Below are 115,343 nucleotides of genomic sequence, written 5' to 3' on the forward strand. Positions count from 1 at the left end.
GGGCTACGCGCTGCATCCGGACCGCGTCGGCAATTTCGTCGCCAAGCCGATGTCGGATTGCGGCGGCGCCGAGATCCTGAGGGAACTCTGCGGCCATCTGAATTTCGATCGCGCCGTGTTCGAGGATGCGGTCTGCATTCCTTGCCGCATGCCCTACATCACCAGCATGTTCATGCCACGCAGCATCACGGACCGGCCGTTGCCGGTGCCGGCGAATTCGGTGAACCTCGCTTTCGTCAGCCAGTTCGTCGAGATTCCCGACGACGTCGTCTTCACCGTCGAATATTCGGTCCGCGCGGCGCAGACGGCGGTCTATCAACTGATGAAGATCGACCGCCCGATGCCGGCCGTGACCCGCCACGACAAGTCCCTTGCCGTGATCTTCGCGACGCTGGAGAAGGCGTTCGTGTGATTGCGCTTACTTGAACGGATCCTGGATCGAGGGCGACGATTGCCTGATGCGGCGCACGCTCACCGGCGTGCCGTCGGAGACGAACAGAAGTTCGTACGTCCGGCCCTCGTTGTCGGTCGCCAAGCAGGTGACGTCCTTCACCTTCTTGGCGGCGAAATTGCCGGTCTGGCGGCACACGCCTGTGGAGGTCTGCTCCGCCGGTACTGGAAGGCCGTCGACCTTGGGCCGGTCCTTGGAGTTGAGCAGCATGCGGTCGATCGGCAGCTCGTAGGAATTGTCGTCGGCCCGCTTGCCGTTCTCGCCGGAGAACGAGATGACGTGGTTCTCGTCGCTGGGGTCGTCGACGGCGACGGCGAAATTGACCCGGCCCTTGTCGCCATGGGCGTAAGCCACCGTCTTGCAGGCAAAGGTGCGTCCCGCGACCTTCAGCGTCTTGCAGTGGCCGGACATCAGCGACAGCAGGTCGATGAAGGAATGCTGCTGGGCCGGCGGATTGTTGACCGGGATCGTGGTGGAAGACTCGGCAAAACAAGGGCTTGCGAGAGAGACGAGGATCGCAGCCAGGACCGGTCGGCGAAGGCGCATCGTCAGGCTCATGTGCCAGGGGGCCACGAAAGGGCAGGAGCTCCGCCCACCAACTACCGAATCGCAAATTGGTTGCGATCCCGTTCGTCTGGCCACACCCGCCTGGAATACCACCGTGCCACACCCATCGGCGATTCGCCCCGATCCGTCCCGGCGGGCACTTGCCGTCAGGCGGATGTTTTTTTCGTGGCAGAGGCCTCACGCCGCCTGCTTCATGGTCCGCGCAAAGGCCGGATAAGTCTCTGCCAGTTCGTCGAAAACCCGGCCACGCAGCAGCGCCAGCGTCGCGGCATCGGGCCGCGGCGTCTCGCGGATAATTTCAGGCTCCTGATAGGTGAAGCCCGTGTTCTCCCTGATGTCGCCTGGCGTGAAGGGCGGGTGCACGGAGCGAAGTGAAAAGCCGCCGGCCTCGCGGTCGAAGTCGAACAGCGCCATGTTGGTCAGGAGCGCATAGGGGCCGCCACGGCGCGGCACCTCCGGCGTGATGGCGCGGGCGCTGACGAAATCGACCTTGGGCACGAATACGCGCGGCGAATGCTCTTCGCGAAACAGGATGACGCGCGGAATGAGATGATAAAGATAGGCCGAGCCGAACGAGCCGGGCCAGCGCACGTCGGTCTTTGGATAGTCGCCGGTACCGACCAGGTTGATGTTGCCCTGCCCGTCGATCTGGCCGCCGCCGAGGAAGAAGGCATCGACGCGGCCCTGCGCGGCGCAGTCGAACAGCTCGATTCCGCCATTGGTGAAGAAGTTGTGCGCCTGCGATCCCAGGATCGAGATGCGTACAGGCGGCTTGCCGTCGCGCTCGTTGCGGGCGCGCAGCAGCATGGCGCCGGCCGCTGGGATCGGTGACGAGGCGCCGACCGCGACGTGACGGATGCCCTCGAGCAGATCGGCGATGGTCGCGATGAGGATTTCGCGCCGCTCGTGATCGGACGACATCAGGCCACCTGCTTGCGATGCGTCAGGAAGGTGGAGAGATAGGCGCGAAAGCCATCCTCGCTGCGCGCCATCGCCGCATAACGCGCGATCTCGGCCTCGTCGGCCGGATATTCGTCCCACAGGGCCAGTGGCCAGGCCCCGCGCTCGGCGACCGCGATGGCGTCGACATAGAGCGAGGGCAGTACGCCGGCGGCGGAATCCTCCGTCTCCAGCAGATTACGGTCGACGATGCGTTCGACTGTGACCAACGTCTTCCTGGCCGCATAGGCCAGGGTGGCGAGCTCGCGGAAGCGGCCGATTCGCACGTTTCCGGCGCGATCGGCCTCCGGCGCGTGGAACAGCGCAATGTTGGGCGTGATGGCGGGCACCACGACGACCTTGCGCGCCTCGCCCACCGGACTGTCGATCACCTTCCAGTCGGGGCGCACATTGAGCAGGTCGCTGCCGATGATGCCGGCGATCGGCATGAAGGGCACGCCGTGCTGCGCTGCCATCAGGCCGGCGTGAATCGCGGGGCAGGTGGCATCGCGCAAGGTCACCGAGCCCGCCCGCACCGCAGCACCGAAACGCGGCGCGCCGCCGGCTTCGCCGAGCGAGATGGCGCTGGTCTCGAGTGTCTTGACCGCGCCGGCGCCGATCAGGAGATCGGCCTGCAAGCCGCTGATGGGGACGCAGATCAGGTGAAGATTGTCGATCCCGGCTTCGAGGATGGCAGCGGTCGCGGCCATCGCGACGCCGGAGCGATCGACCGGAACGGCCAGCGATTGGCCAGGGGCAACGCGCGCAGCCAGCGCCTCCAGCGCAACGATCTCGGTCATGGCGTCCTCCGGTATGTTTTCTCCATCCTGCCTCAAGCCATCGCCGCCTGCCAGCGCGTATCGCGCAGGGAGGGGCGGCGGTGGAGGCGGGCGTCGAGCAGTTTGCGGGCGCGCGGCAGCTCGCCGCTGCGGATCAGCGCGAGGAGGAACGTGTCCTCGATCAGCTCGCGCTGGGCGTGGCTGCCGCCGATGCGCACGACATCGGCAAGGACGGGCGCGAGCGTTCGCGCGCAAGCCGCGTAATCCTCATCCGCAAACGCCGCCAGCGCGCGGCAGATCGCCGGCACCACGGCACCGGCCGGCAGCTTGCCTTCGGCGAGGCGCTGCTCGATGGCCGCAAGCCGCGTGGCCAGCGCCTCGCGATTCTGCGTCGCGGCTGCGAACAGCGCCATGTGGACGTCGGCGAAGGGCAGGCTCGATTTCGGGAAGAGCTTTTGCGCGGTGGCGTCGGCCTCGACCCAGAGCGCCTTCGGCACCGCATGACCATAGGCCGACAGGCGCCAGAGCAGCGACGCGCTGTCAGTGATGACGTTGAGCGGCGGCGCCTGGGTCGCGGAGGGCTGCAGCACGTCGGCATAGATTGCGAGCGCCCGTGCAGCATCGCCGTGCTCGAGCGCGCCGAGTGCCTGGTGCCAGAGGATATGGCCGTGCAGGATGCCCGCGCGGTCATAGGTCGGAATCCATTCCTCGACGAGACGGTCGGCGTCCTCGATCGAGCCATCCTCGAACATCGCATGCAGCACGGCGTGCGCGGCATGGGCGTTGGCCCGGCGCAGATCGAAGCCGCGTTCGGTGACTTTCCGGCCGTGCGCAACGTCGCCATTCTCCGTCATTGCCCAGCCGGACATGGTGAGAAACCACCAGTCCTCGCCATAATGATGCCCAACGCGCTCGCAGAGCTCATGCCGGGCGCGGTCGTGATCGGCCATGCCGGAGAAGGCGAACAGGCCGAATGCGCCGAGCGGCAGTGACAGCACCACAGCGTCGCGCGGCCACGCGTCGATATGCCTGAGCATCGCAGCGACCGCCTCGGGCCCGCGGCCCTCGATCGCAAGCGCCAGCGTCTCGACATGCGAACGCTCGCGTTCGGTGCCGCGCCTTGCGACGAGCTCGCGCGCCAGGGCCGCCTTGCTCCGTGCAAGATCGCCCTGCTGGTAGAACGCATGCACGCGGGCGCGGGCGATGTGGGCTAGCGCGAAATCCGGATCGGCTGCGATCGCGCGTTCCAGCGTCTCTGCCGTGCCGGTCCACCCCGCGAGCATCAGGTCGATGCCTTCCCGATAGGCGGATGCCGCCTGATCGGAGGTGGTGGAGAGCGGCAGGCCGTAGCGGTCTTCAAGCGCCATCGTTTTCTCCCGCTCTCACGCTGTCCGCGCGCGACGTCCTTCGATCGGGTAAGCCGGGTCGTTGTAGCCAGGCGTCGAGGGATGACCCGGCACGACCAAGCGGTCGATCAGCGCCTCATCCTCCGCAGTGAAACGGTAGTTGAGCGCGCTGACATAGCCGTCCCATTGCTCTTCGGTGCGCGGGCCCGCGACGATCGAGGAGACGAAGGCTGAGTTGAGCACCCAGGCCACCGCGAACTGGCCGGCGGTGATGCCGTTCTTCTCGGCGTGAGCCTTGATCTCCTGCGCGAGCTGCAAGGACTCCGGCCGCCACTCGGTTTGCATCATCCTGACGTCGTTGCGGCCGGCGCGCGTCTCCTTGTCCGGGGCCGCATCGGGCTTGTACTTGCCGGTGAGCACGCCGCGCGCCAGCGGGCTGTAGGGCACGACGCCGAGGCCGTAATAGGAGCAGGCCGGAAAATGCTCGACCTCGGGCATGCGGTTCATCGCATTGTAATAGGGCTGGCTCGCCACGGGACGGTCGATGCCGAACCGGTCGCAGATGTTGCAGATCTCGGCGACGCGCCAGGCGCGGTAGTTGGAGACGCCGAAATAGCGGATCTTGCCGACGCGGATCAGATCACCCATCGCGCGCACCGTCTCCTCCAGCGGCGTCGCATGGTCTTCCTTGTGCAGATAATAGATGTCGATGTGATCGGTGCCGAGCCGCGTCAAGCTCTCGTCGGCCGCCTGCAGCACCCACCGACGCGACAGCCCGACGCGATTGGGGTCGTCGCCCATGGGGTTGGCGAGCTTTGTCGCAAGCACCCAGGCGTGACGATTGCTCGCGATCGCGCGTCCGACGACCTCTTCGGAGCCGCCTTTCGAATAGGCGTCAGCCGTGTCGATGAAGTTGATGCCGGCATCATGTGCCTTCGCGATGATCCGCCTTGATGCCGCCTCATCCGTCGGGCCGCCGAACATCATGGTGCCCAGACAAATCGGCGACACTTTTAGGCCGCTGCGGCCGAGTTGGCGGTATTGCATGGGCTGTTTCCTCGGAGCTTCGTTGTAGAGCACCATAACCGTCCGCCCCCGTCATTGCGAGCGCAGCGAAGCAATCCAGCAATGCTGCTTCCACTCGTCCTCCCGGACAAGCGAAGCGCAGATCCGGGACCCATACGCCGCAGCAATAGTTTTGCGAAGACTCGGAGTTACCAGCCCTGTGTCACAACTACTCCCTGTGGCTATGGGGCCGGCCTTCGCCGGGACGACGACTGAGTGTGTGGCGCGCGGCGGTCGCAGCCTGACAACCGACCTACCCCGGCCCCTTCAAGATCTTGAACACGCCATTGGCCATCACGATGCAGCGATCATCCACAGTCACTTCGGTGCTCATGAAGATCAGGCTGCGCGTCGAGCGCACCACGCGAGGGCGGGAGATCAGGATGTCGCCGATCTGGCCGGCCTCGACGAAATGGGTGTCGAGCTGGACCGTCGCCATATATTCCTTGCCCGAGACGTAGCGGGCGGTCATGCCGCAGGTGCGGTCGGCGAAGGTCATCATCACGCCGCCCTGGACCATGCCGCGGCGGTTGTGATGCTTGTCCTCGGTCGCGAGTGCGAATTCGTACTGGCCGCCGACCTTGCGCTCCCACAACGGGCCGACCAGGTGCATGAAACCTGTCGTCTCCAGGATGGTCCAGCCGTCCGATTTGAGCTTTGCGGCGGTCTTGCTGGTCATCGCTCGGTCCATCCTTGCAACGCGATCTCTCCTCGTTTCATCAGATGCGGTCATGGTGTAGTCAAGCATCATGAGACCTTTCGGCGATGCCACCAGACGGAATATCGCAGAGGCCTGCGCTTCATTCGCGCGGCTGCCTGATGCGGCCGAGCCGTCGGCGCTGAAGCGTGCCGCGGTGGTGCTGGCGCTGACCGCATCCCATGATCGCGACGACACGGCGTTTCTGCTGACGAGGCGCGCGGCGAGCTTGCGCTCGCATCGTGGTCAATGGGCATTGCCGGGTGGCCGCTGCGATACCGGCGAGACGCCGGTTGAGGCGGCGTTGCGCGAGCTCGACGAAGAGCTTGCGCTCAGGCTGCCGGCCGACTCCGTGCTCGGCCTGCTGGATGATTATCCGACGCGCTCCGGCTATCTGATCACGCCGGTCGTGGTCTGGGCCGCGAACGGTGCTGTGATCACGCCGAACCCGGATGAGGTCGCCTCCGTTCACCGCATCGCGCTCGACACGATCGAGCGTGACGACGCCTTCGACTTCACCGCGATCCCCGAAAGCAGCCGCCGCGTGATCCGCTTCCATCACCAGATGAGCCTGATCCACGCACCGACCGCGGCACTGATTTACCAGTTCCGCGAGGTCCTCGCGGGCCGGCAGACCCGCGTAACGGACCTGGAACAGCCGGTTTTTGCCTGGAAATGATGGTAAACGGCGCGTTAACGTGACGGTTACCGGATGCCTGCTAAGAGGGCGGCATGCATCACTCGATTCGAACACATCTGGCGCTGGTTCCACTCGCGCTCGCCCTGCTCGTCTCCGCTGCGCGTGGCGGCGAGTCCGATACGCTGCCGCCAGTCGTCAGCAATGCCAACGCCCAGTTCTTGTCGCAGTTCTTTGCGCAAGGCGGGGGCGCATCGCCGGCGGTGCTCGAATATCGGCGCAAGCTGAAAGAATATCTGGAAATCCGCGGCGCCTTCGACCAGGAGGCCGGCGCCTATTGGAGCCAGGTTACGGAGAAGCGGAAAGGCCGCAATGCCAAGCGGCGCAGCGGGCAGCAGATCACGCTCGACGATTACGTGCTGGAGCAGCCGCCGGTTTATACCGGGCCGAAGCGGCCGGTGAACCCGGAGCCGGAGGAAACACCGGAGCGTCCGCCCCGCAAGCCATTGCCGACGGCCTCCGATCTCCTGCGCGCCGCGCAGGATCTCTACCAATTCACGCCGCAGCGCCCGACGAGCGAGGTCGAATTCAAGCGCGCCTATGCGCGCTATGCGCTTGCCTCCGGACTCACACGCGAGCAGGCGGTGCGCGTCTATTCGTTCGAGACCGGCGGCACCGGCAATTACGACGTTCAGGCGGGCATCGAGCATGGCGGCAAGCGCGCGATCTCGACCGCGATGGGCTACAACCAGCTGCTCACCACCAACAGCGTCGAGCTGCTGGCCGAGCAGGGCCACGAGTTCATACGCTCGCTGTCCGACAAGGTGGCTCGCACCTCGGGGCCGGCGCGCCAGTCGCTCGAGCACAAGCTTGCCGTGCTGAAGAAAATGGTGGCCCATGCGAAGTCGGTGCCCGACACCTGGTCGGAGCACGAGAAGATCGGCGACAGTGCGCAGGGCTGGGCCATGCACGCGATGGTGCTCGATGTCGACATCGGGCCGATGCTGCAAACCCACAAGCTCTTGACCTCGGTGCTGTTCGCCCGCGCCAAGGGCTACACCCGCCCGCTCACCGCGGCCGAGCTCGAGATGATGAATCTCACCGGCGACGGCACCGGCCTCGACATGGTGACGATGCCGCAGGCGATGCGCGAGCAGGTGCCGACCTCGAACTTCTTCCAGCGCAGCGGCTACGAGCGCAACCCGGTCGCGATCCGTCACAACACGGTGGCGAAGCTGCTGGCGGTGACGGATGATCGGATGGACTCGAACAGCAGCAAGCCCGGCGCGAGGGAGTTGGCGGCGGCGTTCTGACGAGCTGCCGTAGGGTGGGCAAAGCGAAAGCGTGCCCACCATTTCTCGCTTACGATGCGACAGATCGTGGGCACGGCGCTTCGCGCCTTTGCCCACCCTACGGCACCTTCGTTTGCGGAGAAAGCCTGCCCTACTGATCCGGGCCAAACTTGAACCGGCCGTCGCCTTCGAGATATTGCCCACTGCGCATGTAGAGCTGGCCATTCTGGCCGATGAAGAACAGCGTGCCCTTGGGCACCTTCTTGGCGCCTTTCAGCAGTTCGCCGGCGTTGCTGGTGCCCATCTTGTAAGAGAAGGTCTTGCCTTCCTTGTCATAGGCATAGCCGGTGTCCGGCTTGAGCTCCCACGGCGTTGCCGCGGTTTGCGCGCATGCGGGCGCGGTGAGTGCGCCGAGCGCAGCCGCAATTGCAAATGTCTTGATTGAAAATGCCATTCATCCATCCTCCCCATTGTCGGGGTGCCCGTTTGAACAAATCACGAACGATGCGCCCGGGTCAATCTGCGATGACGCCGCAGCGCATCACGTCTTGCCCAGCAGTTTGTGATTTTCCCTTCGTCCCCTCGCGACTATGTTCCGCTTTCAGTCTAGAACGCAACACGACAAAGATATGGGTGGGGATGATTCGAATGCGCCTTGTCATTAAATTTTGCGGAATTGCTGCGGTGTCGCTGACAGCGCTGGCGCCGGCCGCCCGGGCCGATGACTTCCAGCTCAGCCACAACCAGCGGATTTCGTGCAGCCGCGGCCTTGCCCCGGGCAAGCTCAATACCGCGACCTGCAAGTCTTACACCTATCTCTTCAACACCAAGACCTCCGAGTATTTCCGCTGCCAGGTCTCGCTGGCGCTGACTCGCGACAACAAGGAAGTCATCAACGTCCAGACCGACGGCGGCTGCACCAAGAGGCCGCGCATCTTCGAGACCGACGGTCACTATGATTTCGACGCGACCGAGACCGAGCCGCCGAACACCAACTCGTTCTTCGGCCCGGGCGGTTACTCGATCTGGGCAGCTGACATGACAGCGCAGAAGATCCGCGGCTGCATCACCATCTCTTCCGGCCTCGGCTCCGACATCTCCAAGTGCCTGGACATGACTTTCCAGTAAGGGCGTGCCGCTGAAGGCCTTCTAGCGGGACGAGGCGCATGCCGGCGACGGCTGCGCCACGTCGTCGCACTCGGCGAGTTCCCTGAAAATGAAGGCAAAACGGCCGTTTACCGCAGCCCTGTTTTGTCTTTTGGATGGGTTGACCCGCCTCCCTCATCCGGCCAATTTCGCCGCCGGTTTGGGGAGAATAACAACCATGAAACGGACGATTTTCGGCGCGGCCGCGGCTCTTGCTCTGGCGGCCTCAGCGCCTTGCGCGCATGCGCAATCCTTCATCAACGTACTGACCGGCGGCACCTCCGGCGTCTATTATCCACTCGGGGTCGCGATCGGGAAGATTTACGGCGACAAGATTCCGAACGTGAAGACGCAGGTGCAGGCCACCAAGGCGTCGGTCGAAAATCTCATTCTGCTGCAGCAGGGCCGCGGCGAGCTGGCGTTTACGCTGGGCGACTCCCTGAAGGCCGCCTGGGATGGCGACGAGGAAGCCGGCTTCAAGACCAAGCTCGACAAGCTCAGGACCATCGGCGCGATCTATCCGAATTACATCCAGATCGTCGCGACCGCCGAGAGCGGAATCAAGACGCTGGCTGACCTCAAGGGCAAGAGCCTCTCGGTCGGCGCGCCGAAGTCGGGCACCGAGCTGAATTCGCGCGCGATCCTCACCGCAGCCGGCATGACCTACAAGGATCTCGGCAAGGTCGAATATCTGCCGTTCGCTGAATCCGTCGACCTCATGAAGAACCGCCAGTTGGGGGCGACGCTGCAATCGGCCGGCCTTGGCGTTGCCTCGCTCAAGGATCTCTCGACCTCGGCCCCGATCACAGTGGTGGCCGTGCCGAAGGAGACCGTCGACAAGATCGGCCCGCCCTTCATTTCGGCGATCATCCCGGCCAACACCTATACCGGCCAGGACAAGGACGTGCCGACTGCGGCCGTGGTCAACTACCTCGTTACTTCCTCGGCCGTGTCGGACGATCTTGCCTATCAAATGACAAAACTGGTCTACGAGTCGCTGCCCGAGCTCGCCAACGCGCACGCAGCCGGCAAGGAGATCAAGCTCGAGACGGCGGCCAATGGCAGCCCGGTTCCGCTGCACCCCGGCGCGATCCGCTATTACAAGGAAAAAGGGCTGATCAAGTAAAGGTCGGCTCACGCCGCTATGCGTCATGGCCGGGCTTGTCCCGGCCATCCACGTTCTAAGGTTCGGTGAGAAAGATCGTGGATGCCCGGGACAAGCCCGGGCATGACGGCGCGGTTGGACCGTGCCAATGCTACATGCGCTCGAACATTGGGGATGGGTTGGAATGCTGGAAAAGACAGAGGGCACCGACGCGGCGCCGATCAAGGTCGAGTTCGACAATTTCGAGCACGGTTTCCCGGAAGGCTTTGGTCCCGGCTGGTGGGGGCATCTCGCCTACTGGATCGGCATCGCCTTTGCGACCTTCCAGCTCTACGTCGCGGCCTTCAACTATCTGCCGAGCCAGGTGGTGCGCGGCGTTCATGTCGGCTTCCTGATCCTGCTCACTTTCGGCCTGATCGCCAATTTCACCGCCAGGAGCGCTGCCGGCCGCGCGCTCGGCTGGCTGATCGGCGGCGCCGGCTTCTTCTGCGGGCTCTATCAATGGATCTTCTATGCCGATCTGATCGCGCGCGATGGCGATCCCACCCGGCTCGATCTCGCGGTCGGCACGCTGCTCGCAGTGCTGATCTTCGAGGGCACACGGCGCCTGATGGGCGCAGCGCTGCCGCTGATGTGCGGCGCATGCTTGCTCTACTGGTTCTTCGGCCAGTACCTGCCGTCGCCGTTGAACCATCGTGGCTATGATTTCGACCAGATCGTCACGCATTTGTCCTACGGCACGGAAGGCTTCTACGGCGTGCCGATCTACGTCTCGGCGACCTACATCTTCCTGTTCATCCTGTTCGGCTCGTTCCTGGAGCGCGCCGGCATGATCCAGCTTTTCACCGATGTGTCGCTCGGTCTGTTCGGCCGCACCCGCGGCGGACCTGCCAAGGTTGCCGTGTTTGCCTCCGGCATGATGGGCACGATCTCCGGCTCGGGCGTCGCCAACGTCGTCACCGTCGGTCAGTTCACCATTCCGCTCATGATCAGGTTCGGCTACCGCCGCGCGTTTGCCGCGGGTGTCGAGGCAACGGCTTCGATGGGCGGGCAGATCATGCCGCCGGTGATGGGCGCGGTCGCCTTCATCATGGCCGAGACGCTCGGCGTCCAGTATTCGGAGATCGTCAAGGCGGCCGCGATTCCGGCGGTGCTCTATTTCGCCTCGGCGTTCTGGATGGTGCATCTGGAGGCCGGCAAGCACGGCCTGACCGGCATGAAGCGCTCGGAGACTCCCAGCGCCTGGAAGGCGCTGGTCAATGGCTGGTATCTCGTGCTGCCGCTCGCCGCGCTTGTCTACATGCTGTTCGAGGGTTTCACGCCGCTTTATGCCGGCAGCATGGGTCTCGCGCTGACGGTGGCGCTCATTCTTGGCGCCAGCATCACGGCCGGCGCGTCATCCATGGTGATCCGGACGATCTTCTGGGTCGGGCTTGCGCTGGTCGTGGCCGCGCTGTCGCGCGACGGTCTCCAGATCGTGCCGGTTGCGAGCGTCGTGGTTGGCCTGATCGTGATCACCGCCTTCGTTCGTGGCGGGACGGCGGCACTTCGCTCCTGCCGGGATTCGCTTGCGGAAAGCGCAAAGTCTGCGATCACCGTCGGCATGGCCTGCGCCATCGTCGGCGTCATCATCGGCATGATGTCGCAGACCGGCGTCGGCACCATCTTTGGCAGCTGGGTGATCGGGCTCGGCGAGAAAAGCCTGTTCCTGGCGCTGATCATGACCATGCTGCTGTCGATCCTACTCGGCACCGGTATCCCGACCATTCCGACCTACATCATCACGGCCGCGCTCGCTGCCCCTGCGCTGGCGAAGCTCGGTGTGCCCTTGATCGCGAGCCACATGTTCGCGTTCTACTACGGCATCATGGCCGACCTCTCGCCGCCGGTGGCGCTGGCCGCGCTGGCGGCCGCGCCGATCGCCAAGGAGAATCCGGACAAGATCGGCTGGGAGGCGATGCGCATCGCGCTTGCCGGCTACGTCATCCCGTTCATCTTCGTCTATTCGCCGGCGCTGATGTTGCAGGCCGGCGATCCCATGGCGGCTAAGCTCGGCTTCTACGGCGCGGTGGCGCTCGCGACCTTCAAGGCGCTGGTGGCGATCGCGCTGTTCGGTATGGTCGCGATCGGCTTCCTGTTCACGCGGCTGTCGCTGCTTGAACGCATCGTCGCGCTCGGCGCCGCGTTCTGCCTGCTCGGCGATTTCCCGTTCAGCGACACCGTAGGCTTCGTGCTCTCGGCTGCGCTGGTGATGTGGCAGTGGCGGCAGCGTCCGCCTGTAACGGTTGAGGCGGCGTGAGCCTCTGCTTCGCAACGGCCGGCGGCGTCAAGGCGCTGGCGCTTACCGCCTTCACGCTTGCATGGACGCATTCGATCGCGAAGGTCGAATGGCAGGAGGACTGGCGGGTCACGCCTGCGGGGCTTGAACTGGTGCAGGCCCGCGTCAAGGGCACCGGCCCCGGCATGGAGCCGCCACCCGAGGCGCGACTGATCGACGGCTGGTTTCAGTGGCAGCCGCAGCGTGCGCCGATGCCGGAGGTCGTGCTCGGCAATTCCGGCGCGGCGGGGGAATGGCGGCTATGCCATGACGGGACGTGCCGGACGCTTTCGGAGATTGTCGGCCATCCCATCGGTGCTAACGTGACCAAGATGAGCATCTGCGACGAACAGCAGAAATAAAGGAGACGTGCGATGGACCGGCTCAAGGGCAAGGTTGCGATGGTGGTGGGCGCCGGTTCGATCGGACCCGGCTGGGGTAACGGCAAGGCGACGGCGGTGACCTTCGCGCGCGAGGGCGCGCAAGTCTTCTGCGTCGATCGCAACGGCGCCGCGGCCGGAGAGACTGCGAAGATCATCACCGGCGAAGGCGGCGCCGCCACCGCGTTCACCGCCGATGTGTCGCGGCCTGCCGAGATCGAGGCGATGGTCGCGGCGTGCCTGAAGTCCTACGGCCGCATCGACGTGCTCGACAATAATGTCGGCATCGCCGAGATGGGCAGCGTCGTCGAGGTCACCGAGGAGAGCTGGGACCGCGTCTTCAGCGTCAATCTCAAGAGCGCCTATTTCGCCATGAAGCACGTCATTCCCGTCATGGTGAAGCAGGGCGGCGGCTCGATCATCAATATCTCCTCGATCGCGTCGATCCGCCACATGGGCATCTCCTACGTCACCTACGGCACCTCGAAGGCGGCGATGAACCAGATGACGCGGACCACGGCGATCGAGTTCGCGAAGCATCATGTGCGGGTGAACGCCATCCTGCCCGGCCTGATGAAGACGCCGATGGTCGAGCATTCCGCCGGCCTCGCCAACAGCTATGCCAAGGGCGATGTCGAGGCGATGTGGCGCGCCCGCGATGCGCAGGTGCCGATGGGCCACATGGGCGATGCCTTCGACGTCGCCAACGCCGCGCTGTTTCTGGCGTCGGACGAGTCGAAATATGTCACGGGGATCGAACTCGTGGTCGACGGCGGGATCACCTGCAAGGCGGGGGCTTAGGTGCCTCTCCGTATGCCGCTGTCGTCCCGGGGCGCGCAAAGCGCGAACCCGGGACCCATAACCACAGGGAGCGGTTGTCTTGCCAAGAGGTGACTCCGAGTCTTCGTAACCGCATCTTCCTGTGGTTATGGGTCCCGGATCTGCGCTGCGCTTGTCCGGGACGACGGCAGTGACTACTGCGCCAGCGCCAATATCCCACCGGCAAACGAATGCCACGCCGCCGTCTCGCTGATCGGCCAGTTCAGCACCTTCAACGTCACCAGCGCGAGCGTGCCGGTGATGTAGACCGGATGCACGCGGCCCTCGACGCGCCAGTCACGCACCATGGCGACGACGAGCAGGAGCGAGGCGACCACCGCCGGGGCGATCGTCACCGGTACCGGTGGCGGGCCGGGCGGCCCGGGAGGGGCAAGAAACGTCAGGAACCAGCGAGCGATCGCGGCATCGAGGATCGAAACTGCGGCGAGCAGTATCAGACGCTTGTGAATGTCGGGCCGACGCGTGTTTATGATGGCGAGCACAAATGTCACGGCGAAGAACGCGATGCCGCTCATCGGCACGATCGAGAAGGCTATGCCGGCGTCCTTCTGCCCAAGCGCGGCGGAATGCTGCATCACATGCACCGAGGCGAGGAAGCCGAAGATCGTCATTGCGGTCGCAAGCGAGACGCCGACGATGCCGAACGAGCGGTGGTTGACCACGCGGCCGGAGGCCGCGAGCCAGGTCTGGACCACGAAATACAGAGACCAGGTGAAGAACAACAATCCGTGAAAATGGATCACCGGGCTTGCAGAGAACGTCCGGTTGGCAAGCGGCACAAAGTAGGTCGGTGCAAAGCCGAGAAATGCGGTGGCCGTACAGGCCAGCGCCATATGGAAATAAAAATATCGTGCAGGCGACGCATCACGCGCGCGGACACGACGGTCGTCGATCAAGGTTGTCATCTGGAATGAGTCTGGGCTCGGCGCGTTTGGTTCAATGCGCCGCCTCCCGGCCTGGCGCGCAAAACAGCGCGGTGCGGGGACGACGTCAGCCCCCCGCGCTCAATTCCGCCCGATCCAGCTCCTCCTCCAGCCGGTGAAACGCGTCGTCGCCGATCACCTCGGTGGCGCGGAGACCGAAGATCGATCTGCGCGCGGCCGCGATGGCGCGGCGGCGCAGGGGATCGGCGGGCAGTTCGCCGTTGGCGATGCCGCCATGCGGGTCGTCGTCGGCCTGCATCAGGATCGCGCGATATTCGAGCCTGAGGATTTCGGCCTCCTCCGACGGATCGTCCTCGATCGCGTCGAGTGCGGCGCGATAGGCAATCGTGCGTGCGCGCGCGACCTCGATGCCGACAGGGTCGTCGTCCTTGAGGCCGAAGGCAAGGATCAGCGGCCGCAGCGTCAATCCCTGGATGACCAGCGAGCCCAGCACGACCGCAAAGGCGATGAAGACGATGAAGTCGCGATGGGGAAAGTTCTCCGGCAGTGCGAAGGCGGTCGCGAGCGTGACGAGGCCGCGCATGCCGCACCAGGAGATGATGAGGCCGCCCTTGGGGGAGGCGACGGTGTTAGGATCTTTCGGATGATAGATTCCCTGCGAAACCAGCACACGCAACGTCGTGCGGTAGAACGTCACCCAGAGCAGCCGTACAAGCACCACCGTGAGCAGGATCCAGGCCGCCGCGACGCAATATTCCCAGCGCACGTCGGCATCGAGCCGCGTCCAGATCGGCCGCATCTGCATGCCGATCAGCATGAAGGCGAGCACGTTGAGAACAAATACGGTGGTTTCCCACACCGCGTAGGACGGCACCCGCAGCCGCGCCGGCACGCGCTCGCTCGCGGTGCGGGCGATGGCGATGGCGTAGACGACGATGGTCAGGATGCCGGACAGGCCGAGATGCTCGGCGCCGATCCAGATCATGAAGGTGGTGGCGAACTGGACGATGATCGCGCTCGGCGCTTCCGTCACGCGCCCCATGATGGGCGGGATTAGGCGCGCCGCGGCAAGACCGGCGATGACGCTGCCGAACAGCGCCAGCGCCATGGTCGGCGCGACCTGGCTCCAGCTCAGATGCTCCGTAACGACGGCGCCGACGGCGATACGATAGATCAGCAGTGCGCTGGCATCGTTGAGCAGGCTCTCGCCCTCCAGCACCTTCACCATGCGATAGGGCAGCTTGACCTGACTCAGGATCGCAACGGCAGCTGCCGCATCCGGCGGCGCGACGATGGCGCCGAGCGCGACCGCCGCGGCCCAGGGCATGTCAGGCATCAGCCGATGCGCGACATAGGCGACGCCGGCCGTGGTCAGGCCGACCGCGGCCACGACCAGGGTCGAGACCGGAACCCAGTTGTCGCGGAGATCGCGCAGCGAGGTGTCGAAGGCGGCGTCCAGCAGGACTGGTGCGACAAACAGCGCCAACGCAAGGTCGGGCTCGAGCGTCCAGGACGGGCTGTTTGGCACGAAGGCGATCAACGCGCCGCCGATGGCAAGAAACGTCGGGTAGGGCACCTTGATCCGCCGCGCCAGCGCCGATAATGCAACGGCGCCCAGCAGAAGTACGATGGTCCATTCGAATGTCGACAAATTGGTCCCCGAAACCGAATTGAGCGGTGCCACAAGCTAGCACCAATCCGGCCGTATGATGGATAGTATGGCCTTTAGGCAAGGCTTTCCGACTGCAACGAGCATGCGTTCTGAAAAACTCATTCAATTGTCAGCCGCGCTGATGCTTGCGGCACTCTGGCCCGGCCCGGCCAAGGCTGCGACCGGTGGCGAGCCCGCCGCCGTCGTGCAGGTCGATATCGCGACATGCCTGGCCGCAGTCACGGCCGATGACATGGACAAAGCGGGTCCGGCCTGCGCGGCCGTCATCGACAACGAGAAGACCGCAAAGCCCGACCTGATCAAGGCGCTGGTCGCGCGCGGCGCGCTCTATGCGCGGCATGACCAGATCGACCGCGCCATCGCCGACGACAGCCGCGCCCTGCTGCTCGATCCGACGCTCGCCGACGTCTTCAATGCGCGCGGCGAGCTCTGGCTGAAGAAGGGCGACAGGCCGAAGGCAGTGCAGGATTTCGGCGCCGCCCTCCGGATCGATCCGAACCACGAGAAGGCGAAAGCCAATCACAGAGCGATGGCGCGCGAGCTCGAGCGGATCGGCGCGCAGATGGCGGTCGCCGGCAAGCCGAGCTTCAATTGTGCCAGCGCACGCCGCGTCGTCGAGAAGGCGATCTGCCGAAATCGCGAGCTCGCCGATCTCGACCGCGAAATCTATGCCGCCAATGCGCGCGTGATCCAGGAAGCGCGCAGTGCGGACGAAGCAAAGAAGCTCCAGCGCGAGCAGGACGATTTCATAGCGCGCCGCAATGCCGGGTTTGGCAAGCCGGGATATGATTTGAAGAAAGCGATGCAGGACCGGCTGCAAAAGTTGAACGGGGTGGATGGGTATTGAGGTTCTTCGCCGCCCCGAGCTGTCGTCATGGCGAGGACGAGCCGGGCCATCACGATGTGGACAGACCGATTTTGAACCCGTCCTTCGCCCGCCGCGACAATGGGAAAACCTGATGTCACGGAGGGCTTCGGCATGCGCACGTATTCTCCCGCGCCAATATCCAAGGTCTCGCTGCGTCTCTTCCTGCTAGGCGCAGCGATCAGCCTCGCTCTGGCGGCGCCTGCCTCTGCCGCCGTCGATTGCGCGACCGGCAGCAAAGCCGCCCCGGCGGAACTGATCTCCGCGTGCGGCACCATCATCGACCAGCCCTCGAATCCAACCGCCGACCGCGTCGCGGCGCTGCTGGTTCGGGCCGATGCCAATGCGCGCACCTCGGGCGGTCTCACGCAGGCGCTGCGGGATATCGACCGTGCCATTGCGCTCGATGGCAAGAATGCCCGCGCCTGGCGCCTGCGCGGCGACCTGCTGCGCGAGGCAGGCGGCGATCTCAACCGCGCCACCTCTGATCTCAGCAAGGCGATCGAGCTCGATCCGCAGGATGCGGAAGCTTATGAGCTGCGCGGCGTGGCCTATACCAATCAGCGCCGCCTCGATCGCGCGATTGCCGATTACGACCAGGCGATCAAGCTGAAGCCGGACTACGCCCAGGCCTGGTCCGATCGCGGCGCGACCTATTACCTGAACGGCGACAATGACAAGGCGGTCGCCGATCTCAGCCAGGCCTTGCTGCTCGATCCGAACCGGGCGCGCAGCTACACCAATCGTGGCGCCGCCTACAAGAAGCTCGGCCAGCTCGACAAGTCGGTCGCCGACGACAGCGAGGCGATCAGGCTCGATCCGAAGGTAGCGGAATATTACGACAATCGCGGGCTGTCTTATGCCGCGATGAAGGAGTACGACAAGGCGATCGCCGATTACGACCAGGCGCTGCGGCTGGCGCCGAAGCCGAACTTCTTCACCAACCGCGGCGATTCCTACCAGTTCAAGGGCGAGTTCGGCGCAGCGCTCAGCGATTATGAGGCTGCGCTAAAGCTCGATCCCGACTTCGCGAAGACCTACAACAACCGCGCCGTGCTCTACTCCAAGATGGGCGATCGCAAGAAGGCGCTGGCCGATTACGAGACAGCGCTGCGGCTCGATCCCGGCAACACCAACGCCGCGGACGGCCGCCGGACCATGCTGGCGGAGATCGCGAAATTCGGCGCCGCGGCGCCACAGCCGCTGGCTGCGAATTCCGGCAACGGCCCGTCATTCGATTGTGCCTACGCCAAGCGCGAGGTCGAGAAGGTGATCTGCGCCGATCCGCAATTGGGCGCGCTCGACCGCCAGCTCGCCGAAGCTTATGAGCGCGTGCTGAAATCGATGAACCGGCGCGCGGCCGCGGATCTGCGCAGATCCCAGCACGATTTCCTCGCGACCCGCGACGCCAGCTTCCGCCGCCCCGGCTACGACCTGAAAAAGGTCATGCAGGACCGGCTGCAGCGGTTGAATGCGATGGCGGGGTAGTTGCTCTTCGCCTCTCCCCGCATGCGGGAAGAGGGGGAGGACACCATCCTTTATCCTTTTCAGCTTGAACCGCGGCCCGTTCCCGGGAAAATACCCCTCAAACACGGCCGGCATTTGATCCCCGTCATGGCGGGACTGACGTCCTTCCGTCAGGTCAAGGCAAGGCCATCGAAGGGAATGGGAGCGCGGAAATGAACGTCCAGGAGAAGAGTCTCTACCACGAGGTCCATGCGCGCTCGCTGGCCGATCCGGAAGGGTTCTGGGCCGAGGCGGCCAAGGAGATCGACTGGATCGAGCCGCCCAAGAAGATCTTCGACCCCGCCCAGGGCGTCTACGGCCGCTGGTTCGCCGGCGGTGTCGTCAACACCTGCTACAACGCCCTCGACCGCCATGTCGAACGCGGCCGCGCCGACCAGGTCGCGCTGATCCACGATTCGCCGCTGACCAATTCGGTCACCAAATTCACCTATGCCGAGCTGCTGGCCGAGGTGCAGGCGCTCGGCGCCATCATGCAGGATTTCGGCGTCGCCAAGGGCGATCGCGTCATCCTCTATATGCCGATGGTGCTGGAGGCCGTAGTCGCCATGCTCGCCTGCGCGCGCATCGGCGCGGTGCATTCCGTGGTGTTCGGCGGCTTTGCTGCGAAGGAACTGGCCACCCGCATCGACGACGCGCAGCCGAAACTCGTTCTCTCCGCGAGCTGTGGCATCGAGCCGGGCCGCATCGTGCAGTACAAGCCGCTGCTCGATGAGGCGATCAAACTGGCCTCCGCGAAGCCGAAGGCCTGCATCGTGCTGCAACGTCCGCAGCTGACTTGCGACCTCACGCCGAAGCGCGACTATGATTGGGCAAGCCTGCGCCGCAAGGCGATGAACGAGGGCAAGAAGGCGGCTTGTGTGCCGGTCGCTGCGACCGATCCGCTCTACATCCTCTACACGTCGGGCACGACAGGCATTCCCAAGGGCGTCGTGCGCGACAATGGCGGGCACCTGGTTGCCGTGAAATGGTCGATGTTCAACCTCTATGGCATCAAGCCGGGCGAGGTCTGGTGGTGCGGCTCCGACATCGGCTGGGTGGTCGGTCACAGCTACATCGTCTACGGCCCGCTGCTGCACGGTGCGACCTCGATCATGTATGAGGGCAAGCCGGTCGGCACGCCCGATGCCGGCGCGTTCTGGCGTGTGATCTCGGAGCATAAGGCCGTGGCCTTGTTCACCGCCCCGACCGCGTTCCGCGCGATCCGCAAAGAGGATCCGGAAGGCAAGTTCATCCGGCAATATGACCTGTCGAAATTCCGCACGCTGTTCCTCGCCGGCGAGCGCGCCGATCCGCCGACGGTGGAATGGGCGGAGCAGCAGCTGAAGGTGCCGGTCATCGACCATTGGTGGCAGACCGAGACCGGCTGGTGCATTGCCGGCAATCCAGTGGGCTTGGGGTTGCTGCCGGTCAAGCACGGCTCTCCGACGGTGCCGATGCCGGGCTACCAGGTCGATGTCGTCGATGAGGCCGCCAAGCCGGTCGGTCCCAACACCATGGGCTCGATCGTCATCAAGCTGCCGATGCCGCCCGGATGCCTGCCGACGCTGTGGAATCAGGACGATCGCTTCAGCGAAGCGTATTTGAGCGAATTCCCCGGCTACTACAAAACATCGGACGCCGGCTACAAGGATGAGGACGGTTATGTCTTCGTCATGGGCCGCACCGATGACATCATCAACGTCGCCGGCCATCGCCTGTCCACCGGCGGCATGGAGGAGATCCTGGCCTCGCATCCCGATGTCGCCGAATGCGCCGTACTCGGTGTCAAGGATGCGATCAAGGGCGAGGTGCCCTGCGGCTTCCTGGTGCTGAAGGCCGGCGTGAAACGGCCACCCGCCGAGATCGAGAAGGAGATCATTGCGCTGGTGCGCGACAAGCTCGGCCCCGTCGCCGCCTTCAAGCTCGCCATCACCGTCGGCCGCCTGCCCAAGACCCGCTCCGGAAAGATCCTGCGTGGCACCATCAAGAAGATTGCAGACGGCGAGACCTGGTCCATGCCGGCCACGATCGAGGATCCCAAAGTGCTGGACGAGATCGGGGATGCGCTGAAGGGCAGAGTGTGACGGTCAGTTGGGGCTTGAATAGGCCGCATTTTTCGGCTCAACCCTCATTCTGAGGAGCGAATTTCGCCTGCTGCGCGGGCTCCTCGCCTTGAGGATGAGAGACCTGCCATGAATGCCAAGCCGTTCCTTGCCGTTGTTGTTGCGGGTCTCGTTCTCTCTGCCTGCTCGGCGCGCTACCAGACGCCGACCGCGATGGGCGGTGACAACGACGATGCGGTGTGCCAGAGCCGCGGCTATGTGCAGGGCTCGCCGGAATACGTGGCCTGCCGCAAGGACCGCGACGTGCAACGTAGCGCCGCCACCGCCCGCGCTGATCGCCGCCAGCGCGATCTGGGCGAGTACATGCTGAACCATCCCGAGCGGCCCTGACACCGGCGGAATTATGCTGCACGACTTGTCGCCCCGCCACGTGACACATCTGCAACGCCGTGGCCAAATCGCGCCGCGTTGGTCCTGATTTGATCGACGTCAAATCCTCAGCCATCGCCTTTCTGCTCTGACGCTGATGTCGCGCAACGAAGCGCGGTTTTGGCTGAAGGGGATTGAAATGCAGCGAACGACAAGAAACTTGACGCGGCTCGTAACGGCGGGCGCGCTACTCATGGGGACTTTTGCCTCGGTGCACGCGGCCGATTTGCCCGTTTACACGAAGGCGCCGCCGCCGGCCGAAAGTTTCAATCCCTGGATGGTGCGTCTGCGCGTGCTCGGCGTATTGCCGGATGCCGGCGGTTCGACCGTCAATGTCGCTGGCGTGCCGTCGCTGTCGTCGCCGAATTCCGGCCTCTCGATCAGCAATCAGGTCGTGCCCGAGTTCGACATCAGCTACTTCTTCACGAAGAACATTGCGGCTGAGCTGATCCTTGGCGTGACCAGGCATTCGATCAGCGGTACCGGCTCGCTTGCGAACCTGCCAATCGGAAAGACCACGCTGCTGCCGCCGACGCTGACGCTGCAATATCACTTCGACAATTTCGGCGCGTTCAAGCCCTATATCGGCGCCGGCGTGAACTACACGGTGTTCTTCAACAACTCGGCCGCCAACACGCCCGCTGCCATCGTCGGGCCGCCCGCGATCGTTGCGACCACCACGGCCCTGCATGTCAGCAACGCCTTCGGCGGCGCCGTGCAGTTCGGCTTCGACTACATGCTCGACCGGCACTGGGGTCTCAACGTCGACGTGAAGAAGCTTTGGCTGCGGCCGGACTACACCGCAACCGTGAGCGGACTGCCCGTCACCGGCACGGCGCATATCGATCCCTGGCTGGTCGGCGGCGGCGTGACCTACAAGTTCTGACGATTTCGCGGCGCCGGGTGGGACCCGGCGCCGCGGCCTCATGTCTTCGATCGGATATCGGGAGACCATCCCGGCGGCACGGCATCGTCGCAACCAGCGAGCAGAGATTCCGCTATCCCGCGTGCACCGTTCGCGGATGCCGCTCGTGCAATAGCTTCGCCAATGCGTCGCGATCGCCGGGGCGGTCTTTGACGGCAATGTCGAACAGCGCTTCCTGGATATCCCGGGGCATCAGCCGCGCCGGGAAAGCTCTAGTTCGAAAACCAAAACGCGGCGGATTGCTCCGCCGCGTTTTGCGTTTGGATAACGAAAAGGAGGAGAGAGGCCTACTCCTCCTCTTCCTCGTGCTTCTTGCCGCCGAGGGTCTTCAGCTTGGCGAACACGGCGTCGACATTGAGGTCGTCGCTCGACTTCTCCGACGGCTCGTACTCGTCCTTCTTGGTGGTCTCGGAGGCCGGCAGCAGGGTCGCGCCGCCATAGTTTGCATCGATCGGCTTTTCCTTGGCCGCGCGTGCCACTTCGAAATCGAGCTCGATCTGCGAGCAGAGGCCGAGGGTCACAGGATCGATCGGCGTCAGCTGGGACGTGTTCCAGTGGGTGCGATCGCGCACGCTCGCGATCGTGCTCTTGGTGGTGCCGACCAGGCGCATGACCTGCGCGTCCTTGAGCTCCGGATGGCTGCGCAGCAGCCAGAGGATGGCGCTGGGGCGCTCGTGACGACGCGACACCGGGGTGTAGCGCGGACCCTTGCGCTTGGGCTGGGGCGGCAGCACCACCTTGCTCTCCTGGAGACGGAGCCGGTAGTCCGGGTTCTTCTCGCCCTTCTCGATCTCTTCGCGGGTCAGCTGGCCGTTGGAAAGGGGATCCATGCCCTTGATGCCCTGAGCGGCGTCGCCGTCGGCGATCGCCCGCACCTCGAGGGGATGCATCTTGGTGAAATCGGCGACCTGGTCGAAGGTCAGCGCAGTGTTGTCGAGCAGCCAGACGGCGGTCGCCTTGGGCATCAGAGGTGCGTTGCTCATGGCAAATCTCCTTTGTGCTTCGCCCACCCCTCAGGAGGCGAAACCGGTGGTCATCAGCGATGACAGGGAATTCGCGCTATATAAGCCCGGAGGGGGTAGCCACGCAATGGTTCTGCTATAGATAGTGCCTTGACAGCGCCCGAAAGGGGGCCCAATTCCCTCTGAAGTCGCTGTGAAGTCCAAGCAGACCGTTTTTAGCCCCTTTCCACCCATCGACCGCCCCCGCCAGAAGGCGAAACGGGTGATTCGGTCCCGAGATCGCTCAATGTCAGCCAAACCAGACCTCAAGATCGTGCTTTGTTCTCCCCGCGGCTTCTGCGCCGGCGTGGTTCGGGCGATCGACACCGTGGAACGGGCACTCGATAAGTACGGCGCCCCGGTCTATGTTCGCCATGAGATTGTGCACAACAAATACGTCGTCGACGGGTTGAAGAAGAAAGGCGCCATCTTCGTCGAGGAGCTCGCGGAGATCCCGGACAACACCACGGCGCCCGTGGTGTTCTCGGCCCATGGCGTGCCGAAGTCGGTTCCCGCCGACGCCCAGTCCCGCAATCTGTTCTCGCTGGATGCGACCTGCCCGCTGGTGACCAAGGTGCACCGCGAGGCCGCGATCCACTTCAAGCGCGGCCGCGAGATCTTCCTGATCGGCCATTCGCATCATCCCGAAGTGGTCGGCACGCTCGGCCAGCTGCCGGCCGGCGCGGTCACCCTGATCGAGACCGCCGAGGATGCCAAGACCATCAATCCGAAGGACCCCGACAATCTCGCCTTCGTGACCCAGACCACGCTGTCGATCGACGACACCGCCGAGATCGTGGCGCTGCTCAAGGAGCGCTTCCCGAACATCAACGGCCCGCACAAGGAAGACATCTGCTACGCCACCACCAACCGCCAGCTCGCGGTGAAGAAGGTGGCGCCGGTGGTCGACGCCCTGATCGTGGTCGGTGCTCCCAATTCGTCGAACTCGCAGCGCCTGCGCGAGGTCGCCGAGCGCGAGGGCTGCAAGATCGCGGTGCTGGCGCAGCGCGCCGCCGACATCGACTGGGACAAGTTCGGCAACATCACCAGCCTTGGTATCACCGCGGGCGCATCCGCGCCGGAAGTGATCGTCGAGGAGATCATGGACGCGTTCGCCGAGCGCTATACGCTCCATGTGGAGACGGTCTCGGCCGCGGAAGAGAACGAGTTCTTCCCGCTGCCGCGTCAGGTGCGCCCCGAAGCTGCCGCCGAGTAGTCTTGCATGGCGGTCTACACCGACGTTGCCGCCGACGAGCTTGCGGATTTCCTGAAGCAGTACGATCTCGGCGAATTGCTCTCCTACAAGGGCATCGCCGAGGGCGTCGAGAACACCAACTTCCTGCTGCACACCAGCCAAGGATCGTTCATCCTCACGCTCTATGAGAAGCGCGTGGCGAAGAACGATCTGCCGTTCTTCCTCGCGCTGATGACGCATCTGGCCGAGCACGGCGTGAGCTGCCCGCTGCCGGTGAAGGCGAAAGACGGCGAGGCGCTGCACGAGCTGCAGGGACGGCCCGCTGCGATCATCACCTTTCTCGAGGGCATCTGGCCGCGCAAGCCGAACGCTGTGCATTGTGCCGGCGTCGGCGAGGGGCTGGCGAGGATGCATCTGGCTGGCGCGAACTTTACGATCAAGCGCGCCAACGCGCTGTCGGTCGCGGGCTGGCGGCCGCTGTTCAATGCGGCGGCGGATCGTGCCGACGAAGTGCAGCCGGGCCTGCGCGCGTTTCTTTCGGCCGAGCTCGATTATCTCTCCGGCGGGGTCTGGCCGACCAATCTGCCCGAGGGCGTGATCCACGCCGACCTCTTCAACGACAACGTCTTCTTCCTCGGCGACAAGCTCTCGGGCATCATCGACTTCACCTTCGCCTGCAACGACATGCTGGCCTATGACGTTGCGATCTGCCTGAACGCCTGGTGCTTCGAGCCGGACCATTCCTTCAACGTCACCAAGGCGCGCGCCTTCCTGAACGCCTACGGGCGGGTGAGAAAGCTGTCCGAGGCGGAAGAGGCCGCGCTGCCGCTGCTCGCACGCGGGGCTGCGATCCGCTTCCTGCTGACGCGGCTGGTCGACTGGCTCAACGTGCCCCCGGGCGCGCTGGTGAAGCCGAAGGATCCCCTCGAATATGTCCGCAAGCTGCGCTTCCATCAGAGCGTTTCCAGCGCGCGCGATTACGGGCTGATGCCGTCAGGACTGGTCGCGTGAGCGAGCTTCCCAATGTCACGATCTTCACCGACGGCGCCTGCTCCGGGAATCCCGGGCCTGGCGGCTGGGGCGCGATCCTGAAGTTCGGCGACAAGGAAAAAGAGCTGAACGGCGGCGAGCGCCACACCACCAACAACCAGATGGAATTGATGGCGGCGATCTCGGCGCTCGAAGCGCTGAAGAAGCCGTGCACCGTCGATCTCTACACCGACAGCCAATATGTCCGTCAGGGCATCACCGGCTGGATCCACGGCTGGAAGCGCAATGGCTGGCGCACCGCCGACAAGAAGCCGGTCAAGAACGTCGAGCTATGGCAGCGCCTCGATGCCGCGCTGAAGGCGCACGAGGTCCGCTGGCACTGGGTCAAGGGCCACGCCGGCCATCCCGAGAACGAGCGCGCCGATCAGCTTGCGCGGGACGGGATTGTGAAGGCGAGATTGCAGCAGCGTTTGGCGGAGTAGGTCTTCCCAGTCGTCATGGCCGGGCTTGACCCGGCCATCCGCGCCTTACTGCGCACGACCAAGAACGTGGATGCCCGTGACAAGCCCGGGCATAACGTCATCCTTGGGAAGAGAGGGGCTAAAGCTCAGAGCTGCCCCAGCAGCGTATCGCCGCCCGACACCTCGACCTTGCCGGGCATCGCCTCGAGGTTCAGCTTCTTGACCACACCGTCCTCGACCAGCATCGAATAGCGCTTGGAGCGGATGCCGAGGCCGTTGCCGGAGGCGTCCAGTTCCATGCCGATCGACTTGGCGAAGTCGGCATTGCCGTCGGCGAGGAAGATCGCCTCGTCGCGCTGGTCGGTGTCGCGCTTCCAGGCGTTCATGACGAAAGCGTCGTTGACCGAGACGATCGCGATGGTGTCGACGCCCTTGTCCTTCATCGCGTAGGCATTGAGGAAGATGCTCGGCAGATGCATCTTGTGGCAGGTGCCGGTGTAGGCGCCGGGCACCGCGAACAGCGCCACTTTCTTGCCCTTGAAGATATCGTCGGTGGTCTTCACCTGCGGACCTTCCGCCGTCATCACGCGGAATTTCGTCTCGGGCAGCTTGTCGCCAACTTGGATTGCCATCGTCAGTCTCCCTGAAAATCGGTCCCGCTTTTTAGACCGTGCGGCCGGACTGCACAATATTGCCGGCGGAAGAAGCTGAGCGGCAGGCGGCCCTTCACCGTTATGTCATCAGCCGGCAAAACCGCCGCCGTCGAGGAAGGCCTGCTCCGCCTCGGTGGTCTTGCGGCCGAGCAGGCGGTTGCGGTGAGGGAAGCGGCCGAACCGCTGGATGATGTCGGCGTGCTCCCGGGCGTATTTCAGGTTTTCGGCGTTGTCGATGCTTTCGAACAGCGCGACGCAGTGCAGCTGGTCGGGCATATGCTCGGAATGCATGAAGGGCAGATAGAGGAATTCGAGCAGGAGGGGATCGACCCTGCGATCCGTGCCCCGCGCGATGGCGCGGCGGGCGACGTCGCGCGCCAGCGCGTCGCTGGCAAAGGCCTGTGGCGTGCCGCGGAACATGTTGCGGGGAAACTGGTCGAGCACGATGACGAGCGCGAGCGCGCCGTCATCGCTGTCTTCCCATGCGGCCAGCTCGCCTGCAGCGGCCTGCTGCCACAGCGCGAGAAAGCGGTGCCGGACTTCCGCATCGAAAGCGTCGTTGCGCTTGTACCAGGCGTCGCGGCCGGCCTCGCGCCAGAAGGCGAGAATGCCTGCTGGCGCGATATTGCCGATGTCAGTCATGAGGCAAACGCAACCTTACGCCGCCTGGGCCTTCTTCTCGTCGCGCAGCTCGCGGCGCAGGATCTTGCCGACATTGGTCTTGGGCAGGTCGGTGCGGAATTCGATGTGCTTGGGCACCTTGTAGCCGGTGAGCTGCTCGTGACAGAACTTGATCACGTCCTCGGCCGTGAGGTTGGGATCCTTCTTGACGACAAAGGCTTTCACCGCCTCGCCTGATTTGGCATCGGGGATGCCGATCACGGCGCATTCCAGCACGCCCGGATGGCTCGCGATCACTTCCTCGATCTCGTTCGGATAGACGTTGAAGCCGGAGACCAGGATCATGTCCTTCTTGCGATCCACGATCTTGGTGTAGCCCTTCTCGTCCATCACGCCGATGTCGCCGGTGCGGAAATAGCCGTCGGGCGTCATCACCTTCGCCGTCTCTTCCGGCCTGTTCCAATAGCCCGACATCACCTGCGGGCCCTTGGCGCAGATCTCACCGGCCTGGCCGAGTGGCAGCTCGTTGCCGTCGTCGTCGCGGATCGAGATCCAGGTCGAAGGCACGGGGATGCCGATCGTGCCCGTGAACTCCGTTGCCGTCGCCGGATTGCAGGTCAGCGTCGGTGAGGTCTCGGACAGGCCGTAGCCTTCGGCGATGAAGCAGCCGGTGATCGCTTTCCATTGATCGGCCACGGGGCGCTGCACCGCCATGCCGCCGCCGTTGGAGATCTTCAACTTCGAGAAGTCGAGCTTCTTGAAATCAGGATGGTGCATCAGGCCGTTGTAGAGCGTGTTCACGGCCGGGAAGCTGTTGACCTGGTACTTCGCGAGCTCCTTGACGAAGCCCGCGATATCGCGCGGGTTCGGGATCAAGAGATTGCAGCCGCCGGCGCGCACTGCGAGCAGGTAGCAGGCCGTCAGCGCGAAGATGTGATAGAGCGGCAGCGCGCAGACGATCATGAGCTGCTCGACATGCGGCGGCGCGTTGAGCGCTGGCTGCAGCCAGGCGTCGTTCTGCAGCACGTTGGCGACGATGTTGCGGTGGAGCAGGGTGGCGCCCTTGGAGACGCCGGTGGTGCCGCCGGTATATTGCAGGAACGCGACGTCGCCCGGCGACAGCTTCGGCTTGTTGAAGGTCTGGCCGCGACCGGCCGCGAGCGCATCGTTGAACGACACCGAGCCCGGCAGCGCGAAGGCCGGCACCATCTTCTTGATCCGGCGGACGACCAGATTGACGATCACGCCCTTGAAGCCGAGCAGATCGCCCATGCTGGCGACGATGACGTGCTTGACCGGCGTCTTGGCGATCACCTGTTCGACGGTGTGAGCGAAGTTCTCCAGCACGATGACAGCCTCGGCGCCGGAATCCTTGAGCTGATGCTCGAGCTCGCGCGGGGTATAGAGCGGGTTGACGTTGACGACGGCAAAGCCGGCGCGCAGCACCGCGGCGGTCGCGACCGGATATTGCAGCACGTTCGGCATCATGATCGCGACGCGGGCGCCGCGCTGCAGGCCGCGGCCCTGCAGATAGGCGGCGAGCGCCAGCGACATCTGGTCGAGGTCGCGATAGCTGATCGCCTTGTCCATGCAGATGAACGCCTTGCGGTCGGCGAACTTGGCGAAGCTCTCCTCCAGCAGGTCGACCAGCGATGCGTATTGCGTCGGCTCGATATCAGCGGGTACGCCGGGCGGATATTGCTTGAGCCAGATGCGCTCCATGGAAACTCCCCTCTCTCAACTTCAGAGCCCGTTGTGTCTCGGGCTGCCTCATTGCCGCCAGTATCGAGCCTGCCGGAACGGCTGGCAAGCGGTCGAGGCTTAGGGCAAAGGCCGGGGAGAGGCTACTGGAATCGTCGCAAATGGCTGCCGCAGGTGCGAAGTGCGGTCGCGACCTAACGGCTTCAGCCCGCTAACCCTAGCTGTTGTTGGGCGCGGGCTTCGCAGGTTTGGTGGCCGCCTTGGGTTTGGCGGGCTTGGCCGCCTGATCTCCGCTCGCCGGCTTCTCCGCTGGCTTGGCCGCTGCATGCTTGATCGCCGCCGGCTTGGCCGCAGTCTTGGCATCGCTCTTTGCATCGCCCTTGGCCGCGGCGTCGGGTTTGGCAGCCGCCGGCTTCGCCGCCGCCGTCTTGGCGGCAGTCTTGGCGTCATTCTTGGTATCAGTCTTGGCGTCGCTGCCGGTATCGGGCTTCTTGGCGACGCGCGACTTCTTGCCATGCGCCTTCGGCGGATTCTGCTGGTCGGTGTCGGCTGCGACGGCCGCAACCAGGGCAGCGCCGGTGCGGGTCGGGCCAGTGTAGACCAGCACGGGATCTGCGGCCGCAGGCGCCGAGGCCATCAGTTCGGAGGCCTTCATCAAAGGCGGCTGGAGGCCGGCCGTGAAGAACGTCACCTGGGCCTCGCCACCGGTCGCGGAGGCCGATCCGCCAGTGCCGCCATTGGTCGCGATCAACGCATCGTCGTCGTCGCTGGCCGGACGCTTGCGGTGACCGCCACACATTTCCTCGCGCAAATTGGGCGGCGAGGCATCGACCGGCACGAGGTTTTCGACGGTGCCGAGCGATGGGCGCAACCACGACAGATTGTCCTGGCCGAAGCCGCGCTCCAGGAGCTGCGCCGCCTTCACCGCGCGCGCGGTGCCGGAATTGGCGCCGAGCACCACGGCGATCAGCCGGCGGCCGTTGCGCGTGGCCGAGGCCACGAGGTTGTAGCCGGAGGCGCAGATGAAGCCGGTCTTGAAACCGTCGGCGCCGGGATAGCGGCCGATCAGCTTGTTGAAGTTCGGCGTGATGCGCTTGCCGAAGCGGATCGCCGGGATGTGGACGAAATATTCGTATTCCGGCAGGTCGCGCAGGAACGAGCGCGCGAGAATGCCGAGGTCGCGTGCCGATGTGATCTGGCCGTCGGCCGGCAGGCCGTTCGGATTGACGTAGCTCGTCTGCGTCATGCCGAGCCGCTTCGCGGTGTCGTTCATCATGGCGGAGAAGCCGTCGATCGAGCCGCCGACGCCTTCCGCCAGCACCACGGCCATGTCGTTCGCCGACTTGACCATCATCATCTTCAGCGCGTTGTCGACGGTCAGCTGCGTTCCCGGACGGAACCCCATCTTCGACGGCGATTGCGAGGCAGCCATCGGCGATACCGTGACCAGCGTGTCGAGCGTGATCTTGCCGTCCTTCACCGCCTTCAGCGTCACATAGGCGGTCATGATCTTGGTGACCGAGGCGGGATACCAGGGAATGGTGGCGTTCTCCGCCTGCAGAACCTTGCCGCTGTCGGCTTCGATCAGCAGCAGCGCTTCGGCATTGGCGAAACGCGGCACCACAAGCGCACCGACGGCGAGCGTCGCAGCGAGCAGATTGAACAGGGATTTGCGAAGCAGCGGGCGAAAGGCGTGCACTATCCGATTCCGGTCCTTGGAGAGCAGCCAGTTCCGGACGGCTCTCGTGATCTGATGTTCGGTTTTGAAATCCAGCGCCGCCGCTTGCGGCGTCGCAAACCTATACCGGCTTGTGCGTCGAGAATAGGGGCTTCGCCGGGGTATTCCGCAATGAAATAGGCTGAATTTCGACGGTGCTACGAGGACTTGGCGGCAGAGGCCGCGGCCTCGGCGGTACCCACAGCTATCGGGGCACTCGCCTGTTTTTGTTCCTGCACCATGAACTGGGCTCTGGCGAGCTCGGCAAAATGGCCGCCTTTGGCGACGAGTTCATCGAAAGTTCCGCTTTCGATCACGCGCCCGTTCTCGAATACCAGGATCCGCGTGGCGTTGCGGATGGTGGAGAGGCGGTGGGCGATCACAAAGGTGGTTCGGCCCTTCATCACTTCATCGAGAGCGGCATTCACCTTGGCCTCGGTGACGGCATCGAGCGCGCTGGTCGCCTCGTCCAGGATCAGGATCGGCGGGTCCTTCAAGAGCGCTCGTGCGATCGACAACCGCTGCCGTTCCCCGCCCGAGAGCATGCGGCCGCGCTCGCCGGCATTGGTCGCAAAGCCGCCGCTGCGCTCGATGAATTCGAGCGCCTGCGCGCGCTCGGCGGCCTTGCGCATCTCGGCTTCGGTCGCGTCCGGCTTGCCGACGCGAAGATTCTCCTCGATCGAGCGGTTGAACAGCAGAGCTTCCTGGAACACCACGCCGATGTTCCGCCGCAACGAGGTCAGCGTCACGCCGCGCACGTCCATGCCATCGATCTTGATGAAGCCGGATTGCGGATCGAAGGCGCGGTGCAACAGCGCAATCGCCGTCGACTTGCCGGCGCCGGTCGGGCCGACCAGCGCGATGGTCTGGCCGGGCAGCGCGGTGAAGGAGAGGTCTTCGATCGCCGGCCGCTTGCCGTCATAGGAAAAGGTGACGTCGTTGAATTCGACGAGGCCGGAGAGGCGCCCCGCATCGATCGCGTCGGGCCGGTCGTGCACCGCGGGCACGGCATCGAGCACGCCGAAGAACTCGCGCAGGCGCGGCGCTTCCATGAACACGTTGTTGATGAAGCTCACCACCTGCTCGAGCTTCTGGATCAGCAGCGTCGCGAAGCTCACGAACATCACGATCTCGCCGACCGATGTCAGGCCCTGGTCGTGCAGCGCGATGCCGAGCGTGAAGATCGCGAGCACCGTGATGGTGGTGGAGGCGCGCGTGATGACGGTGACCAGCGCCCACCAGGACAGCACCGGCATCTGCGCTGCGAGCAGCTCGTCGGCGACCGAGCGCAGTCCCTTCACCTCGGATTCGACACGGACGAAGCTCTGCACCAGTGCGACATTGCCGAGCGCGTCGGAGGCCCGCGCTGAGAGCTCGCTGTAATGCTCCTCGACCTCCATCTGCATGCCGAAGGTCTTGCGCACGACAAAAGTCGTCAGTGCGGTGAAGACGACGCAGAGCACGAACAGCAGGATCGCCAGCCGCCAGTTCAGATAGAGCGACAGCGGCAGCAGCACCACCACCGACAGGATCGCGGCAAAATGCTCGCGGAAGAAGCCCAGCCAGAGCCGCCACAGCGCATCTGTGCCGTTGAGCATCACCTTCATCAGCCGGCCCGAATGGGTGCCGGAATGGAAGGTCAGCGGCAGCTGCAGGATGTGCTCGAAATAGCTGGTCAGCACGGCCTGGCGCTGGCGGTGGGAGAGCCGGTCGGCCTGCAGCGCCACCAGCGCGCTGCAGGCGATGGTGAACAGTCCGAACGCCACCCAGGCCACCAGGAACGGCCAGGCCGAGTTGGAGCCCGCTACCGTCTTGCCCGAGAGCACGTCGACGATCCGGCCGAACAGCACAGGTTCTGCGAACTGCGAGCCCGCGAGCAGGAGATTGGCGACCGCGAGCAGCCAGCCGAGCCGCGCCTCCTTGCCGAGCAGCTCGAGAACACGGGTGTAGAGGCGGAGAATGGACATACGGGCGAAGAACTCGGGCGGGTCACGGAGCCGATATTCTAAGCAGGGATTGGCCGCGAGATACAGCGGAAGCTAACGGTTTTGCTCAATTGATGAGCCGGCTTTCGCGGGAGGTACTTGCGACGGGGGGTGACCACGATGGTAAAGCCGTAGGCCTCACAGCCATAGTCGGCATAGCGCAGCACGGCGAGATCGTCGGCTGGTGCGCGGTTGAACAGCACCAGCACCGTCTTGATCGATGGCGCATCGGACTTGTCGCGAAACGAATGAGCGCGTTGATGTCGACGAGAGCGAGCTCGCTGTCGCCTGCGGCGACGCGCGCAAATGCGTCCGCGACTCGGCCGCACGGACTAGCTTGCAACAAGCGTCGCGAATGCGATCGAGAGAGCCATGGGCGCGCCGGTTCCGCATCGCATGGCTGTGCAGCGCCGGCTGCACGCCAGTCTCAACGTATCAACCTGAACGGCGGATGAGCGGTGGTTGCGTCATGATCACGCAACCCCGTTCAGCTTCTGTTGGGGTTGGGGAACCCAACATGGATGCGGGTGTTTGAAAGACATGAGCCTGTCTCGAGGCACCGTTGAAGGTCCCAAGGAGGGTCCAAGTCATGTTTGACCGAATTTCGAAGTTCACCGGCCGCAAGGCCGTGCTCGCCACTGCCGCGGTGCTGGCGCTGACCACCGTCGCCCCCACCGCATCGTTCGCGGGCGGCCGCCACTGGCACGGCGGCGGTGCAGCCTTTGCCGGCGCGGCCATTGCCGGCGCCATCGGCACCGGCCTTGCGATCGCCGCGACCCGCGATGCCTACGCCTACGACGTCGGTCCCGGCTATTATGGCGGTCCCGCCTACTATAGCGGCCCCGCCTACTATGGTGACGGCCCCTATTATGGTCCGGGCCCGAACTACCAGTATCAGCGTTACGGCGGCACGGCTCCGTCGGAGCTTTGCGGCCAGGGCCACTACACGAACTGCTACTAGCTCTACTCGCTTTGGTGACGGACGATTGACCACAACGGGTCGTCGCGCTTGCCGCGGCGGCCTGTTTTGCCTTTTATTGTCGGGCGTTAACGCGCTCGCCATTGGTTTAGAGTAATTTTCAGAGCCATGAGTGATTCGCTTGAGCGGCTATATCTGGCTGTGCTCGCGGCCAGGGATCTTGATCCGGCAACATCGCGTACCGCCCGGCTGTTTCAGCGCGGGCCCTCCAAAATGGCCAAGAAGCTGGCGGAAGAGGCGATCGAGGTCGTGATCGACGCGGTCAACGGTGACACCGAGGCCGTGGTCCGGGAAAGTGCCGATCTGCTCTACAATCTCACAGTGCTCTGGGCCTCGGCCGGCGTGCGTCCGGAAGACGTCTGGCGCGAGATGTCGCGGCGCGAGGACATGCTGGGCATTGCCGAAAAGTTGCCGAAGTCGTCGATGAAGCTGCCCAAAGTGGCATCACCTCGCATCTCGGCGAGGCGGCCAATTGTCGCGCTCGAAGGCCGCGCAGCGCGCAAACGGCACTAAAGCGCGATTGAACCGTCATCGCGCTTTAGGTTGTTGTTTGAGCGTGATCTTTTCGGAAAACCGCTCACACTTTGCGCTAACGCGGCCCTTCGGGTCCAGATCACGCTAACCGTCACAAAACTGGCGATGGACAAATCCGTCCCATGGTGCTTCATCGCGGCGCCATGCTGAAACGTATCTACGACTGGTGCATCGACGCCGCTCACAAGCCCTACGCGCTCTGGATCATGGGTGCCGTGGCTTTCGCAGAAAGCTCCTTCTTTCCCGTTCCCCCGGACGTGATGCTGATCCCGATGTCGCTGGCGCGCCCGCAGCGCGCCTGGGTCTATGCGGCGGTCTGCACTGCGACCTCGGTGCTGGGCGGGCTGCTCGGCTACGCTATAGGGGCGCTGCTCTATGACTCGGTCGGCCAGTGGCTGATCCACCTCTATGGTCTCGGCGGCAAGATCGATGCGTTTCGCGAATCTTACGCTACGTACGGCGCCCTCATCATTATCGGTAAGGGCGCCACGCCCATCCCATATAAGCTCATTACAATTGCCTCGGGATTCGCTGGTTACAATATCTGGCTATTTGTGTTGTGTTCGATCATCGCCCGCGGCATTCGATTTTTCCTCGCCGCGATCCTGCTCAACCGTTATGGCGATTGGATCCGCGAGCGGATCGAGCGGCATCTCGGCCTGTGGGTGGCGCTCGGTGCCGCCGTGCTTGTGTTGGGCTTCGTGGTGGCGATCAAGCTGATCTAGGATTCGGATGGGCCGCGCTTTGACGCCGCGCCAGCTTCGGCTACGGTTGCCCGCATGATGGTTCGATCCGGCAATTCGGCCGTGCGACTCGGGACGCTGATGTCAGCAGTGTTGCTCCTGCTCGGTGCGGCCGAGACCGGATGGCCGCAATCCGCGCCGCCGACCCCTGGTCTCCGGGAGCAGGGACCCCAGGTCGCGCCGCCGCCCCCGCCGTCGAGCCCGGCGTCAGGCGAGGACGATCGCGGGCTGATCCACGGATTGAGCAACCTGTTCGACAAGGTGCCCTCGTTCCTGCCGCCGATCAAAAGTCCCAGCGAGACCCTCGATGATCTGTCGCGGCTGGCCAAACCCTCGGCCATGGTCTCGGGACGCGTGGCTTGCCCGGTCTCTTCGAACGGTGCGCCCGACTGCAAGCCCGCCGCCGACCAGCTCTGCCAGAGCAAGGGCTACAAGGAAGGCAAGAGCCTCAATACCGACTCCGCCGAGAAGTGCTCGGCCAAGGTTCTCATTCCCGGCAGGCAACGCAAACCGGATGATTGCCGCACCGATACCGTCGTCACCAGCGCGCTGTGCCAGAACTAGGGACGTCGCGCGAGCAGCAAGGAGCGCCCATGAGCCGCTACGAGCAGGACTTCCTCGGACAGCGTGAGATCGCCGACGACATCTACTACGGCGTCCAGACCATCCGTGGAAAGGAGAACTTCCACATCACCGGCATTCCGATGAACCAGGAGCCTTACTTCGTGAAGGCGTTGGGTTACGTGAAGAAGGCCGCGGCGATGGCCAACCGCGATCTCGGCGCGATCGATGCCAAGGTCGCCGATGCGATCATCCTCGGTTGCGATCGCGTCATTGCCGGCGACATGATGGAGCAATTCGTCACCGACTTCATCCAGGGCGGCGCCGGCACCTCGACCAACATGAACGCCAATGAGGTGATCGCCAACCTCGCGCTGGAATCGCTCGGCTTCGCCAAGGGCGACTATCAGCATGTCAGTCCCAACGACCACGTCAATTACGGCCAGTCGACCAACGACACCTATCCGAGCGCGTTTCGCCTCGCCCTGATCCTGCGGCTCGAAAGCTACATGACGGCGCTGCGCCAGCTCCAGGAAGCCTTCTTCGCCAAGGGCCGCGAGTTCGACCGTGTGCTGAAGATGGGCCGCACGCATCTCCAGGACGCGGTCCCGATGTCGCTCGGCGCCGAATTCAAGGGATGGGGTACCACCATCGGCGAGGAGGTCGACCGCATCTCGGAAGCGCGTGCGCTGCTGCGCGAAATCAATCTCGGCGCTACCGCGATCGGCACCTCCGTGACGGCCGCGGTCGGCTATCCAAAACTCGCAGTCCGGCACTTGAGCGCACTTACCGGCGTCGACTTCATCCTCGCCGGCGATCTGGTCGAAGCGACGTCGGACACCGGCGCTTATGTGCAGCTCTCCGGCGTGCTCAAGCGCACCGCGAGCAAGCTGACCAAAATCTGCAACGACATCCGCCTGCTCGCTTCGGGCCCGCGCGCCGGCTTCAATGAGATCAATCTGCCGCAATTGCAGCCGGGCTCATCGATCATGCCGGGCAAGGTCAATCCCGTGATCCCCGAGGTCGTCAACCAGACCAGCTTCCTTGTCATCGGCCTCGACACCACGGTGACGCTGGCGGCCAGTGCCGGCCAGCTCCAGCTCAACGTGATGGAGCCGGTGATCTCGTTCGCGCTGTTCTTCTCGATCCGCACCATGGAACGTGCGGTCAACAGCCTGCGCGAGAATTGCGTCGTCGGCATCACCGCCAACGAGGACCACACTCGCAACATGGTGCTGAACTCGCTCGGCATCGTGACCGTGCTGAAGCCGCTGCTCGGCTACAAGCAATGCGCCGAAATCGCGCGCGAGGGCTACAAGAGCGGCAAGTCGCTGCACCAGATCGTCGTGACCGAACGCAAGCTGCTGACGCAGGAGAAATGGGACGAGATGTTCTCGTTCGAGCGGCTGATCAATCCGGATTTGATCGGGTAGTTCTTTGTAATCCGCAGCTCTTCCCGTCATTGCGAGGAGCTCGCGACAAAATTGCGTAGCAATTTTGCGCTGATGCGACGAAGCAATCCATGGTCTTTCCGCAGAGACAGTCTGGATTGCTTCGCTTCGCTCGCAATGACGACGGGGGCAGGCGGCCGGGGCGGAATTCCGCGCGTTGGAATTGCGGCTACGCCATCCGCGACGGCGCCACAACGCAATACTTGACAGTGGAAAGATTGCCTTGTTGGTATGGCTCCCAACCTCTCATGCGTCTGCCAACAAAAGGATCGCTCCGCAATGTCCATGCCTGCTCTGTTCAAGGGACGCCTGTCGATCCCCGTGATCGGTTCGCCGCTCTTCATCATCTCGGTGCCCGACCTCGTGATCGCACAATGCAAGGCGGGCGTGGTCGGCTCGTTTCCGGCGCTGAATGCCCGGCCGCCGGAGCTGCTCGACGAATGGCTGGCGCGGATCACTGAGGAGCTTGCGGCCTATGACCGCGCGCATCCCGAGCGTCCGTCGGCGCCATTCGCGGTCAACCAGATCGTGCACAAGTCGAACAACCGGCTCGACCACGACATGCAGCTCTGCGCCAAGTACAAGGTGCCGATGATCATCTCTTCGCTTGGCGCGCGCGAAGAGCTCAATCAGGCCGTTCACGGCTGGGGTGGCATCGTCTTCCACGACGTGATCAATCAAAAGTTTGCCCACAAGGCGATCGAGAAGGGCGCCGACGGCCTGATCCTGGTTGCGGCCGGCGCCGGCGGCCATGCCGGCACCATCTCGCCGCTCGCTTTCGTCGCCGAGACGCGCAAATGGTTTGACGGTCCGATCGCGCTGTCGGGCGCCATCGGCAACGGCAAGGCGATCCGCGCCGCGCGCATCCTCGGCGCCGACTTCGCCTATATCGGCTCGGCCTTCATTGCGACCAAGGAAGCCAATGCGGTCGACAAGTACAAGGAGATGATCGCAGGCTCCACGGCCGACGACATCGTCTATTCCAATCTCTTCACCGGCGTGCACGGCAATTATCTGAAGCCGTCGATCCTCGCCGCCGGCATGGATCCGGAGAACCTGCCGACGTCCGATCCGTCCAAGATGAATTTCGGCACCGACGCCTCCGGCGAGCGCGCCAAACCGAAGGCCTGGAAGGAGATCTGGGGAAGCGGCCAGGGCATCGGCAGCGTCGAGGGCATCGTCCCCGCGGCCGAACTGATCGCGCGCTTCAAGAAGGAATACGACGAAGCGATCGATCCGCCGCTCTAACCGCTCTTGCGTCCCGGACGCGCTGCAGCGTGCAACGCTGCTGCGCAGAGCCGGGACCCAGCGCTGCCGCAAATGGACCCCGGCTCTGCAGCGCACCGCTTGCGCGCTGCGCTGCGTCCGGGGAACGCCAGTTGAGATATCGAACTAGCATGAGTGCCATCTACCGCGTCGACGGCAACAGCGTCGTCACCAGCCCGAATGCTGCCGGTCCCTGGGACCGGCGCATGCAGCACGGCTCGGCGCCATCAGCGCTGGTGACGTGGGCGGCGGAGCGGATTCCAACGCCCGTGCCGATGAACGTCGCACGCGTCACCATCGATTTGATGCGCCCGGTGCCGGTGGCGTCTCTCACCATCGAGACCGAAGTGCTGCGCGAGGGCCGCAAGATCCAGCTCTGCGAGATCAAGCTCTTCGCGGATGGTGTTCAGGTCGTCAGCGCCACCGTGCTCAAGATCAAGCAACAGTCGCAGCCCTTGCCCGATGAGGTCAGGGACTTGCCGGTCACGCTGCCGCCGCCCGAGGACTCGCTGGTCGAGGACGGCCACGGCGCGACCAGTCCGTTCGCGGGCATGGTCTCGATGCGCGCCGCGCGCGGCCGCTTCGGCCAGGCCGGGGCCGGCGCGATCTGGTTTCGACTCGACCATCCGCTTGTCGAGGGCGAGGCGGTCTCGCAGGCGATGCGCGCCGTGGTCGCCGCCGATTTCTCCAACGGCACCGCCTCGACACTCGACTTCCGCAGCTGGACCTACATCAACGCCGACCTCTCGGTGAGCCTCGCGCGCCAGCCGGTCGGCGATTGGATCCTGCTCGACGGCGAATCCTGGATTGGTCCTGACGGTGCGGGTCTTGCGATGTCGCGCCTAGCCGATCGGCAGGGCTATTTCGGCCGCGCTGTCCAGAGCCTGGTGATCGAGAAGCGGTGAACGTGACGGCAAACGCCGCGATGATTGTTGCCGATTGAACGGCAGGCTTCCGCCGCCGCGGAAGGGATGCCTCGCATCCTGCCAGTTCAGAATCCGTAGAAGATCTTGATCTCCCACAGCACCACGACGATAGCCGTGATCAACGTGACCGCGGCGACTGCACTTTCCAGGGAAGCGACTCTCATGTCCCACTCCGCTTCCCAGCCCCGTCAGCGGTCTAGTTGATTCCCCGATTCGCAGGCAATCGCACAGGCCGCGCGCGCACGCACTCCGCGGCGCATTGTGGTGCCGGGGCCACAATGGCCCCGTAAAATCCCGGGTGAAAACCCTGTTTCTTCCCGGGATTTCGCGCGATGCGTGTAATCCGAACCTGCCGATGCAATCAGGAAGACTTACCCCACCATCCGGTCCCGGCCGCTCCAGAAGCCCGCACGCAGCACCTTCTTGTCGACCTTGCCGACGCCGGTCATCGGCAACTGCTTGATGAACTGGATCTGCTTCGGCGCATGCGCCGAGCCTTTTCGCGACTTCACCAGATTGATCAGCTCGTCCGGATCGGGTCTTGTGCCCTCGCGCGGCACGACGATGGCGGTGACGGCCTCGCCCCATTTCTCGTCGGGAATGCCGACGACCGCGACCATCGCGACATCGGCGTGCTCCGACAGGACGTCTTCGACCTCGCGCGGAAAGATGTTGAAGCCGCCGGTGACGATCATGTCCTTCTTGCGGTCGAGAATGAACATGTAGCCGCGCTCGTCCCGGCGCGCGATGTCGCCGGTGTGGACCCAGCCGTTCTTCAGCGTCTCCGCGGTGATATCAGGCCGCTTCCAGTATTCCGCCATCACATGCGGCGCACGCACGCAGATCTCGCCGGGATCGCCCGTCTTCACCTCCTGGTCGTTGTCGTCGAGAATTTTGACCTCGCAGGCCGCGATCGGAAAGCCGCAGGAGAGAAACAGCTCCGGCGTCTTGGGATCGTGATCCCTCTTGCGCAAGACCGAGACCGGATAGCATTCGGTCTGGCCGTAAAGCTGCGAGAACACCGGGCCGATGCGCTCGATGCCCTCGATCAAACGAGCCGGCGACATCGCGGAGGCGCCGTAGAGCACGAGCTCGAGCGATGAGAGGTCGGTCTTGGCAAGCGCGGGATGATCGAGCAGCACGTAGATCATCGTCGGCACGAACAGCGTGAAATTGATGCGCTCGCGCGCGATCGTCGTCAGCACGGCCTCGGGATCGAAACCTTTCAGCATGTGCACGGTGCCACCGCGCATCAGGGTCGGCAGCACCTTGGTGCCCGCGACGTGGCTGATCGGGGCGACCGTGAGATAGCGCGCGGCGTCGGGGATCTCGAAATCGGCGAGGATCGCGCCGGCAGCTCCGGCGTTTTCGCGATGGTAACGCAACGCGCCCTTGGCCTTGCCGGTGGTACCGCCGGTGTAGTTCAGCGTGGAGAGATCGTCGAGGCTTGCGAGGCACTGCGCGCTGGCATGTCCTGCGCCCTCGATCGCCGCCAGTAGATCGACGCCATAGTCGGCCGGTCCCATCGTAAAGACCGCCTTGAGCCGCGTTGCTTTCGCGGCGAGCTCGCCGCCGCGATCGCGAAAGGCGGCCACATCGACCACCAGCACTTCGGCTTCCGAATCCTCGAGCTGAAAGAGCTGGTCCGTCTCCGACCCCAGCGGATGCAGCCAGGTAATGCAGCATCGCGACAACTGCGCGGCAACACCGGCGCACCAGGTATCGGCACGGTTCGCTGTCAGGAACGCCATGCGCGCACCGCGCTGCAAGCCGAGCCGCACGAACACGCCCTGAATGCGTCCAATCAGATCGATGGTGCCCTGATAGCTCAGCGATCCGCCGGGCCACGCGAAAGCCGTGCGGCCGGGATAACGCGCCAGCGCCCGTAGCGTCTGCGCACAAGTCGGGGACGATGCGTGGAGCGGATCGGACATATGTTTCCTCGTTGCTTTGTCATCGGCTTCTCACGTGCCAATGTTGCCGATGACGCTAGCACAGGGAATGCGGGATGGAACGGCAAAGCCCGCGGAAGGAGGCATGGTTGATATCCGATCGACTGCAACGCTTCAGCGATCGCCTCGCTCTGCCCTTGATCGCTGCCCCGATGTTTCTGGTGTCGGGCGTCGAGCTCATGGTCGCCGCGTGCCGCAATGGCGTGATCGGCAGTTTCCCCACCGTGAATTGCCGCAGCACGGAACAGCTCGATCAATGGTTCACCGAGATCGCAATACGGTTGCGGCAGCATGGGGATCAGACCGGCCGCAAGGCTGCGCCGCTTTGTCCGAATTTGATCGTGCATCGCTCCAACGCGCGGCTGGAGCAGGATCTCGCCGTGCTGCTCAAGCACAAGCCGGAGATCGTCATCACCTCGGTCGGTTCGCCCGCGCCGGTGTTGAGGCCGTTGCATGATGCCGGCAGCCTGGTGCTGGCGGATGTCGCCTCGATCCGGCACGCCGAGCGCGCGGCGGAGGCGGGCGCTGACGGGCTGGTGCTGCTCACCGCGGGCGCGGGCGGTCAGACCGGCTGGCTCAATCCGTTTGCTTTCGTCCGCGCGGTGCGCGCGTTTTACGATGGCATCATCGCCCTCGCCGGCGGCATCAGCGACGGCCGCGCGCTGCATGCGGCTGAAGTGCTCGGCTGCGATCTCGGCTACATGGGCACGAAGTTCATCGCCACGCGCGAGAGCATGGCGGACGAGCGGCACAAGCAGATGCTGGTCGAGAGCAGCGCCGACGACATCCTGCTCACCACCGCCTTCACCGGATTGCAGACCAGCATGCTGAAACCGTCGATCGTTGCCGCTGGGCTCGATCCCGACAACCTGCCGGCGCGCGGCGCGATCGACATCGGCAAGGACATCGACGTCACCGCGCGCGAGAGCAGGCCGAAGCGCTGGCGCGATATCTGGAGCGGGGGACATTCGACATCGGGCGTCAGCGGCGTGATCGCGGTTGATGACCTCGTGGCGCGAACGGTCGCGGAGTACCGCGAGGCGGGTGGCCGCTGACGTTCCGCGGTGCCCAGCACGGTTAATCCCGCATGGCTCGGCGCCCCCTCACTTAACGGCAGATTAACCATCGCCCGCCAAGAATTCCCCTCACGGCCGCCAATCAGGACGAGAGGGACAGGCGATGGATTTCGATTTTCTCAACCGCAAGACATCAGCCACGCTGGATGAAATCCGCGTCCGCGTCGCCCACGCGCTGGCCCGTCACCCGCTCTGCCGCAATGTCCGCTTCGACATCGTCGGCGTCTCCCGCACCCGCCGGGGCGGCAACTGGACGGTGACGCTACAGTCGGTCGAGCCGCGCGCGGTCTGGGAGGCCTCCGAGATTGTCGCCGACATCCAGGATGCCTACGATCTGACAGTAGCTGCCTGATTTCACTGGGTATTTTGACTTTGTCGCCGCAACCTTGGTGATTGTCGCCGCAAAGGCACACTCAAGCCTTAATTCGTGCCCTTTTCCCGGGCATCTCTAACAACATCGTGAAGCGGTTCTTCCGGAGAGACGTTTGTCCAGAGCCATCACCATCACCGTGCTGACCTGCTTCCTCGTCCTCGGTGCCGCCACCACCGCCATTCTTGGCCGCGACAGCGTGCCCAGCGCCAGCGCCGAGATGATCACCCAGGCCGCGCCCAAGCCGCTCGCCGCCAACCGTGCTGCCAAGGCCGACCGCTTGGTTCCGACGCTGGCGCTAGCCTCGGCCGCGATTGAGCCGGTTCAGGTGCCGGCCGACAAGCTGTCACAGGCCCCGGTGCTCATCGAGCCCCTTCGTCAGGCTTTTGCCGCGGCCACACCGTCCGATTTCCCAATGCCGAAGGCCGTGGAGACCAAGGCCGTCGAAACCAAGTCTGGCGAGACGAAGGTTGCGTCCTTGGAGACGCCAGCTCCCGCAGAAACCACCGCCGCCGTCGAAGCTCCGGCAAAGCCGAAGGTCGTCGCCAAGCCGCAGCCGCAAAAGACCTACTCCCTGCTCTCCGACGTGCAGATCGCCGGCATCCGGGATCGCCTGAAATTGTCGTCGTCGCAGGAATATTACTGGCCCTCGGTCGAGACCGCCTTGCGCAACGTCGTCAAGAAGATCTCGGCCAACAAGCTCTCCAATCCGAACGGGCCGAACGTGCAGATCGATCCGAATTGCGATGAGGTCCAGCAGCTGAAGTCGGCCGCGATGCCGTTGCTGTTCCAGCTGCGTGACGACCAGAAGGAAGAAGTGCGCAAGCTTGCTCGCATCATCGGGCTCGAGAAGGTCGCGCAGCAGATCTGAGACGACGTTCCCTGCCGGGAACCGTTTTGAATCAGGAACATCCGGCAATCCCACCGCGTTGCTCGCTTCAAACACGGAGTGGGCCAATGCGCGTCTCGACAGCTTATTTCGTCGGCGCCGGAACGATCGTCGTCGCCATTGCCATTGGCCTTGGTGGTGGCATCGTCGCCGGCAACATCATGAATCCAATCGCGCCCAAGCAGGGGCCCGATACCAGCAGGATGGCGCAACGCAATGAGGCCGCTGCGCCGGCCGCGACGAATGCGCCCTCGGAGCGCGTGCAATATCTCTCGGGATCACAGGCATTCAGCGCGATGATTGCCGCACCGGCTCAGGCGCAGAATGAAGCCAAAGTCGACTCCAAGCCCGACTCGGGGACGGCGCAGGCCAATGCTGAGCCGTCGGCGCCGCCACCTCCGCAGGCAGCGGCTGTTGAGCCATCCAAGCCAACGCCATCGCCTCCGTCTCCGGCAAAGCCGGTCGAACAGCAGGCTTCCACAGAACCGGCATCCTCTCCCGACAATGCTTATGCCAAGGCCAGGGATTCTGACCTGAAGCGCGCCGCGTCCGAGCGGCGGCGGGCCGAGCGGCACGAGCGCTGGGCCGAGCGCCACCGCTATGATCAGCGCGATGCACGCGGCGGGCGCGATCAAACCAACTGGGATGACGTCGCGCGCAACATCCGCGAAGATTCCAGCGGACGCGACTATGCCAGCCGGCCGCGCAGCGGCTTCCCGCAAATCCGGCTGTTTGGCTCCGACGATGATGATTAGCGCCCGACGCCGCCGCGCACGCGATCGTGAGCGGCGGTTCGTTTTGTGGCAGCGCTTGCCTCAATTTTCAACTTCCGGATGATCGCAGTGCGAGTCATGATTGACGCAGCCAGCCAGAGGCCGCGTCATGGGAGTAGCGCTGCTAGCTTGGGGACGCTTCTTCGGTCCGCACGGCGAACGCGTCACCGTGCCGGCGCCGGTCGACGGACGCGGCGCGCCCTGGCTGCTCGATTTCCTGACCACCCATGCTCGCGCGCTGCGCAATGTCGGCTTTACCGCAATCCAGCTGCCGCCGACGTCGAAGGCGCAAGGCGGCGCGGGGCCTGGTTGTGACGGCTACGGCGTGTTCGATCCGCGCGACATCGGCAGCAAGAACCAGCAAGGCTTTGTCGCCACGCGCTACGGCGCCAAATCGTCGCTGACGCGCCTGGTCGCGGTCGCGCATGCCTGCGACATCGACGTCTATCTCGATCTCGTGCTGCATCAGCGCAGCGGCGAGAATGGCGGACCCGGCGTGTTTCGCTATCTCGGCGCGGACGGGCAGACGCTGAATGGACGGCACGCAACCTCGCCAGGCTGGTTTCGCGGCGTGCCGCCGGACGATCTGCCCGATGATGATGTGCCGAGCCCGCCCAACGATTTTCCTTTCGGCCGCGAACTGTCCTATCAGCGCTGCCGTCCGCCGCGCGTCACGATCGAGGATGCGCTCGACTTCGGCGAATGGGTGTTCCGCACCACGGGCGCGGACGGGGCGCGTTTCGACGACGTCAAGGGCACCTGGGCGCCCTTCGTGCACGAGTTCATGACCCATGGCGTGATGGCCTCGAAATTCTTCTACTCGGAGTATTTCGACGGCAATCGCGCCATCCTCAACGGTTGGGCGACGCAACCGCCGCTCAGCGGCCGGTCGCTCGTTGCCGACTTCCCGATGCATTGGGCGTTGCAGGCCGCCTGCGACGGCGGCAACGCGCGCGTGCTCGACGGCGCCGGCTATACGAGCTGGCGTCCGGATCTCACCTGCACCTTCGTCGACAATCCTGACACCGATACTTCACCGGGCCAGCAGGTCATCAGCAACAAGCTGCTCGCCTACGCCTTCCTGCTGTCAATCGAGGGCTACCCCTTCGTCTACGGTAAGGACTATTTCCCGCCGAGCGTCTGGCCCGGCGCTTACGGGCTGAAGCCGTGGATCGACAATCTAATCTGGATCCACGAGCATCTGGCGAACGGGCCGACCAGTGGTCGATTCGTGGACGACAAGGTGATCGTGCTCAACAGGACCGGCGCGCCCGGCCTGCTGACCGCGCTGAACTTCGACACCATGAACGCGCGCGCGATCAGCTGCCAGACCGCGTTCGGCGCCCATGTGCAGCTGCACGACTACACCGGCCATCATCCCGATATCTCAACCGATGAAAACGGCGTTGCGACCTTCACGATTCCGAGCAACGCCTTCAGCAAGGGACAGAGCTATCTGTGCTTCTCGCGCGCCGGCCTCAATCTCGCGTCGATCCGGCATCCGCGCCACACCACGCAGACGATCTTTGGCGCGGCGGATCTCGACACGCTGCCGGCGACCAATGCCGAGACCGAGGCGGCGCGGATCTGGATCGAGCAGGGCAGCAAGATCACCCTCCAGATCAGCCTCGATCGCCAGGGCCTATCGGCGGACGGCTCGCTCAAGGTGACAGTCACCGATGCGCAGGGGCACGGCGTGCTCGAGACCGTGTGCCGCGGCGATCATGTCGGCGCGGAAGCAGCGGTCGGCGCGGGCGGCGAACATCATATTCGCGTGGCGGGCCAACAGTTGCCGGCGCACGGCGCGACATTTTCGATCGATGTTACCTACCTTGCCCCACAAATCATTTGAGAGGGTCCCATGTCGTTGCATCTGTTGTGGACTTCCGCCGACAGTCTGATTGTCGCCTTCGCGCTCGCATTCATCATGCCGCAGCGTCACGTCCTGCCGCTCGCGCTGATGTTCGGCCTCTGCGACGGGCTCGGTTCGGCACTCGGAGCCAGCGCGCCGCTCGCAGGCGGTCTTGCCGCGGTTCTGCTGATGGCGTGTGGCGCGACACTACTGTTGTGGCGATCCATCGCGCAACGTCTGCTCGACGCGCCGGGCTGGCTCTATGTGCTGCCGCCGCTGCTGGCGATCGACAATGTCGTGTTGCGCACGCCTGATGCGCCGCTCCTCGCGGCGCTGTCGAGCGCGATCATGGCCGGGCTCGGCTTCGGCTGCGGAGCCGCCGTGCTGAACTGGTGGCGCGCAGGCCTGCACGACGAACGACCGCTGGCCGGCGTTTGCCTGATCGCGACCGGTAGCTTGCTCGTCTGGGGAGCCTGACCATGGCCGCCTCCGTCACCACCCGCAGCTACGATCTCGCCAGGACCGGCACGAACAACGCAGAGACGGTGCTGACCGCAACCGCGGTGCGCGCCAAGGGAATCGTAAAACTCTTCGGCATCCCCATTCCCGACGATCCCCGGCTCGAGGCGCAGCCGCTCGCGGTCGGCGGCGTCCGCACGGCCGACGGCAAGAGCCGCGACCTGATCTTCCAGGCCACCATGGGCAATTGGGTCTACGCTTTCGATGCGGTAACGGGCGAAAAAATCTGGGCGACAAATCTCGGCCGTCCCATCGTCGGAACGCCCGCCATCGATGGTCACATGACCAACGTCAATTGGGGAATCCTCTCGACCCCCGTGATCGACGAGGCCGCCGGCATTCTCTATGCGTGCGCCTGGATCAGCGACGACGGCAGCGTGGCCAAGGCCCAGCATTTTCTCGCAGCCTTGCGGATCAGCGACGGCTCGAAGGCGCACGATCTCCTCAATCTGGAGGGCGCGGTCTACACCCCGCCGGGCGGATTGCCGGTGCAGAAATTCGTCTCGATCCAGCGCAAGCAACGCAGCGCGCTGACGCTGACGCAGAACCACGTGCTGATTCCCTTCGGCACGGTCAGGGAGACGTCGGCGGCGGCGCGGGGCTGGCTAATCGCGGTCGACGTTCATGCCTGGCATCTTGCGGCCGCGTGGTGCTCCACCGTGACGGGCTCGGGCGGCGGGCTATGGCAGAGCGGGGCCGGCCCCGCCATTGCCCCTGATGGTTCGATCTATGTCATCACCGGCAACGGCGCGTTCTCGCCGCAGCATGGCGATTTCGGCGAGAGCGTGGTGCGGCTGGCGCTGCACACCGGCGCTCACGCGCATTTCGAGGTGCTGTCGTGGTGGTCGCCGTGGACGGACGCCAACCGTGTCGGCGCTGCCGCCGCGGCCGCGGTTGAAGACGATGACGACGACGCGCACGCGCTGCCGTCGAACGTCTCGCTAACCGCGGTGATCGGCCATGCCAAGCGCATGGGAATGGCGCTCACGCCGCTTCATGCGCGGGAGACGGCGCATGTGGCGGTGACGTCAGGGCCCGACGTCATGGATGCGGAGATTGCGCCGGTGGTGGCACGACATTTGGCCGGGATGAAGGAATCGGCCTGGAGCGACCAGGATTTCGGATCGGGTGGTCCGGTCCATGTCGCATCGGCCCAGGCCGTGCTTGCGGCCGGCAAGGACGGCATTCTCTACACCGCCAACGCCGCGGCGCTCGGCGATACCCAGCAGGCTGACCTGTCGGCCGGTCACTTCGCTGCCAATTATGGCAAGCTCAAGATGCCGCCGATCCTCTATACGTATTTCGATCCCGCCGTGCCGCCGGCGCCGGCATCGCCGACGCAATTGAATCTGTTTCCGGGCGGTGCGACGCGGCATCTGCACGGAACGCCGCTGCTGTTCTCGTCCGCCACGCATGGGGTGATGCATATTGTCGGTGGTGAGAATAGTGCGCTCAGGGCCTGGTCGATCGCTCCAGACGGGACCTCGACCTATCTTGCCGGATCCAATGAGATCGCTTCGCCGCAATCGCCGCGGCCGTCAGGCGGCATGCCCGGCTGGAGCATCACACTCGCGGCCAATAACGGCGCTGACGCCATCGTCGTTGCGATGGTGCCTTACAAGGACAGCAACATGATGCTGAGCCCCGGCCGCTTCCTGGTCTATGACGCGCAGAATTTCGCGACCAATCCTGATGGCTCGAAGCGGATGCAGGTGATCTGGGACAGCGAGAATTGGGGCCCGGAGCACGCCTTCATGCATCCGAAGTTCAACCGTCCGATCGTCTGGAAAGGCCGGATCTATCGCCCGACCTATAACGGACAGCTCGACGTCTATGGGCTGACGAATTAGCGAGATCTCTGCGCGTCCACAATCGTCGGATGGGCAAAGGCGCAAAAGCGCCGTGCCCACCAAACAGAAGTGATGGGCACGCTGTCGCTTTGCCCACCCCACGATACTAGATCGGTCAGCAGCACGCGCGGCGCGCCGGCGGCCAGCGCGCTGCGGGCCTCACCCAGCGTGCCGGCCGTGCGCGCCTCGTAGCCAGCTTTTACCAGCGCATCCTGAAGGCGCCAGCAGGTCGGAGCGTCGTCTTCGACGAGGAGGATGGTGATGGCCTCACCGGTCTCGCCCTGGTCCGTCATGATTATGGTCCCGGCCGCGTGTCCCCCGCGGCGCGCGCGCCACTCTAGCCGCGGCCATACGCGCGACACCCATAATCATGGGGGCGGGGGCGCTGGCAACCGCTGGACTCGGATCGTCGCCGTTCCGCTGTTGTTTTTGTAGAACTGGACGCGCCGGCCCTGGACCGGAACGAGCCAGCGCGGCGCATGCCGCGTCGACATCAGGCGCGGGAAGATCTGGACGGCGTCGTTGACGTAGAAGAACAGCTCGCCGGCCTCCGGCGCCTCGAACTCCGCGACGAACAGCTCGGACAATCCCTGCCTGTGCCAGAGCGCGCGCGCCGCCGGCAGCGCGGCTTGCGGGATCGGCTCGAAATCCCCGAACGGTTTCCACACGCGGTTCAATTCGCTGCCCGGCGTCTTGAACTCCGCTGAGTCCTCGACATGAACAGGGTAGTTGTCCTTGCTGTCGTCCTCATAGTCCGGCACCGTCGCGTTGACCCGCCGCGGCAGGTCGCTCGCCGGCAACCCGTTGATGGCTTGCAGCGGCAGATCGTACGATCCGCGTGCGCCGATCCGCACGATCGGCTGGAACCAGTCGGCGCCCTGGAGCCGCAGGATGGGAACGGCGAGGCGATGGGTCGGATCCGGCGGGGTCCTGAATCCGTTCAGGCCGGTCATGATGGTGCGGTCGAACCACGGATCGGCCATCTCGATCCAGACGCGGTATTTGCGGCCCTTCTCGACCGCGAGGCGGCTGGCCCAGCAGAAATCGCTGACGTCGAACAATTCGCCGCCGCGCGCCGTCGCCGGCGTGTCGCCGACAGCTTGCGTCGATGCGCTGCTCTTGCAGAAATCGCCGACGCCCGCGCGCCAGTCGAAATAGCCGCGGGACAGGAGCAGCAGACCGGAGCCGAAAATGGCGGCGAGGAAAATCGCAGGCATCAGGACGTTGGTGAAGGCCATGCGCACCGGCCAGGCATGCAATCGCATCCAGCGGCCGATTGCGAGCAGCCAGCCGGATTTGCTGACCCGCTTTCGCGATGCCATCCGGTCGGGGCGGTACCAGGCGAGGCGAGCGCGCTCCTGAATGCTGTCGCGCAGCGCCGCATTCCTGTTCCAGGCGATCAGGATGATGAGGACGAGGACTGTGGTCAGGAAGGGATAGTAGAGCGCAATGGCAAGCCACGGCGCCGTGTAGGATGGCAGCACGCTCGCGAGCAGATCGGCGAACGGCTTGACGACGGTGCTCGTGCCGTTGTCGATCGCAGTGATCCATTTGAGCAGGGCGGTATCTTCGAGCCCGTGCGCCTTGGACGATCCTACGACGGTGCGTGCGATCCAGGGCCATGCGGCGAAGACGATGAGCGCGATCACCAGCGAGAAATAGGCCACGCGGCGCCACCACACGGTGTCGAGGACCTGCCGCGCCATCTCGGGATTTGGCGGGCTCATCGCCATGAACGCGTCGGCTTCGGCTGCCTTGCGACCATCGCCTTCCCGCTTCGCATAGGCGGACCGCATGGCCTTGCGCGTCTCGTCCCGCGTCAGCGGCAGCACCTGTCCGTCCGGCAGCAGCACCCTCGCACTGGCCGGCAGCATCAGGGGAGCGTAATTGTCGCATCCGTGCAGCATGCGTTCGACCACGCCGAAGTGCACCACCGGCGCCCCGCCATCCTCGGCGCGGTCATGGATCGGCCGCGGGCCGTAGCGATACAGCACGCCGGCGCCGCTGCGTGAATCGTGCATCGGCCCGATGGCCGACTGGTACTCGCGGAAATGCTCGATCGTGCCGTCCTGGAAACGGAGCTGGCTGCCGAGTTGCTCGGCCATCCACACCAGCGGCACGAAAGACAAGGTGGATTCCGGATAGCCGCCGCCGATATCGGAATGCACGCCCGCGAACCACACTTCCTTGACGATCTGCCCCTTGGCAAGGTCGGCCTGGTCGATGCGTAGCGGATGAAAGGTGGTGCGTTCGTCGTCAAGCGCCAGCGCATGGCAGGCGTGCTTCACCTTGTCGGAGAGCCGGTAGTTTCTGAACGAGATCGGCCAGATCGCCCAGTCGATCGCGACACGGAGCTCCTCGACCGGTACGCCGAACGCCTCGACGGTGTCGAACAGGCCGAGGAATTCGATCTTGATGTCCTTGCGGCCGTCCATGGCCTCGCGAACCTTCGCGTAGGAGCGATGTCGGAAGACGAGGTCATAAAGATAGATCAGGACGTCGCGGATCCAGCGCACGATCCAGATCGTCGGCAGGCTGCGATAACCGACCGACTCCTTGCGATACTCACGCCAGGCGGCCATCGTATTGCGCTGCATCTCCGCATGCGACACCGCGACCTTGTCGATCACCGCCGGCACCAGCCCCTGGCTCGCGATCAATGCCGCCAGCGTGCGCGCGGTGAAGGCGCCGCGGCTGAAGCCGAAGATGTAGATCTCGTCGCCGGGTCGCCAGTTCCAGCACAGGAAGCGATAGAGCTTGCGAACGTTCGCCGGCACGCCGATGCCGGTGGCGCCATCGAGCGCGGCGAGCGGCGCCCAGCCGGCGGTGCCGACGCCCTTGATGTAGTAGGCGATCTGGTCGGGCTGGGTGTGGTCGAGCGCCTCGTAGAGTCGCCAGACGCTGGATTCCTGGGTCGTGAAGGCGTTGCCGGTGCCGTCGGCGAACAGCACCAGCTTGCGCCCTTTCGGCGCGCCGGCCGCAGTCGCGTCGGAAACTGGATCGTCGTGCGTATGGTCCGGCCTTGCAGGACCGTCATGCAACGCCCCGTCCTGGTGCGTCATGGACCCCTCCCGAAATGCAGTTGAGGATGCTTCAAGCCCCGCTCGGCCGGCATCCCAAAAATTCAATCAGTGGTTTCGCGATGAAGTAACGGATGTATTTCGCCCATGATCACGCTCAAGTAGCAATGAGGATCGCGCCGTCCCGCTCCGGCTGACTATGATCTGCACCACAATCGGCGAAAAAAATGCCCGGGTATGCCCGGGCATTCTCCTGTTTGTGAAGCGGCCGCGATTGCGAAGCGCGGTCGTCCGGCCCTATTTTCCGTTGCCGCGGCGGGCGCCGCCCCGCGAAGGCCGCATCAGCGACAATCGCGTTTGCCTGCGGCTTCAACGATCTCTCATGTTTCAACCGCTGCTTTCGCCGCAGGTTCGGGCTGACGCCGACCGCGGCGCGGGGGGAAGTGAGGGATCGCGCCTACGACGCTTCTACGCGCGGCGGCGGATAGCGCCGCGCCAGCATCGACAGCGGCAGGCGCCGCTCGTCAGCCGACAGCTCCCGCCAGGCCAGCACCAGCGGCCGCTTCCAGTCGCCGACGCCGAAATCCATCGACTCCCATTTCTGCGGCTCGGGCCCCTCCAGGCCGCGGACCCAGACGAAGTAGCGGGGCAGGTCGCCGGCATCCGTTTCGGTCGTGGGTCTCCTGGCCATCACATGCTCACTGCATCGACACGTATCCGCCCCAGGATATAGGTACTGGCCCGGCAAAGTCGAACGCGTCGCTGGTGGTCGAGGCCCGAAGGATATGAACGTGACTGTGACCGGCAGCTGGGGTGATGGCTCCGAGGTGATGAAGCGGCTGACCGGCTCCTGGTCGTTCGACAGGCTGATCGAGGGGCAGGGGAGCATGCAGGGTCTTGCGACCTTCACGCCGTCAGGCCCGGACGGCCTGGCCTATCGCGAACAAGGACGATTGAAGCTCCTGACCGGCACAGAACTCGAGGCTGAGCGCGAGTACGTCTTCCACGGGCACGGCCGCGGATTCGACGTCTTCTTCAAGGAGGCCCCGCCGCGGCTCTTCCACACGGTCGAACTGGTTGCGTCCGACGACGGCGCCTTGAACGGGAGCGCCGACCATCTGTGTGGTTTCGACCGTTATCAGTCGACCTACACCTTCCGCCCCGAAGGCAGCTTTGTCATTCGCCACGCCGTGTCAGGTCCGCGCAAGGACTACACGATGGTCACGACTTATAGGCGGAAGGCGTGAGGCCTGCTGTCGCTTCGCGATGCCCCGAATTTTTTCCGCCGACGCCGATGAGTCTCCGGGGTGCCGAGGGTCTCTATGAGCGATGACGGTGGCCAAACCGGCCTCCGCACCGAACTCGAGATGAAAAGGACTCGTCATGCTCCTCGAAAACAAGACAGCGGTCGTTTACGGCGCCGGCGGGGCCATCGGCGGCGCCGTGGCGCGGACATTCGCCCGCGAAGGGGCCAAAGTCTTCCTCTCCGGCCGCACGCTCGGCAAGGTCGAGCGCGTGGCCAAGGAGATTGTCGCAGCAGGCGGAACAGCAACGGCCTTTCAGGTCGACGCTCTGGACGAAGAGGCCGTGGAAAGCCACGTGGCCGCGGTCTTCAAGTCCAGCGGGCGGCTAGATGTGTCTTTCAACGCCATCACGCCGATCCCGCAGCCAGGGACCCAGGGGATCCCGATTGCCCAGCTGTCGGTCGACAGCTTCACCGCGCCGATCACCGCCTACATGCGATCGCACTTCCTGACGGCGCGAGCGGCGGCACGGCGAATGGCCGAGCAAGGCTCCGGTGTGCTGCTGATGCACACCCCTGAACCCGCACGGCTCGGTGCGGCTCTGGTCGGAGGGATGGGTCCCGCCTGGGCGGCGATGGAAGCCTTGAACCGCAACCTGTCCGCCGAATTCGGTGCGAGAGGTATTCGCGCGATCTGCCTGCGTTCGACCGGCATGCCGGAGACGGAGACAATCGAGGTCGTCTTCGGGCTGCATGCCAACGCGATGGGCATCCCGCGCGAGCAGTTTCTGGGCTTCATCGAGAGCCTCACGCATCGCAAGCGCTCGAGCAACATCTGCGAGGTGGCGGACATGGCGGCCTTCCTGGTCTCCGATCGGGGCAGCGGCATGACCGGAACTGTGGCGAACCTGACCGGCGGGTTGATCGTCGATTGAGCGCGTTCTGCTGCCGGCGATCAGCGACGCCAGGTTTGTGGAGACACTTAAGAGAGAGAAGCCATGAGCTACGAAAAGATCTTCGAATACGATCTCGACATCATCAGTGTGACTGAATACGGCGTGAACATGCAGGCCGTGTTAGCGGGGCAACAGAATGTGCCGCTGCACGGCGCTCAATTCGACGTTGCGCTCGCGGGACCGATCAAAGGCCGTATGACGGGCACGATGCGAGGCATCGACTATTTGCGTGTCCGTGCCGATGGCCGCAGGGAGCTCGATCTCCGCGCGACCATCGAGACCGAGGATGGCAGTCGGATCGCGTTTTCCGCCGACGGCGTCGGGACCCCGCGCGACGGTGAGCCGATCGTCGACCTGGCTGTGAAGATCGACCTCACCACGGCCGCCGCGGCCTATGCCTGGGTCAACGCACGACCGGCCTGGGGCGCGGGCTACGCGAACCTGGCTACAGGCAAGATCCACATCGACGCGTATCTGCATTGAGATTGGGGCGCGCTTGGGAGATTTGAGCCATGTTGTCGGAAAACGGATTGCTGCAGGGCAAGCGGGTGGTCGTCCTTGGCGCCAGCCGGGGCGTCGGCCGCGAGATCGTACGGCGTGCTGCGGACGAAGGTGCGCATGTCCTGGCGGTCGCCAGGCAGGCGCGCGGTCTCTCCTATCTCGCAAAGGAAATGCGCGTCGACACGCTGGCGCTGGACGCCGCTTCGGAAGCCGCGCCGCAGGAGGTCTTCGCCAGGACGAGGCCCGATCTGCTGGTGATCTGCGGCGGGGCCACCCCGCCAGTCCGTCCGATCCCCGAGCTCACCTGGGCCGAATTCGGCGTGAATTGGGAAGTCGACACCAAGATGGCCTTCCTGTTCTGCCGCGAGGCGCTCAACTTGCCGCTTGCGCCGGGCTCGGTCGTGGTGATCATCTCCAGCGGGGCCGGCCTCGGCGGGTCGCCGATCTCGGGCGGCTACGCTGGCGCCAAGCGCATGCAGATGTTCATTGCCAAATACTGTCAGGCCGAATCCGATCGCCGCGAGCTCGGCATCCGTTTCGTCGCGCTCGTCCCCTCCCGTGTCATGCCGGAGACGGAGCTCGGGCAGGCCGCCGTGACCGGCTACGCCCGCTACCTCGGCATTCCCCAGCAGAAGTTCCTCGAGAACATGGGCGCGCGCCAGTCGCCCGCTGATGTCGCCGAGGCGGTGCTCGTAGCCGCGGTCAAGCCGCCGGCTGAGGCAGGGGCGATCTTCACCGTTTCGGCCAATGGCGTCGCCGCGGCAAACTGAGGGAAGAGCGGGACTGCAGCAATTCAATGGTGCCGCCAAATGGTATCGTCATGAGAGACAGGACGTCGGTCGGTTCTCCAAACGTTGCGCCGCCGAGCCGAGCGGACTTCGCCCGCGTGGCCGAAGCGCATCGCCGTGCGCTCAAGCTGCATTGCTATCGCATGCTGGGATCGCTTCACGAGGCCGAGGACGCGGTCCAGGAGACCATGCTGCGGGCCTGGCGGGGCTTCGACGACTTCGAGGCGCGCGCCTCGATCAAGAACTGGTTCTACCGGATCGCGACGAACGTCGCGCTCAATATGGCGCGCCGTTCGAAGCACGGCCGGACGATGCCCGACCAGCTGGGAGGCCCGTCGACCCAGAGGCCGCAGGGGCGGCCGGATGCGGAAACGCTGTGGATCGAGCCCTATCCCGACGCCGAGCTCGAGAGCCTGCCGGATCCAGCCGGAGGGCCTGACGCCCGCTACGAGCTGCGCGAGTCTGTCCGTTTCGCGTTCATCACCGCCATCCAGCAACTGCCGCCGCGCCAGCGCGCCGTGCTGCTGCTGGCCGACGTCTTGGGCTGGTCAGCGATCGAGGTCGCCGCTGTGCTCGACGCCTCGGTGGCCTCGGTGAACAGCGCCCTGCAACGGGCGCGGGCCAAGCTGGTCACGCTCGACCGTGACGTTCGGCAGGCCCCGACCGCCGATGAACATCAGCGAAGCCTGCTGGAGCGCTACGTGCTGGCTTGGGAAAGCGCCGACCTGGAGCGGTTCGTTTCGCTGCTGAAGGAAGACGCCGTCTATTCGATGCCTCCCTGGCGAGAGTGGTATCGGGGCCGTTCTTCGATCGCGGATTTCTTCCGGGCCGTCTGGCCCGCTTATCGCGGTTTCAGGCTGGTGACTGTCGGCGCAAACCTGCAGCCGGCATTCGCCCTCTACTCCCTCGGCGCGGAAAGGCGCTGGAATGCCCACTCCATCCAGCTCCTGGCGCTGGACAAGGAGCGGATCGCGGCGATGACGATGTTCATGCAGCCGCTCGCCCAGAAGCTTTTCACTGCGTTCCGGCTGCCGGCGGTGCTGGAGCCCTGACCCGGCTCATTGAGCCGCCTCGCATGGGCCTCCTCCTCGGACGACTTCTGGATGGCAATCCTCGACTGGGCGTTTGATTCTGCTCAAGCGACGATGCCGGTTTCGGGAGAGAGTGACGTCCGTGTAGCTATGGAACCAAGCCATGTCGTTTGAGCGGGTCCTGCGATGGGGCCTGGTTGCGATTGCAATCGCAGGATTGACCGCGGGTATTCTCGCGCGGGTGGCGGGCCGGCCTGATCTTGCGGATCTTGCGTGGAAACTCGGCACCGCGCCCGTGATCGGCGGACTGGCGGTCTCGATCGTCAGAGATCTTCTGAGCGGTCGCTTCGGAGTGGACGCGATTGCGCTGCTGTCGATGATCGCGGCGTTGGCGCTCGGCCAGCCGCTTGCTGGCGTCGTGGTTGCGCTGATGTATTCCGGCGGCAACGTGCTGGAGGATATCGCGATCGCCCGGGCGGAGCGTGACCTGCGCTCCCTGGTCGATCGCGCACCGCGGCAGGCACACCGCAAAGGCAACGGGGGGATCGAGGAAGTCCCGATCGAGGCAGTGTCGGTGGGTGAAGAGCTGCTTGTCAGGGCGGGCGAGATCGTGCCGGTCGACGGTATCGTTGGCTCGGCCTCGGCCACCATCGACGAGTCCGCGGTTAGCGGCGAACCCATTCCGGTCGAGAAGACACGCGGCAGCGCAGTGCTTTCCGGTTCGTTGAACGCGGGCGAGACCTTCGAATTGACCGTGACCGCGCCGGCCGGCGAGAGCACCTACGCCGGCATCGTGCGGATGGTGACGGCAGCCCAAACGGCGAAGGCTCCCTTTGTGCGGATGGCCGATCGTTTTGCGCTGATCCTTCTACCGGTGACGCTCGCGGTCGCCTTCCTTGCATGGTGGATTTCCGGTGATTTGACGCGCAGCCTTGCTGTGCTGGTGGCGGCGACACCTTGCCCCCTGATCCTGGCTGCACCAGTCGCCTTCATCGCCGGGGTGGCGCGCGCGGCCCGGCGCGGCATCCTCGCCAAGGGTGGAGGGGCGCTGGAAGCGCTGGCTCGCGCGCACACGGTGCTGTTTGACAAGACCGGCACCCTGACCGTCGGAGGGGCACGGTTGCTTTCTGTCGAGGTCGCTCCCGGGGAAGATCCAGACGAGGTCCTCAAGCTTGCGGCATCGCTCGAGCAGGCCTCGCATCACGTGCTTGCCAAGACTGTCGTCGCTGCAGCCCTCGATCGCCACCTCAAGCTGAAAGCGCCCGAACAAGTCAAGGAAACCATGGGCACCGGCTTGAGCGGCCTGGTCGAGGGACGAAGGGTCATTGCGGGCTCGCGAGAGCTGCTTCGCGCGCATGCCGAATTGTTGCCTTGGGAGCTGCGGGCGATCCGGCGCGCTTCATGGCGCTCGGCCCTGATCGTCTTCGTCGCCGTGGACGGCCGTCCGATCGGCGCGCTGCTGCTGGCCGACGAGTTGCGGGCTGATACGCCGCGAGCGATCCGGCTGCTGCGCGATGCCGGCATCGCGCGAATGGTGATGGTCACGGGCGATCGCGCCGCGGCAGCGCAGGCGATAGGTGCAGCGCTCGACCTCGACGCCGTGCTGGCCGACCGCGTTCCTTCAGACAAGGTCGAGGCAGTCCGCGCGGAACAGCGGCTGCATCCGACCATCATGGTCGGCGATGGCATCAATGACGCCCCGGCACTGGCCGTGGCCGATATCGGGGTCGCGCTCGGCGCGCGCGGCGCGACCGCGTCGTCCGAGGCCGCAGATGTGGTGATCTTGGCCGACCGGCTCGATCGCGTCGGCGAGGCGATCATGATTGCGCAGCGAGCACGACGCATCGCCCTGCAAAGCATTGTTGTCGGCATGGGGTTGTCGTTGGTGGCAATGGTCGCTGCAACCGTTGGCTGGCTCGATCCCGTGCCCGCGGCCATCGTCCAGGAGATCATCGACGTTGCGGTCATTCTGAACGCATTGCGGGCGCTTACTCCGGCCCTTGCCAGGGGCGGCGCACGCATCAGCGCGGAGCAGGGGCTGGCATTGCATCACGATCATCTGGCCCTCTTCAAGGACCTCGACCGGGTGCGCAGGATCGTCGATGCATTGGATGATGCGACGCCCGAATCCGCTGCGGCGCTGATAATGGAGGCCCAGCGCCTTGTTCAGAGCAGCGTCGTGATGCATGAGCGCGAGGACGAGGACAGCGTCTATCCGAAGCTTGCGGAGGTGCTCCGCGAACGCCACGGCCTCTCTGCCATGAGCCGCGCCCATCGGGAGATTCTGCACCTGACAAGGCTGCTCGATCGGATTGTGGAGGATCTGCCGTCGGAGAAGGTCGATCGCTATCTTGTCCGGGATGCCCAACGGGTGATCGAGGCGATCGAAACGCTGGTGCGCATGCACACCGCTCAGGAGGAGGACATTTACGAAGCCGTAGCGGCTCAGACGGCAGCTTGAGTTCGCCATTCACGCGACGGCCCTGAAGCAAAGCAGGGCTACGGCCGTCTCAATTCCATTGTTCGGGATAACGAAATTCGTTGGGGAGCCTGAAATGCTGTTGTGCTGCGACGGTCCGTCTTCGCCAAGTGGCTTCGCCGGACACGCTTCGCCCCTTCGGCTTCGCATGGCCGCGCCACGCGAAGCCCGTACGGGCGAAGCGTGGTGCCCCTGGCCGGAATCGAACCAGCACTCCTTGCGGAACTCGATTTTGAGTCGAGCGCGTCTACCAGTTCCGCCACAGGGGCCCTCGGTCGGCCCCTCCGGAAGGAGGGCGTCGCGAAGCCGGCGGACTATAGCCATGGGAAAGGCGGGGTCAACCCGCGCCAAAGTGATCCCCGCCGTTCTCGACAGGCGCTTGGGCCGGGGTTAGAGGCTTAAATCCAAGCCCCTAGCCGGAGAAGGCCGCCGTGACGACCCAGAGTGCCGCAATACAAGCGTTTCGCCCCGCAGTCGGCGGCCCCGCGTTGACTGCCTCGCTGGCCGTTACCCTGATCGCGGCGGCCACGATCGCGGGCGCCTGGTTCTTCCAGTTGGTCCTGGAGATCCTGCCCTGTCCGCTCTGCCTCGAGCAGCGCTACGCCTATTATCTCGCGATCCCGCTCGGGGCGCTCACCGCGCTGGCGGCACGGAGCGGCGCGCCGCGGCCGCTGCTGCTGGCGGGGCTGGCGATCCTCGCTTTGGCAACCCTCGCCAATGCGGGTCTCGGCACTTACCATTCCGGTGTCGAATGGGGGTTCTGGAAGGGACCGACCGACTGCTCTGGCCCGGTCGTCAATCTCGGCAATGCCGGCGATCTGTTGTCGCGGCTCGACACCGTCAAGGTCGTGCGCTGCGACGAGGTGCAGTGGCGCTTCCTCGGCCTCTCGCTCGCCGGCTACAACGTGCTGATCTCGCTGCTGATGGCTGCGATCGCCGCCTGGGGCTTTGTGCGGACGGCGCAGCGAGCATGATCCGGACCCGGCGGGCCGCGTTAGCGCAAAGTGTGAAGCGGTTTTCCCTCACGACAAACGCGGAACGCGTTTGCGCGGAGATCATGCTCAAACAAAGAGCCTAGATCGCGCTCGCGCCTTCGTGCTGGAAGCCGAGATAGCTCGCCGCCACCCGCTCGTTCGCCGCGATGTCGCTGGCCTTGCCGCTCAGCACGAACTCGCCGAGCTCCATCACATAGGCATGGTCCGCGATCTTGAGCGCGGCCTGCGCGTTCTGCTCGACCAGCAGCACGGAGACGCCGCTGGCCTTGAGCTCGGTGACGATGCGGAAAATGTCGGCGACGATGATCGGCGCAAGGCCGAGGCTCGGCTCGTCCAGCATCAAGAGCTTTGGTTCGCCCATCAGCGCGCGGCCCATCGCGAGCATCTGCTGCTCGCCGCCGGACAGGGTGCCGGCGAGCTGCTTGCGCCGCTCCTTGAGGCGCGGAAACAGCGTGTAGATCCGCTCGATCGAGACTTTGGCCCGGCTCTTCTCGATGCGGAAGGCGCCGAGCTCGAGATTGTCCTCGACATTCATGGTCACGAACAATTCGCGGTGCTCAGGGACCAGGCCCAGGCCCATCGCGACGCGGTCCTCGATGTCGAGCCGTGCCAGGTCCTGGCCGGCAAAGGTGACGCGGCCCTTCAGAGGCAAAACGCCCATGATGGCCGAGAGCAGAGTGGTCTTGCCGGCGCCGTTGGCGCCGACGATGGTGACGATCTCGTTCGCGCCGACCTCGAGAGAGACCGAGCGCACGGCCTCGACCTTGCCATAGGCGACATGCGCGTCGGTGACTGACAACAGCGCGCTCATGCCGCCACTCCGAGATAGGCCTTGATCACTTCGGGATTGGTCTTGATGGTGGTGGGCGTGCCCTCCGCGATCTTGGTGCCGAAATCGAGCACCACGATGCGGTCGGCGAGGTTCATCACGAAGCCCATGTCGTGCTCGACCAGCAGCACGCTCATGCCGCCGTCGCGCAGGTCGCGCAGCAGCTTTGCGAGCTGCTGCTTCTCCATGTGGCGCAGGCCCGCGGCCGGCTCGTCGAGCAGCAGCAGCAGCGGATCGACGCAGAGCGCACGCGCGATCTCGACGATGCGCTGCTGGCCGAGCGACAGGCTGCCTGCGAGCTGATGCATCTGTTCGGCAAGCCCAACACGCTCGATCTGGCGGGCGGCTTCCGCAAGCAGCTTTGCTTCATCGGCGCGGTCGAGCCGCAGCATCGAGGCGAGTGGCCCGGAACGGCCGCGCAGATGCGCGCCGATCGCGACATTCTCCAGCACCGTCATGTCGGGGACGAGCTTGACGTGCTGGAAGGTCCTGCTGATGCCGAGCTTGACGATCTCCTGCGGTGGCGCGCGGTCGACCTTTCTGCCGAGCACCGAGATCGAGCCTGACGTTGCCGACAGCACGCCGGTGATCAGGTTGAAGGTGGTGCTCTTGCCGGCCCCGTTCGGTCCGATCAGGGCGACGATCTCGCGGGCCTGGACGTCGAAGGAAACGTTGTTGACCGCGACCACCCCGCCGAACTGTTTTCGCGCTTTTTCGACCTGGAGCAGAATGTCGGACTGGCCGGGCGAGCGCGAGCGCGCCTCGAGTTTCAGCGCGGTGTCCGGCTTCCGGCCGCCCGACCTTTCGGGCAGGAACGACATCAGCCAGGGCCAGACGCCGCCGGGCGCGAGTTGGAGCAGGGCTACCAGCATGATGCCGAACACGATGGTCTCGACCTGGCCGGAGCCTGGCAGGATCAGCGGTAGATAGCTTTGCAGCACCTCTTTCAGGATCACGACGATCGCCGCACCCAGCACGCCGCCCCAGACATAGCCGGCGCCGCCGACCACTGCGATGAAGAGATATTCGATACCGGCATGGGCGCCGAACGGCGTCGGCGTCACTGCGCGCTGCAGATGGGCGTAGAGCCAGCCGGAGAGGCCGGCGAGCACGGCCGCGTGGATGAACACCAGAAGCTTGGCGCGCGGCGTGTGCACGCCGAATGCCTCGGCCGCGACATGGCCGCGTCTGAGCGCGCGGATGGCGCGGCCGGTGCGGGAGTCCAGGAGGTTCATGGTGAGCAGCGCCGAGACGAGGACGGCGACCCAGATCGCGTAGTAGATCGAGCCGGGCGAGAGCATCCTGAACGTGCCGACCGACAGCGGCGGGATCGCCGAGATGCCGTCGTTACGCCCGAGGAACTCCAGCTTGCTGAAGAGGTAGAACAGCCCGAGCCCCCAGGCGAGCGTGCCGAGGGGAAGATAATGGCCGGACAGGCGGACCGTGATCAGTCCGAGCAGGACCGCGAGCAAGCCGCTGACCACCAGCGACAGCGGCAGCGTCAGCCACGGCGACAGGCCGTAGGCCGTCGTCAGCACCGCGGTGGTGTAGGCGCCGAAGCCGACGAAGGCGGCCTGGCCGAACGAGGTGAGGCCGCCGACGCCGGTCAGCAGCACGAGGCCCATCGCGACCAGCGCGGCGAGGCCGATATTGTCGAGCAGCACGATCCAGAACGGCGGCATGCCCGGAATGAACGGGATCGCCGCCATCAAAGCTGCGAAGACGAGGATGGGAAGCCGGCTCTGCATCTTGGCCTCAGTCCTTCTCTTCTTCGACCGCGGGCGCGGCCAGCGAGCGTAGCAGCAGCACGGGGATCAGGAGCATGAACACGATCACCTCCTTGTAGTTGGAGGCATAGAAGGACGAGAACGCCTCGACGATACCGACGAACACGGCGGCGACAGCGGTCAGGGGGTAGCTGACGAGGCCGCCGACGATCGCGGCGACGAAGCCTTTCAGGCCGATCAGGAAGCCCGAGTCATAATAGAGCGTCGTGATCGGCACGATCATGATGCCCGAGAGCGCGCCGATGACGGACGCCAGCAGGAAGGCGATCTGCCCCGACAGCGTGGTGCGGATGCCGGCAAGCCGCGCGCCCAGGCGGTTGACGGCGGTGGCGCGCAGCGCCTTGCCGTAAAGCGTCAGGCCGAAGAACAACCAGAGCCCGACGATGAAGGCGATGGTGATGCCGTAGACGGTGAGGCTCTGGCCGGTGAAGCGCAGCGAGCCCGCGGTGAAGGCGCCCGACAGCACCGCCGGTCCGCGCTGGCCCTCGGCGCCGAAGAACAACAGGCCGAGGCCCTGCAGCGCCAGATGGGTACCGACCGAGGCGATCAGCAGCACCAACACCGAGGTGTGCGCCAGCGGCTGGAACGCGATGCGGTAGAGATAGAGGCCGATCATCGCGACGATCGCCAGCGACAGTGCGATGCAGACCGCGACGGGCGGCTTCTGGGCAGCGAAATAGATCGTCAGTGCCAGCACGATGGCCGGTAGCACGATGTTGGCGAGGACGCTGCGGACGATCAGCCGGCCATGCAGCGCCTTGCGGGCCACGAACAGGTCGAAGGCGCAGGCGGTGATGCCCATGGCCAGCGCCAGCTTGGCCGTGCCCGGCATCTGGCCCGAGGCCAGCGAGGCATAGGTCAGCGCGCCATAGGTGACGAATTCGCCCTGGGGAATGAGGATGACGCGGGTGACGGCGAACACCAGCACCAGCGCCAGGCCGAGCAGCGCATAGATCGCGCCATTGGTGATGCCGTCCTGCAGCAGGAACAGCATGATGGTGGTGTTCAAGACCGGACGCTCCCCCTCAAGATCGAGGACCGGTCTCCGCGATTGCGGTGGATGGTCCCCACACAGCCATTGAAATACGCTGACGATATTTGATATGGTCCATAACAATTATCGAATATAACTTCAAGGGTGGGGGATGACCCGCTCCAAATTTAGCGGGATTACGAGCACGAGGCGATGACCGTTTCCAAAACCGCTGAAAAGTCCTCCGAAAAGGCTGGTGACGCAGCCAAGGGCCGCAAGGACGCTTCCGAAGGCCTGCCCGACGCCCTCCAGCTCGGCGAGCTCTCGGAGCAGCTCGGCTACGTCCTGAAGCGGGCGCAGCTCAAGGTGTTCGAGAATTTCCTGCGCTGCATGGCCTCGCTCCAGCTGACGCCGGCGCAGTTCTCGGTGCTGCTGCTGGTCGAGAAGAACCCGGGCCGTAACCAGACCGAGATCGCCTCTACCCTCGGCATCCTCAGGCCGAATTTCGTCGCCATGCTCGACAATCTCGAGAGCCGCGACCTCTGCGCCCGGATCCGTTCCACCAATGACCGCCGCTCGCACATTCTGGTTTTGACCGACAAGGGCAAGGCCGTGCTTTCGAGGGCGAAAAAGCTCGTCGCCACCAAGCACGAGTCGCGATTGAACGAGCTGCTCGGCCAGGCCAACCGCGAAGCCCTGATCGAGATGCTGTCGAAGATCGCGAACGACTTTTGAGGCGGACAATCATTCTGGGCTGCGCGCGAGTGCGACCCCGGAATCCCGCGCCGCATTGGTACGGTCGTCACGCCCGGGCTTGACCAGGTTTTGTCCCGGCATCCTCGTCGCTCCGCTCACTCCGTGCCACACGAACAACGACGGGCCTGACGAGCGTGATGGCGGAATGCGGGGGGGCGTGCGCTCCGAGGATGCCGATCGCAATGATGCGCTGCAAATACAAAATGATGCTTGAAGCATCATTTTGTATCATTTAAGCTTGGCAAATCAATCACCGTAATTGCCACGGAGATCCTGCCCCGTGATCACCGCCGCGCAGCTTCGGGCCGCCCGAGCCTTGCTTGGGATCGACCAGCGCGAACTTGCGCAGCGCAGTTCGCTGTCGCTGCCGACGATCCAGCGCATGGAGGCCTCCGAAGGGCTGATCCGCGGCAATGTCGATTCCCTGATGAAGCTGGTCGAGGCACTGTCGGTTGCGGGCATCGAGCTGATCGCCGAGGGTGCGGCGTCGAGCGCCGGGGGCCGCGGTGTGCGGCTGAAGTCCCCACCCCCGAGTGCGGGCAGGCTGTAGCGATGACGACGCGCGCGCAGATCATGATCCGGGAGCGGCCATGATCGCGATGGCGCTATGGTCAGTGGCGGCTCTGCTGGCGCTGGCGCCGGCCGGAATAGCGCTGTCGATGCGTCCGCGCGGCTCGGTCGTGCTCTATGGCGCCTGCCTCGTCATCACTGCGGCGCTCTGCGCCACCGCGCTCCTTCATTTGCTCGATCCCGCCCATCCCGTGTTGAGCGCAACACTGCCGATCGGTCTGCCCTGGCTCGGTGCCCATTTCCGGCTCGATGCGCTGTCCGCCTTCTTCCTCGTCGTCGTCAATCTCGGCGGCGCCGCCGCGAGCCTGTTCGCGCTCGGTTACGGCCAGCACGAGGACGCCCCCGGCCGCGTGCTGCCGTTCTATCCTGCCTATCTCGCAGCGATGAACGTCGTCGTGCTTGCAAACGATGCCTTCAGCTTCCTGGTCGCCTGGGAATTCATGTCGCTGACCTCCTGGGCGCTGGTGGTGTCGCATCACCGGGAAGCCGAGAATGTCCGCGCCGGCTACGTCTATCTTCTGATGGCGAGTTTCGGCACGCTGGCGCTGCTGCTCGCCTTCGGCCTGCTCGCGAGCGGCGCCGGTTACGATTTCGATGCGATCCGAGCCTCGCATCCTTCCGCTGCGCTGACCGGCATGGTGATGATCCTCGTGCTGCTGGGCGCCGGCTCCAAGGCCGGCTTGGTGCCGCTGCATGCCTGGCTGCCGCTCGCCCATCCGGCTGCACCCAGCCATGTCTCCGGCCTCATGAGCGGCGTCATGACCAAGGTCGCCGTCTACGGCTTCGTGCGCATCGTGTTTGATCTTCTGCCCGAACCGGTGTGGTGGTGGAGCATGGTGCTGCTGCTGGTGGGCGGTCCGACGGCGACACTGGGCGTGCTCTATGCGCTGATGCAGCGCGATATCAAGCGCGTGCTCGCCTATTCGACGATAGAGAACATCGGCATCATCTTCACCGGCCTCGGGCTGGCGCTGGCTTTCAAGGCGCAAGGGCTCGACTGGGTGGCGGCGCTGGCTTTCACGGCGGCGATGCTGCACGTCTTCAATCATGCGCTGTTCAAGAGCCTGTTGTTCTTTGGCGCCGGCGCGGTGCTGGGAGCAACCGGCGAGCGCGACATGGAGAAGCTCGGCGGGCTGATCCATCGCATGCCGAAGACGGCGTTCGCGGTGCTGGTCGGCTGCGTCGCGATCTCGGCACTGCCGCCGTTCAACGGCTTCGTTTCGGAATGGCTGACCTTCCAGGCGATTTTGCTGTCACCGCAACTGCCCTCCTGGGGCCTCAAGCTGGCGATTCCGGCGGTCGGCGGTCTGCTGGCGCTCGCGGCCGCCTTTGCCGCGGCCTGCTTCGTCAAGCTCTATGGCATCAGCTTCCTCGGCCGGCCGCGTTCGGATGTCGCCGCGTCAGCGCATGAGACCGACCGTTTTTCGCTGACCGCGATGCTCCTGCTCGCCGCCTTCTGCCTCATTGCCGGCATCCTGCCCGGGCTGCTCATCGACGCGCTAGCGCCGGTGAGCAAGGACATGGTCGGTAACGTCATGCCACATCAGGTCGGATTGCAGTGGCTCACCATCGTGCCGATCGCGGAAAGCCGCAGCTCCTATAACGGCCTTCTGGTGTTCGTGTTCGCAGCACTCTGCGGCACGGCGGCGGCGTCGGCCATTCACCGTCTCGCCTCCGACCGCTTGCGCCGCGCACCGGCCTGGGATTGCGGCTATCCTGATCCAAACCCGGCGATCCAGTACTCGGCCTCCAGCTTCTCGCAGCCGATCCGCCGCGTGTTCGGCAGCGTCATCTTTGCCGCGCGCGAGATCGGCGAGATGCCGCCGCCGTCCTCGCCGCGCCCTGCGCGGCTCCGGGTCGAACTGCACGATTTGATCTGGGATATGCTGTACGCGCCGATCGCGAAGGTCGTCGGCTTTGCGACGGACCGCATCAATATCCTCCAGTTTCTCACCATCCGCCGCTACCTGACGCTGGTCTTCGTGGCGCTGATCGTGCTGCTGTTGGTGGTGGCACTATGAATGCGCTGCGCGACATCCTCTCCCAGGGCGCCCAGATGTTGCTGGTGTTGGGCCTAGCGCCGCTGCTGACGGGGTTCGTGCGCAAGGTGAAGGCGCGGCTGCTGCGCCGGCGCGGGCCGCCACTGCTCCAGCCCTATCGCGACCTCATTCGCCTGATGCGCAAGGACGTCGTGCTCGCGGACAATGCATCATGGCTGTTCCGCGTCATTCCCTATCTGATGTTCGCAGGAACCTGGGTCGCGGTCTCGTTGGTGCCGACTTTCGGCAACGGGCTCCTGTTCTCCTGGACCGCCGATCTCATCGCCATCATTGCGCTGCTCGGCAGCGCCCGTTTCTTCCAGGCGCTCGCCGGCATGGATGTCGGCACCGCCTTCGGCGGCATCGGCTCCAGCCGCGAGGTCATGATCGCCTCCCTCGCCGAGCCCGCGATGCTGATCACGGTGTTCTCGGTTGCGATGATCGCCGGCTCTACACAGCTCGCCTACGTGGCCGAGTTCATGGGCTCGGACGCTGTCGGCCTGCGCGTGTCGCTGGGCATGGCGTTCGTGGCATTGACCATCGTGGCGCTGGCCGAAAATGCCCGTATCCCCGTCGACAACCCCGCCACTCATCTCGAGCTCACCATGGTGCACGAGGCCATGGTGCTGGAATATTCGGGGCGACATCTCGCGCTGATCGATCTGTCGTCGCAGCTCAAGCTCCTTCTCTACGTATCGCTGATCGCCTGCGTGTTCCTGCCATGGGGGATGGCGAGTGCGGACGCGAGCGTTGCCAGGATGGTCTTCGGCGCACTGCTCTATGTCGGCAAGCTGACGGTCCTTGGCTTCTTGCTCGCCGTGTTCGAAACCGCAATCGCCAAGATGCGCGTGTTCCGGATTCCCGAGTTCCTGGGCGCGGCGCTGATGCTGGCATTGCTCGCCACCCTGTTGCGGTTCGTGTCGGGGAGCCTCTGACAGATGAGCAGCCTGCAATTCGACATCGCCCACTTGCTCGCCGGCTCCCTCGTGCTGGCGAGCTTCATGATGCTCTACCAGGACCGGCTCTACGCGCTGCTCAACGTCTATGCGCTGCATGCCGGCGTGCTGGCGCTGTCGGTGGCGTGGCAGGCCTATGTGCAGCAAGCGCCGCATCTCTATCTCACGGCGCTGATCGCGCTGGTGTTCAAGGCCATCATCATTCCGGTGGCGCTGCACCGGATCATCAAGCGGCTCGGCATCCACCGTGAGATCGAGAACGTGATCGGGATCGGGCTGACCATGATGGCCGGCATCGGTCTCGTCGCGCTGTCGATGGTGGTGATGCTGCGGGTGACGCCGGGCGCCGACGCGCTCGCACGCGAGGACCTTGCCTTCGCGCTGTCGGTGGTGCTGCTGGGGCTCCTGATCATGGTGACGCGGCGCAACGCCGTGAGTCAGGTCGTCGGCTTCATGTCGCTGGAGAATGGGCTGGTGCTGGCGGCGACCGGTGCAAAGGGCATGCCGCTGGTGGTCGAGATCAGCGTCGCCTTCTCGGTGCTGATCGCTTTCATCGTGATCGGCATCTTCCTGTTCCGCATCCGCGAGCGCTTTGACAGCGTGGACGTTCAGGCGCTCGATCGTTTTCGTGGAGAGCGGCGATGAGCATCGACGTCCTCAGCGCCATCCTCGTGATCCCGGCCGTCTCGGCGGCGCTGCTGGCGATCTTGCCGGGCTATAGGCAAACGGCGAAGCTGAATGTGGTGGCGGCACTCGCGACCTTCCTGACCTCGCTTTCGCTGTTCGTGGTCGAGCCGGTGTCAGGGCAGTATCTGCTGGTGGACGACCTCAACAAGGTCTTCATCGTGTTGACCACCTTCGTGAGCTTCACCACATCGGTATTCAGCGCGAGCTATATCCAGCACGAGATCGAGATCGGGCGCCTGACGCCGGCGTTCCTGCGCTTTTATCACGCAATGTATCAGACGCTGATGTTCGCGATGAACCTCGCGCTCGTCGCCAACAATATCGGCCTGATGTGGGTCGCAGTTGAAGTGGCGACGCTGACGACCGTGCTGATGGTCGGCATCTACCGCACCCACGAGGCGCTGGAAGCAGCCTGGAAATATTTCATTCTCGGCAGCGTCGGCATCGCGCTGGCGCTGTTCGGGACCATCCTGGTCTATATGGCGGCGCGCCCCGTGGTCGGCGAGGGGCTCGACGGCATGGTGTGGACGGTGCTGGTGAAGCACGCCGCACAGTTCGACCCGGCACTGCTCAACGTCGCCTTCGTCTTCCTCCTGCTCGGCTACGGCACCAAGGTCGGCCTCGCGCCCCTGCACGCTTGGCTGCCGGACGCCCATGCGGAGGGCCCGACGCCGATCTCGGCGGTGCTCTCCGGCCTCCTGCTCAACGTCGCGCTCTATGCGCTCCTGCGCTTCAAGATGATGCTCGCGGTCAATCTCGCGGCCATTGCGCCGGGGCCGTTGATGGCGACGATGGGCCTGATCTCGGTGATCTTCGCTTCGCTGATGCTCTACCGCCGCCGCGACATCAAGCGCATGTTCGCCTATTCCTCGATCGAGCACATGGGCATCATCGTCTTCGCCTTCGGCATGGGCGGGCCGCTGGCGAATTTTGCCGGCCTCCTCCACATGACCATGCATTCGCTGACCAAGTCGGCGATCTTCTTCGCCGTCGGCCACATCGCCCAGGTCAAGGGCACCCAGAAGATCGCCGACATCGGGGGACTTACGATGACCAATCCCGTGCTCGGCTGGGGATTGATGCTCGGCGTCGTCGCCATCGTCGGGTTGCCCCCGCTTGGCATCTTCATGAGCGAGTTCCTGGTGGTGAGCTCGACCTTCTCGCACGCGCCCTGGCTGACGGTCATCCTGGTGCTCGGCATCATCATCGCGCTCGGTGGCCTCCTGCTGCGCGTCGGCTCTGTGATGTTCGGCGAACCCAAGGGACCGACTGCGCCGGCGGAGGCGTCCTATGTGCCAATGTTCACGCATCTTGCGCTGGTGCTGATGGCCGGCATCTATCTGCCGCCGGGGCTGGTCGCCGGCTTTCAGAACGTCGCAAAGCTCCTAGGGTAGCGATGGGCATCCTCGACAGCATCCCCCATGTTCATGCGGTGCCGTCGCACCGGCCCTGGCCGCGCGCAGTCGTGACGGAGGTGGGCTGGCAGGCGGCGATCGATCGACTGGTCGAGGGAGGCCTCACACTGCTCGGCTTCTGGGGCGAGCCGACCGCAGTGCATATGGCAATGCTCGATGGCGGCTCGGCCGAGATCGCGGTCGTCACCTACGAGTGTACGGCCGGCGCATTTCCGAGCGTCGCCAGCCGTCATCCGCCCGCGCTTCGGCTGGAACGGACGATCCATGATCTGTTCGGGCTTGTTCCAGATGGCGCTGACGATCTGCGGCCAGATTTGCGGCCAGATTTGCGGCCATGGCTCGATCACCATGCCTGGGGCCAATCCTATCCGCTCTCCGGCCGCAACGCATCGCGCGACGTGCGGCCATACCAGTTCCTTCCGGCCGAGGGCGAGGCGTTGCACCAGGTCGCGGTCGGCCCCGTACATGCCGGGATCATCGAGCCCGGCCATTTCCGCTTCACCGCCAATGGCGAGCATGTGGTGCGGCTGGAGCAGTGGCTCGGCTACACCCACAAGGGCATCGAGCAGCTGATGCAGGGCGCTGACCTCGAGGCCGCGGCAAAGCTCGCCAACCGTACCTCCGGCGACAGCGCGGTGGCCTACGCCTTCGCCTTTGCCCGGGCGGCGGAAGCGGCGCTCGACATCCAGGTGCCGCGGCGCGCGAATCATTTGCGGGCGCTGATGGCGGAACTGGAACGGCTCGCCAATCATTTCGGCGACATTGGAGCGATCTGCAACGATGCGTCATTCGCGCTGATGCATGCCCAGACGGGCATCTTGCGCGAGCGGACCCTGCGCGCTGCGGATGCGGCGTTCGGCCATCGGCTGATGATGGACGTCGTCGTGCCCGGTGGCGTGGCGCGCGACATCGCAGCGGACGGTCTCATGGCGTTGCGAACGCTGCTTGCGGAAATCAACAAGGTATTCCCGCGCCTGATCGAGCTCTACGACAACACCGCATCCTTGCAGGACCGCACCGTCACCACGGGCATCGTGAAGGCGGACTATGCGCGGCAGTTCGGCGCCGGCGGCTATGTCGGCCGCGCCTCGGGCCGCGGCTTCGATGCACGCCGCACACTTGCTTACGCGCCCTACGATGAATTGTCGTTCGAGGTGCCGGTGCTGGATACCGGCGATGTCAACGCGCGGGTCTGGATCCGAATCCGCGAGGTCGAGCAGAGCGTTGGACTGATCGCACAGATTCTCGACCTGATGGAGCCGGGCGAGATCAGGACCGCGCCGGCGGCGGGGCGCGGCGGATGTGAAGGTCTGGCGCTGACGGAAGCGTTCCGCGGCGACGTTCTGGCGTGGCTGCGGCTCGATGGCGAGTTGCGCGTCGAACGCTGCCACCTGCGCGATGCGTCGTGGTTCCAGTGGCCGCTGCTGGAAACCGCGATCGAGGGCAACATCATCGCCGACTTCCCGCTCTGCAATAAGTCGTTCAACTGTTCCTATTCGGGCGCGGACCTCTAAGCCATGCGCAAGACCCTGCTCGAAAGCCTCACCCATGGTTCGCTGACGGAGCCGGCGCCGGCGCCGGACGATTCGGCGCTGGCCGAGCTTGCCGCGAAAGTCGATCGCGCCGCCCAGGCCAGGCTTGGGCGTTCTCTTGCCATTCGCGAGGTCGATGCCGGGTCCTGCAACGGCTGCGAACTGGAGATCCACGCGCTGTCCAACGCCTTCTACGACGTCGAACGTTTCGGCCTGCGCTTCGTCGCCTCGCCACGCCATGCCGACGTGCTGCTGGTCACAGGTCCCGTGACGAAGAACATGCGACAGGCGCTGGAGCGGACCTACAACGCGACACCCGATCCGAAATGGGTCGTCGCGGTCGGCGGCTGCGCGATCGACGGCGGCATTTTCAGAGGCAGCTACGCCTGCGTCGGCGGCGTATCCGAGACCGTTCCGGTGGATCTGCACATCAAGGGCTGCCCGCCGTCGCCGACGGACCTGTTGAAGGGCCTGCTCGCGCTGCTGGAGCACGTCAGCGGCAAGCGGTAAGCCGCGCCGACACACTCCGTCATTGCGGAATGACGCGAATGTCTTGGCAGGATGATTGGAGGCGATTACGCTGCGGCGAACCGGTCACGCAGCACGGGGATGTCGGCGGAGAGGAAACGGCGCTCGATCTCGTCCGCGGGCAGGGGGCGGCTAAACAGATAGCCCTGCATCTCCGAGCAACCCTCCGCCGCGACGCGGTCGAGCTGCTCGCGCGTCTCGACGCCTTCGGCGGTCGCCGTCATTCCCATCCCGTTCGCGAGCGCCGTGATCGCCCGCACGATGTTGAGCGAACCGGCATCGGTCGCGACGTCGCGCACGAAAGAACGGTCGATCTTGATCTTGTCGAACGGGAAACATTGCAGGTAGGTCAGCGACGAGTAGCCGGTGCCGAAATCGTCCATCGCGATCCGGACTCCGAGCTCGCGCAGCCTGTGCAGGATCGCCAGCGTCCCTTCCTTGTCCTGCAACAGGACGCTCTCGGTGATCTCGATCTCGAGCCGGTTGGCCTCCAGCCCGGCGGCGGCGAGCGCGCCGACGATCACCTCGGCGAGGCCGGCATAGCGGAACTGCACCGCGGAAATGTTGACGGCGACATGAAGGTGCTTGGGCCAGCGGCTCGCGGTCCTGCACGCCTGCCGGATGACCCATTCGCCGATCGGCACGATCAGGCCGATTTCCTCCGCGAGCGGAATGAAGCTGCCCGGCGCCATCAGCCCGTGCTGCGGATGCCGCCAGCGGATCAGGGCCTCGAAGCCGCTGATCTCGCCGTTCTGGCTCCTCACCAGCGGCTGGTAGTGCAGCTCGAATTCGCCGCCGACGAGCGCCTTGCGCAGATCGAGCTCGAGCGCGCGGCGGTTTTGCACCTGCTCGTCCATGGCGGGTTCGAACAGGCGGTACGTGCCCCTGCCGTCGCTCTTGGCCCGGTAAAGCGCAAGGTCCGCATTGCGCAGCAACTGCTCTGACGTCGCGCCGTCGGCCGGCGCAATGGCGATGCCGATGCTCGCGCCCGCGATGGTCTGCCCGTCGTCGATCTCGAAGGGGGCCGCCATCTGCACGATGATCCGCTGCGCGAGAACGCGTGCCTCGTCTGCGCCCTCGATCGGGGTCTGCAGCACGACGAATTCGTCGCCCCCCATCCGGGCGATCGTATCGCCCGGACGGGCGAGACGGCGCAGGCGCTCGGCGACGCCTTTGAGCAGGGCGTCGCCGGCATGATGGCCGAGCGTATCGTTGACCGATTTGAACTTGTCGAGGTCGATGTGATGCACGGCGAACGCCTGCCCCGACGCAAACGCCTGCGCGAGCCGCTGGTTGAGCAGGGTGCGATTGCCAAGGTCGGTCAGCGCGTCGTGATGCGCCATATATGCGATTCTGAGCTCGGCCTGGCGCTGCTCGGTGATGTCTTCGTGGGTTGCCACCCAGCCGAGATCCGGCATCGGGCGATGGCGCACCTTGAAGGTGCGTCCGTTGCGCATCTCGATGATGCTGTCGACGGGCTCGGCCGAGACGACGACGCCGGTTCGCCACTTCATGTATTCGTCCCGCGTCATCGCGGGCACGCTGCCGGCCTCGAAGCGCATGTCGACGATGTCCGACAGCGGCGTGCCGGGGCGGACGCGCTCGGGCGGCAGCCCGTACATGTCGATGAAGTCCCTGTTGCACACGATCAGCCGGTGGCTTGCGTCGAAGAAGCACAGCCCGTGCGGCATGTTGTTGATTGCGATGTCGAACTGCATGTTGCGCTGTTGCAGCCGCGCGCTGAGCTCCTCGCGCTCGGTGATGTCCTCGTGGGTGGCCATGCCGCCGCCATCCGGCAGGGGAAGGACGGTGTAGGCGATGATCCGACCGTCCGCGAATTCCTGCACGGTTCGTTCGCTGACGACCATGCCCTCGGTCCGGGAGCGGATATAGGCATCGGCTTCGCCGCGGATCTTCAGCCCAAGCTTGAGACGATGCTCGATCAGGTCACTGACCGGCGTGCCCGCTTGCACCTGCTCCGGCGAAAGCCCGTACATGTCCGCGTAGCGGCGGTTGCAGTAGACGACCTCGCGGTTCCCGTTGAAGAGGATGATGCCGAGCCGGAGGCTGTTGACGGCCTGGTCGAGCAGCCCGCCAAGGACGAGCGGGTCGAGGCTTCCGACCAGCCTGGCACGATCGTCCATGAGTCCTGCCCTCCTCAAGCGCGGCGCCATTAGAGCAGAGTCAGGTGAACGATCGCCATGATCTGCCCCTTGCGCGGGCAGCTTGCTGGAGTTGCAACGAATTTCGCGTTAAGAAATCCGTCGTCATGCGGCCGAAGAGGCCTCCGTAAACCCCGCGTTAAGCATATGCGGGACGTCTGAGGGATCACGGACGCAGCGCACGCTCCGCCCGCCTCAATCCACCAAGATCACCCTGATGTCGTTCACATTGGTCAGGGTCGGGCCGGGTTGGAGCAGATCGCCCGTCGCCTCGAAGAACGACGTCGCGTCATTGTTCTCCAGATAGGCCTGCGGCGCGAGCCCCTGGGCCTTCATCTTGGCGAAGGTCACGGCGTCGATCAGCGCGCCGGCGGGGTCGGTGGGATGGCCGGCGCCGCCGTCGGCGCCGTCGGTATCGCCGGCTAGCGCCGAGATATCTTGCGTGTCCTTCAACAGAGAGGCGAGCGCCAGCGCGTATTCCTGGTTGGGGCCGCCGCGGCCATTGCCGCGCACCGTCACGGTAAGCTCCCCGCCGGAGAGGATCGCGACGCGCCTGCCTTGCGCGCGGGCCTGGAGCGCCAGCCTGGCGTGATCGGCGGCGACCTCGCGCGCCTCGCCTTCGAGATCGGCGCCGAGATCGATGGTCTCGTAACCGGCGTCCTTGGCGCGTTTCACTGCGGCCTCGAGCGACTGCTTCGGGCGCGCGATCAGTTCGAACGAGGCGCGTGCGAAGGCGGCATCATCGGGCTTGCAGCTTTCATTGGCGGGATCGTCGAGCGCGGAGGCTACGGCGTCGTCGATGGCGAGCTTGTATTTCGCCACGATCGCGCGTGCATCGGCAAGCGTGGTCGGATCGGGCACGGTCGGACCCGAGGCGATCGCGGAAGCGTCGTCATGCGGCACGTCGGAGATCGCGAGCGTCACGATCTCGGCGGCATTCTTGCCGGCGCGCGCCAGCCGTCCGCCCTTGATGCGCGACAGATGCTTGCGCACGGTGTTCATCTCGCCGATCGGCGCGCCCGAGCGCAGCAGGGCCTTGTTCACCGCTTGCTTCTGCGCAAAGCTGATCCCGTTCACCGGCGCGATCCAGTTCGCCGAGCCGCCGCCGGTGAGCAGCACCAGCAGCAGGTCGTCAGGTCCGGCCTCGCTGGCGAGCGCCAGCGTGTCGGCCGCGCCCTTGAGGCCAGCCTCATCGGGCACGGGATGGCCGGCCTCGACGATTCGGATGCGGCGCGTCAGCACGCCGTAGCCGTGGCGCGTGGTGGCGATGCCGACAAGCCGTTCCGGCGCAAGCTTGAGCGTGTCGAGATAGTGCCGCTCCGCGGCGGCGGCCATCGCGGCGGCGCCCTTGCCTGCGGCAAGGCAGATCACGCGTCCCCTGGGCACGGGACGCAAGTGCGGCGCCAGGATCGTGCTGGGATGGGCGGCGGCAACGGCGGCGTCGTAGAGCGCGCGGAGCAGGGGGCGTCGGTCGGTCATGACGATGGCCTTCAGCAGACTTTTGGGCAGACTAAAGCTGTGGCGAGAACCTCGCCATTCCCTTGCCTAGCGCATCGGGGACCAAAGGGTAAGCAGGCATTACCATCATTCGATTGTGCAATCGCGTGATGATAATCGGCCACAAGCAAAGCCCCCTGCGATCATCTCGCAGGGGGCTCGTTATCGTCTCATATGAAGGTTAGCGTCTTCGAAGTTGATCCCGGTTTGCGTCAAGCAAAGGCGTCAAAACAAGAAGCTAGCCGCCGGCGTCGGCGCTGATCACGTCGCCGAACAGTTCCCAGCGCTCGCCCTTGAACTTCTCGAGCTGGAGCTGGCTGATCGGCGCGAAGTCGTTCGGGCCGGTGTTGATCTTGATGCCAGGCAGCAGCGCCTCGGTGCGGAAGTCCTTCATGCTGGCTGCCTGCTTCATGATGTTCTCGCGGGTGAGATCATCGCCGCACTGCTTCAGCACGTGGACCAGCGTCTGTGCCACCGCAAAGCCGACGATGGTGCCCTTGTCGAGCTTGTCGCCCTCCGGGAAGTATTTGTCCATGAAGGCCATGAACTCCTTCATGCCGGCATCGTTTTTCCATTCCGGATCGGACACGTCCTTGAGATAGTCGGCCGAGATGATGTCCTGGCCGTTCTCAAAGCCGGCGGGCTTCATCACGCTGCCGACGGAGGCGGAGACGTTGTTGAGGAAGTGAAGCGGCTTCCAGCCGATCTCGGCGTTCTTCTTGATCGCCTGCGCGGCGAATTTCGGCGTCGTGATGTTCATGAAGACATCGGCACCGGTCGACTTCAGCTTGACGATGTGGTTGTCGACCGTCGGCTCGGAGGTTTCATAGCTCTCCTCCGCAACGATCATCGAGGATGCCTTGGATCCGAGCCCGTCCTTGAGGCCCTTCAGATAGTCCTTGCCGTAATCGTCATTCTGGTAGAGCACGGCGATCTTGGCGTCTGGCTTGTTCTTGAGCAGCCATTTCGCATAGATCTGCGTCTCGCTCTGATAGTTGGGCTGCCAGCCCATGGTCCAGGGGAAGTTCTGCGGGTCGTTCCATTTGGTGGCGCCGGTGGCGACGAACAGCTGCGGCACCTTTTTCGAGTTCATGTATTTGTGGATCGCCGAGTTCGGCGGCGTGCCGAGCGAATTGAAGATGAACAGCACCTCGTCGCTCTCGACCAGCTTGCGCGCCTGCTCGACCGTCTTCGGCGGTGAGTAGGCGTCGTCGTAGGAAATGAAGTTGATCTTGCGGCCGTTGATGCCGCCTTCGTCGTTGATCTTCTTGAAATAGGCGGCTTCGGTTCGCCCGATGATGCCGTAGGCGGAGGCCGGTCCGCTGTAGGGCATGATGTTGCCGATCTTGATCTCGGTATCGGTCGCGCCGGTATCGTATTTCTTCTGGGCAAGAACCGATGTGGTCGAGGCCGCGAACAGCGTGAGCGCAAGGGACGCAGCCGCAAATTTGCTGGTGACAGCAGGCATTCCAATCTCCCTGATTTTTTCTTGGTGTGTGTGCGCCCTTTTTCTTTTGAGAGTTTTTGGTGACGCGCCGGCGATTGAATACGATTTGGCGGCTCCCTTCAAGAAAAAGCCCCTGCGACCAAGTCGCAGGGGCTGCTGCTTTAGTAGTCAGGTTCGGCTCTCACACGCCGATAGCCGGCGCCTCCTCCTATTGCGGAGGCGTAGCCTCCCGTTAACCACTGACGTCGCCGCTGATCACGTCACCAAACAGCTCCCAGGTGACTCCCTTGAACCGCATGAGTTGCAGCTGCGAAATGGGGGCAAAATCGGTCGGGCTGGTGTTGATCTGGACGCCCGGCAACAGGCCGCCGACCGTGGCATTCTTGACGTTGGCCGCCTGCTTCATGATGTTCGCGCGCGTCAGGTCGTCGCCGCATTGCTTGAGCACCTGGACCAGGCTCTGGGACACCGCGTAGCCGTACATGACGTTGGCGTCGGTGCGATTGGCCTCGGGGTAATACTTGTCCAGGAACGCGTTCCAGGCCTTCACGTCGTCGGTGTTCTTCCATTGCGGGTCGGTCGGATCCTTGATGTAGGCCGACGAGATGATGCCCTGCGAGGCCTCCATCCCAGCCGGCTTGATCGTGGCGCCGATCGAGGAAGAGACGTTGTTGAGGAAGTGGGTCGGTTTCCATTCGATCTCGGCGATCTTCTTGATGGCCTGGGCCGCGAACTTCGGAATCGACGCGTCGAAGAAAACGTCGGCGCCGGAGGCCTTCAGCTTGAGGATGTGCGAATCGATGGTCGGCTCGGTCGTCTCGTAGCTCTCCTCCGCGACGATCATCGAGGCGGCCTTGGCGCCAAGCCCGTCCTTCAGGCCCTTGAGGTAGTCCTTGCCGTAATCGTCGTTCTGATAGAGCACCGCGATCTTGGCGTTGGGCATGTTCTGCAAGATGTACTTCGCGTAGATGCGCGCTTCGCTCTGGTAGTTGGGCTGCCAGCCCATGGTCCACGGGAATTCCTTGGGGTCGTTCCACTTGGTAGCGCCGGTGGCCACGAAGAGCTGCGGCACCTTCTTCGTGTTCATGTATTTGTGGATCGCCGAGTTCGGCGGCGTGCCGAGCGAGTTGAAGATGAACAGCACCTCGTCGCTCTCGACCAGCTTGCGGGCCTGCTCGACCGTCTTCGGCGGCGAGTAGCCGTCGTCATACGAGATGAAATTGATCTTGCGGCCGTTGATGCCGCCTTCGGCGTTGACCTTGTCGAAGTAGGCGGCTTCCGTCTTGCCGATCACGCTGTAGGAGGACGCGGGCCCGCTGTAGGGCATGATGTTGCCGATCTTGATCTCGGTATCGGTCGCACCGGTGTCGTATTTCTTCTGGGCGAGTGCCGCCGTAGACAGCGTGACGGCGAGTGCCAGGGTAGCCGAAAAGGCTCCCCTCCGCATGCGGATGGAATCCATGTGCTGATCTCCTTGGATCCGTTGAATGTGTCGCTGCTTGCTGATCGGGAGCTCGTTGGTGGCTCCGGGCAACATTCAATGCCCTTCCCACATCGCCAGCAAGGAAAGGACCCGTGAGAAGGCCGCGCCGAGGATTTATCTTTAGTCGAATGGTCGCGGGCGGTGTCGAAGGCGCCGGGATGTTGTTGTCAGGCGTGTCGAGCCAGGGCGACGGTAACGGAGCCGCGGCGTGCTCGCGTCTTGCTTTGCAGCAAGTCTTTCAGGCGACGCCGAATTCCCTGCCGAACCGAAACTTTGGTGTGGCCCGGGAGGAAGTTAGTGAAAGTTGCGTGGACTGCGCGTGTCGATCTATGCTTGCGAGGCGCAGGATGCTAGCGGCCAAGATCACTCGAGATGATATCGCCGAACAATTCCCAGGCCTTGCCCTTGAACCGCATCATCTGGAGCTGCTCGATCGGCGCGAAATTGTCGGCTGCGGTGTTGATCTTGATGCCGGGCAGCAGCGTATCGGGCACGAAATCCTTCAATGAGGCGGCCTGCTTCATGACGTTCTCGCGCGTGAGGTCGTCGCCGCACATCTGCAGCACCTTCACCATGGTCTGTGCGGCCGCATAGCCGAACACCACGCCGGCATCGAGCTTGTTGGCCTTGGCATCGTATTGCGCAATGAAATTGTAGAACTTCTTCATGCCGTCATCGGCGTTCCATTCCGGGTCGGAGCCGTCCTTGATGTAGCTGGCCGACAGGATGCCTTGCGAGATCTCGAAGCCCGCCGGCTCGATCACGCCGCCGACCGAGGCCGAGACGTTGGAGATGATGTGGAGGGGGTGCCAGTTGATCTCGGCCGCCTTCTTGATCGCTTGCGCAGCGAATTTCGGCGTGGTGATGCTGATGAAGACGTCGACGGCGGCGGCCTTCAGCTTGACCACATGTTCGTCGACCGCAGGCTCCGAGGTGTCGTAAGGCTCCTCCAGCACGATCATCGAGGCCTTGGGCCCGAGCCCGTCCTTCAGGCCCTTCAGATAGTCCTTGCCGAAATCGTCGTTCTGGAAGAGCACGCCGATCTTCGCGTCGGGCTTCTCCTTCATGATGTACTTGGCATAGATCCTGGCCTCGCTGGCGTAGCTCGGCTGCCAGCCCATGGTCCAGGGATATTGCTTGGGGTCGTTCCACTTCGAGGCGCCGCTTGCCACGAACAATTGCGGCACCTTCTTCTCGTTCATGTATTTGCGGATGGCGCCGTTGGTGGAGGTGCCGAGCGAGCCGAAGATCAGGAGCACGTTGTCGCTCTCGACCAGCTTACGCGCCTGCTCCACCGTCTTGGGCGGCGAATAAGCGTCATCATACGAGATGAACTTGATCTTGCGGCCGTTGATGCCGCCGTCGGCATTGACCTTGTTGAAATAGGCCTCCTCGGCCCTGCCGATCACGGCATAGGCGGAGGCCGGGCCGCTATAGGGCATGATGTTGCCGATCTTGATCTCGGTGTCGGAGGCGCCGCTGTCGTAGCTCTTCTGCGCCAGCGCGGGATTGCTTATCGCAGTGCACAACGCGAATGCAGCCGAAAGCGCCGCAACCTGAAATCGAACGACCGCCATTGCTCTCCCACCTCACCTGGATCGGCGTCGCATTGAACAAGATTGATCCATGACGTCAACAAAAAGCCCCCGCGATCGTCCGCGGGGGCCTTGTCAATTTGGACTATTGCGACGACGCGCTATTCCGGAGCGATGTCGCCGCTCAGGATGTCGCCGAACTGTTCCCATTTCTCGCCCTTGAAACGCTGCATCTGCAGCTGGCTGATCGGGGCGAAGTCGTTCGGACCGGTGTTGATCTTGATACCGGGCAGGAGAGTGTCCGGCTCGAAATCCTTCAGGCTGGCGGCCTGCTTCATCAGGTTGGCACGGGTCAGGTCGTCGCCGCACATCTCCAGCGCCTTGACCAGCGTCTGTGCGGCGCCGTAGCCGTAGACGATGCTGGCGTCGGTCTTGTCGGCGCCGGGCATGTACTTGTCGAGGAACTCGGACCACTTCTTCATGCCGGGATCGTCGTTCCAGCGCGGATCGGCGCCGTCCTTGGCATACGCCGCCGACAGCACGCCCTGAGCGGCCTCGAAGCCGGCCGGCTTCATCACGCTGCCGACCGAGGCCGATACGTTGGTGATGATCTCGAGCGGCTTCCAGCCGAGCTCGGCGGTCTTCTTGATGGTCTGGGCGCCGAACTTCGGCGTCGTGTAGATCACGAGCACGTCGGGATTGGCGGCCTTGATCTTGACGATGTGGCCGTCGATCGACGGCTCGGAGACCTCGTAGCTCTCTTCCATGATGATCATGGAAGACGCCTTGGCGCCAAGGCCGTCCTTGGTGCCCTTGAGGTAGTCTTTGCCGAAATCGTCGTTCTGGTAGAGGATCGCGATCTTGGCGTCGGGCCTCTCCTTCAGCAGCCATTTCGCATAGATCTGCGCTTCGCTCTGGTAGGAGGGCTGCCAGCCCATGGTCCAGGGGAAGCCCTTCGGGTCGTTCCATTTGGTGGCGCCGGTGGCGACGAATAGCTGCGGGATCTTCTTGGCGTTCAGGTACTTCTGGATCGCGCTATTGGACGGCGTGCCGAGCGGGTTGAACACGGCGAGCACCTCGTCGCTCTCGACCAGCTTGCGGACCTGCTCGACTGCCTTGGGCGGCGAATAGCCGTCGTCATAGGTGACGTAGACGATCTTGCGGCCGTTAATGCCGCCCTTGTCGTTGATCATCTTGATATAGGCTTCTTCGGTCTTGCCGATGATGCCGTAGGCCGACGCCGGGCCGCTGTACGGCATGATGTTGCCGATCTTGATCTCGGTATCGGATGCGCCGGTGTCGTATTTCTTTTGGGCGAAGGCGGCGCTGGAGGCGAGCGTGGCGACCGCCGTTGCGAGTGCGGCGGTTCGTAGTGTTCTTCCGAAAAGCAATTGGGTCTCCTTGGTTGAAGCAACAGTCTTGGTGATAGGGTCAGTTTCGTCTGAGCCGTCCGGCGAATTGCTGGCCCAGGATCGCGACCTGCCTTGCGCCATGCGGTACGAGGTAGATCACGAGGAACAGCAGCACGCCGAACACGGCGCCGGAGAGGCCCTTGGAAATGCCCTCGGCGATATTAGGCACGAAGATGATGAAGGCGGCACCGACGATCGAGCCCGGGAGCCAGCCGACGCCGCCGACGACCATGCCGAGGAACAGCTGGATCGAGAGCGTGATGGTGAAGCTGTCGGGCGCGACGAACTGCACCGCGATGGCGCTGAGGCCGCCGGCAACGCCGGTGATGCCGGCGGAGACGCCGAATGCGAGCGTCTTGTACAGCGCGACATTGACGCCCATGGCGGAGGCCGCGATCTCATTGTCGCGGATCGCCATGAAGGCGCGGCCTGAGCGGGAGCGCAAGAGGTTGACCGAAAAGATGTAGATCGCGAGCACGACGACGAGCGTGAAGTAATAGAGCCACATGTCCTGCGACATCTTCAGCCCGAACGGCGCGTCCGGCTTGGTGACGACGAGGCCCTGCACGCCGCCGGTCCATGGCTCGAGGAAGTTCAGCTTGAGCAGCTGCGGCATCGCGGTGGCGAGCGCGAAGGTCGCGAGCGCGAGATAAACGCCGGAGAGCCGCAGCGCCGGCTGGCCGAACAGGAAGCCTACGCCGAAGCAGAGCACGCCCGCGACCGGCAGGCAGAGGAAATAGGGAACGTTGAACTGCTCCATCATCACGGCGGTGATGTAGGCACCGATGCCGTAGAACGCGCTCTGGCCGAGCGAGAACTGGCCGCTTCCGCCGGTCAGGATGTTGAGCGCCAGCACCGCGAGGCCCAGATAGAGCAGCTGGGTCAGCTGGAAGATCACGAAATTCTTCGCGAACACCGGCACGACAAGGAGAAGCAGCAGCACCACCACCGAGGTGCCTGTGCCCAGCGTCATGGCCCGCTTCGGCACGGCCTCGACGGCAGGGGCTTCCGTGACGACGTCTTCGACAGCGCTCATGATCAAACTCGCTTGACGATGTGCCGGCCGAACAGACCAGCGGGTTTGACGACCAGGACGGAGATGATCAGCGCGAGCGCGATCGGGAGTTTCAGCTCATTGCCGACGCCGGGGATGTAGGTGCCGGCGAGGTTCTCGAAGATGCCGACCAGGAAGCCGCCGACCACGGCGCCGAACGGGCTGGTCAATCCGCCGAGCACGGCCGCGGCGAAGCCGTAGAGTAAGACACCGCCCATCATGTTGGGCTCGAGGAACACGACCGGGGCGATCAGCATGCCGGCAATGGCACCGATCGCGGAGGCCATGCCCCAGCCGAGCGCGATCATCCAGCTTGTATTGATGCCGACGAGACGGGCCGATTCAGGCAGCGAGGCGGCGGCCCGCATCGCAAGTCCGATCCGGGTGTACTGGAAGAAGAAGAACAGGCCGATCAAGAGCAGCACGGTGACGCCGATCATGCCCGCCTGGTGGGTCGAGATGAGCTGGCTGCCGAGGAACGGCGAGGAGCCGAACGGGGTCGGATATTGCTTGATGGTGAAGTCCCAGATCAGGCCGGCGGAGGAATTGATGATCGAAAACAGCGCGATGAAGCCTGCGACATTGGTCAGGATCGGCGCCTTGGCGAGCGGCTTGAACAGAACGCGCTCGATCACGATGCCGCCGACGAAGGCGAACGCCAGCGTGATCACGAAGGCGCCCCAATACGGCACGCCCCACTGCATCAGCTGCCAGGACACGAAGGTCGAGAACATCGCCATCTCGCCTTGCGCGAAGTTGAGATGGTCGATCGCCTGGTAGATCATGACCACGGCGAGCGCCATGCAGGCGTAGATCGCGCCGGTCGCAATGCCGGCCAGGACCTGGTTGGTAAACAGCTCCATCGTGCCGGCTCCTCAGTAACCCAGGTAGGATTTGCGGATTTCTTCGTTGTTCGCGATGTCCTTGGCATTGCCCGACATCACGATGCGGCCGGTCTCGATCACATAGGCCTGGTCAGCGAGCTCGAGCGCGAGCTGGGCGTTCTGCTCGACCACCAGGATCGACACCTTGTCCTCGCGGTTGATCTTGCCGAGGATGCCGAACAGGTCGCGGACCACGAGTGGCGCGAGGCCGAAGGACGGCTCGTCCAGCAGCATCAGGCGCGGGCGGAGCATCAAGGCGCGCGCCACCGCGAGCATCTGCTGCTCGCCGCCCGAGAGCGTGCCGGCCTGCTGGGTGTGGCGCTGCTTCAGGACCGGAAAATACGCATACATGCGCTCGATGTCGGAGACGATGCCGGCATTATCCTTGCGGGTGATGGCCCCGAGCTGGAGATTCTCTTCCACCGTCATGGTGGTGAAGGTGCCGCGGCCCTGCGGCACATGGGCGATGCCGAAGCGCACGATGCTCTCGGTCGAGCGGTTGTTCAGCGGCTTGCCGTCGAACTCGATGCCGCCGGTGGAGCGCACCATGTTGCAGATCGCCCGCAGCGTCGTGGTCTTGCCGGCGCCGTTGGCCCCGAGCAGCGTCGTCAGCGAGCCCTCGCTGAGCGAGAAGGAGAGGCCATGAAGCGCTTGGACCTGGCCGTAATAGGCGCGCAGGTCCTTGACGTTGAGCAGCGTCGTCATTGGTCCTTGCTCCCGAGATAGGCCTTGATGACGTCGGGGTCCGCCTGCACCTGGGCGGGCGTGCCTTCCGCGAGCTTCTTGCCGAAATTCAGCGCGACGACGTGGTCGGCGATCGACATCACAAGGCCCATGTGATGCTCGACCAGCAGCACCGTCATGTGGCGTTCGTTCCGGATTTTGCGGATGAGATCGCCGAGGACGTAGACCTCTTCATGGTTGAGGCCGCCGGCGGGCTCGTCGAGCAGCAGGATCTTCGGATCGGCCGCGAGCGCCCGCGCCAATTCGACGCGCTTCTGCGTGCCGAAGGGCAGGCCGGACACTGTGCTGTGGGCAACGTCCTCGAGATCGAGATAGGCGAGGATCTCGTGCACCTTCTTGTTCACGCTGCTTTCGCTGCGGCGAATCCAGGCGAGACGCAGCGAGTCGCTGATGATGTCGGAAGAGGTGCGCGCATGCGTGCCGACGCGGACATTGTCCATCACCGAGAGGTTCGGAAACAGCGCCACGTTCTGGAAGGTGCGGCCGATGCCGATCTCGGCGATGCGGTGCGGCGGGCGCGACAGAATGCTGACGCCTTCCATCAGGATGTCGCCTGATGACGGCTGGTAGAGGCGGGAGAGGCAGTTGAAGAGCGTGGTCTTGCCGGCGCCGTTCGGGCCGATCAGTCCGAGGATGGCACCCTTATGCATGTCAAAGGACACGCCATTGAGCGCAACGATGCCGCCGAACACGACGCTGACGTCGCGAACCGCGAGCAGAGGCGATGTCCCCTGCGCGAGCTGTGCCTGCGTCATCTCGTCTCGCCCACACCAATCAGTGGGCGAAGGGGCGATGCGAACCGCTCCCTGGAATGACAAAGGCTATCTGAATCCCTCGGCCACACGCGCAACTTTTCCTCCTGGTTTCAGCTTTTTGCCGATTTCTTTTTTGGATTGCGGCATCAGACCCCCAAGTGCCGCTTCGATGTTCCTTACCATCGCCAGCAAGCGCGGTCCAATGTCGTTGATCAAACGCTCTTCCGTGAAACGGAATGCGGGTGCACCGCAATTGAATGCGTAAGGTCCGGTGCCGTCGTTGAGCTTGAGCGCGACGCCGGCAGCGCCGATGTCGTCATGCCAGTCGCCGACGGATATCGCGAAACCGTATTTCGCGACCGTCTCGCCGGAACGTTCCAGTCCATCGCGCATCTTGGGCCAGCGGCTGCCGTAATGTTCCCGGAGAATGCGCGTGACTTCGGCACGGTCCTCGTCGTTGAGCGCCCAGAAATAGGCGCGACCCATCGCGCTGGTTGCAATCGGCACGCGGGAGCCGACGTCCAGTTGAACGCCGACCGTCTCGCTGCCGCGGCTTTGCCCGAAATAGATCATGCTGTGGCGGTCGCGGCCGCCGATCGCGACGGCCCCGCCGGTCGCGCGCATCACTTCCTCGCGAAACGGCTCGGACAAATGCCGAACGCCGAGATTGGATAGCGCTGCGTAACCGAGTGCCATCGCGGCCGGTGCGAGCTGATACTTCTCGAAGCGGGGAACCGGCGTCAGGTAACCAAGCTTCGTCAGCGTATAGGTCAGCCGCGAAACGGTCGGCTTGGGCAGGTTGGTGCGCGCCGCGATTTCCTGGTTGCCGAGAAGTCCGTCGCTGGGTTGGAATGCGCGCAATACATCTAGTCCGCGGGAAAGCGCGACGACAAAATTCCGATCGGTCGCAGTCTTCTTTCCTGTACGCTTCATCCCTGATCTGCTTCTTGCGCGGAGTCGTTGACAACGTCCGTGCTTCAAAATAACCCTGCCGTCAAGATGCGGAATTAAATTCCGCACCGCGAAATCGAATAAAAGTAAATCCCCACCAAGGAGGGAAACCGTGAGCGAAGTGGTCAAGCTTGAGCGTCATGATGAAGTCGGGATCGTCACGGTCGACAGCCCTCCGGTCAACGCGCTGAGCGCCGCGGTCCGCGGCGGCATTCTGGAGTGCATCAAGGCCGCGGTCGCCGACCCTGCCATCAAGGGCATCGTGCTGACCTGCGCCGGCCGCACCTTCATTGCCGGCGCCGACATCACCGAATTCGGCAAGCCGCCGAAGGCGCCCGCGCTCAACGACGTGCTGTCCGAGATCGAGAATTCGCCCAAGCCCGTGGTTGCCGCCATCCACGGCACCGCGCTTGGCGGCGGCCTCGAGGTCGCGCTCGCCTGTCATTTCCGCGTGGCGGTGAAAGAGGCCAGGCTCGGCCTGCCCGAGGTGAAGCTTGGCCTGCTGCCGGGGGCCGGCGGCACCCAGCGCCTGCCGCGTGCGGTCGGCCCTGAGCTCGCGGTCAAGATGATCGTCGGCGGTGATCCCATCGGTGCTGCTGAAGCGCTGAAGAGCGGCCTGATCGAGGAGATCATCGAGGGGCCGGCATCGGGTGGCGAAGCCTTCGTCCGCAAGCTGCTGGCCGAGAAACGCCCGCTGCGCCGCCTGCGCGACGACGATTCCAAGATCGCGGCGGCCAAGGCCGACCGCTCGATCTTCACCAACGCGGTCGCCGCCATGACCAAGAAGTCGCGCGGCCTGGAAGCCCCGTTCGCCGCGGCCGATGCCGTCGGCTATGCGATCGATTTCCCATTCGACGAAGGTCTGAAGAAGGAGCGCGAGGGCTTCCTCAAGCTCGTCGCCAGCGACCAGTCCAAGGCGCAGCGTTATGCCTTCTTCGCCGAGCGCGAGGCCAACAAGATCGCGGGCGTGCCTGAAGGCACCAAGTCCCGCCCGGTCAACCGCGTGGCCATTCTCGGCGCCGGCACCATGGGCGGCGGCATTGCGATGTCGTTTGCAAACGCGGGCGTTCCCGTCACCCTGATCGAGACGGGTGAAGAGCAGCTCAAGCGCGGCTTGGGCATCATGCAGAAGAACTGGGAAGCGACCGCAGCGCGCGGTGGCATTCCGGCGGATGCGCCGGCCAAGCGCATGGCGCTGATCAACGGCGTCGTCGGGATCGAAAATGTCGGCGATGCCGACCTCGTCATCGAAGCGGTGTTCGAGACCATGGCGGTGAAGAAGGAAGTGTTCGGCAAGCTCGACCAATATGCCAAGCCGGGCGCCGTGCTCGCTTCCAACACCTCGTACCTCAACATCGACGAGATCGCGAAGGCGACCAAGCGTCCGCAGGACGTGCTCGGCATGCACTTCTTCTCGCCGGCCAACGTCATGAAGCTGTGCGAGATCGTGCGCGCCGACAAGACCGCGCCGGATGCCCTCGTCACGGCTGTGACGATCGCGCGCAAAATTGCAAAAGTGCCGGCTGTGGTCGGCGTCTGCGACGGCTTTGTCGGCAACCGCATGCTGGCCCAGCGCGGCAAGCAGTCGGAGAAGCTGTTGTTCGAAGGCGCGCTGCCGCAGCAGGTCGACGCTGTCGTCACAAAATTCGGCATGCCGATGGGCCCGTTCGCGATGGGCGACCTCGCCGGCCTCGACATCGGCTGGCGCTCGCGCAAGGACCGCGGCATCAAGTCGGAGATTGCGGATGCGCTCTGCGAAGCAGGCCGCTTCGGTCAGAAGACCGGCAAGGGCTACTACAAGTATGAAGCCGGCTCGCGCGCGCCGATGCCCGATCCCGAGGTCGAGAAGCTGATCGACGAGACGCTGCTGCGCCTCGGCCGCAAGAAGCGGATCGTCAGTGACGACGAGATCCTCGAGCGCATGATGTACCCGATGATCAACGAGGGCGCGAAGATCCTCGAAGAGGGCATCGCGGCGCGTCCCTCCGACATCGACGTGGTCTGGCTCTATGGCTATGGCTGGCCGATCTACCGCGGCGGCCCGATGTTCTGGGCCGACAGCGTCGGCCTCAAGCACATCGCCGATCGTCTCTCCTACTACGCCAAGGAGACCAACGACCCCAGCCTCGAGCCCGCGCCGTTGCTGAAGAAGCTGGCTGCCGAAGGCAAGACCTTCGCCTCGCTTGCCGCGGCGTCGAAGGCGGCTTGATGGCCGCTTCATCTCAACCCTCGTCATTCCGGGCTCGCGACTTCGTCGCGCCCCGGAATGACGGTCTTCGTTAGTTGCTGGCTTAAGCAATCAAGAGAATGACCCATCCCGGCGAACAGTTTTATCCTGAGGGCGTGCATTGGGACGACACCATCGTCCAGGGTACGCTGCCTGACCTGCTTTCGACCGCTGCCGCAAATTACGGCCCGCGCACCGCGCTCGAATTTCGCGATCGCCCGATCACCTACACCGAGCTCGCCGCCATGGCCGAGCGCGCGGCCGCTGCGTTCCTCCGCGCCGGCTGCGGCAAGGGCACGTCGGTCGCGCTATTCCTCGGCAACACGCCTGACCATCCCGTCAATTTCTTCGGCGCGCTGAAGGCAGGCGCCCGCGTTGCGCATCTGTCGCCGCTCGACGGCGAAATCGCGCTGACGCACAAGGTGTCCGATTCCGGCTCGCGCCTGCTGGTCACCTCCAACCTTGCGGCGTTGCTGCCGACCGCGCTGAAGCTCCTGGAGAAGGGGCTGATCGATCGCCTCGTCGTCTGTGAGGACGACGATTGGGGCAAGGTCGGCACGCCGCAGGTGGCGATTCCGGATGATCCGCGCATCATCACCTTCAAGGCCTTCGTCGAGGGCGCGCCGCTGCCGGCAGAGTGGCCGGCCGTGGCGGTCGATGACGTCGCGCTGCTGCAATATACCGGCGGCACCACCGGCCTGCCGAAAGGCGCCATGCTGACGCACGGCAACCTGACCTCGGCCGTGTCGATCTATGACGTCTGGGGCAAGCCGGCCCGTGCCGCGCGCGGCGACGTGGTCGAGCGCGTGATCTGCGTGCTGCCGCTGTTCCACATCTTTGCGCTCACCGTGGTGCTGCTGTCGTCGTTCCGCCGCGGCAATCTGATCTCGCTGCACCAGCGCTTCGACGTCGAGGCGGTGATGCGCGACATCGAGGTCAAGCGCGCGACCTATTTCCCGGGCGTACCGACGATGTGGATCGCGATCGCCGCGCTGCCCAATCTCGACAAGCGCGACTTCTCCTCGCTCAATGCCATTGGCTCCGGCGGCGCGCCGCTGCCGGTCGAGGTCGCAAGGTTCTTTGAGAGCAAGGTCGGCAAGAAGCTCAGGAGCGGCTGGGGCATGACCGAAACCTGCTCGCCCGGTACCGGCCATCCGCCTGCAGGTCCCGACAAGCCGGGCTCGATCGGCCTGATGCTGCCGGGCGTCGAGCTCGACGTCGTCTCGCTCGACGACCCGACCAAGGTTCTGCCGCCGGGCGAAGTCGGCGAAATCCGCATCAAGGGCCCGAACGTCACCAAGGGGTACTGGAACAAGCCGGCGGGATCCGCGGAGGCCTTCATCGACGGCCGCTTCCTCACCGGCGATATCGGTTATGTCGACAGCGACGGCTATTTCTTCCTGGTCGACCGCAAGAAGGACATGATCATCTCCGGTGGCTTCAACGTCTATCCGCAGATGATCGAGCAGGCGATCTACACGGTTCCGGGCGTGCACGAGGTGATCGTGCTCGGCATCCCCGACCAGTACCGCGGCGAGGCCGCCAAGGCCTTCATCAAGCTGAAGCCTGACGCCAAGCCGTTTTCGCTCGACGAGCTGCGGGCGCAGCTCGCCGGGAAGGTCGGCAAGCACGAAATGCCGGCCGCGGTCGAGTTCGTCGACGACCTGCCGCGCACGCCGGTCGGGAAGCTGTCGCGCCACGAATTGCGCCAGCAGCAGAAACCATCACAATCCACCCAAACTGCATCAGGAGGTCGCTCTTGACCGACGCCGTCATCGTTTCCACCGCCCGCACGCCGATCGGCAAGGCCTATCGCGGCATGCTCAACGCCACCGAGGGCGCCACGCTGCTGGGCCACGCGATTGGTGAGGCCGTCGCGCGCGCAAAAGTCGATCCGAAGGAGATCGAGGATGTCGTGATGGGTGCAGCACTCCAGCAGGGCGCAACCGGCGGCAACATCGCGCGCAAGGCGCTGCTCCGCGCGGGCCTGCCCGTCACCGTCGCCGGCACCACGATCGACCGGCAATGCGCCTCGGGCCTGCAGGCCATCGCGCTCGCCGCGCGCTCGGTGATCTTCGACGGCGTCGAGGTCGCGGTCGGCGGCGGCGGCGAGTCGATCTCGCTCGTGCAGAACGACAAGATGAACGGCTTCCACGCCCAGGACCCGGCGCTGCTCAAGATCAAGGGCGAGGTCTACATGCCCATGATCGACACCGCCGAGGTCGTCGCCAAGCGCTATGGCATCTCGCGCGAACGCCAGGACGAATATTCGCTGGAGAGCCAGCGCCGCACCGCCGCGGCCCAGCAGGGCGGCAAGTTCAAGGACGAACTCGCGCCGATCACGACGCAGATGGCTGTGACCGACAAGGCGACCGGCGCTGTCTCGATGAAGGAAGTGACGCTGTCGCAGGACGAAGGTCCGCGCCCCGAAACCACGGCTGAAGGCCTTGCCGGCCTCAAGCCGGTGCGCGGCGAGGGTTTCTCCGTCACCGCCGGCAATGCCAGCCAGCTCTCCGACGGCGCCAGCGCCTCGGTGATCATGAGCGACAAGGAAGCGGCGAAGCGCGGCCTCAACCCGCTCGGCATCTTCCGCGGCTTCGTCTCCGCCGGCTGCGAGCCTGACGAGATGGGTATCGGCCCTGTTTTCGCCGTGCCGCGCCTGCTCAAGCGTCATGGCCTCACCGTCGACGACATCGGCCTCTGGGAGCTCAACGAAGCCTTCGCGGTGCAGGTGCTGTATTGCCGCGACAAGCTCGGCATCGACCCCGAGAAGATCAACGTCAATGGCGGCGCGATTGCGGTCGGCCATCCCTACGGCATGTCGGGGGCGCGCCTGACCGGCCACGCTTTGATCGAGGGCCGCCGCCGCAAGGCCAAGTACGCGGTCGTCACCATGTGCGTCGGCGGCGGCATGGGCGCTGCCGGGCTGTTTGAGATTTTGCAGTAATTCAGAGGAGGATCCGATGGATCTCGCATTCACGAAGGAAGAGCAGGCGTTTCGCGAGGAAGTGCGGTCATTCTTCCGCGACAACGTGCCGCCGGATACGCGGCGCAAGCTGGTCGAGGGCCGTCATCTCACCAAGGACGAGATGGTGACGTGGTGGCGCATCCTCAACAAGAAGGGCTGGGGCGTCAGCCACTGGCCGAAGCAGTATGGCGGCACGGGCTGGACCAGCGTGCAGCACTACATCTTCAACGAGGAGCTGCAGTCCTATCCGGCGCCGCAGCCGCTCGCCTTCGGCGTCAGCATGGTCGGCCCCGTGATCTACACCTTCGGCAATGAAGAGCAGAAGAAGAGGTACCTGCCGCGCATCGCCAACGTCGACGATTGGTGGTGCCAGGGCTTCTCCGAGCCGGGCTCGGGTTCGGACCTCGCTTCGCTCAAGACCAAGGCCGAGCGCAAGGGCGACAAGTGGATCATCAACGGCCAGAAGACCTGGACCACGCTGGCCCAGCACGCCGACATGATCTTCTGTCTCTGCCGCACCGACAACAATGCGAAGAAGCAGATGGGCATTTCCTTCATCGTGTTCCCGATGAAGTCGAAGGGCGTCACCGTGCGCCCGATCCAGACCATCGACGGCGGCCATGAGGTCAACGAAGTGTTCTTCGACGACGTCGAGGTGCCCGTCGAGAACCTGATCGGCGAGGAGAACAAGGGCTGGGACTACGCCAAATTCCTGCTCGGCAATGAGCGCACCGGCATCGCCCGGGTCGGCGTCTCCAAGGAGCGGCTGCGCCGTATCCGCGACCTCGCCGGCAAGGTCGAATCCGGCGGCAAGCCGATCATCCAGGACGCCGCCTTCCGCGAAAAGCTCGCCGCCTGCGAGATCGAGCTGAAGGCGCTCGAACTGACGCAGCTGCGCGTCGTCGCCGACGAAGGTAAGCACGGCAAGGGCAAGCCCAATCCGGCCTCCTCGGTGCTGAAGATCAAGGGCTCCGAGATCCAACAGACCACCACCGAGCTGCTCATGGAAGTGATCGGCCCGTTCGCCGCGCCCTACGACGTGCACGGCGACGACGGCTCCAACGAAGCCATGGACTGGACCGCCCAGATCGCGCCGAGCTATTTCAACAACCGCAAGGTCTCGATCTACGGCGGCTCCAACGAGATCCAGCGCAACATCATCGCCAAGGCGGTGCTGGGGCTTTGATCTCCTCCTCCCTCTCCCCGTTCTTGCGGGGGGAGGGTTGGGGTGAGGGGCCTCTCTCCGCACAGAGACTTGTTAGTTTGAGGAAACAGAAATGGATTTTGACCTGACCGAGGAGCAGCGGCTCCTGAAGGACAGCATCGACGGCCTGCTGACCGACTCCTACGATTTCGAGCAGCGCAAGAAGTACATGAAGGAGAAGGGCGGCTGGAGCAAAGCCGTCTGGGGCAAGCTCGCCGAGCAGGGCCTGCTCGGTCTGCCGTTCGCGGAGGCCGATGGCGGCTTCGGCGGCGGCGGTGTCGAGACCATGATCGTGATGGAAGCGCTCGGCAAGGCGCTGGTGCTGGAGCCGTATCTCGCCACGGTCGTGATCGGCGGCGGCTTCCTGCGGCACGCAGGCACTGACGCGCAGAAGGCTGCGCATGTGCCCGGGATCGTCGACGGCAGCAAGACGCTCGCCTTCGCCCAGCTCGAGAAGAACTCGCGCTACGACCTGTTCGATGTCGCCACGACGGCGAAGAAGAAAGGCGACGGCTGGGTCATCGACGGCGAAAAGTTTGTCGTGCTCAACGGCGAGAACGCCGACACGCTTCTCGTCACCGCGCGCACCAAGGGCGGCCGCCGCGACACGACCGGCATCGGCGTGTTTTTGGTTCCGGCCGATGCCAAGGGCGTCACCAAGAAGTCCTACCCGACCCAGGACGGCCTGCACGCCGCCGACATCACCTTCACCGGCGTCGAGGTCGGCAGCGACGCTGCGATCGGCAACCCCGAGGATAGCCTCGCCCTGATCGAGCGCGTGGTGGACGAAGCCCGCGTTGCGCTCTGCGCCGAAGCGGTCGGCCTGATGGACGAGTCGCTCAAGACCACGGTCGAGTACATCAAGACGCGCAAGCAGTTCGGCGTCGCGATCGGCTCGTTCCAGTCGCTGCAGCACCGCGCCTCCGACATGTTCGTCGCGGCCGAGCAGGCGCGCTCGATGTCGATGTTCGCGACCATGGCGAACGATTTCGAGAACGCCAAGGAGCGCAGCAATGCCATTGCCGCGGCCAAGGTGCAGATCGGCAAGTCGCTGAAGTTCGTCGGCCAGCAGTCGATCCAGCTCCACGGCGGCATCGGCATGACCATGGAGGCGAAGATCGGTCACTACTTCAAGCGCCTGACCATGATCGAGAACACGTTTGGCGACACCGACTACCACCAGCGTCGCGTTGCGGATGCGGGTGGGTTGATCTAACTCGAACGAGACCACACGAAGACTGTCATCCCCCGCGAAAGCGGGGGATCCAGTACGCCGCCAGCCTCTCGATTCCAGCCGCGCCGTCTCTGGAATACTGGATCGCCCGGTCAAGCCGGGCGATGACACCGAACTAGCGGCATCAGCGGAGCAACAACAATGAAAAACACCCCGTTCGATCTCACCGGCAAGGTCGCCGTCGTCACCGGCTCCAGCCGCGGCATCGGCCGCTCCTCCGCCGAATTGCTGGCCAAGTTAGGGGCCAAGGTCGTGGTCTCATCGCGGAAAGCGGAAGCCTGCGAGGAAGTCGCCGACGGCATCAATGCCTCGGGCGGCGATGCCACCGTCATCCCCTGCAATATCGCGCGCAAGAACGAGGTCGAGGCGCTGATATCAGGCGCCACGAAGCACTACGGGAAGATCGACATCCTCGTCTGCAACGCGGCCGTGAATCCCTATTACGGCCCGCTGCTCGACATCACGGACGAAGCCTTCGACAAGATCATGGGCTCGAACGTCAAGAGCAACATCTGGCTCTCCGCGCTCGCGATCCCGCAGATGGCGGAGCGCGGCAAGGGCTCGGTCGTCATCATCTCCTCGATCGGAGGCCTGCGCGGCTCGACCGTGATCGGCGCCTACGGCATCTCCAAGGCCGCCGACTTCGCGCTGTGCCGCTCGCTCGCCGGCGAATGGGGCCCGAAAGGCGTCCGCGTCAACTGCATCGCACCGGGCCTCGTCAAGACCGATTTCGCCCGCGCGCTGTGGGAAGACGAAGCCATGCTGAAGCGCCGGACCGCCGCTGCGCCGCATCGGCGAACCGGACGAGATCGCCGGCGCCGTCGCCTATCTCGCCTCGGATGCCTCGAGCTTCATGACCGGACAGACCATCGTCATCGACGGCGGCGTCACCACGGCGGCACCATAGCCGTCGCTCCTCCGCTACCGGCCGCGCTCGGCCAGGGCGCCCTCGATGGCGCGCACGACCAGCAGGGCCGATCGCTCGTCGAGATGCACGCCGTCGGCCCAGCGCAGTTCGTTCAGCGGCGGATCGATCGGCAGCCAGCGCGTGCGATCCGCGAAGGCCGCGTGGATGATCGCCTTGCTCATCCTGACCGAGCGGGTGTCCTCGATCTCCTGCGCGAAGGGAATCTCGAGCAGGAAGGCGCGTGATCCTCGCCGTTCGATGTCGTCGATGAGCTCCCCGATGCGGGCCACATTCGCCTGCGCGGGTGCGGTCGGGTCCTCTTCATTCATCTGATTCACGGCCCGGTCGAGATAGACCTTGTTGTCGAATGTGCTCGGCGGCCCGCTGAGCAGACGCTCCCGCTCGGCGCGCGCCTGGGCAGGATTGGGCGGCGTGTGATTCCACGCTTCATAGGCGGCGACCGCGGTTCGCACCGGGCGCAGCACCAGTGCCTCGGTCCGTGCGCCACCCGAGAATTTGGCGATCAAGGTCTCGTCGGGCAAACGCGTGAGAACATTGCTCTCGATGAGCACGATCTTCGGCAGGCTTGTCTGCCTTGTGATGATGTCCAGGCTGGTCACGGAAGAGCCGCCGGCCAGTGCAAGATTGCGCACCCCGGGACGCGAGAAATATTCCTCCTTGAGCCGCCAGGCGACCGAGCTGCCGACCAGCACGAGGTCGGGCACGGGCTCCCTGACATAGCGGTTGAGCGTGACGATGGTGCCGTCACGGGTCGTGACGGTCGGCTGCTGCAGTGCGGAACCGAACCGCGCGGTGGCAAGGCAGGCCAGCAGCAGCACGGCGGCGGCGCCTGCGCATTTGATCAGCCATGGAAGCCCGGATACCTGCTGCATGGTCAGAACTGGAAATAGATGAAGGCCGCGTCGGGGCCGGCCTCGACATAGGCCAGCGCCGCCAGCGCGCCGTAGAGATACGGCTCCCATCGTCGCAATCTGCCGTCGAACAGTGCGCCGATGCCGAGATGCTGGATCAGCACGGGCAGGGCGTAGAGCAGTGCCATGTTCCGGAACAGCTTTGTCGGATTTGGATTGTCCGTCGGCGAGAACATCCCTGCGAGATAGCCGACCGCGTGATCGAAGTTCGGCAGCTTGAAGAAGATCCAGAGCATCGTCACGCAGAAGAACACCACGCCCATGCGGGCGACCCGCACGACCGGGCTGGCTTCGCCCAGCACTTTCAGGAATGGCCGCTCGATGACGAGCAGCAGGCCGTGCAGCATGCCCCACAAGGCGTAGCTCAAGCTCGCCCCGTGCCAGAGCCCGCCGAGCGTCATCACGATCATCAGATTGAGGCAGGTGCGGACCGGCCCCTTTCTGTTGCCCCCGAGCGGGATGTAGAGATAGGTCCTGAGCCAGGTGGACAGCGAGATGTGCCAGCGCGTCCAGAACTCGGAGAACGACACCGAGATGTAGGGCAGGTTGAAGTTTATGGGCAAGCGGTAGCCGAACAGCAAAGCGAGGCCGAGCGCGATCGCCGAATAGCCGAAGAAGTCGGCGTAGATCTGGTAGCTGTACAGGAACACGAGCAGCCAGCGGTCCGGCGTCGCCACCGTCTCATAGAGCGGATAGTCCATGTAGGACGTCATCTCGTTGAGATTGTTCGCCACGTAGAGCTTGAAGAAGAAGCCGGTGAGGATCCACTTGGCGGCCTCGACGAAATCGACGTCGGCGAGCCGCTTGGGTCCGATCTGCGGCATGAACTGGCCCGCGCGCGTGATCGGTCCCGAGACCAGCTGCGGGAAGAAGATGATGTAGAGGAAAACGTCGCGCAAGCGAGGTGGCTGCTTCTCCCGCGTCAGGTCGACCAGCAGGCTGATATTGTGGAACACGAAGAACGAAATGCCGATCGGCAGCGGCAGCCGCAGCAGCACATCCAGCGGCGCGACACCGGTCGGGTGAAGCGCGGCGGGGTCGATGAACAGCAGCTTGTATTTGAAGAACGCCAGCAGCGCGAGATTGAAGACGATGCCGATGGGCATGAAGACTGCGCGGTTGTCGAAGGCCAGCACCAGGCAGAGATAGGTCCCGAGCACGGCAAGCAGCAGCAGCGGCAGCAGCTCCGGCTGGCCGGAGCCGTAGAACACCAGGCTTGCGAGCACCAGCAGCTGGACCTGGAAGCGGCGCAACGGCGGCCAATAATAGGCGCCGAACACGACCACGACGAAGATGCCGAACTGAAGGGAAGTGAATGTCATGCCGCCCCGATTGACCCGATCCGGCATGTACCATCTTCGCTCGCACCGTCCTAGCCTTCGGGATGAGCTGCTGCAAAGATTGCCATTGTAAAAGGTGCCCAGCGGAGCTTCTCTTACCCTCCCCTGGAAGGGGAGGGTCGGATCGTGTTGCGCATGGAGCAACGCGAGCCGGGGTGGGGTGAAGCCAAGCAAATGGTCTCGACGTCGATCCGCCGCGCCGCCGCAAAGAGGCTGAGAGCCGACACGACGCCACATGAGCGCAAGCTCTGGCGAGCTCTCAAAGACCTTCCGATTGAAGGATCGCATTTTCGCCGGCAAGCGCCGATCGGGCCCTATGTCGTTGATTTCTTCTGTCCTGCGAAGGGTCTTATCATCGAGCTCGATGGTGGACATCACAATGAGGATGATACGGCCGAACGAGATCGTGCACGGCAGAGCTGGCTCGAGAACGAAGGCTATCGAGTCATCCGATTCTGGAACTCGGAGGTCACAGCCGACCTGACCGCCGTCCTCGAACGCATCTATGTTGAACTGTACGGATCGCGCGAGGCCGAACACGCACCGTTGAAGCATCGCCGAACCTAGCGACCCGGGCGCTCTTCTCTTACCCTCCCCTGGAGGGGGAGGGTCGGCTCACATTGAGCGCAGCGAAATGTGAGACGGGGTGGGGTGACGGTCTCTCCACATCCGATACTGCCCGTGTTGAGAGATCACCCCACCCCGCTCGCGCTGCGCGCGATCGACCCTCCCCCTCCAGGGGAGGGTAAGGAGCGCGCCCCGCATCCCACCTTGACCTTCTGCCTCCAATCCGCTCCCTTTGGCGCGACACAATGACCCATCCAGGGGCAACGCCAAGGTAAGCTTCCATGTCTTTCGTCCTCGCCATCGACCAGGGCACCACCTCCTCGCGCGCGATCGTGTTTCGCAGCGACATCTCCATCGCGGCGAAGGCGCAAGCCGAGTTTCCGCAGCATTTTCCTGCCTCGGGCTGGGTCGAGCACGAGCCGGAGGACATCTGGACCTCGACCGTGATGGTCTGCCGCGAGGCGATCGAGCAGGCCGGCATCACGGCAAAGGACATCGCCGCGATCGGCATCACCAACCAGCGCGAGACCACCGTGGTGTGGGACCGCGCCACGGGGCAGGCCGTGCACCGCGCCATCGTCTGGCAGGACCGTCGCACCGCGGACATCTGCGCCAAGTTAAAGCATGAAGGCCGCGAACCTCTGATCTCGCAGAAGACCGGCCTGATCATCGATCCCTATTTCTCCGGCACCAAGGTCGCCTGGATTCTCGACCACGTCCCCGGTGCGCGGGCGCGTGCCGCGCGCGGCGAGCTGATGTTCGGTACCGTCGATTGCTATCTGCTCTGGCGCCTGACCGGCGGCAAGGTGCACGCCACCGACGCCACCAACGCCTCGCGCACGCTGCTGTTCAACATCCACACCGGCCAGTGGGACGACGAGCTCCTGGAGATCATCGGCGTGCCGCGTTCGATGCTTCCGGAGGTGAAGGATTCCTCCGCCCGCTTCGGCGAAAGCACGCCCGATTTGTTCGGCGGCGCGATTGCGATCTCGGGCATCGCCGGCGACCAGCAGGCCGCAACCATTGGGCAAGCCTGCTTCCGCCCGGGCATGATGAAGTCCACCTACGGCACCGGCTGCTTCGCCCTGCTCAACACCGGCACCACGCCGGTCGTCTCCAAGAACAAGCTGCTCACCACCATCGCCTATCAGCTCGACGGCAAACGCACCTACGCGCTCGAAGGCTCGATCTTCGTTGCAGGTTCCGCCGTGCAATGGCTGCGCGATGGCCTTGGCATCATCAAGCACGCGGCCGAGACCGGCCCGCTCGCGGACCAGTCGGACTCCATGCAGAGCGTCTATCTCGTGCCGGCCTTTGTCGGCATGGGTGCGCCCTACTGGAATCCGCGGGTGCGCGGCGCGCTGTTCGGTCTCACCCGCAACACGGGACCTGCCGAACTTGCGCATGCCGCGCTCGAAAGCGTCTGCTACCAGACTTTCGATCTCTGGGCCGCGATGCGCGCGGACTGGCCGAGCTCGGAAGTAGCAAGCGTCGTGCTGCGCGTCGATGGCGGCATGACGGCGTCAGACTGGACCATGCAGCGCCTCGCCGATCTGCTCGATGCTCCGGTCGATCGCCCCGTGATCCAGGAGACGACGGCATTGGGCGCCGCCTATCTCGCCGGCCTCAATGCGGGCGTCTATCCCGAGCCGACCAAATTCGCCGACAATTGGCGGCTCGAGCACCGCTTCAAGCCGAACATGAGCGATGCCACGCGTGATCGCAAGCTCGCTGGCTGGGCGCGCGCGGTGAAGGGTGTGCTGGCGAGCGACGAGGGGGAAGGGTAGCGCGCGACTCTCTCCGAGTCGTCCCGGCCTTCGCCGGGACGACGATGCTGTCTATGCCGCCAAAGAGAGGCCTACGTCGCTCGCTCAAATAACATCAGGGGAGACCAACAATGAACACGGATTTCAACCGCGTCCTCCACAAGCTCGGCAGCGCCGCGATCTGCGCCGCGCTGCTCGCTTCACCTGCCATCGCACGCGACAAACCGAACCCGCTTCTCAGCGCGCGGCAAACCAAGACGGACGTCGCTGGTCTCAACGCGCCCGCCCAGATTCTGGTTGATGTCTGGGGCATCCCGCACATCTATGCCGCCAACGAGCACGACCTGTTCTTCATGCAGGGTTTCAACGCCGCGCGCGATCGGCTCTGGCAGATCGATCTCTGGCGCAAGCGCGGCCTTGGCCTGCTCGCAAAGGATTTCGGCCCGGCCTATGCCGAGCAGGACAAGGCGCTCCGCCTGTTCCTCTATCGCGGCGATATGACGACGGAGTGGGCGTCCTACGGCCCCAAGGCGAAGACCTATGCGGAGGCCTTCGTCGCCGGCGTCAACGCCTATGTCGCAGACGTGCGCGCCGGAAAGCGTCCCCTGCCGATCGAGTTCAGGATCGCCGGCACCATGCCGGACCCCTGGACGGCCGATGATGTCGTTCGCATCCGCAGCCACGGCCTGACGCGCAACGTCGCCTCCGAGGTGAAGCGCTCGCTGGTTGCCTGCGCTGCCGGCCTCGAGGCTGACCGCTTCCGCGTCAAGCTCGAGCCGGCCTGGACGACGAAGGTGCCCGACGGTCTCGACCCCTGCAGCGTGCCGAAGGCCGTGCTCGCGCCCTACGATCTCGCAACGCGCCCCGTGGCCTTTGCCGCCCCGAAGGACCAGAAGGCCGCGCTCGCGCACGATCCCGACAAATACCTCACCGAAGCCGATCAGCAGCGCGACACGATCGGGTCCAACAATTGGGTGATCGCGGCCTCGCGCACCGCGACGGGCCGTCCCATCCTCGCCAATGATCCGCATCGCGAGCACAGCGTGCCCTCGCTGCGCTACATCGTCGGGCTGAACGCGCCCGGCCTCTCCGTGATCGGCGCCGGCGAGCCGGCGCTGCCAGGCATCTCGATCGGCCATAACGGCACCATCGCCTTCGGCCTCACCATCTTCAATGTCGACCAGGAGGACCTCTACGTCTACGAGCTCAATCCTGACAATCCCAACCAGTATCGCTACGGCAATGGCTGGGAAGACATGCGCATCGTTCACGAGAAAGAAGAGGTGAAAGGCGAGGCTGATCGCGACCTCGAGCTGAAGTTCACGCGCCACGGGCCCGTGATCTTGGTCGACGACGCGAACAAGCGCGCCTTCGCCGTGCGCTCGATCTGGTTCGAGCCCGGCACCTCGGCCTATTTCGGCTCCTCGGATTACATGACCGCGAAGGACTGGAACGGTTTCCTCGGCGCGATGCGGCGGTGGGGCGCGCCGTCGGAGAACCAGGTCTATGCCGACACCAAGGGCAATATCGGCTGGGTCGCCGCCGGCAAGACGCCGCGCCGCGTTGGCTATGACGGCCTGATGCCGGTGCCCGGCGACGGCCGCTACGAATGGCAGGGCTTTCTCACGCTCGACGAGCTGCCGAAATCCTATCAGCCCAAGCAGGGCTTTATCGCCACCGCTAACCAGATGAACTTGCCGGCCGATTATCCCGTCGCCGAGCGTAAGGTCGGCTTCGAATGGGCCGACAGCGCCCGTTGGCAGCGCATCACCGAAGTGCTCGCCGCCAACGCCAAGGTTTCGCTGGCCGACGCCATGGAGCTGCAGAACGACGACACAGCGATGCTGGGGCGCCGGCTGGTCAAGCTGCTGCAGCCGCTGTCCTCCGACGATGCCAATGTGAAGAAGGGTCTCGATCTGCTCAAGCCGTGGGACGCGCGCGATGCAGCCGATAGCGCGGCGGCCGCCGTGTTCGAAGTCTGGATCGCCAACCATCTCGGCCCAAGGCTCTTGAAGACCACGGCGCCCAAGGCCGTCGCTCTGATCGCACCCGAGGCGTCCAGCATTTCGGCGCTCGTCGCCGCGCTGGAAGCGCCGGATGCCTCGTTCGGGGCCGATCCCGCCGTTACGCGCGACCAGATCCTGCGCGATAGCCTCGGTGCGGCGGTGGCCGATGTCACCGGCAAGCTCGGTCCTGATGCGTCGATGTGGCGCTGGGGCCGGCTGCATGTCGCAAAGTTCAATCACGCGCTGATGCCGCTCGCCGACAAGGCGACAGAGACGCAATTATCGGTCGGTCCGCTCGCCTTCGGCGGCGCCGCCAACGTGCCGCGCGCCGCCACCTATCGCCGCGCGGACTACCAGCTGCTCTCGGGCGCCTCGTTTCGCATGGTGCTCGACGTCGGCAATTGGGATGCGAGCCGCACCATCAACACACCAGGCCAATCCGGCGATCCCTTCAGCGGCCACTACCGCGATCTCGCGCCGCTCTGGGCGACGGGACAATATGTGCCGCTGCTCTACAGCCGCAGCGCGGTGGAAGTCGCGACCGCGGAAGCGATCACGCTGACGCCGCGGTGAAAGACGGTACATCCATAAGCACACTGTCGTCCCGGCGAAGGCCGGGACCCATACTCCGCAGCAGAAGTTGGGAGCGGGACTCGTCGTTTCAGCCGTCGCAAAACAATCTACACTCGTGGGTATGGGTCCTGGCTTTCGCCAGGACGACACGGAGTGTGTGGTCGGCGTCAAGCTTCAAAGAGACACATCCCCATGATCCTCCCCGACGGCTATTCCGACATTCCCGCCGGCAAGATCGCCGCCGTTGTCACGCATCTGGAGATGACCACGCCGCCCCCGCGCCGTGACGATCCGCCGGGCGCATGGTCGCTGCGTAAGGTCGATACGCCCGCGCCTGCCTGGTACCGCGATCTGTTCCGCCGCGTCGGCGAGGAATGGCTGTGGTTTTCGCGGGCACGCATGAACGACACCGAGCTCGCCGCGATCATCCACGCCGCAGGCATCGAGATTTACGCGCTGGTCGTGGACAGCCGCGACGAAGGCCTGCTTGAGCTCGATTTCCGCGAGCCTGGCCAATGCGAGCTGGTCTATTTCGGCGTCACCGCCGGCTTGATCGGCACCGGCGCCGCCCGCTTCCTGATGAACCGCGCGCTGGAGATTGCATGGTCGCGCGACGTGCACCGCGTCTGGGTGCACACCTGCACGCTCGATCATCCCTCCGCGCTCGCATTCTATCAGCGCTCCGGCTTCCGCCCGTTCCGCCGTCAGATCGAGGTGGCCGATGATCCGCGCCTCGATGGCACGCTGCCGCGCGATGCGGCGAAGCATGTGCCGATTATTGAATAGCGATGACGGAGTGTGGCTGTCACCGTCCCGCTAGCCATCGAAATTCACCGCCGTCGTATTTGCCCCGCAGACCAACACCGCAATGCGCTCACCGGGCGATGGACGATAGCCTCCGGACAGCACCGCGGCAAAGGCAGCCGCGCCGCCGGGTTCAGTGACCAGCCGCAGGCGCGACCACAGCGCGTTCTGCGCCTGCCGGATCGCATCGTCGCTGACCAGGACGACGCGCTCGACATGGGCACGCGCCATCGGAAACATCAATTCGCCGACACGCCGCGGCGCGAGGCTGTCGGCGGCGAGGCCGCCGGCCGGCGCGTCGACCGGAGCGCCCGCTGCGAAGGCGCTGTGCAGGGTCGGCGAGAGCTCTGGCTCGACGGCAATGATGCGGGTCCTGCCGGCGAACCACGCGGCGATGCCGCCGATCAGCCCGCCGCCGCCGACGGCAACCAGCAGCGTGTCGATATCAGGCGCGTCGTGCTCCAGCTCGAGGCCAACGCTGCCCTGGCCGAGCAGGGTTTCGGCCTGGTCGTAAGCGTGCACGGCCATGGCGCCGGTCCGCGCGACATGGGCTTCGCTGGCTGCCAGCGCATCGGCGTAGCGGTTGCCCGCGATCACGAGCTCGGCGTCGTAGCCTCTGATCCGCCCGGCCTTGGCGGGCGAGGTGATATCAGGAACGAAAATCGTGGCGGGAATTTTGAGCCGCTGCGCCGCATAGGCGACCGCCGCGCCGTGATTGCCGCCGGAAGCGGCAACGACACCGGCTTGCGGCACTTGCCGCAGCAGCAGATTGGCAAATGCGCCCCGCGCCTTGAACGATCCGGAATGCTGCAGCAGCTCGAGCTTGAAGGTGACGGGCGCGGCCGGCAGGCCGAAATCGGCGAGATCGGCTTTCAGCAGCGGGGTGCGCCGGATATGCGGGCGAATGACGGCTTCGGTCGCCGCGATCCGCTCTCGGGTGATCTCTGATGTCGCTGTCATGATGGCGTCCTTGATAGCGCATCCGGGCGACGTTGTCGCGGGGCCGTTGCATCCGGCGCAATGCTCCATTTCCAACATCGTTCTTGCATCGCGCCGCTCGTGTCGTGGAAACTGATCGGCCCTGCCTTGTCCAACGCCAGAGAAGAGCGAGAACCATGTTCCTGATCGGCCAATATGATTCCCCCTTCGTCCGCCGCGTCGCGATAGCGCTGCGGCTCTACGGCCTCGCTTTCGAGCACAAGCCTTGGTCGACCTTCGGCGATGCCGACAAGATCGCGCCGTATAACCCGCTGCGCCGCGTGCCGACCCTGGTGCTCGACGACGGCGAGGCGCTGATCGAGAGCACGATCATCCTGGATTATCTCGACGAGCGCGTCGGGCCTGACAAGGCGATGCTGCCACGGAGCGGCGCCGATCGTCGGAAGCATCTGCGCATCTGCGCACTCGCCACCGGCCTCGGCGACAAGGCGGTCAGCCTGCTCTATGAGCGCGTGCTGCGGAAGGAGCAGCTTGCGTTATGGGTCGAGCGCTGCCAGGCGCAAATCAGCGATGTGCTGAAGGTGCTGGAAGCCGAGCGCGCCAAGGTGACGACGCCGTACTGGCTGGGGGATCGCATCGGCCATGCCGACGTGGCCGTCGCCTGCGTCGTCCGCTTCACCCGCGAGGCGCATCCACAGCTGTTCGATGCCGCGCGCTATCCGGCGCTCGCGGCCCACGCCGAACGCTGCGAAGCGTTGGCGCCGTTCCAGGAGATCGTGCAGCCGCTGGCGCCGCCGAAGGGGTGAGTGTCGCAACGACAATCGTGTAGCGCATAGCGCGCAACTGCTCCTCCAAAGTCGTCCCGGCGAAGGCCGGGACCCATACGCCGCAGCACGAATTTGACGAAGACTCGGAGTGACCAGCCTTCGCAAAACCACTCCCTGTGGTTATGGGTCCCGGCTTTCGCCGGGACGACGTCGAGGGTGAGGTGCGTTCTCAGATCTCTCGACGATAGCCGGGCCAGTGACGCGACCCGCGATCCTGCCTTGATACAGGTGTTTTGCCCGACGGAGCAAGGCAATTTTCGGTAAAACAAAAAATACCTAGAGGTTTCAACCCCATCCCTACTGTGCATGGGGTTGTTTTCGCGTTTCGCGTCCGGCGGACCTACCCCGCGCCTGCGCGCTTCTTCTGCCAGACCAGATGCACCGCGCAGGTGCAGCCGGGCGGGTGCGAGGCGAGGTCCTTCGACGTCTCGTCGTTCGCGGGCGTTGCGGCAAAGGCCTTGTCGGTCGCCTGCTGCGACGGGATGTAGTTCAGCACCGGCGCGAGCCAGCGCTCGGCTTCCGCGACCGTCATGCCCTTGCGCGCGGCATAGTCCTCGACCTGGTCGCGCTCGATCTTGCCGACGCCGAAATAATAGCTCTCGGGGCTGGCGAAATAGAGCCCTGACACCGACGAGCCCGGCCACATCGCAAAGCTCTCGGTCAGCTTCACGCCGGCGGTGGCTTCCGCATCGAGCAGTTCGAACAGCGTCGCCTTCTCGGTATGATCCGGCTGGGCGGGATAGCCGGGCGCGGGGCGGATGCCCTGATATTTCTCCAGGATCAACTCGTCGTTGGAGAGCGCCTCGTCAGGCGCATAGGCCCAGAACTCGCGGCGGACGCGAGCATGCATGCGCTCGGCGAAGGCTTCGGCCAGACGATCGGCCAGCGCCTTGCACAGGATCGAGGAGTAGTCGTCATTGGCCATCTTGAAGCGGTCGGCGACGGCATCCTCGCCGATACCGGCGGTGACGACGAAGCCGCCGACATAGTCCGGCACGCCTGAAGGTGCGACGAAGTCTGACAGCGCCGCGTTGAACCGGCCCTCGCGCTTCTCGAGCTGCTGGCGCAGCGTGTGCAGGGTCGCGATGCTCCTGGTCCTGTTCTCGTCGGCATAGAGCACAATGTCGTCGCCTTGCGCGTTCGCCGGCCAGAAGCCGATCGTGGCGCGCGCCCGGAACCACTTTTCCTTGACGATGGTGTCGAGCATCTTGCGCGCATCGTCATAGAGCGAGCGCGCGACCTCGCCGACCTTCTCGTCCTTGAGAATCGCGGGGAAGCGGCCGGCGAGCTCCCAGGTCTGGAAGAACGGCGTCCAGTCGATATAGGGCACCAGCTCGGCGAGATCGTAATCGTCGAAGCTCTTGATGCCGAGGAAGGTCGGCTTCACCGGCTTGTTCGCCGCGAAGTCGACCGGCACGCGGTTGGCGCGCGCATCGGCCAGCTTCAGGCGCTTCTTGTCCGCCTGCGCCCGCAGATGCGCCTCCGAAATCTTGGCGTATTCGGCGCGCACCTCGGCCGCATAGGCTTCGCGCTTCTCAGGGCTCAGCAGCGAGGAGGCGACGCCGACCGCGCGGCTGGCGTCGTTGACGTGGACCACGGGCCCGGCGCGATAGCTCGGGTCGATCTTGACGGCGGTATGCACACGGCTGGTCGTCGCACCGCCGATCAAGAGTGGCAGCTTGAGACCTTCGCGCTGCAATTCGCCGGCGAAGAACGCCATCTCGTCGAGCGAGGGCGTGATCAGGCCGGAGAGACCGACGATGTCGGCCTTCTCCGCCTTCACGGTTTCGACGATTTTTGCAGCGGGCACCATCACGCCGAGGTCGATCACCTCGAAATTGTTGCACTGGAGTACGATGCCGACGATGTTCTTGCCGATGTCGTGGACGTCGCCCTTCACGGTCGCGAGCACGATCTTGCCGGCCGAAGACGATCCCTCGGTGCCGATGCCGCTGGCGAGGTTGCGCGCCTTCTCCTCCTCCATGAACGGCATGAGGTAGGCAACGGCCTGCTTCATCACGCGCGCCGACTTCACCACCTGCGGCAGGAACATCTTGCCGTCGCCGAAGAGATCGCCGACCACGTTCATGCCGGCCATCAGCGGGCCCTCGATCACGTCGAGCGGCCGCGAGGAATTCTTGCGGGCCTCCTCGGTGTCCTGCTCGATGAATTCGGTGATGCCGTGCACCAGCGAATGCGACAGCCGCTTCTCCACCGGCCATTCGCGCCAGGCGAGATCCGCCTCCTTGGATTCGGTCTTCTTGCCGCGGAATTTCTCGGCGAGCGCCAGCAGCCGTTCGGATGCGCCCGCGTCGCGGTTGAGGACGACGTCCTCGCAAGTTTGCCGCAACTCCGGATCGATGTCGTCATACACGATCATCTGCCCGGCATTGACGATGCCCATGTCCATGCCGGCCTTGATGGCATGATACAGGAACACCGAGTGCATGGCCTCGCGCACCGGCTCGTTGCCGCGGAACGAGAACGAGAGGTTGGAGACGCCGCCGGAGATATGCGCGCCCGGCAGGTTCTGCCGGATCCACCGCGTCGCCTCGATGAAGTCGACGCCGTAATTATTGTGCTCCTCGATGCCGGTCGCGATCGCGAAGATATTCGGATCGAAGATGATGTCCTCGGGCGGGAAGCCGACCTTGTTCACCAGGATGTCGTAGGCGCGCTTGCAGATCTCGGTCTTGCGCGCGAACGTGTCGGCCTGGCCGACCTCGTCGAACGCCATCACGACGACGGCCGCGCCATGACGGCGGGCGATCTTGGCCTCAAAGATGAACTTGTCCTCGCCTTCCTTCATCGAGATCGAATTGACGACCGGCTTGCCCTGCACGCATTTCAGGCCGGCTTCGATCACCGAGAACTTCGACGAGTCGACCATGACAGGGACGCGAGCGATGTCGGGCTCGGCGGCGACGAGGTTGAGGAAGGTCACCATCGCGGCTTCCGAGTCGAGAAGCCCTTCGTCCATGTTGACGTCGATGATCTGCGCGCCGTTCTCGACCTGGTCGCGCGCGACCTGCAGCGCGGCGGTGTAGTCGCCTGATGTGATCAGCTTGCGGAAACGGGCGGAGCCCGTGACGTTGGTGCGCTCGCCGACGTTCACGAACGGAATCGCATCGGTCAGCACGAACGGCTCAAGGCCCGAGAGTCGCAACTTCGGTGCGATCTCGGGCACGACCCGAGGCTTGTGCGGAGCGACGGCGGCGGCGATCGCCGCGATATGGTCCGGCGTGGTGCCGCAGCAGCCGCCGACGATGTTGACGAGCCCGTCGCGGGCGAATTCGCCGACGAGGCGCGCCATGTATGCCGGCGTCTCGTCATACTGGCCGAATTCATTGGGCAGGCCGGCGTTCGGATAGGCGCAGACCAGCGTATCGGCGACGCGGCCGATATCGGCGATATGCGCGCGCAGATCTTCGGCGCCGAGCGCGCAGTTGAAGCCGATGGTGACGGGCTTGGCATGCCGCACCGAATTCCAGAAGGCTTCCGGCATCTGGCCCGACAGCAGGCGGCCGGATTTGTCGGTGATGGTGCCCGACACCATCACGGGCATGTCGATGCCGAGCTCTTCGGTGATCTCGGCGATCGCATAGAGCGCCGCCTTGGCGTTCAGCGTATCGAAGATGGTTTCGACCAGCAGCAGGTCGACGCCGCCCTCGATCAGGCCGCGGATCTGCTCGCCATAGGATTTGCGCAAATCATCGAAGGTGACAGCGCGGTAGCCTGGATTGGCGACGTCAGGCGAGATCGAGGCGGTGCGGTTGGTCGGACCGATGGCCCCCGCGACGAAGCGCGGCTTGCCGTCCTCAGCTTCGACGCGGCGGGCAGCGTTCCCCGCGAGGCGGGCGCCTTCGCGCGCCATCTCAAGGACGATGTCGGTGAGGTCGTAATCGGCCTGCGCGATCGAGGTGGTCGAGAAGGTGTTGGTCGCGACGATGTCGGCGCCGGCGCGCAAATAGGCGGCGTGGATGTCCTCGATCGCCTGCGGCTGGGTCAGGATCAAGAGGTCGTTGTTGCCACGCAGATCGCGATGAAAATTCTTGAAGCGCTCGCCGCGGAAGGCGGCTTCGTCAAACTGCAGGTTCTGGATCATCGTGCCCATGGCGCCGTCGAGCACGAGGATGCGCTCGCGCGCGGCGTTGATCAGGGCTGTTCGCTTGGGCGAGGGAGATACGGTCATGGTGCGTTACGCCGCCTTCTGCGCGCTCTTGGCGCGAATGCCGAGCAAATGGCTGATCGCGAACACGAGATCGGCGCGGTTCATGGTGTAGAAATGGAAAGTGTCGACGCCATGCTTGGCGAGCTTCTGCACCTGGCCGGCGGCGACGGCCGCGGCGACCAGCTTGCGCGTCTCGGCATCGTTGTCGAGGCCGTCGAACTTCGCGGCGAACCAGTCCGGCACGGTGGTGCCGGCGCGGGTGACGAAATTGCGCGCCTGCTTGAAATTGTGCATAGGCATGATGCCCGGCACGACCGGAATGTCGATGCCGCGCGCGCGGACCCGGTCGAGATAGCGGAAGTAGAAGTCGTTATCGAAGAAGACTTGCGTGATCGCGCGCGTCGCGCCGGCGTCGACTTTTGCTTTCAGCGTGTCGATATCGGCGTCGAAGTCGCGCGCCTCCGGGTGCTTCTCGGGATAGGCCGAGACTGAGACCTCGATATCCGCGTGCCGCTTCTTGATCCCCGCGACGAGGTCCGCGGAGCTCTGGTAGCCGTCGGGATGGCTGGAGTAGGGCGTTCCGATGCCGCCGGCGGGATCGCCGCGCAAGGCCACGATGTGGCGAACGCCGACCTCGTGATAGCGGTCGACGATCTCGTCGATCTCGCCGCGCGAGGCACCGACGCAGGTCAGATGTGCGGCCGGCAGCAGCGCGGTCTCCTTCAGGATGCGCGCGATGGTCGAGTGGGTGCGCTCGCGGGTCGAACCGCCCGCGCCATAGGTCACCGACACGAATTTCGGGTCGAGCGGGGCGAGCCGGTTGATGGTCTCCCAGAGATTCCGCTCCATCTCCTCCGTCTTGGGCGGAAAGAACTCGAAGGAAATCGCAGGCCGCTTCAGGTGCCCGTCGGCTGCCGCAGGCGTCGTCGTCTCAGTCATGGCACCACTCACTCGGGGGCTGGCCAGCGGTCTGGCGGCCGGATCTAGCTTGGAGGGGCCAAGATAGGGCAAAGCTGGATTTCTCGACAGCCCATCATGAATGGGAAGTGGCCCACTTACAGTAAAAACATGTCGATTATTGCGGCGCAAATGTCTTGAGTGGGAAGATTTGGCCTTTATCTAATTATATAATGATATTAATATGATATACAAAAATCGGTCGTCGATGGTGGCTCATTTTACATGTGGGCAAGATGAATTTGATGTTACGTTCAATCTAACCGTCCCAACACTTTGCGTTGCCGACCACGCGGCCTCTCGGCCCGCACACGCCAGACCTGCACTGTCGGCCCATTGCCGCCGCGCCCGCCTCCACTACCTTAACCAGCCATGATCCCGCTCTCAGTCCTCGACCTTTCCGTCGTCACCACAGGTACAAGGCCGGCCGTTGCGCTCCGCAACAGCATCGATCTGGCGCGCCATGTCGATGGGCTCGGCTATGTCCGCTACTGGCTCGCCGAGCACCACAACCTTGCCTCGGTGGCGAGCCCGGCGCCCGACGTGATGATCGGGCAGATCGCGGCAGTGACGCAGCATATCCGCGTCGGCTCCGGCGGAGTGATGCTGCCCAACCACGCCCCGCTGGTCGTGGCGGAGCGCTTCAAGATGCTGGAGGCGTTGTTTCCGGGGCGGATCGACCTTGGACTTGGCCGCGCGCCCGGCACTGATGGTGCCACGGCCTATGCGCTGCGCAGCCGGCTCGATCGCCGCGAGGGCGACGATTTCCTGGAGCGGCTGCACGAGCTGATCCTGTGGGAGACCCGCGAATTCCCCGCAGGGCACCCCTACCACAACGTCGTCGCGATGCCCGACGACACCAAGCTGCCGCCGATCTGGCTGCTCGGCTCCAGCGACTATTCCTCGGAGCTCGCTGCACAGGTCGGCATGGGCTTCGCGTTCGCCCATCATTTCGCGTCCCATGATGCGATCGATGCGATGGTGCATTATCGCAATCGCTTCCAGTCCTCGGCCTGGCGTGCGAGCCCGCATGCGATCCTTGCGGTCGCCGTCATCGCGGCGGATCGCGATGAGGAGGCCGAAAAGCTCGCGACATCCTTCGACCTCAACCGCCTGCGCCGCGACCGCGGCCAATATCTACCGCTGCCGAGCGTCGAGGAGGCGCTGGCTTATCCCTATACGGAGGCCGAGCGCGTCTCGATCGCACGCAACCGCTCGCGCCTGTTCGTCGGCAATCCAGCGACGTTGCAGAAGAAGCTGCAGCCGCTGATCGATGCGAGCAAGCCGGATGAGTTGATGGTGATCACCGCCGTGTACGACCACGAGGCGCGGAAGAAGTCATATTCGCTGCTGGCCGAGGCGTTCGGGCTGAAGAGCGCGGCCTAGGCAACTCTCGTGCCCCGGACGCGGCGCAGCGTGAAACGATGCGCTCCAGAGCCGGGGCCCATCGCGCATCTGGGTATCGCTGCCCCTGGGTCCCGGCTCGCGCTTCGCGCGTCCGGGACAAGAAGCTAATCCTGCGTCTCGCTGAACGTCGCCCGGAACGGGTGGCCGGGATAGACGCCGACGATGCGGAATTCGCGTGAGAAGAATTTCAGCTCCTCGATCGCAAACGCCAGGCCCTTGTCTTCGGGGTGGCCGTCGACATCCGCGTAGAACTGGGTGGCGAAGAAATTGCCGTCGACCATGTAGCTTTCGAGCTTGGTCATATTGACGCCGTTGGTGGCAAAGCCGCCGAGCGCCTTGTAGAGCGCGGCGGGCAGGTTGCGCACGCGGAAAACAAAAGTCGTGACCAGCGGGCCCGAGCCTTGCGGGGCCCATTTCGGCTCGCGCGCCAGCACCACGAAGCGCGTGGTGTTGTGGGACTCGTCCTCGATGTCCTCGGCGAGAATGTCGAGGCCGTAGATCTTTGCGGCGAGGCGCGAGGCGATCGCGGCGACGGTCTTGTCGTTGCGCTCGGAGATGTCGCGGGCGCTGCCGGCGGTGTCGGCGTGCACGATGGGCTTGATGCCGAGCTTGCGGATGACGCGGCGGCACTGGCCGAGCGCATGCACATGGCTCTCGACGGACTTGATGTCTTCGAGCTTGGTGCCCTTGATCGCCATCAGCTGATGCCGGACCGGCAAGAACCATTCGCCGATGATGAAGAGGCCGGAGGCCGGCAAGAGATGATGGATGTCGGCGACGCGCCCGGCGACCGAGTTCTCGATCGGGATCATGCCGAGATCGGCCTCGCCCGAGGAGATTGCCGACAGCGCGTCCTCGAAGGTGGCGCAGGGCATCGGCTCGGCGTCGGGATAGGCCTCGACGATGGCGATGTGGGAATTGGCGCCAGGTTCGCCCTGGAATGCGATCTTCATCTTGCTCATGACGGGCCTTGTAGCAGCGGCTCAGGATTTGGAAAGGATGCCGCGGGCGGTCTCGAGGTCCGCCGGCGTGTCGACCCCGCGGGGCACGGTGTCGACGATGGTGAAGTCGATCCGCATCCCGGCCTCCAGCGCGCGGAGCTGCTCGAGCTTCTCCTGCAATTCCAGCGGCGAGGGCGGCAGCGAAACGTAGCGCTCCAGCGCGGCGCGGCGATAGGCGTAGAGGCCGATATGGTGGTAGCGCGGTCCGTCGCCGCTCGGCGCGGTGGCGCGGGTGAAATAAAGTGCGCGCATCCGGCGGCCGCCGAGCGAGGTTCCGATCGCCTTGACGACGCTCGGGGCGAGGTCCTCCTCCTCGGTGTGGATCTGCGAGGCCAGCGTGGCGATGTCCACGGCCGGGTCCTCCAGCGGCGGCAGCACCTCGCGAATATTGTCGACCGTGATGGTCGGGAAATCCCCCTGCAGATTGACCACGATCTCCGCCTTGCCGTCCGGATCGAGCTTCTGCATGGCCTCATGAATGCGGTCGGACCCGGACGGATGCGTGGCGCGGGTCATCACGGCCTCGCCGCCATGGGCTGTCACGACCGACGCGATCTCGTCGGTATCGGTTGCCACCGCAACCCGGCCGATGCCGGCGGCCTCGGCGCGCCGCATCACGTGCACGATCATCGGCAGGCCCGCGATATCGGCGAGCGGCTTGCCGGGCAGGCGGGTGGCGGCCATGCGGGCGGGGATCAGCACCAGGATGCGGGGGTCGATCATATGTTTAAGAGCCTGGAAACGGGACGTTTTCCGCGTCGAGAAATCGGGCGGGGACGGGCCGACAGAAGGGTCGCTTATACGGGTTGCCAGACCCCGGGCAAACCGATATCTCAATGGCAAAACTCGGGGAAACAATCAGGAACGTTTTTGATTCTCCCGAGGCTCGTCCTGGCGGCCGCCCGGCCGCTTTTTCCTTCTTGCGGTGTGGGGCCTGGCCGGAAATGGACTCTTTCGAACTCAACAAGATTCTCGGTGCCGTGCTTGGCACCTGTCTCATCCTGCTGGTGACGAGCTTCACCGCCAATGCGCTGTTTACGCCCAAGATGCCGGAAAAGCCGGGCTTCGAGATCGCCGTGAAGGAAGAAGCCGGCGAGAAGGGTGGCGCGGGCGCCGCGGCTGCCGCCGCCGAGCCGATCGAAAAGCTGCTCCAGACCGCCTCCGTCGAGAAGGGCGCTGCCGCCGCCAAGAAGTGCGGCGCCTGCCACACCTTCGAGAAGGGTGGCCCGAACCGCGTCGGTCCGAACCTCTACGGCATCGTTGGCGATCACGTCGGTGAAGGCCGCGGTGGCTTCAACTTCTCGGCTGGCATGAAGAGCAAGGGCGGCACCTGGGACTTCGATGCGCTCAACAAGTTCATCACCAATCCGAAGGCTGCCGTTCCCGGCACCGCGATGGGCTTCGCCGGTATTCCGAAGGACAGCGAGCGCGCCGACGTCATCGCTTATCTGAACAGCCTCTCCGACAGCCCGAAGCCGCTGCCCACCGCAGCGAAATAAGGCTTATCGGCAAATCATCTTGAATATGCGGCCAGGCCTCAAAGCCTGGCCGTTTCCGTATTCGGGCCTCGCGGCGTTGTTATCGGGGCGTTTGGCCGCATCTGACAGGCCGGCCGGCCTTTCAAGATGAGGAAAAAGCAACATATTCCGTCGAAACCTCGCCTATATTGGGAACTTAAAGGAGTAGCCTCCTTCAAGACAGGACTATTGATTTGGCCATTACCCGACGCGATCTCCTGCTCACCGGCGCGGCCGTCGCTGCGCTTCCTGCTTTCGGTTCAGCGGCGGGTGTTCCCGTCGTCGGCGCGGCAGAGGCGCAAGTGGCCGGAGAGCCGCCCTGGCGCCACGCGCTGTCGCTGTTCGGAAAGGTCAAGTATCCCGCCGACTTCAAGCGCTATGACTACGTCAATCCGGACGCGCCGAAGGGCGGTGTCGCGCGCCAGATCGCGGTTGGAACCTTCGACAATCTCAACATCGTCGTCTCAGGCGTGAAGGGCCAGGTCGCAGGTGCGGTCGCCTTCATCTACGAATCCCTTACGACGCCCTCGCTCGACGAAGTCTCGACTGAATATGGCGCGCTGGCCGAGGCCGTCAGCTATCCGGACGATTTTTCTTTCGTCATCTATCGTTTGCGGCCTGAGGCCAAATGGCACGACGGCAAGCCGGTTACCGCGGATGACGTGATCTTCTCGCTCGATTCCTTCAAAAAGCATCATCCGATGTACTCGGCCTACTACAGCCATGTGGTCCGGGCCGAGAAGGTTGACGAGCGAGAGGTGAAATTCGTCTTCGACGCGCCGGGCAACCGCGAGCTGCCGCAGATCGTCGGGCAGCTCATCGTCCTGCCCAAGCATTGGTGGGAGGGAACGGACGCGCAGGGCCGCAAGCGCGATGTCTCGGCGACAACGCTCGAAATGCCGCTGGGCTCCGGTCCTTACAGGGTCAAGGACTTCGTTGCCGGACGGTCGATCGCGCTGGAGCGCGTCAAGGATTATTGGGGCCGCGACCTCGCCGCCAATGTTGGCCGAAACAATTTCGACGAGCTGCGTTACGAGTATTTCCGCGATGCCACCGTCGCGATCGAGGCCTTCAAGGCCGATCAGGTTGATTGGCGCACCGAGAACAGCGCGAAGAACTGGGCCACTGCCTACGATTTCCCGGCCGTGGCCGAAAAGCGCGTGATCCTCGAGGAGTTCGCCAATCGCAGCTCGGGCGTGATGCAAGCCTTTGTGCCGAACCTGCGGCGTGCCAAGTTCAGCGATCCGCGCGTGCGCCGCGCGCTGAACTGCGCGTTCGACTTCGAGGAGATGAACAAGCAGCTCTTCTATGGTCAGTACAAGCGCGTCAGCAGCTATTTCGACGGCCTCGACGAACTCATGGCGACGGGATTGCCGCAGGGGAAAGAGCTCGAAATCCTTGAGACGGTTCGCGCCCAGGTCCCCCCTGAAGTCTTCACGACGCCTTACAGCAATCCGGTCGGCGGCACTCCGGAAGCCGTGCGCGACAATCTCCGCGAGGCCCTGCGCCTGTTCAAGGAGGCCGGCTACGAGGTGCGCGACCGCAAGCTGATCGACGTCAAGAGCGGCACCCAGTTCTCGATTGAATTGCTGAACCAGGATCCGAGCTTCGAACGGGTCACGTTATTCTACAAGCCGTCGCTGGAACGGCTCGGCATCGCCGTCAGCGTGCGGACGGTCGATCCGACCCAATACGAGAACAGGACACGCGAGTGGGATTTCGACATCGTCACCAACTCCTGGGGCGAATCGCAGTCGCCGGGGAACGAGCAGCGCGAGTTCTGGTCGTCGAAAACAGCTGACATCGCCGGGTCCCGCAACCTTGCCGGCATCAAGAATCCGGCCATCGACAAGCTGATCGAGCGGCTGATCTACGCCACCGATCGCGAGGATCTCGTCGCCGCAACCAAGGCGCTCGACCGTGTGCTGCTGTGGAATCACTACGTCGTGCCGCAATGGAATTATCCGAAGGTGCGCACCGCGCGCTGGGATCGCTTCGGCCGGCCGGCGGAGCTGCCCAGATACGGTCAGTCGGGCTTCCCGTTCATCTGGTGGTATGACGCGGACAAGGCGGCACGGATCGCAAAGAAGTCGTGAAGGACATTTCCCGCATGGCGCAGCTCTCACGCCGGCATGTGCTGGTCCTCGGTGTCGGCGGCGCGCTTGGTGCCGCCGCACTCCGCAAGGTCGGAGCGTCGGAGGCGGTGGCCGAGGCCCACGGCATGTCGGCTTTCGGCGATCTCAAATATCCCGCCGATTTCCAACATTTCGACTACGTCAATCCCGGCGCGCCGAAGGGCGGCGCGTTCTCGTTGATCCCCTCCGTGCGGGCCTACAACCAGTCCTATTTCACGTTCTCCTCGCTCAACGCCTACATCATGAAGGGCGAAGGTGCGCAGGGCATGGACATGACCTTCGCAAGCCTGATGGCGCGGGCCAATGACGAGCCCGACGCGATGTACGGACTTGCCGCGAAGGCGGTCCGGATATCGCCGGACAAGCTGACCTATACCTTCACGATGCGTCCCGAAGCCCGTTTCCACGACGGCACGAAGCTCACGGCTCATGATGTCGCCTTCTCGCTCAATGCGCTGAAGGAGAAAGGGCATCCGCTGATCGTGGTGCAGCTGCGCGATTTCGTGAAGGCCGAGGTGGTCGACGACGCCACCGTGGTCGTCACCTTCGCGCCCAACCGCGCACGCGACGTGCCGCTCTACGTCGCAAGCCTGCCGATCTTCTCCAAGGCGTATTACGCCTCGCGCGCCTTCGACGAATCGACGCTCGATACGCCGCTGGGCTCCGGCCCCTACAAGGTCGGCAAGTTCGAGGTCAACCGCTATATCGAATACGATCGCGTCAAGGACTGGTGGGGTGCCGATCTGCCGGTCTGCCGCGGCAGCTACAATTTCGATACGGTGCGCTACGAATTCTACCGCGACCGCGACGTTGCCTTCGAAGGCTTCACCGGCAAGAACTATCTGTTCCGCGAGGAGCTCACATCGCGCATCTGGGCCACGC

At 64.5% G+C, this 115,343-nt stretch carries 97 protein-coding genes, 1 tRNA gene and 4 pseudogenes (2 of these 102 cut by a window edge); 60 read left to right on the plus strand and 42 right to left on the minus strand.

The features are described 5' to 3' along the window. A protein-coding gene (locus XH89_RS04750; RefSeq protein WP_194465962.1) for an oleate hydratase crosses the window boundary here: on the plus strand, positions 1-412 show its 3' end. The gene continues 1,148 nt to the left of window position 1, outside the view; 412 of the gene's 1,560 nt are visible here — the last part of the coding sequence; its start codon lies beyond the left edge, outside the window; its stop codon occupies positions 410-412. Positions 413-418: 6 nt separating this feature from the next. Here the strand turns inward: XH89_RS04750 and XH89_RS04755 are convergent, their stop codons facing one another. The 6 genes from XH89_RS04755 to XH89_RS04780 all read right to left on the minus strand — a co-directional run bounded on the left by XH89_RS04755 (position 419) and on the right by XH89_RS04780 (position 5,826). Beyond that, the gene (locus XH89_RS04755; RefSeq protein WP_194465963.1) at positions 419-997 is read right to left on the minus strand and encodes a hypothetical protein; all 579 of its coding nucleotides are present in this window, start codon (positions 995-997) and stop codon (positions 419-421) included. 198 nt (positions 998-1,195) lie between these two features. Continuing rightward, the gene (locus XH89_RS04760) at positions 1,196-1,939 is read right to left on the minus strand and encodes a CoA transferase (protein WP_194465964.1); all 744 of its coding nucleotides are present in this window, start codon (positions 1,937-1,939) and stop codon (positions 1,196-1,198) included. Continuing rightward, positions 1,939-2,757 carry a CoA transferase subunit A gene (locus tag XH89_RS04765; protein ID WP_194465965.1) on the minus strand — a complete coding sequence of 273 codons (819 nt, stop codon included), beginning with the start codon at positions 2,755-2,757 and terminating at the stop codon, positions 1,939-1,941. The genes XH89_RS04760 and XH89_RS04765 overlap by 1 nt, the downstream gene beginning before the upstream one ends. A 32-nt stretch (positions 2,758-2,789) precedes the next feature. Further along, on the minus strand, positions 2,790-4,103 hold the full coding sequence (locus XH89_RS04770) for a tetratricopeptide repeat protein (protein WP_194465966.1): 1,314 nt from the start codon (positions 4,101-4,103) through the stop codon (positions 2,790-2,792). A 15-nt stretch (positions 4,104-4,118) separates the two neighbouring features. After that, positions 4,119-5,129, minus strand: a complete 1,011-nt coding sequence (locus tag XH89_RS04775; protein ID WP_194465967.1) for an aldo/keto reductase — start codon at positions 5,127-5,129, stop codon at positions 4,119-4,121. A 271-nt stretch (positions 5,130-5,400) separates the two neighbouring features. After that, positions 5,401-5,826, minus strand: a complete 426-nt coding sequence (locus XH89_RS04780) for a PaaI family thioesterase (RefSeq protein ID WP_194465968.1) — start codon at positions 5,824-5,826, stop codon at positions 5,401-5,403. Between the two features lie 70 nt (positions 5,827-5,896). Between XH89_RS04780 and XH89_RS04785 the strand changes: the two genes are divergently transcribed. Then, positions 5,897-6,523, plus strand: coding sequence for a CoA pyrophosphatase (locus XH89_RS04785; protein ID WP_194465969.1), 627 nt, complete (start codon positions 5,897-5,899; stop codon positions 6,521-6,523). A gap of 53 nt (positions 6,524-6,576) precedes the next feature. Further along, positions 6,577-7,794, plus strand: a complete 1,218-nt coding sequence (locus tag XH89_RS04790; protein WP_194465970.1) for a hypothetical protein — start codon at positions 6,577-6,579, stop codon at positions 7,792-7,794. 130 nt (positions 7,795-7,924) lie between these two features. Here the strand turns inward: XH89_RS04790 and XH89_RS04795 are convergent, their stop codons facing one another. After that, positions 7,925-8,227, minus strand: a complete 303-nt coding sequence (locus XH89_RS04795) for a hypothetical protein (RefSeq protein WP_194465971.1) — start codon at positions 8,225-8,227, stop codon at positions 7,925-7,927. A gap of 194 nt (positions 8,228-8,421) precedes the next feature. Here XH89_RS04795 and XH89_RS04800 point away from each other — a divergent pair, with 194 nt between their 5' ends. From XH89_RS04800 to XH89_RS04820, 5 genes are all read left to right on the plus strand, one after another. Beyond that, the gene (locus XH89_RS04800; protein ID WP_194465972.1) at positions 8,422-8,901 is read left to right on the plus strand and encodes a hypothetical protein; all 480 of its coding nucleotides are present in this window, start codon (positions 8,422-8,424) and stop codon (positions 8,899-8,901) included. 196 nt (positions 8,902-9,097) lie between these two features. Continuing rightward, positions 9,098-10,045, plus strand: coding sequence for a TAXI family TRAP transporter solute-binding subunit (locus XH89_RS04805; RefSeq protein ID WP_194465973.1), 948 nt, complete (start codon positions 9,098-9,100; stop codon positions 10,043-10,045). A gap of 163 nt (positions 10,046-10,208) precedes the next feature. Next, positions 10,209-12,323 (plus strand): TRAP transporter permease, encoded by a 2,115-nt coding sequence (locus tag XH89_RS04810; protein ID WP_194465974.1) that lies wholly within the window; start codon positions 10,209-10,211, stop codon positions 12,321-12,323. Continuing rightward, on the plus strand, positions 12,320-12,703 hold the full coding sequence (locus XH89_RS04815; RefSeq protein WP_194465975.1) for a DUF1850 domain-containing protein: 384 nt from the start codon (positions 12,320-12,322) through the stop codon (positions 12,701-12,703). Before XH89_RS04810 ends, XH89_RS04815 begins: the two co-directional genes overlap by 4 nt. 12 nt (positions 12,704-12,715) lie before the next feature. Continuing rightward, positions 12,716-13,522 carry an SDR family NAD(P)-dependent oxidoreductase gene (locus XH89_RS04820; RefSeq protein WP_194465976.1) on the plus strand — a complete coding sequence of 269 codons (807 nt, stop codon included), beginning with the start codon at positions 12,716-12,718 and terminating at the stop codon, positions 13,520-13,522. A 173-nt stretch (positions 13,523-13,695) separates the two neighbouring features. Here the strand turns inward: XH89_RS04820 and XH89_RS04825 are convergent, their stop codons facing one another. Further along, positions 13,696-14,466 (minus strand): hypothetical protein, encoded by a 771-nt coding sequence (locus tag XH89_RS04825; RefSeq protein WP_194465977.1) that lies wholly within the window; start codon positions 14,464-14,466, stop codon positions 13,696-13,698. Positions 14,467-14,551: 85 nt separating this feature from the next. Beyond that, complete coding sequence (locus XH89_RS04830; protein WP_194465978.1) at positions 14,552-16,129, minus strand: sodium:proton antiporter; 1,578 nt, start codon at positions 16,127-16,129, stop codon at positions 14,552-14,554. Between the two features lie 70 nt (positions 16,130-16,199). Here XH89_RS04830 and XH89_RS04835 point away from each other — a divergent pair, with 70 nt between their 5' ends. The 5 genes from XH89_RS04835 to XH89_RS04855 all read left to right on the plus strand — a co-directional run bounded on the left by XH89_RS04835 (position 16,200) and on the right by XH89_RS04855 (position 21,866). After that, positions 16,200-16,964, plus strand: a complete 765-nt coding sequence (locus XH89_RS04835; RefSeq protein ID WP_194465979.1) for a tetratricopeptide repeat protein — start codon at positions 16,200-16,202, stop codon at positions 16,962-16,964. Positions 16,965-17,096: 132 nt separating this feature from the next. After that, positions 17,097-18,470: a tetratricopeptide repeat protein gene (locus XH89_RS04840; RefSeq protein WP_194465980.1), complete on the plus strand. Its 1,374-nt coding sequence runs from the start codon at positions 17,097-17,099 to the stop codon at positions 18,468-18,470. 191 nt (positions 18,471-18,661) lie between these two features. Continuing rightward, positions 18,662-20,572 (plus strand): propionyl-CoA synthetase, encoded by a 1,911-nt coding sequence (locus tag XH89_RS04845; protein WP_194465981.1) that lies wholly within the window; start codon positions 18,662-18,664, stop codon positions 20,570-20,572. A gap of 108 nt (positions 20,573-20,680) precedes the next feature. Further along, entirely contained in the window at positions 20,681-20,941 is a 261-nt protein-coding gene (locus XH89_RS04850; RefSeq protein ID WP_194465982.1) for a hypothetical protein, read from the plus strand. Between the two features lie 232 nt (positions 20,942-21,173). Beyond that, complete coding sequence (locus tag XH89_RS04855; protein WP_371825198.1) at positions 21,174-21,866, plus strand: OmpW family protein; 693 nt, start codon at positions 21,174-21,176, stop codon at positions 21,864-21,866. Between the two features lie 326 nt (positions 21,867-22,192). On the opposite strand, the gene XH89_RS04860 is transcribed toward XH89_RS04855, so the two are convergent. Continuing rightward, positions 22,193-22,888 carry a DUF1013 domain-containing protein gene (locus tag XH89_RS04860; RefSeq protein ID WP_194465984.1) on the minus strand — a complete coding sequence of 232 codons (696 nt, stop codon included), beginning with the start codon at positions 22,886-22,888 and terminating at the stop codon, positions 22,193-22,195. Positions 22,889-23,153: 265 nt separating this feature from the next. On the opposite strand from XH89_RS04860, the gene ispH reads away from it, so the two are divergent. Genes ispH through rnhA form a run of 3 tightly spaced genes read left to right on the plus strand, consistent with a single transcriptional unit; the run spans position 23,154 to position 25,573 of the window. Then, positions 23,154-24,122, plus strand: coding sequence for a 4-hydroxy-3-methylbut-2-enyl diphosphate reductase (gene ispH, locus XH89_RS04865; RefSeq protein WP_194465985.1), 969 nt, complete (start codon positions 23,154-23,156; stop codon positions 24,120-24,122). Positions 24,123-24,128: 6 nt separating this feature from the next. Beyond that, positions 24,129-25,112 carry a homoserine kinase gene (locus tag XH89_RS04870; protein WP_194465986.1) on the plus strand — a complete coding sequence of 328 codons (984 nt, stop codon included), beginning with the start codon at positions 24,129-24,131 and terminating at the stop codon, positions 25,110-25,112. Further along, positions 25,109-25,573 carry a ribonuclease HI gene (rnhA, locus tag XH89_RS04875; RefSeq protein WP_194465987.1) on the plus strand — a complete coding sequence of 155 codons (465 nt, stop codon included), beginning with the start codon at positions 25,109-25,111 and terminating at the stop codon, positions 25,571-25,573. The genes XH89_RS04870 and rnhA overlap by 4 nt, the downstream gene beginning before the upstream one ends. A gap of 125 nt (positions 25,574-25,698) precedes the next feature. Here rnhA and XH89_RS04880 read toward each other — a convergent pair whose 3' ends face one another. The 6 genes and pseudogenes from XH89_RS04880 to XH89_RS04905 form a co-directional block, all read right to left on the minus strand. Continuing rightward, positions 25,699-26,184 (minus strand): peroxiredoxin, encoded by a 486-nt coding sequence (locus XH89_RS04880; RefSeq protein ID WP_194465988.1) that lies wholly within the window; start codon positions 26,182-26,184, stop codon positions 25,699-25,701. Between the two features lie 108 nt (positions 26,185-26,292). After that, positions 26,293-26,847: a DUF924 family protein gene (locus XH89_RS04885; protein WP_194465989.1), complete on the minus strand. Its 555-nt coding sequence runs from the start codon at positions 26,845-26,847 to the stop codon at positions 26,293-26,295. A 15-nt stretch (positions 26,848-26,862) separates the two neighbouring features. After that, positions 26,863-28,548: a long-chain fatty acid--CoA ligase gene (locus XH89_RS04890; RefSeq protein ID WP_194465990.1), complete on the minus strand. Its 1,686-nt coding sequence runs from the start codon at positions 28,546-28,548 to the stop codon at positions 26,863-26,865. Positions 28,549-28,744: 196 nt separating this feature from the next. Then, the gene (locus XH89_RS04895; protein WP_194465991.1) at positions 28,745-30,226 is read right to left on the minus strand and encodes a D-alanyl-D-alanine carboxypeptidase family protein; all 1,482 of its coding nucleotides are present in this window, start codon (positions 30,224-30,226) and stop codon (positions 28,745-28,747) included. A gap of 176 nt (positions 30,227-30,402) precedes the next feature. Beyond that, positions 30,403-32,211: a glucan ABC transporter ATP-binding protein/ permease gene (locus XH89_RS04900; RefSeq protein WP_194465992.1), complete on the minus strand. Its 1,809-nt coding sequence runs from the start codon at positions 32,209-32,211 to the stop codon at positions 30,403-30,405. 125 nt (positions 32,212-32,336) lie between these two features. Then, positions 32,337-32,542, minus strand: a pseudogene (locus tag XH89_RS04905) (hypothetical protein); the annotation flags it as partial. Between the two features lie 276 nt (positions 32,543-32,818). Between XH89_RS04905 and XH89_RS04910 the strand changes: the two are divergent. The 7 genes from XH89_RS04910 (at position 32,819) to XH89_RS04940 (ending at position 38,668) form a co-directional block, all read left to right on the plus strand. After that, on the plus strand, positions 32,819-33,190 hold the full coding sequence (locus tag XH89_RS04910; protein ID WP_194465993.1) for a hypothetical protein: 372 nt from the start codon (positions 32,819-32,821) through the stop codon (positions 33,188-33,190). Positions 33,191-33,316: 126 nt separating this feature from the next. Further along, positions 33,317-33,721: a phosphoribosyl-ATP diphosphatase gene (gene hisE, locus XH89_RS04915; RefSeq protein ID WP_194465994.1), complete on the plus strand. Its 405-nt coding sequence runs from the start codon at positions 33,317-33,319 to the stop codon at positions 33,719-33,721. 143 nt (positions 33,722-33,864) lie between these two features. After that, positions 33,865-34,467, plus strand: coding sequence for a YqaA family protein (locus XH89_RS04920; protein ID WP_194465995.1), 603 nt, complete (start codon positions 33,865-33,867; stop codon positions 34,465-34,467). 54 nt (positions 34,468-34,521) lie between these two features. Continuing rightward, the gene (locus tag XH89_RS04925) at positions 34,522-35,049 is read left to right on the plus strand and encodes a hypothetical protein (RefSeq protein ID WP_194465996.1); all 528 of its coding nucleotides are present in this window, start codon (positions 34,522-34,524) and stop codon (positions 35,047-35,049) included. Between the two features lie 29 nt (positions 35,050-35,078). After that, the gene (locus XH89_RS04930; RefSeq protein ID WP_194465997.1) at positions 35,079-36,479 is read left to right on the plus strand and encodes an aspartate ammonia-lyase; all 1,401 of its coding nucleotides are present in this window, start codon (positions 35,079-35,081) and stop codon (positions 36,477-36,479) included. A gap of 297 nt (positions 36,480-36,776) precedes the next feature. After that, complete coding sequence (locus XH89_RS04935; RefSeq protein ID WP_194465998.1) at positions 36,777-37,745, plus strand: nitronate monooxygenase family protein; 969 nt, start codon at positions 36,777-36,779, stop codon at positions 37,743-37,745. 149 nt (positions 37,746-37,894) lie between these two features. Then, positions 37,895-38,668, plus strand: coding sequence for a thioesterase family protein (locus XH89_RS04940; protein WP_194465999.1), 774 nt, complete (start codon positions 37,895-37,897; stop codon positions 38,666-38,668). A gap of 392 nt (positions 38,669-39,060) precedes the next feature. Here the strand turns inward: XH89_RS04940 and XH89_RS04945 are convergent, their stop codons facing one another. After that, complete coding sequence (locus XH89_RS04945) at positions 39,061-40,623, minus strand: AMP-binding protein (protein ID WP_194466000.1); 1,563 nt, start codon at positions 40,621-40,623, stop codon at positions 39,061-39,063. A 107-nt stretch (positions 40,624-40,730) separates the two neighbouring features. Between XH89_RS04945 and XH89_RS04950 the strand changes: the two genes are divergently transcribed. From XH89_RS04950 to XH89_RS04975, 6 genes are all read left to right on the plus strand, one after another. Further along, positions 40,731-41,696 carry a nitronate monooxygenase family protein gene (locus XH89_RS04950; RefSeq protein ID WP_194466001.1) on the plus strand — a complete coding sequence of 322 codons (966 nt, stop codon included), beginning with the start codon at positions 40,731-40,733 and terminating at the stop codon, positions 41,694-41,696. Between the two features lie 124 nt (positions 41,697-41,820). Continuing rightward, a complete protein-coding gene (locus XH89_RS04955; RefSeq protein ID WP_194466002.1) occupies positions 41,821-42,069 on the plus strand; it encodes a hypothetical protein in 249 nt (82 codons plus the stop codon). A 133-nt stretch (positions 42,070-42,202) separates the two neighbouring features. Then, the gene (locus tag XH89_RS04960) at positions 42,203-42,958 is read left to right on the plus strand and encodes a hypothetical protein (protein ID WP_194466003.1); all 756 of its coding nucleotides are present in this window, start codon (positions 42,203-42,205) and stop codon (positions 42,956-42,958) included. Between the two features lie 86 nt (positions 42,959-43,044). After that, complete coding sequence (locus XH89_RS04965; protein WP_194466004.1) at positions 43,045-43,731, plus strand: hypothetical protein; 687 nt, start codon at positions 43,045-43,047, stop codon at positions 43,729-43,731. 127 nt (positions 43,732-43,858) lie between these two features. Beyond that, entirely contained in the window at positions 43,859-45,601 is a 1,743-nt protein-coding gene (locus XH89_RS04970; RefSeq protein ID WP_194466005.1) for a hypothetical protein, read from the plus strand. A gap of 9 nt (positions 45,602-45,610) precedes the next feature. Further along, entirely contained in the window at positions 45,611-46,078 is a 468-nt protein-coding gene (locus XH89_RS04975; RefSeq protein WP_194466006.1) for a hypothetical protein, read from the plus strand. Positions 46,079-48,077: 1,999 nt separating this feature from the next. On the opposite strand, the pseudogene XH89_RS04985 reads toward XH89_RS04975, so the two are convergent. Together XH89_RS04985 and XH89_RS04990 are read right to left on the minus strand one after the other, a co-directional pair. Further along, positions 48,078-48,263, minus strand: a pseudogene (locus XH89_RS04985) (DNA-binding response regulator); the annotation flags it as partial. Between the two features lie 75 nt (positions 48,264-48,338). Then, complete coding sequence (locus tag XH89_RS04990) at positions 48,339-51,032, minus strand: DUF2235 domain-containing protein (protein WP_194466008.1); 2,694 nt, start codon at positions 51,030-51,032, stop codon at positions 48,339-48,341. 308 nt (positions 51,033-51,340) lie between these two features. Between XH89_RS04990 and XH89_RS04995 the strand changes: the two are divergent. Continuing rightward, positions 51,341-51,478 (plus strand): annotated as a pseudogene (locus XH89_RS04995) (helix-turn-helix domain-containing protein); the annotation flags it as partial. On the opposite strand, the gene XH89_RS05000 reads toward XH89_RS04995, so the two are convergent. Then, positions 51,448-51,681 (minus strand): hypothetical protein, encoded by a 234-nt coding sequence (locus XH89_RS05000; RefSeq protein WP_194466009.1) that lies wholly within the window; start codon positions 51,679-51,681, stop codon positions 51,448-51,450. The pseudogene XH89_RS04995 and the gene XH89_RS05000 overlap by 31 nt on opposite strands. A gap of 94 nt (positions 51,682-51,775) precedes the next feature. On the opposite strand from XH89_RS05000, the gene XH89_RS05005 reads away from it, so the two are divergent. The 6 genes from XH89_RS05005 to XH89_RS05030 all read left to right on the plus strand — a co-directional run bounded on the left by XH89_RS05005 (position 51,776) and on the right by XH89_RS05030 (position 57,970). Then, complete coding sequence (locus XH89_RS05005; protein WP_194466010.1) at positions 51,776-52,237, plus strand: DUF6314 family protein; 462 nt, start codon at positions 51,776-51,778, stop codon at positions 52,235-52,237. Positions 52,238-52,373: 136 nt separating this feature from the next. Then, a complete protein-coding gene (locus XH89_RS05010) occupies positions 52,374-53,168 on the plus strand; it encodes an SDR family NAD(P)-dependent oxidoreductase (RefSeq protein WP_194466011.1) in 795 nt (264 codons plus the stop codon). 63 nt (positions 53,169-53,231) lie between these two features. Beyond that, positions 53,232-53,672, plus strand: coding sequence for a DUF3237 family protein (locus XH89_RS05015; RefSeq protein ID WP_246767742.1), 441 nt, complete (start codon positions 53,232-53,234; stop codon positions 53,670-53,672). A gap of 29 nt (positions 53,673-53,701) precedes the next feature. Then, positions 53,702-54,460, plus strand: a complete 759-nt coding sequence (locus tag XH89_RS05020) for an SDR family NAD(P)-dependent oxidoreductase (protein ID WP_194466012.1) — start codon at positions 53,702-53,704, stop codon at positions 54,458-54,460. A 116-nt stretch (positions 54,461-54,576) separates the two neighbouring features. Next, on the plus strand, positions 54,577-55,530 hold the full coding sequence (locus XH89_RS05025; protein WP_246767743.1) for an RNA polymerase subunit sigma-70: 954 nt from the start codon (positions 54,577-54,579) through the stop codon (positions 55,528-55,530). Positions 55,531-55,672: 142 nt separating this feature from the next. Then, entirely contained in the window at positions 55,673-57,970 is a 2,298-nt protein-coding gene (locus XH89_RS05030) for a heavy metal translocating P-type ATPase (RefSeq protein ID WP_194466014.1), read from the plus strand. Between the two features lie 202 nt (positions 57,971-58,172). Here XH89_RS05030 and XH89_RS05035 read toward each other — a convergent pair. Further along, positions 58,173-58,257: transfer RNA gene (locus tag XH89_RS05035), tRNA-Leu, on the minus strand. Positions 58,258-58,419: 162 nt separating this feature from the next. On the opposite strand from XH89_RS05035, the gene XH89_RS05040 reads away from it, so the two are divergent. Further along, entirely contained in the window at positions 58,420-58,962 is a 543-nt protein-coding gene (locus XH89_RS05040; RefSeq protein WP_194466015.1) for a disulfide bond formation protein B, read from the plus strand. 100 nt (positions 58,963-59,062) lie between these two features. Here XH89_RS05040 and XH89_RS05045 read toward each other — a convergent pair whose 3' ends face one another. Genes XH89_RS05045 through XH89_RS05055 form a run of 3 tightly spaced genes read right to left on the minus strand, consistent with a single transcriptional unit; the run spans position 59,063 to position 62,608 of the window. Beyond that, the gene (locus tag XH89_RS05045; protein ID WP_194466016.1) at positions 59,063-59,794 is read right to left on the minus strand and encodes an ABC transporter ATP-binding protein; all 732 of its coding nucleotides are present in this window, start codon (positions 59,792-59,794) and stop codon (positions 59,063-59,065) included. Continuing rightward, positions 59,791-61,560 (minus strand): ATP-binding cassette domain-containing protein, encoded by a 1,770-nt coding sequence (locus tag XH89_RS05050; protein ID WP_194466017.1) that lies wholly within the window; start codon positions 61,558-61,560, stop codon positions 59,791-59,793. The genes XH89_RS05045 and XH89_RS05050 overlap by 4 nt, the downstream gene beginning before the upstream one ends. 7 nt (positions 61,561-61,567) lie before the next feature. Beyond that, complete coding sequence (locus tag XH89_RS05055) at positions 61,568-62,608, minus strand: branched-chain amino acid ABC transporter permease (RefSeq protein ID WP_194466018.1); 1,041 nt, start codon at positions 62,606-62,608, stop codon at positions 61,568-61,570. A gap of 177 nt (positions 62,609-62,785) precedes the next feature. Here XH89_RS05055 and XH89_RS05060 point away from each other — a divergent pair, with 177 nt between their 5' ends. The 8 genes from XH89_RS05060 (at position 62,786) to XH89_RS05095 (ending at position 71,037) form a co-directional block, all read left to right on the plus strand. After that, on the plus strand, positions 62,786-63,307 hold the full coding sequence (locus tag XH89_RS05060) for a MarR family winged helix-turn-helix transcriptional regulator (protein WP_194466019.1): 522 nt from the start codon (positions 62,786-62,788) through the stop codon (positions 63,305-63,307). Between the two features lie 301 nt (positions 63,308-63,608). Beyond that, positions 63,609-63,878, plus strand: a complete 270-nt coding sequence (locus XH89_RS05065) for a helix-turn-helix domain-containing protein (RefSeq protein ID WP_194466020.1) — start codon at positions 63,609-63,611, stop codon at positions 63,876-63,878. Positions 63,879-63,918: 40 nt separating this feature from the next. Beyond that, positions 63,919-65,919 carry a hydrogenase 4 subunit B gene (gene hyfB / locus XH89_RS05070; RefSeq protein ID WP_194466021.1) on the plus strand — a complete coding sequence of 667 codons (2,001 nt, stop codon included), beginning with the start codon at positions 63,919-63,921 and terminating at the stop codon, positions 65,917-65,919. Beyond that, positions 65,916-66,872, plus strand: coding sequence for a respiratory chain complex I subunit 1 family protein (locus tag XH89_RS05075; protein WP_194466022.1), 957 nt, complete (start codon positions 65,916-65,918; stop codon positions 66,870-66,872). The genes hyfB and XH89_RS05075 overlap by 4 nt, the downstream gene beginning before the upstream one ends. 3 nt (positions 66,873-66,875) lie before the next feature. Next, positions 66,876-67,538 (plus strand): hydrogenase-4 component E, encoded by a 663-nt coding sequence (locus tag XH89_RS05080; RefSeq protein ID WP_194466023.1) that lies wholly within the window; start codon positions 66,876-66,878, stop codon positions 67,536-67,538. Beyond that, complete coding sequence (locus tag XH89_RS05085) at positions 67,535-68,974, plus strand: hydrogenase 4 subunit F (RefSeq protein WP_194466024.1); 1,440 nt, start codon at positions 67,535-67,537, stop codon at positions 68,972-68,974. The genes XH89_RS05080 and XH89_RS05085 overlap by 4 nt, the downstream gene beginning before the upstream one ends. Before the next feature lie 2 nt (positions 68,975-68,976). Next, on the plus strand, positions 68,977-70,509 hold the full coding sequence (locus XH89_RS05090) for a nickel-dependent hydrogenase large subunit (RefSeq protein WP_194466025.1): 1,533 nt from the start codon (positions 68,977-68,979) through the stop codon (positions 70,507-70,509). A 3-nt stretch (positions 70,510-70,512) separates the two neighbouring features. Then, the gene (locus tag XH89_RS05095) at positions 70,513-71,037 is read left to right on the plus strand and encodes an NADH-quinone oxidoreductase subunit B family protein (RefSeq protein ID WP_194466026.1); all 525 of its coding nucleotides are present in this window, start codon (positions 70,513-70,515) and stop codon (positions 71,035-71,037) included. 65 nt (positions 71,038-71,102) lie between these two features. On the opposite strand, the gene XH89_RS05100 is transcribed toward XH89_RS05095, so the two are convergent. The 11 genes from XH89_RS05100 to XH89_RS05150 form a co-directional block, all read right to left on the minus strand. Next, the gene (locus XH89_RS05100; RefSeq protein WP_194466027.1) at positions 71,103-73,199 is read right to left on the minus strand and encodes a bifunctional diguanylate cyclase/phosphodiesterase; all 2,097 of its coding nucleotides are present in this window, start codon (positions 73,197-73,199) and stop codon (positions 71,103-71,105) included. Positions 73,200-73,412: 213 nt separating this feature from the next. Continuing rightward, positions 73,413-74,696: a glycerate kinase gene (locus XH89_RS05105; RefSeq protein ID WP_194466028.1), complete on the minus strand. Its 1,284-nt coding sequence runs from the start codon at positions 74,694-74,696 to the stop codon at positions 73,413-73,415. A 256-nt stretch (positions 74,697-74,952) separates the two neighbouring features. Beyond that, on the minus strand, positions 74,953-76,182 hold the full coding sequence (locus tag XH89_RS05110; RefSeq protein WP_194466029.1) for an ABC transporter substrate-binding protein: 1,230 nt from the start codon (positions 76,180-76,182) through the stop codon (positions 74,953-74,955). Positions 76,183-76,393: 211 nt separating this feature from the next. Continuing rightward, positions 76,394-77,623 carry an ABC transporter substrate-binding protein gene (locus tag XH89_RS05115; protein ID WP_194466030.1) on the minus strand — a complete coding sequence of 410 codons (1,230 nt, stop codon included), beginning with the start codon at positions 77,621-77,623 and terminating at the stop codon, positions 76,394-76,396. 371 nt (positions 77,624-77,994) lie between these two features. Continuing rightward, the gene (locus tag XH89_RS05120) at positions 77,995-79,221 is read right to left on the minus strand and encodes an ABC transporter substrate-binding protein (RefSeq protein WP_194466031.1); all 1,227 of its coding nucleotides are present in this window, start codon (positions 79,219-79,221) and stop codon (positions 77,995-77,997) included. 119 nt (positions 79,222-79,340) lie between these two features. After that, positions 79,341-80,570, minus strand: a complete 1,230-nt coding sequence (locus XH89_RS05125) for an ABC transporter substrate-binding protein (protein WP_194466032.1) — start codon at positions 80,568-80,570, stop codon at positions 79,341-79,343. A 40-nt stretch (positions 80,571-80,610) separates the two neighbouring features. Next, positions 80,611-81,627, minus strand: a complete 1,017-nt coding sequence (locus XH89_RS05130) for a branched-chain amino acid ABC transporter permease (RefSeq protein WP_194466033.1) — start codon at positions 81,625-81,627, stop codon at positions 80,611-80,613. Positions 81,628-81,629: 2 nt separating this feature from the next. Further along, entirely contained in the window at positions 81,630-82,508 is an 879-nt protein-coding gene (locus tag XH89_RS05135; protein ID WP_194466034.1) for a branched-chain amino acid ABC transporter permease, read from the minus strand. Positions 82,509-82,520: 12 nt separating this feature from the next. Further along, the gene (locus XH89_RS05140) at positions 82,521-83,234 is read right to left on the minus strand and encodes an ABC transporter ATP-binding protein (RefSeq protein WP_194466035.1); all 714 of its coding nucleotides are present in this window, start codon (positions 83,232-83,234) and stop codon (positions 82,521-82,523) included. Beyond that, positions 83,231-84,028 carry an ABC transporter ATP-binding protein gene (locus XH89_RS05145; protein WP_194466036.1) on the minus strand — a complete coding sequence of 266 codons (798 nt, stop codon included), beginning with the start codon at positions 84,026-84,028 and terminating at the stop codon, positions 83,231-83,233. Before XH89_RS05145 ends, XH89_RS05140 begins: the two co-directional genes overlap by 4 nt. A 66-nt stretch (positions 84,029-84,094) precedes the next feature. Then, complete coding sequence (locus XH89_RS05150; protein ID WP_194468375.1) at positions 84,095-84,961, minus strand: IclR family transcriptional regulator; 867 nt, start codon at positions 84,959-84,961, stop codon at positions 84,095-84,097. A 130-nt stretch (positions 84,962-85,091) separates the two neighbouring features. On the opposite strand from XH89_RS05150, the gene XH89_RS05155 reads away from it, so the two are divergent. The 6 genes and pseudogenes from XH89_RS05155 to XH89_RS05180 all read left to right on the plus strand — a co-directional run bounded on the left by XH89_RS05155 (position 85,092) and on the right by XH89_RS05180 (position 93,519). Continuing rightward, positions 85,092-87,188: a 3-hydroxyacyl-CoA dehydrogenase NAD-binding domain-containing protein gene (locus tag XH89_RS05155; RefSeq protein ID WP_194466037.1), complete on the plus strand. Its 2,097-nt coding sequence runs from the start codon at positions 85,092-85,094 to the stop codon at positions 87,186-87,188. 98 nt (positions 87,189-87,286) lie between these two features. Then, positions 87,287-88,969: a dicarboxylate--CoA ligase PimA gene (pimA, locus tag XH89_RS05160; protein WP_194466038.1), complete on the plus strand. Its 1,683-nt coding sequence runs from the start codon at positions 87,287-87,289 to the stop codon at positions 88,967-88,969. Beyond that, positions 88,966-90,153: an acetyl-CoA C-acyltransferase gene (locus XH89_RS05165; protein ID WP_194466039.1), complete on the plus strand. Its 1,188-nt coding sequence runs from the start codon at positions 88,966-88,968 to the stop codon at positions 90,151-90,153. Before pimA ends, XH89_RS05165 begins: the two co-directional genes overlap by 4 nt. 16 nt (positions 90,154-90,169) lie before the next feature. Then, the gene (gene pimC / locus XH89_RS05170) at positions 90,170-91,360 is read left to right on the plus strand and encodes a pimeloyl-CoA dehydrogenase large subunit (protein WP_194466041.1); all 1,191 of its coding nucleotides are present in this window, start codon (positions 90,170-90,172) and stop codon (positions 91,358-91,360) included. A 91-nt stretch (positions 91,361-91,451) separates the two neighbouring features. Then, positions 91,452-92,594: a pimeloyl-CoA dehydrogenase small subunit gene (gene pimD, locus XH89_RS05175; RefSeq protein WP_194466042.1), complete on the plus strand. Its 1,143-nt coding sequence runs from the start codon at positions 91,452-91,454 to the stop codon at positions 92,592-92,594. Positions 92,595-92,753: 159 nt separating this feature from the next. After that, positions 92,754-93,519: pseudogene (locus XH89_RS05180) on the plus strand (SDR family NAD(P)-dependent oxidoreductase). 14 nt (positions 93,520-93,533) lie between these two features. On the opposite strand, the gene XH89_RS05185 reads toward XH89_RS05180, so the two are convergent. Next, complete coding sequence (locus XH89_RS05185; protein ID WP_194466043.1) at positions 93,534-94,412, minus strand: hypothetical protein; 879 nt, start codon at positions 94,410-94,412, stop codon at positions 93,534-93,536. 2 nt (positions 94,413-94,414) lie between these two features. Beyond that, a complete protein-coding gene (locus XH89_RS05190) occupies positions 94,415-95,773 on the minus strand; it encodes an MBOAT family protein (protein WP_194466044.1) in 1,359 nt (452 codons plus the stop codon). Between the two features lie 153 nt (positions 95,774-95,926). On the opposite strand from XH89_RS05190, the gene XH89_RS05195 reads away from it, so the two are divergent. From XH89_RS05195 to XH89_RS05210, 4 genes are all read left to right on the plus strand, one after another. Further along, entirely contained in the window at positions 95,927-96,358 is a 432-nt protein-coding gene (locus XH89_RS05195) for an endonuclease domain-containing protein (protein WP_246767873.1), read from the plus strand. 281 nt (positions 96,359-96,639) lie between these two features. Next, positions 96,640-98,145 carry a glycerol kinase GlpK gene (gene glpK, locus XH89_RS05200; RefSeq protein ID WP_194466045.1) on the plus strand — a complete coding sequence of 502 codons (1,506 nt, stop codon included), beginning with the start codon at positions 96,640-96,642 and terminating at the stop codon, positions 98,143-98,145. A gap of 110 nt (positions 98,146-98,255) precedes the next feature. Further along, positions 98,256-100,703, plus strand: a complete 2,448-nt coding sequence (locus XH89_RS05205) for a penicillin acylase family protein (RefSeq protein ID WP_194466046.1) — start codon at positions 98,256-98,258, stop codon at positions 100,701-100,703. Between the two features lie 192 nt (positions 100,704-100,895). Next, positions 100,896-101,489, plus strand: coding sequence for an N-acetyltransferase (locus XH89_RS05210; RefSeq protein WP_194466047.1), 594 nt, complete (start codon positions 100,896-100,898; stop codon positions 101,487-101,489). Between the two features lie 30 nt (positions 101,490-101,519). Here XH89_RS05210 and XH89_RS05215 read toward each other — a convergent pair whose 3' ends face one another. Continuing rightward, complete coding sequence (locus XH89_RS05215; RefSeq protein ID WP_194466048.1) at positions 101,520-102,467, minus strand: threonine/serine dehydratase; 948 nt, start codon at positions 102,465-102,467, stop codon at positions 101,520-101,522. Between the two features lie 155 nt (positions 102,468-102,622). On the opposite strand from XH89_RS05215, the gene XH89_RS05220 reads away from it, so the two are divergent. Further along, positions 102,623-103,252 carry a glutathione S-transferase family protein gene (locus XH89_RS05220; RefSeq protein ID WP_194466049.1) on the plus strand — a complete coding sequence of 210 codons (630 nt, stop codon included), beginning with the start codon at positions 102,623-102,625 and terminating at the stop codon, positions 103,250-103,252. A 361-nt stretch (positions 103,253-103,613) separates the two neighbouring features. Here the strand turns inward: XH89_RS05220 and metH are convergent, their stop codons facing one another. Both metH and metF read right to left on the minus strand, forming a co-directional pair. Next, positions 103,614-107,465 carry a methionine synthase gene (gene metH, locus XH89_RS05225; protein WP_194466050.1) on the minus strand — a complete coding sequence of 1,284 codons (3,852 nt, stop codon included), beginning with the start codon at positions 107,463-107,465 and terminating at the stop codon, positions 103,614-103,616. A gap of 6 nt (positions 107,466-107,471) precedes the next feature. Then, positions 107,472-108,383 carry a methylenetetrahydrofolate reductase [NAD(P)H] gene (gene metF / locus XH89_RS05230; RefSeq protein ID WP_194466051.1) on the minus strand — a complete coding sequence of 304 codons (912 nt, stop codon included), beginning with the start codon at positions 108,381-108,383 and terminating at the stop codon, positions 107,472-107,474. A gap of 390 nt (positions 108,384-108,773) precedes the next feature. Here metF and XH89_RS05235 point away from each other — a divergent pair, with 390 nt between their 5' ends. Further along, entirely contained in the window at positions 108,774-109,787 is a 1,014-nt protein-coding gene (locus XH89_RS05235; protein WP_194466052.1) for an LLM class flavin-dependent oxidoreductase, read from the plus strand. A 125-nt stretch (positions 109,788-109,912) separates the two neighbouring features. On the opposite strand, the gene XH89_RS05240 is transcribed toward XH89_RS05235, so the two are convergent. Both XH89_RS05240 and XH89_RS05245 read right to left on the minus strand, forming a co-directional pair. Next, positions 109,913-110,770: a prephenate dehydratase gene (locus tag XH89_RS05240; protein ID WP_194466053.1), complete on the minus strand. Its 858-nt coding sequence runs from the start codon at positions 110,768-110,770 to the stop codon at positions 109,913-109,915. Positions 110,771-110,791: 21 nt separating this feature from the next. Beyond that, positions 110,792-111,532, minus strand: a complete 741-nt coding sequence (locus XH89_RS05245; RefSeq protein WP_194466054.1) for a 3-deoxy-manno-octulosonate cytidylyltransferase — start codon at positions 111,530-111,532, stop codon at positions 110,792-110,794. Between the two features lie 221 nt (positions 111,533-111,753). Between XH89_RS05245 and XH89_RS05250 the strand changes: the two genes are divergently transcribed. From XH89_RS05250 to XH89_RS05260, 3 genes are all read left to right on the plus strand, one after another. Continuing rightward, positions 111,754-112,308 (plus strand): cytochrome c family protein, encoded by a 555-nt coding sequence (locus tag XH89_RS05250; RefSeq protein ID WP_194466055.1) that lies wholly within the window; start codon positions 111,754-111,756, stop codon positions 112,306-112,308. A 212-nt stretch (positions 112,309-112,520) separates the two neighbouring features. Next, complete coding sequence (locus tag XH89_RS05255; protein WP_194466056.1) at positions 112,521-114,422, plus strand: ABC transporter substrate-binding protein; 1,902 nt, start codon at positions 112,521-112,523, stop codon at positions 114,420-114,422. Between the two features lie 14 nt (positions 114,423-114,436). Continuing rightward, on the plus strand, positions 114,437-115,343 hold the 5' end (the start) of the coding sequence (locus XH89_RS05260) for an extracellular solute-binding protein (protein ID WP_194466057.1). It continues 965 nt past the right edge of the window; 907 of the gene's 1,872 nt are visible here — the first part of the coding sequence; it begins with the start codon at positions 114,437-114,439; the stop codon falls past the right edge of the window.

It is taken from the genome of Bradyrhizobium sp. CCBAU 53340 (assembly GCF_015291645.1).
Classification (GTDB): Bacteria; Pseudomonadota; Alphaproteobacteria; order Rhizobiales; family Xanthobacteraceae; genus Bradyrhizobium.

What these genes read in the sequence shown, in the direction of transcription:
- pimC (WP_194466041.1), top strand. Translation starts at nt 90,170, where the DNA reads ATGGATCTCGCATTCACGAAGGAAGAGCAGGCGTTTCGCGAGGAAGTG.
- metF (WP_194466051.1), bottom strand. Translation starts at nt 108,383, where the DNA reads ATGACTGAGACGACGACGCCTGCGGCAGCCGACGGGCACCTGAAGCGG.
- XH89_RS05080 (WP_194466023.1), top strand. Translation starts at nt 66,876, where the DNA reads ATGAGCAGCCTGCAATTCGACATCGCCCACTTGCTCGCCGGCTCCCTC.
- XH89_RS04820 (WP_194465976.1), top strand. Translation starts at nt 12,716, where the DNA reads ATGGACCGGCTCAAGGGCAAGGTTGCGATGGTGGTGGGCGCCGGTTCG.
- XH89_RS05105 (WP_194466028.1), bottom strand. Translation starts at nt 74,696, where the DNA reads ATGACCGACCGACGCCCCCTGCTCCGCGCGCTCTACGACGCCGCCGTT.
- XH89_RS05240 (WP_194466053.1), bottom strand. Translation starts at nt 110,770, where the DNA reads ATGAGCAAGATGAAGATCGCATTCCAGGGCGAACCTGGCGCCAATTCC.
- XH89_RS05000 (WP_194466009.1), bottom strand. Translation starts at nt 51,681, where the DNA reads ATGGCCAGGAGACCCACGACCGAAACGGATGCCGGCGACCTGCCCCGC.
- XH89_RS04825 (WP_194465977.1), bottom strand. Translation starts at nt 14,466, where the DNA reads ATGACAACCTTGATCGACGACCGTCGTGTCCGCGCGCGTGATGCGTCG.
- XH89_RS05010 (WP_194466011.1), top strand. Translation starts at nt 52,374, where the DNA reads ATGCTCCTCGAAAACAAGACAGCGGTCGTTTACGGCGCCGGCGGGGCC.
- XH89_RS04800 (WP_194465972.1), top strand. Translation starts at nt 8,422, where the DNA reads ATGCGCCTTGTCATTAAATTTTGCGGAATTGCTGCGGTGTCGCTGACA.
- XH89_RS04880 (WP_194465988.1), bottom strand. Translation starts at nt 26,184, where the DNA reads ATGGCAATCCAAGTTGGCGACAAGCTGCCCGAGACGAAATTCCGCGTG.
- XH89_RS04770 (WP_194465966.1), bottom strand. Translation starts at nt 4,103, where the DNA reads ATGGCGCTTGAAGACCGCTACGGCCTGCCGCTCTCCACCACCTCCGAT.
- XH89_RS05235 (WP_194466052.1), top strand. Translation starts at nt 108,774, where the DNA reads ATGATCCCGCTCTCAGTCCTCGACCTTTCCGTCGTCACCACAGGTACA.
- pimD (WP_194466042.1), top strand. Translation starts at nt 91,452, where the DNA reads ATGGATTTTGACCTGACCGAGGAGCAGCGGCTCCTGAAGGACAGCATC.
- XH89_RS05145 (WP_194466036.1), bottom strand. Translation starts at nt 84,028, where the DNA reads ATGACGCAGGCACAGCTCGCGCAGGGGACATCGCCTCTGCTCGCGGTT.
- XH89_RS05190 (WP_194466044.1), bottom strand. Translation starts at nt 95,773, where the DNA reads ATGACATTCACTTCCCTTCAGTTCGGCATCTTCGTCGTGGTCGTGTTC.
- XH89_RS04935 (WP_194465998.1), top strand. Translation starts at nt 36,777, where the DNA reads ATGTCCATGCCTGCTCTGTTCAAGGGACGCCTGTCGATCCCCGTGATC.
- XH89_RS04900 (WP_194465992.1), bottom strand. Translation starts at nt 32,211, where the DNA reads ATGTCCATTCTCCGCCTCTACACCCGTGTTCTCGAGCTGCTCGGCAAG.
- XH89_RS04990 (WP_194466008.1), bottom strand. Translation starts at nt 51,032, where the DNA reads ATGACGCACCAGGACGGGGCGTTGCATGACGGTCCTGCAAGGCCGGAC.
- XH89_RS05140 (WP_194466035.1), bottom strand. Translation starts at nt 83,234, where the DNA reads ATGACGACGCTGCTCAACGTCAAGGACCTGCGCGCCTATTACGGCCAG.
- XH89_RS05050 (WP_194466017.1), bottom strand. Translation starts at nt 61,560, where the DNA reads ATGCAGAGCCGGCTTCCCATCCTCGTCTTCGCAGCTTTGATGGCGGCG.
- XH89_RS05020 (WP_194466012.1), top strand. Translation starts at nt 53,702, where the DNA reads ATGTTGTCGGAAAACGGATTGCTGCAGGGCAAGCGGGTGGTCGTCCTT.
- XH89_RS05205 (WP_194466046.1), top strand. Translation starts at nt 98,256, where the DNA reads ATGAACACGGATTTCAACCGCGTCCTCCACAAGCTCGGCAGCGCCGCG.
- XH89_RS04760 (WP_194465964.1), bottom strand. Translation starts at nt 1,939, where the DNA reads ATGTCGTCCGATCACGAGCGGCGCGAAATCCTCATCGCGACCATCGCC.
- XH89_RS05015 (WP_246767742.1), top strand. Translation starts at nt 53,232, where the DNA reads ATGAGCTACGAAAAGATCTTCGAATACGATCTCGACATCATCAGTGTG.
- glpK (WP_194466045.1), top strand. Translation starts at nt 96,640, where the DNA reads ATGTCTTTCGTCCTCGCCATCGACCAGGGCACCACCTCCTCGCGCGCG.
- XH89_RS04795 (WP_194465971.1), bottom strand. Translation starts at nt 8,227, where the DNA reads ATGGCATTTTCAATCAAGACATTTGCAATTGCGGCTGCGCTCGGCGCA.
- XH89_RS04780 (WP_194465968.1), bottom strand. Translation starts at nt 5,826, where the DNA reads ATGACCAGCAAGACCGCCGCAAAGCTCAAATCGGACGGCTGGACCATC.
- XH89_RS04885 (WP_194465989.1), bottom strand. Translation starts at nt 26,847, where the DNA reads ATGACTGACATCGGCAATATCGCGCCAGCAGGCATTCTCGCCTTCTGG.
- XH89_RS04840 (WP_194465980.1), top strand. Translation starts at nt 17,097, where the DNA reads ATGCGCACGTATTCTCCCGCGCCAATATCCAAGGTCTCGCTGCGTCTC.
- hisE (WP_194465994.1), top strand. Translation starts at nt 33,317, where the DNA reads ATGAGTGATTCGCTTGAGCGGCTATATCTGGCTGTGCTCGCGGCCAGG.
- XH89_RS04955 (WP_194466002.1), top strand. Translation starts at nt 41,821, where the DNA reads ATGGATTTCGATTTTCTCAACCGCAAGACATCAGCCACGCTGGATGAA.
- XH89_RS05120 (WP_194466031.1), bottom strand. Translation starts at nt 79,221, where the DNA reads ATGGCGGTCGTTCGATTTCAGGTTGCGGCGCTTTCGGCTGCATTCGCG.
- XH89_RS04765 (WP_194465965.1), bottom strand. Translation starts at nt 2,757, where the DNA reads ATGACCGAGATCGTTGCGCTGGAGGCGCTGGCTGCGCGCGTTGCCCCT.
- XH89_RS05130 (WP_194466033.1), bottom strand. Translation starts at nt 81,627, where the DNA reads ATGAGCGCTGTCGAAGACGTCGTCACGGAAGCCCCTGCCGTCGAGGCC.
- XH89_RS04945 (WP_194466000.1), bottom strand. Translation starts at nt 40,623, where the DNA reads ATGTCCGATCCGCTCCACGCATCGTCCCCGACTTGTGCGCAGACGCTA.
- XH89_RS05075 (WP_194466022.1), top strand. Translation starts at nt 65,916, where the DNA reads ATGAATGCGCTGCGCGACATCCTCTCCCAGGGCGCCCAGATGTTGCTG.
- XH89_RS04920 (WP_194465995.1), top strand. Translation starts at nt 33,865, where the DNA reads ATGGTGCTTCATCGCGGCGCCATGCTGAAACGTATCTACGACTGGTGC.
- XH89_RS05245 (WP_194466054.1), bottom strand. Translation starts at nt 111,532, where the DNA reads ATGATCGACCCCCGCATCCTGGTGCTGATCCCCGCCCGCATGGCCGCC.
- XH89_RS04755 (WP_194465963.1), bottom strand. Translation starts at nt 997, where the DNA reads ATGCGCCTTCGCCGACCGGTCCTGGCTGCGATCCTCGTCTCTCTCGCA.
- XH89_RS04890 (WP_194465990.1), bottom strand. Translation starts at nt 28,548, where the DNA reads ATGGAGCGCATCTGGCTCAAGCAATATCCGCCCGGCGTACCCGCTGAT.
- XH89_RS05210 (WP_194466047.1), top strand. Translation starts at nt 100,896, where the DNA reads ATGATCCTCCCCGACGGCTATTCCGACATTCCCGCCGGCAAGATCGCC.
- XH89_RS04775 (WP_194465967.1), bottom strand. Translation starts at nt 5,129, where the DNA reads ATGCAATACCGCCAACTCGGCCGCAGCGGCCTAAAAGTGTCGCCGATT.
- XH89_RS05110 (WP_194466029.1), bottom strand. Translation starts at nt 76,182, where the DNA reads ATGCCTGCTGTCACCAGCAAATTTGCGGCTGCGTCCCTTGCGCTCACG.
- XH89_RS04965 (WP_194466004.1), top strand. Translation starts at nt 43,045, where the DNA reads ATGCGCGTCTCGACAGCTTATTTCGTCGGCGCCGGAACGATCGTCGTC.
- XH89_RS04970 (WP_194466005.1), top strand. Translation starts at nt 43,859, where the DNA reads ATGGGAGTAGCGCTGCTAGCTTGGGGACGCTTCTTCGGTCCGCACGGC.
- XH89_RS05220 (WP_194466049.1), top strand. Translation starts at nt 102,623, where the DNA reads ATGTTCCTGATCGGCCAATATGATTCCCCCTTCGTCCGCCGCGTCGCG.
- XH89_RS04790 (WP_194465970.1), top strand. Translation starts at nt 6,577, where the DNA reads ATGCATCACTCGATTCGAACACATCTGGCGCTGGTTCCACTCGCGCTC.
- XH89_RS05250 (WP_194466055.1), top strand. Translation starts at nt 111,754, where the DNA reads ATGGACTCTTTCGAACTCAACAAGATTCTCGGTGCCGTGCTTGGCACC.
- XH89_RS05185 (WP_194466043.1), bottom strand. Translation starts at nt 94,412, where the DNA reads ATGCAGCAGGTATCCGGGCTTCCATGGCTGATCAAATGCGCAGGCGCC.
- XH89_RS04835 (WP_194465979.1), top strand. Translation starts at nt 16,200, where the DNA reads ATGCGTTCTGAAAAACTCATTCAATTGTCAGCCGCGCTGATGCTTGCG.
- ispH (WP_194465985.1), top strand. Translation starts at nt 23,154, where the DNA reads ATGTCAGCCAAACCAGACCTCAAGATCGTGCTTTGTTCTCCCCGCGGC.
- XH89_RS05115 (WP_194466030.1), bottom strand. Translation starts at nt 77,623, where the DNA reads ATGGATTCCATCCGCATGCGGAGGGGAGCCTTTTCGGCTACCCTGGCA.
- XH89_RS04805 (WP_194465973.1), top strand. Translation starts at nt 9,098, where the DNA reads ATGAAACGGACGATTTTCGGCGCGGCCGCGGCTCTTGCTCTGGCGGCC.
- XH89_RS04810 (WP_194465974.1), top strand. Translation starts at nt 10,209, where the DNA reads ATGCTGGAAAAGACAGAGGGCACCGACGCGGCGCCGATCAAGGTCGAG.
- XH89_RS04925 (WP_194465996.1), top strand. Translation starts at nt 34,522, where the DNA reads ATGATGGTTCGATCCGGCAATTCGGCCGTGCGACTCGGGACGCTGATG.
- XH89_RS05005 (WP_194466010.1), top strand. Translation starts at nt 51,776, where the DNA reads ATGAACGTGACTGTGACCGGCAGCTGGGGTGATGGCTCCGAGGTGATG.
- XH89_RS05215 (WP_194466048.1), bottom strand. Translation starts at nt 102,467, where the DNA reads ATGACAGCGACATCAGAGATCACCCGAGAGCGGATCGCGGCGACCGAA.
- XH89_RS05090 (WP_194466025.1), top strand. Translation starts at nt 68,977, where the DNA reads ATGGGCATCCTCGACAGCATCCCCCATGTTCATGCGGTGCCGTCGCAC.
- XH89_RS05085 (WP_194466024.1), top strand. Translation starts at nt 67,535, where the DNA reads ATGAGCATCGACGTCCTCAGCGCCATCCTCGTGATCCCGGCCGTCTCG.
- XH89_RS05100 (WP_194466027.1), bottom strand. Translation starts at nt 73,199, where the DNA reads ATGGACGATCGTGCCAGGCTGGTCGGAAGCCTCGACCCGCTCGTCCTT.
- XH89_RS04940 (WP_194465999.1), top strand. Translation starts at nt 37,895, where the DNA reads ATGAGTGCCATCTACCGCGTCGACGGCAACAGCGTCGTCACCAGCCCG.
- XH89_RS05095 (WP_194466026.1), top strand. Translation starts at nt 70,513, where the DNA reads ATGCGCAAGACCCTGCTCGAAAGCCTCACCCATGGTTCGCTGACGGAG.
- XH89_RS04845 (WP_194465981.1), top strand. Translation starts at nt 18,662, where the DNA reads ATGAACGTCCAGGAGAAGAGTCTCTACCACGAGGTCCATGCGCGCTCG.
- XH89_RS05195 (WP_246767873.1), top strand. Translation starts at nt 95,927, where the DNA reads ATGGAGCAACGCGAGCCGGGGTGGGGTGAAGCCAAGCAAATGGTCTCG.
- XH89_RS04930 (WP_194465997.1), top strand. Translation starts at nt 35,079, where the DNA reads ATGAGCCGCTACGAGCAGGACTTCCTCGGACAGCGTGAGATCGCCGAC.
- pimA (WP_194466038.1), top strand. Translation starts at nt 87,287, where the DNA reads ATGACCCATCCCGGCGAACAGTTTTATCCTGAGGGCGTGCATTGGGAC.
- XH89_RS04910 (WP_194465993.1), top strand. Translation starts at nt 32,819, where the DNA reads ATGTTTGACCGAATTTCGAAGTTCACCGGCCGCAAGGCCGTGCTCGCC.
- XH89_RS04975 (WP_194466006.1), top strand. Translation starts at nt 45,611, where the DNA reads ATGTCGTTGCATCTGTTGTGGACTTCCGCCGACAGTCTGATTGTCGCC.
- XH89_RS04850 (WP_194465982.1), top strand. Translation starts at nt 20,681, where the DNA reads ATGAATGCCAAGCCGTTCCTTGCCGTTGTTGTTGCGGGTCTCGTTCTC.
- XH89_RS04855 (WP_371825198.1), top strand. Translation starts at nt 21,174, where the DNA reads ATGGGGACTTTTGCCTCGGTGCACGCGGCCGATTTGCCCGTTTACACG.
- XH89_RS05150 (WP_194468375.1), bottom strand. Translation starts at nt 84,961, where the DNA reads ATGAAGCGTACAGGAAAGAAGACTGCGACCGATCGGAATTTTGTCGTC.
- XH89_RS04785 (WP_194465969.1), top strand. Translation starts at nt 5,897, where the DNA reads ATGAGACCTTTCGGCGATGCCACCAGACGGAATATCGCAGAGGCCTGC.
- XH89_RS04870 (WP_194465986.1), top strand. Translation starts at nt 24,129, where the DNA reads ATGGCGGTCTACACCGACGTTGCCGCCGACGAGCTTGCGGATTTCCTG.
- XH89_RS05030 (WP_194466014.1), top strand. Translation starts at nt 55,673, where the DNA reads ATGTCGTTTGAGCGGGTCCTGCGATGGGGCCTGGTTGCGATTGCAATC.
- XH89_RS04860 (WP_194465984.1), bottom strand. Translation starts at nt 22,888, where the DNA reads ATGAGCAACGCACCTCTGATGCCCAAGGCGACCGCCGTCTGGCTGCTC.
- XH89_RS05060 (WP_194466019.1), top strand. Translation starts at nt 62,786, where the DNA reads ATGACCGTTTCCAAAACCGCTGAAAAGTCCTCCGAAAAGGCTGGTGAC.
- hyfB (WP_194466021.1), top strand. Translation starts at nt 63,919, where the DNA reads ATGATCGCGATGGCGCTATGGTCAGTGGCGGCTCTGCTGGCGCTGGCG.
- XH89_RS05045 (WP_194466016.1), bottom strand. Translation starts at nt 59,794, where the DNA reads ATGAGCGCGCTGTTGTCAGTCACCGACGCGCATGTCGCCTATGGCAAG.
- XH89_RS05135 (WP_194466034.1), bottom strand. Translation starts at nt 82,508, where the DNA reads ATGGAGCTGTTTACCAACCAGGTCCTGGCCGGCATTGCGACCGGCGCG.
- metH (WP_194466050.1), bottom strand. Translation starts at nt 107,465, where the DNA reads ATGACCGTATCTCCCTCGCCCAAGCGAACAGCCCTGATCAACGCCGCG.